This window comes from Pseudomonas sp. UTLPPB19802, assembly GCF_059730225.1.
This window is the reverse complement of the sequence record NZ_AP048545.1, coordinates 3,694,946-3,810,288: the sequence shown is the minus strand read 5'-3', so window position 1 is coordinate 3,810,288 and position 115,343 is coordinate 3,694,946. Positions and strand designations below refer to the sequence as shown.

General features: G+C 64.1%; 95 protein-coding genes and 3 pseudogenes (2 of these 98 running past the window's edge). 38 read left to right on the top strand and 60 right to left on the bottom strand.

What is annotated here, in order from left to right; translation table 11 throughout:
- The 7 genes from glgA to AC6I6U_RS16910 all read left to right on the top strand — a co-directional run.
- Positions 1–415, top strand: partial view of a glycogen synthase GlgA gene (gene glgA / locus AC6I6U_RS16940; protein ID WP_497877196.1) — the final stretch only. The gene continues 1,151 nt to the left of window position 1, outside the view; 415 of the gene's 1,566 nt are visible here — the last part of the coding sequence; its start codon lies beyond the left edge, outside the window; the stop codon is at positions 413–415.
- Between the two features lie 13 nt (positions 416–428).
- Positions 429–2,234: a malto-oligosyltrehalose trehalohydrolase gene (gene treZ / locus AC6I6U_RS16935; protein WP_497877195.1), complete on the top strand. Its 1,806-nt coding sequence runs from the start codon at positions 429–431 to the stop codon at positions 2,232–2,234.
- Positions 2,231–4,312, top strand: coding sequence for a 4-alpha-glucanotransferase (gene malQ, locus AC6I6U_RS16930; protein ID WP_497877194.1), 2,082 nt, complete (start codon positions 2,231–2,233; stop codon positions 4,310–4,312). The genes treZ and malQ overlap by 4 nt, the downstream gene beginning before the upstream one ends.
- Positions 4,309–7,062: a malto-oligosyltrehalose synthase gene (locus AC6I6U_RS16925; RefSeq protein ID WP_497877193.1), complete on the top strand. Its 2,754-nt coding sequence runs from the start codon at positions 4,309–4,311 to the stop codon at positions 7,060–7,062. The genes malQ and AC6I6U_RS16925 overlap by 4 nt, the downstream gene beginning before the upstream one ends.
- Before the next feature lie 22 nt (positions 7,063–7,084).
- Entirely contained in the window at positions 7,085–7,381 is a 297-nt protein-coding gene (locus tag AC6I6U_RS16920; protein WP_497877192.1) for a DUF2934 domain-containing protein, read from the top strand.
- Between the two features lie 26 nt (positions 7,382–7,407).
- A complete protein-coding gene (glgX, locus tag AC6I6U_RS16915) occupies positions 7,408–9,552 on the top strand; it encodes a glycogen debranching protein GlgX (protein WP_497877191.1) in 2,145 nt (714 codons plus the stop codon).
- Between the two features lie 115 nt (positions 9,553–9,667).
- Complete coding sequence (locus AC6I6U_RS16910) at positions 9,668–10,426, top strand: PIG-L deacetylase family protein (protein ID WP_497877190.1); 759 nt, start codon at positions 9,668–9,670, stop codon at positions 10,424–10,426.
- Here AC6I6U_RS16910 and glgB read toward each other — a convergent pair.
- The 3 genes from glgB to AC6I6U_RS16895 all read right to left on the bottom strand — a co-directional run bounded on the left by glgB (position 10,423) and on the right by AC6I6U_RS16895 (position 18,220).
- Positions 10,423–12,651, bottom strand: a complete 2,229-nt coding sequence (gene glgB / locus AC6I6U_RS16905) for a 1,4-alpha-glucan branching protein GlgB (RefSeq protein WP_497877189.1) — start codon at positions 12,649–12,651, stop codon at positions 10,423–10,425. The two genes, AC6I6U_RS16910 and glgB, sit on opposite strands and share 4 nt — an antisense overlap.
- Entirely contained in the window at positions 12,648–15,986 is a 3,339-nt protein-coding gene (gene treS, locus AC6I6U_RS16900) for a maltose alpha-D-glucosyltransferase (RefSeq protein WP_497877188.1), read from the bottom strand. Before treS ends, glgB begins: the two co-directional genes overlap by 4 nt.
- 236 nt (positions 15,987–16,222) lie before the next feature.
- The gene (locus AC6I6U_RS16895) at positions 16,223–18,220 is read right to left on the bottom strand and encodes an alpha-1,4-glucan--maltose-1-phosphate maltosyltransferase (protein WP_497877187.1); all 1,998 of its coding nucleotides are present in this window, start codon (positions 18,218–18,220) and stop codon (positions 16,223–16,225) included.
- 220 nt (positions 18,221–18,440) lie between these two features.
- On the opposite strand from AC6I6U_RS16895, the gene AC6I6U_RS16890 reads away from it, so the two are divergent.
- Complete coding sequence (locus tag AC6I6U_RS16890; protein ID WP_497877186.1) at positions 18,441–18,608, top strand: hypothetical protein; 168 nt, start codon at positions 18,441–18,443, stop codon at positions 18,606–18,608.
- Positions 18,609–18,751: 143 nt separating this feature from the next.
- On the opposite strand, the gene AC6I6U_RS16885 is transcribed toward AC6I6U_RS16890, so the two are convergent.
- On the bottom strand, positions 18,752–19,252 hold the full coding sequence (locus AC6I6U_RS16885; protein WP_497877185.1) for an MgtC/SapB family protein: 501 nt from the start codon (positions 19,250–19,252) through the stop codon (positions 18,752–18,754).
- A 143-nt stretch (positions 19,253–19,395) separates the two neighbouring features.
- On the opposite strand from AC6I6U_RS16885, the gene AC6I6U_RS16880 reads away from it, so the two are divergent.
- The 3 genes from AC6I6U_RS16880 (at position 19,396) to mapR (ending at position 22,847) form a co-directional block, all read left to right on the top strand.
- Positions 19,396–19,635, top strand: coding sequence for a DUF3203 family protein (locus AC6I6U_RS16880; protein ID WP_497877184.1), 240 nt, complete (start codon positions 19,396–19,398; stop codon positions 19,633–19,635).
- A gap of 207 nt (positions 19,636–19,842) precedes the next feature.
- Positions 19,843–21,258 (top strand): cytochrome c oxidase accessory protein CcoG, encoded by a 1,416-nt coding sequence (gene ccoG / locus AC6I6U_RS16875; protein WP_497877183.1) that lies wholly within the window; start codon positions 19,843–19,845, stop codon positions 21,256–21,258.
- A gap of 179 nt (positions 21,259–21,437) precedes the next feature.
- Positions 21,438–22,847, top strand: a complete 1,410-nt coding sequence (gene mapR, locus AC6I6U_RS16870; RefSeq protein WP_497877182.1) for a GntR family transcriptional regulator MpaR — start codon at positions 21,438–21,440, stop codon at positions 22,845–22,847.
- A gap of 24 nt (positions 22,848–22,871) precedes the next feature.
- On the opposite strand, the gene AC6I6U_RS16865 is transcribed toward mapR, so the two are convergent.
- The 6 genes and pseudogenes from AC6I6U_RS16865 to AC6I6U_RS16840 form a co-directional block, all read right to left on the bottom strand.
- The gene (locus AC6I6U_RS16865; RefSeq protein WP_497877181.1) at positions 22,872–23,618 is read right to left on the bottom strand and encodes an SDR family oxidoreductase; all 747 of its coding nucleotides are present in this window, start codon (positions 23,616–23,618) and stop codon (positions 22,872–22,874) included.
- Positions 23,619–23,710: 92 nt separating this feature from the next.
- Positions 23,711–23,833: pseudogene (locus tag AC6I6U_RS16860) on the bottom strand (gamma-glutamylcyclotransferase family protein); the annotation flags it as partial.
- Between the two features lie 25 nt (positions 23,834–23,858).
- Positions 23,859–26,810 carry a bpX6 domain-containing protein gene (locus tag AC6I6U_RS16855; protein WP_497877180.1) on the bottom strand — a complete coding sequence of 984 codons (2,952 nt, stop codon included), beginning with the start codon at positions 26,808–26,810 and terminating at the stop codon, positions 23,859–23,861.
- Positions 26,803–28,617 carry a hypothetical protein gene (locus tag AC6I6U_RS16850; RefSeq protein WP_497877179.1) on the bottom strand — a complete coding sequence of 605 codons (1,815 nt, stop codon included), beginning with the start codon at positions 28,615–28,617 and terminating at the stop codon, positions 26,803–26,805. Before AC6I6U_RS16850 ends, AC6I6U_RS16855 begins: the two co-directional genes overlap by 8 nt.
- 57 nt (positions 28,618–28,674) lie before the next feature.
- Positions 28,675–29,106, bottom strand: a complete 432-nt coding sequence (locus tag AC6I6U_RS16845; protein ID WP_497877178.1) for a bpX5 domain-containing protein — start codon at positions 29,104–29,106, stop codon at positions 28,675–28,677.
- Positions 29,103–30,233, bottom strand: coding sequence for an AAA family ATPase (locus AC6I6U_RS16840; protein WP_497877177.1), 1,131 nt, complete (start codon positions 30,231–30,233; stop codon positions 29,103–29,105). Before AC6I6U_RS16840 ends, AC6I6U_RS16845 begins: the two co-directional genes overlap by 4 nt.
- A 206-nt stretch (positions 30,234–30,439) precedes the next feature.
- Between AC6I6U_RS16840 and AC6I6U_RS16835 the strand changes: the two genes are divergently transcribed.
- On the top strand, positions 30,440–31,405 hold the full coding sequence (locus AC6I6U_RS16835) for an aliphatic sulfonate ABC transporter substrate-binding protein (protein ID WP_497877176.1): 966 nt from the start codon (positions 30,440–30,442) through the stop codon (positions 31,403–31,405).
- Positions 31,406–31,580: 175 nt separating this feature from the next.
- Here AC6I6U_RS16835 and AC6I6U_RS16830 read toward each other — a convergent pair whose 3' ends face one another.
- Positions 31,581–32,717, bottom strand: a complete 1,137-nt coding sequence (locus tag AC6I6U_RS16830; protein WP_497877175.1) for an MFS transporter — start codon at positions 32,715–32,717, stop codon at positions 31,581–31,583.
- A gap of 447 nt (positions 32,718–33,164) precedes the next feature.
- Between AC6I6U_RS16830 and AC6I6U_RS16825 the strand changes: the two genes are divergently transcribed.
- Genes AC6I6U_RS16825 through AC6I6U_RS16815 form a run of 3 tightly spaced genes read left to right on the top strand, consistent with a single transcriptional unit; the run spans position 33,165 to position 35,731 of the window.
- Positions 33,165–34,157 carry an aliphatic sulfonate ABC transporter substrate-binding protein gene (locus tag AC6I6U_RS16825; RefSeq protein WP_497877174.1) on the top strand — a complete coding sequence of 331 codons (993 nt, stop codon included), beginning with the start codon at positions 33,165–33,167 and terminating at the stop codon, positions 34,155–34,157.
- 18 nt (positions 34,158–34,175) lie between these two features.
- Entirely contained in the window at positions 34,176–35,015 is an 840-nt protein-coding gene (locus AC6I6U_RS16820; RefSeq protein WP_497877173.1) for an ABC transporter permease, read from the top strand.
- A gap of 2 nt (positions 35,016–35,017) precedes the next feature.
- Positions 35,018–35,731 (top strand): ABC transporter ATP-binding protein, encoded by a 714-nt coding sequence (locus AC6I6U_RS16815; protein ID WP_497877172.1) that lies wholly within the window; start codon positions 35,018–35,020, stop codon positions 35,729–35,731.
- 11 nt (positions 35,732–35,742) lie between these two features.
- On the opposite strand, the gene AC6I6U_RS16810 is transcribed toward AC6I6U_RS16815, so the two are convergent.
- The 7 genes from AC6I6U_RS16810 to AC6I6U_RS16780 all read right to left on the bottom strand — a co-directional run bounded on the left by AC6I6U_RS16810 (position 35,743) and on the right by AC6I6U_RS16780 (position 45,881).
- The gene (locus AC6I6U_RS16810) at positions 35,743–37,386 is read right to left on the bottom strand and encodes an acetolactate synthase large subunit (protein ID WP_017907133.1); all 1,644 of its coding nucleotides are present in this window, start codon (positions 37,384–37,386) and stop codon (positions 35,743–35,745) included.
- Positions 37,387–37,457: 71 nt separating this feature from the next.
- Positions 37,458–38,192, bottom strand: a complete 735-nt coding sequence (locus AC6I6U_RS16805; RefSeq protein WP_497877171.1) for a transporter substrate-binding domain-containing protein — start codon at positions 38,190–38,192, stop codon at positions 37,458–37,460.
- A 28-nt stretch (positions 38,193–38,220) separates the two neighbouring features.
- Entirely contained in the window at positions 38,221–39,531 is a 1,311-nt protein-coding gene (locus tag AC6I6U_RS16800; RefSeq protein WP_497877170.1) for an MFS transporter, read from the bottom strand.
- Between the two features lie 66 nt (positions 39,532–39,597).
- On the bottom strand, positions 39,598–40,650 hold the full coding sequence (locus AC6I6U_RS16795; protein ID WP_497883047.1) for a lactonase family protein: 1,053 nt from the start codon (positions 40,648–40,650) through the stop codon (positions 39,598–39,600).
- Positions 40,651–40,920: 270 nt separating this feature from the next.
- Entirely contained in the window at positions 40,921–43,599 is a 2,679-nt protein-coding gene (gene acnA, locus AC6I6U_RS16790) for an aconitate hydratase AcnA (protein ID WP_497877169.1), read from the bottom strand.
- 142 nt (positions 43,600–43,741) lie between these two features.
- Positions 43,742–44,626: a LysR substrate-binding domain-containing protein gene (locus tag AC6I6U_RS16785; RefSeq protein ID WP_497877168.1), complete on the bottom strand. Its 885-nt coding sequence runs from the start codon at positions 44,624–44,626 to the stop codon at positions 43,742–43,744.
- Positions 44,627–44,708: 82 nt separating this feature from the next.
- Positions 44,709–45,881, bottom strand: coding sequence for an acetyltransferase domain-containing protein (locus tag AC6I6U_RS16780; RefSeq protein ID WP_497877167.1), 1,173 nt, complete (start codon positions 45,879–45,881; stop codon positions 44,709–44,711).
- Positions 45,882–46,163: 282 nt separating this feature from the next.
- On the opposite strand from AC6I6U_RS16780, the gene mrdA reads away from it, so the two are divergent.
- The 4 genes from mrdA to AC6I6U_RS16760 all read left to right on the top strand — a co-directional run bounded on the left by mrdA (position 46,164) and on the right by AC6I6U_RS16760 (position 51,384).
- Complete coding sequence (mrdA, locus tag AC6I6U_RS16775) at positions 46,164–48,056, top strand: penicillin-binding protein 2 (protein WP_497877166.1); 1,893 nt, start codon at positions 46,164–46,166, stop codon at positions 48,054–48,056.
- A gap of 278 nt (positions 48,057–48,334) precedes the next feature.
- Positions 48,335–49,078 carry an ABC transporter permease gene (locus AC6I6U_RS16770; RefSeq protein WP_497877165.1) on the top strand — a complete coding sequence of 248 codons (744 nt, stop codon included), beginning with the start codon at positions 48,335–48,337 and terminating at the stop codon, positions 49,076–49,078.
- Entirely contained in the window at positions 49,078–49,782 is a 705-nt protein-coding gene (locus AC6I6U_RS16765) for an ATP-binding cassette domain-containing protein (protein ID WP_497877164.1), read from the top strand. The genes AC6I6U_RS16770 and AC6I6U_RS16765 overlap by 1 nt, the downstream gene beginning before the upstream one ends.
- Before the next feature lie 186 nt (positions 49,783–49,968).
- A complete protein-coding gene (locus AC6I6U_RS16760) occupies positions 49,969–51,384 on the top strand; it encodes an alpha/beta hydrolase family protein (protein ID WP_497877163.1) in 1,416 nt (471 codons plus the stop codon).
- Between the two features lie 13 nt (positions 51,385–51,397).
- Here AC6I6U_RS16760 and AC6I6U_RS16755 read toward each other — a convergent pair whose 3' ends face one another.
- Positions 51,398–52,027 (bottom strand): LysE family translocator, encoded by a 630-nt coding sequence (locus tag AC6I6U_RS16755; RefSeq protein ID WP_497877162.1) that lies wholly within the window; start codon positions 52,025–52,027, stop codon positions 51,398–51,400.
- 167 nt (positions 52,028–52,194) lie between these two features.
- Here AC6I6U_RS16755 and AC6I6U_RS16750 point away from each other — a divergent pair, with 167 nt between their 5' ends.
- Entirely contained in the window at positions 52,195–53,820 is a 1,626-nt protein-coding gene (locus AC6I6U_RS16750) for an NADP-dependent glyceraldehyde-3-phosphate dehydrogenase (protein ID WP_497877161.1), read from the top strand.
- Position 53,821: 1 nt separating this feature from the next.
- On the opposite strand, the gene AC6I6U_RS16745 is transcribed toward AC6I6U_RS16750, so the two are convergent.
- Positions 53,822–54,040: a hypothetical protein gene (locus AC6I6U_RS16745; protein ID WP_497877160.1), complete on the bottom strand. Its 219-nt coding sequence runs from the start codon at positions 54,038–54,040 to the stop codon at positions 53,822–53,824.
- Between the two features lie 183 nt (positions 54,041–54,223).
- Here AC6I6U_RS16745 and AC6I6U_RS16740 point away from each other — a divergent pair, with 183 nt between their 5' ends.
- Together AC6I6U_RS16740 and AC6I6U_RS16735 are read left to right on the top strand one after the other, a co-directional pair.
- Positions 54,224–55,792, top strand: coding sequence for a sensor domain-containing diguanylate cyclase (locus AC6I6U_RS16740; RefSeq protein ID WP_497877159.1), 1,569 nt, complete (start codon positions 54,224–54,226; stop codon positions 55,790–55,792).
- Positions 55,793–55,895: 103 nt separating this feature from the next.
- Positions 55,896–57,044, top strand: coding sequence for a MalY/PatB family protein (locus AC6I6U_RS16735; protein ID WP_497877158.1), 1,149 nt, complete (start codon positions 55,896–55,898; stop codon positions 57,042–57,044).
- Between the two features lie 150 nt (positions 57,045–57,194).
- Here the strand turns inward: AC6I6U_RS16735 and AC6I6U_RS16730 are convergent, their stop codons facing one another.
- From AC6I6U_RS16730 to AC6I6U_RS16685, 10 genes are all read right to left on the bottom strand, one after another.
- Positions 57,195–57,848: an iron-containing redox enzyme family protein gene (locus AC6I6U_RS16730; RefSeq protein ID WP_497877157.1), complete on the bottom strand. Its 654-nt coding sequence runs from the start codon at positions 57,846–57,848 to the stop codon at positions 57,195–57,197.
- Between the two features lie 57 nt (positions 57,849–57,905).
- Positions 57,906–58,304, bottom strand: coding sequence for a nuclear transport factor 2 family protein (locus AC6I6U_RS16725; protein WP_497877156.1), 399 nt, complete (start codon positions 58,302–58,304; stop codon positions 57,906–57,908).
- Positions 58,305–58,342: 38 nt separating this feature from the next.
- The gene (locus AC6I6U_RS16720; RefSeq protein ID WP_497877155.1) at positions 58,343–59,119 is read right to left on the bottom strand and encodes an N-acyl amino acid synthase FeeM domain-containing protein; all 777 of its coding nucleotides are present in this window, start codon (positions 59,117–59,119) and stop codon (positions 58,343–58,345) included.
- 228 nt (positions 59,120–59,347) lie between these two features.
- Positions 59,348–59,785 (bottom strand): HIT family protein, encoded by a 438-nt coding sequence (locus AC6I6U_RS16715; protein ID WP_497877154.1) that lies wholly within the window; start codon positions 59,783–59,785, stop codon positions 59,348–59,350.
- Positions 59,786–60,112: 327 nt separating this feature from the next.
- Positions 60,113–60,319: a hypothetical protein gene (locus AC6I6U_RS16710; protein WP_497877153.1), complete on the bottom strand. Its 207-nt coding sequence runs from the start codon at positions 60,317–60,319 to the stop codon at positions 60,113–60,115.
- A 132-nt stretch (positions 60,320–60,451) separates the two neighbouring features.
- A complete protein-coding gene (locus AC6I6U_RS16705; protein ID WP_497877152.1) occupies positions 60,452–61,294 on the bottom strand; it encodes an alpha/beta fold hydrolase in 843 nt (280 codons plus the stop codon).
- 36 nt (positions 61,295–61,330) lie between these two features.
- Positions 61,331–62,974, bottom strand: coding sequence for an ABC transporter ATP-binding protein (locus AC6I6U_RS16700; RefSeq protein WP_497877151.1), 1,644 nt, complete (start codon positions 62,972–62,974; stop codon positions 61,331–61,333).
- The gene (locus AC6I6U_RS16695) at positions 62,971–63,819 is read right to left on the bottom strand and encodes an ABC transporter permease (RefSeq protein ID WP_497877150.1); all 849 of its coding nucleotides are present in this window, start codon (positions 63,817–63,819) and stop codon (positions 62,971–62,973) included. Before AC6I6U_RS16695 ends, AC6I6U_RS16700 begins: the two co-directional genes overlap by 4 nt.
- Positions 63,819–64,808, bottom strand: a complete 990-nt coding sequence (locus AC6I6U_RS16690) for an ABC transporter permease (RefSeq protein ID WP_497877149.1) — start codon at positions 64,806–64,808, stop codon at positions 63,819–63,821. The genes AC6I6U_RS16695 and AC6I6U_RS16690 overlap by 1 nt, the downstream gene beginning before the upstream one ends.
- On the bottom strand, positions 64,805–66,415 hold the full coding sequence (locus tag AC6I6U_RS16685) for an ABC transporter substrate-binding protein (RefSeq protein WP_497877148.1): 1,611 nt from the start codon (positions 66,413–66,415) through the stop codon (positions 64,805–64,807). Before AC6I6U_RS16685 ends, AC6I6U_RS16690 begins: the two co-directional genes overlap by 4 nt.
- 289 nt (positions 66,416–66,704) lie before the next feature.
- On the opposite strand from AC6I6U_RS16685, the gene AC6I6U_RS16680 reads away from it, so the two are divergent.
- Positions 66,705–68,072 carry a tetratricopeptide repeat protein gene (locus AC6I6U_RS16680; protein ID WP_497877147.1) on the top strand — a complete coding sequence of 456 codons (1,368 nt, stop codon included), beginning with the start codon at positions 66,705–66,707 and terminating at the stop codon, positions 68,070–68,072.
- A gap of 145 nt (positions 68,073–68,217) precedes the next feature.
- Here AC6I6U_RS16680 and AC6I6U_RS16675 read toward each other — a convergent pair whose 3' ends face one another.
- Complete coding sequence (locus AC6I6U_RS16675; protein WP_497877146.1) at positions 68,218–69,210, bottom strand: P1 family peptidase; 993 nt, start codon at positions 69,208–69,210, stop codon at positions 68,218–68,220.
- A gap of 567 nt (positions 69,211–69,777) precedes the next feature.
- Here AC6I6U_RS16675 and AC6I6U_RS16670 point away from each other — a divergent pair.
- The 6 genes from AC6I6U_RS16670 to AC6I6U_RS16645 all read left to right on the top strand — a co-directional run bounded on the left by AC6I6U_RS16670 (position 69,778) and on the right by AC6I6U_RS16645 (position 77,773).
- Positions 69,778–72,213 carry a TonB-dependent receptor plug domain-containing protein gene (locus AC6I6U_RS16670; RefSeq protein WP_497877145.1) on the top strand — a complete coding sequence of 812 codons (2,436 nt, stop codon included), beginning with the start codon at positions 69,778–69,780 and terminating at the stop codon, positions 72,211–72,213.
- A 64-nt stretch (positions 72,214–72,277) separates the two neighbouring features.
- Positions 72,278–73,606 (top strand): LLM class flavin-dependent oxidoreductase, encoded by a 1,329-nt coding sequence (locus tag AC6I6U_RS16665; RefSeq protein WP_497877144.1) that lies wholly within the window; start codon positions 72,278–72,280, stop codon positions 73,604–73,606.
- Positions 73,603–74,622, top strand: a complete 1,020-nt coding sequence (locus tag AC6I6U_RS16660; protein ID WP_497877143.1) for an LLM class flavin-dependent oxidoreductase — start codon at positions 73,603–73,605, stop codon at positions 74,620–74,622. Before AC6I6U_RS16665 ends, AC6I6U_RS16660 begins: the two co-directional genes overlap by 4 nt.
- Positions 74,619–75,638, top strand: coding sequence for an LLM class flavin-dependent oxidoreductase (locus AC6I6U_RS16655; protein WP_497877142.1), 1,020 nt, complete (start codon positions 74,619–74,621; stop codon positions 75,636–75,638). The genes AC6I6U_RS16660 and AC6I6U_RS16655 overlap by 4 nt, the downstream gene beginning before the upstream one ends.
- Complete coding sequence (locus AC6I6U_RS16650) at positions 75,628–76,632, top strand: LLM class flavin-dependent oxidoreductase (RefSeq protein WP_497877141.1); 1,005 nt, start codon at positions 75,628–75,630, stop codon at positions 76,630–76,632. Before AC6I6U_RS16655 ends, AC6I6U_RS16650 begins: the two co-directional genes overlap by 11 nt.
- Before the next feature lies 1 nt (position 76,633).
- Positions 76,634–77,773 (top strand): LLM class flavin-dependent oxidoreductase, encoded by a 1,140-nt coding sequence (locus AC6I6U_RS16645; protein WP_497877140.1) that lies wholly within the window; start codon positions 76,634–76,636, stop codon positions 77,771–77,773.
- Between the two features lie 3 nt (positions 77,774–77,776).
- On the opposite strand, the gene AC6I6U_RS16640 is transcribed toward AC6I6U_RS16645, so the two are convergent.
- Together AC6I6U_RS16640 and AC6I6U_RS16635 are read right to left on the bottom strand one after the other, a co-directional pair.
- The gene (locus AC6I6U_RS16640) at positions 77,777–78,856 is read right to left on the bottom strand and encodes a sigma-54 interaction domain-containing protein (RefSeq protein ID WP_497877139.1); all 1,080 of its coding nucleotides are present in this window, start codon (positions 78,854–78,856) and stop codon (positions 77,777–77,779) included.
- Positions 78,853–79,068, bottom strand: a complete 216-nt coding sequence (locus AC6I6U_RS16635; RefSeq protein ID WP_497877138.1) for a TOBE domain-containing protein — start codon at positions 79,066–79,068, stop codon at positions 78,853–78,855. The genes AC6I6U_RS16640 and AC6I6U_RS16635 overlap by 4 nt, the downstream gene beginning before the upstream one ends.
- Before the next feature lie 234 nt (positions 79,069–79,302).
- Between AC6I6U_RS16635 and AC6I6U_RS16630 the strand changes: the two genes are divergently transcribed.
- Both AC6I6U_RS16630 and AC6I6U_RS16625 read left to right on the top strand, forming a co-directional pair.
- On the top strand, positions 79,303–80,124 hold the full coding sequence (locus AC6I6U_RS16630) for an aldo/keto reductase (protein WP_497877137.1): 822 nt from the start codon (positions 79,303–79,305) through the stop codon (positions 80,122–80,124).
- A gap of 320 nt (positions 80,125–80,444) precedes the next feature.
- Positions 80,445–81,554 carry a saccharopine dehydrogenase family protein gene (locus AC6I6U_RS16625; RefSeq protein ID WP_497877136.1) on the top strand — a complete coding sequence of 370 codons (1,110 nt, stop codon included), beginning with the start codon at positions 80,445–80,447 and terminating at the stop codon, positions 81,552–81,554.
- A gap of 7 nt (positions 81,555–81,561) precedes the next feature.
- Here AC6I6U_RS16625 and AC6I6U_RS16620 read toward each other — a convergent pair whose 3' ends face one another.
- On the bottom strand, positions 81,562–82,752 hold the full coding sequence (locus AC6I6U_RS16620; RefSeq protein ID WP_497877135.1) for an MFS transporter: 1,191 nt from the start codon (positions 82,750–82,752) through the stop codon (positions 81,562–81,564).
- 78 nt (positions 82,753–82,830) lie between these two features.
- Here AC6I6U_RS16620 and AC6I6U_RS16615 point away from each other — a divergent pair, with 78 nt between their 5' ends.
- Positions 82,831–83,646 carry an AraC family ligand binding domain-containing protein gene (locus AC6I6U_RS16615; protein ID WP_497877134.1) on the top strand — a complete coding sequence of 272 codons (816 nt, stop codon included), beginning with the start codon at positions 82,831–82,833 and terminating at the stop codon, positions 83,644–83,646.
- Between the two features lie 37 nt (positions 83,647–83,683).
- Here AC6I6U_RS16615 and AC6I6U_RS16610 read toward each other — a convergent pair whose 3' ends face one another.
- The 17 genes from AC6I6U_RS16610 to AC6I6U_RS16530 form a co-directional block, all read right to left on the bottom strand.
- The gene (locus AC6I6U_RS16610) at positions 83,684–84,010 is read right to left on the bottom strand and encodes a hypothetical protein (RefSeq protein WP_497877133.1); all 327 of its coding nucleotides are present in this window, start codon (positions 84,008–84,010) and stop codon (positions 83,684–83,686) included.
- A gap of 116 nt (positions 84,011–84,126) precedes the next feature.
- On the bottom strand, positions 84,127–84,759 hold the full coding sequence (locus AC6I6U_RS16605; protein WP_497877132.1) for an RraA family protein: 633 nt from the start codon (positions 84,757–84,759) through the stop codon (positions 84,127–84,129).
- Positions 84,750–85,529, bottom strand: a complete 780-nt coding sequence (locus AC6I6U_RS16600; protein WP_497877131.1) for an IucA/IucC family C-terminal-domain containing protein — start codon at positions 85,527–85,529, stop codon at positions 84,750–84,752. Before AC6I6U_RS16600 ends, AC6I6U_RS16605 begins: the two co-directional genes overlap by 10 nt.
- A complete protein-coding gene (locus tag AC6I6U_RS16595) occupies positions 85,526–86,317 on the bottom strand; it encodes an ABC transporter ATP-binding protein (RefSeq protein WP_090207825.1) in 792 nt (263 codons plus the stop codon). The genes AC6I6U_RS16600 and AC6I6U_RS16595 overlap by 4 nt, the downstream gene beginning before the upstream one ends.
- A 10-nt stretch (positions 86,318–86,327) precedes the next feature.
- Complete coding sequence (locus AC6I6U_RS16590) at positions 86,328–87,359, bottom strand: FecCD family ABC transporter permease (protein WP_497877130.1); 1,032 nt, start codon at positions 87,357–87,359, stop codon at positions 86,328–86,330.
- Entirely contained in the window at positions 87,352–88,341 is a 990-nt protein-coding gene (locus tag AC6I6U_RS16585; protein WP_497877129.1) for a FecCD family ABC transporter permease, read from the bottom strand. Before AC6I6U_RS16585 ends, AC6I6U_RS16590 begins: the two co-directional genes overlap by 8 nt.
- On the bottom strand, positions 88,338–89,234 hold the full coding sequence (locus AC6I6U_RS16580; RefSeq protein ID WP_497877128.1) for an ABC transporter substrate-binding protein: 897 nt from the start codon (positions 89,232–89,234) through the stop codon (positions 88,338–88,340). Before AC6I6U_RS16580 ends, AC6I6U_RS16585 begins: the two co-directional genes overlap by 4 nt.
- Positions 89,224–91,092, bottom strand: a complete 1,869-nt coding sequence (locus AC6I6U_RS16575; RefSeq protein ID WP_497877127.1) for an IucA/IucC family protein — start codon at positions 91,090–91,092, stop codon at positions 89,224–89,226. Before AC6I6U_RS16575 ends, AC6I6U_RS16580 begins: the two co-directional genes overlap by 11 nt.
- 4 nt (positions 91,093–91,096) lie before the next feature.
- Positions 91,097–91,870, bottom strand: a complete 774-nt coding sequence (locus tag AC6I6U_RS16570) for an HpcH/HpaI aldolase family protein (protein ID WP_497877126.1) — start codon at positions 91,868–91,870, stop codon at positions 91,097–91,099.
- Entirely contained in the window at positions 91,864–93,744 is a 1,881-nt protein-coding gene (locus AC6I6U_RS16565) for an IucA/IucC family protein (protein WP_497877125.1), read from the bottom strand. The genes AC6I6U_RS16570 and AC6I6U_RS16565 overlap by 7 nt, the downstream gene beginning before the upstream one ends.
- A 24-nt stretch (positions 93,745–93,768) precedes the next feature.
- Complete coding sequence (locus AC6I6U_RS16560) at positions 93,769–95,163, bottom strand: DHA2 family efflux MFS transporter permease subunit (RefSeq protein ID WP_497877124.1); 1,395 nt, start codon at positions 95,161–95,163, stop codon at positions 93,769–93,771.
- An 8-nt stretch (positions 95,164–95,171) separates the two neighbouring features.
- Positions 95,172–96,395, bottom strand: coding sequence for a type III PLP-dependent enzyme (locus AC6I6U_RS16555; protein ID WP_497877123.1), 1,224 nt, complete (start codon positions 96,393–96,395; stop codon positions 95,172–95,174).
- The gene (locus AC6I6U_RS16550; protein WP_497877122.1) at positions 96,388–98,172 is read right to left on the bottom strand and encodes an IucA/IucC family protein; all 1,785 of its coding nucleotides are present in this window, start codon (positions 98,170–98,172) and stop codon (positions 96,388–96,390) included. Before AC6I6U_RS16550 ends, AC6I6U_RS16555 begins: the two co-directional genes overlap by 8 nt.
- Positions 98,173–98,423: 251 nt before the next feature.
- Positions 98,424–99,800, bottom strand: coding sequence for a diaminobutyrate--2-oxoglutarate transaminase (locus AC6I6U_RS16545; protein WP_497877121.1), 1,377 nt, complete (start codon positions 99,798–99,800; stop codon positions 98,424–98,426).
- Positions 99,801–100,101: 301 nt separating this feature from the next.
- Positions 100,102–102,507, bottom strand: coding sequence for a TonB-dependent siderophore receptor (locus AC6I6U_RS16540; protein ID WP_497877120.1), 2,406 nt, complete (start codon positions 102,505–102,507; stop codon positions 100,102–100,104).
- Between the two features lie 68 nt (positions 102,508–102,575).
- Complete coding sequence (locus AC6I6U_RS16535) at positions 102,576–103,538, bottom strand: FecR domain-containing protein (protein WP_497877119.1); 963 nt, start codon at positions 103,536–103,538, stop codon at positions 102,576–102,578.
- The gene (locus AC6I6U_RS16530) at positions 103,538–104,047 is read right to left on the bottom strand and encodes a sigma-70 family RNA polymerase sigma factor (protein WP_497877118.1); all 510 of its coding nucleotides are present in this window, start codon (positions 104,045–104,047) and stop codon (positions 103,538–103,540) included. Before AC6I6U_RS16530 ends, AC6I6U_RS16535 begins: the two co-directional genes overlap by 1 nt.
- Positions 104,048–104,923: 876 nt before the next feature.
- Here AC6I6U_RS16530 and AC6I6U_RS16525 point away from each other — a divergent pair.
- Complete coding sequence (locus tag AC6I6U_RS16525) at positions 104,924–105,169, top strand: hypothetical protein (RefSeq protein WP_497877117.1); 246 nt, start codon at positions 104,924–104,926, stop codon at positions 105,167–105,169.
- Here AC6I6U_RS16525 and AC6I6U_RS16520 read toward each other — a convergent pair.
- Both AC6I6U_RS16520 and AC6I6U_RS16515 read right to left on the bottom strand, forming a co-directional pair.
- Positions 105,166–105,372: a hypothetical protein gene (locus AC6I6U_RS16520; protein ID WP_497877116.1), complete on the bottom strand. Its 207-nt coding sequence runs from the start codon at positions 105,370–105,372 to the stop codon at positions 105,166–105,168. The genes AC6I6U_RS16525 and AC6I6U_RS16520 overlap by 4 nt on opposite strands.
- Before the next feature lie 383 nt (positions 105,373–105,755).
- Positions 105,756–106,013, bottom strand: coding sequence for a hypothetical protein (locus AC6I6U_RS16515; protein WP_497877115.1), 258 nt, complete (start codon positions 106,011–106,013; stop codon positions 105,756–105,758).
- Between the two features lie 56 nt (positions 106,014–106,069).
- Between AC6I6U_RS16515 and AC6I6U_RS16510 the strand changes: the two genes are divergently transcribed.
- On the top strand, positions 106,070–106,537 hold the full coding sequence (locus tag AC6I6U_RS16510; RefSeq protein ID WP_497877114.1) for a hypothetical protein: 468 nt from the start codon (positions 106,070–106,072) through the stop codon (positions 106,535–106,537).
- A gap of 2 nt (positions 106,538–106,539) precedes the next feature.
- On the opposite strand, the gene AC6I6U_RS16505 is transcribed toward AC6I6U_RS16510, so the two are convergent.
- The 3 genes and pseudogenes from AC6I6U_RS16505 to AC6I6U_RS16495 all read right to left on the bottom strand — a co-directional run bounded on the left by AC6I6U_RS16505 (position 106,540) and on the right by AC6I6U_RS16495 (position 107,268).
- On the bottom strand, positions 106,540–106,719 hold the full coding sequence (locus AC6I6U_RS16505) for a phage protein Gp27 family protein (protein ID WP_497877113.1): 180 nt from the start codon (positions 106,717–106,719) through the stop codon (positions 106,540–106,542).
- Positions 106,720–106,795: 76 nt separating this feature from the next.
- Positions 106,796–107,059: pseudogene (locus tag AC6I6U_RS16500) on the bottom strand (phage protein Gp27 family protein).
- The gene (locus AC6I6U_RS16495; RefSeq protein WP_497877112.1) at positions 107,059–107,268 is read right to left on the bottom strand and encodes a hypothetical protein; all 210 of its coding nucleotides are present in this window, start codon (positions 107,266–107,268) and stop codon (positions 107,059–107,061) included. Before AC6I6U_RS16495 ends, AC6I6U_RS16500 begins: the two are co-directional and overlap by 1 nt.
- Positions 107,269–107,560: 292 nt before the next feature.
- Here AC6I6U_RS16495 and AC6I6U_RS16490 point away from each other — a divergent pair.
- Positions 107,561–107,992: pseudogene (locus AC6I6U_RS16490) on the top strand (sterol desaturase family protein); the annotation flags it as partial.
- A gap of 12 nt (positions 107,993–108,004) precedes the next feature.
- On the opposite strand, the gene AC6I6U_RS16485 reads toward AC6I6U_RS16490, so the two are convergent.
- A complete protein-coding gene (locus tag AC6I6U_RS16485; protein ID WP_497877111.1) occupies positions 108,005–109,678 on the bottom strand; it encodes a phosphoethanolamine transferase in 1,674 nt (557 codons plus the stop codon).
- A 150-nt stretch (positions 109,679–109,828) separates the two neighbouring features.
- On the opposite strand from AC6I6U_RS16485, the gene AC6I6U_RS16480 reads away from it, so the two are divergent.
- From AC6I6U_RS16480 to AC6I6U_RS16470, 3 genes are all read left to right on the top strand, one after another.
- Positions 109,829–110,494 carry a response regulator gene (locus AC6I6U_RS16480; protein WP_497883046.1) on the top strand — a complete coding sequence of 222 codons (666 nt, stop codon included), beginning with the start codon at positions 109,829–109,831 and terminating at the stop codon, positions 110,492–110,494.
- The gene (locus AC6I6U_RS16475; protein ID WP_497882959.1) at positions 110,491–111,855 is read left to right on the top strand and encodes an ATP-binding protein; all 1,365 of its coding nucleotides are present in this window, start codon (positions 110,491–110,493) and stop codon (positions 111,853–111,855) included. The genes AC6I6U_RS16480 and AC6I6U_RS16475 overlap by 4 nt, the downstream gene beginning before the upstream one ends.
- A gap of 95 nt (positions 111,856–111,950) precedes the next feature.
- On the top strand, positions 111,951–112,280 hold the full coding sequence (locus tag AC6I6U_RS16470; RefSeq protein WP_497882958.1) for a hypothetical protein: 330 nt from the start codon (positions 111,951–111,953) through the stop codon (positions 112,278–112,280).
- 13 nt (positions 112,281–112,293) lie between these two features.
- On the opposite strand, the gene AC6I6U_RS16465 is transcribed toward AC6I6U_RS16470, so the two are convergent.
- The 3 genes from AC6I6U_RS16465 to AC6I6U_RS16455 form a co-directional block, all read right to left on the bottom strand.
- On the bottom strand, positions 112,294–112,977 hold the full coding sequence (locus AC6I6U_RS16465; protein ID WP_497882957.1) for an ATPase: 684 nt from the start codon (positions 112,975–112,977) through the stop codon (positions 112,294–112,296).
- A 382-nt stretch (positions 112,978–113,359) separates the two neighbouring features.
- Positions 113,360–114,259, bottom strand: coding sequence for a hypothetical protein (locus AC6I6U_RS16460; protein ID WP_497882956.1), 900 nt, complete (start codon positions 114,257–114,259; stop codon positions 113,360–113,362).
- Between the two features lie 88 nt (positions 114,260–114,347).
- A protein-coding gene (locus tag AC6I6U_RS16455) for an aminotransferase-like domain-containing protein (protein WP_497883045.1) crosses the window boundary here: on the bottom strand, positions 114,348–115,343 show its 3' portion. It continues 336 nt past the right edge of the window; 996 of the gene's 1,332 nt are visible here — the last part of the coding sequence; its start codon lies off the right edge, out of view; the stop codon is at positions 114,348–114,350.

Sequence of the window (115,343 nt, the reverse complement as noted above, 5' to 3'; positions counted from 1 at the left end):
GGCCCTGCGCTTCCCCGGCCAGGTCGGCGTGCGCATCGGCTTCAACGAAACCGATGCCCGCCGCATGTTCGCCGGCAGCGACTTCCTGCTGATGCCCTCGCGCTACGAGCCCTGCGGCCTGAGCCAGATGTACGCGCAGCGCTTCGGCTCGTTGCCGGTGGCGCGCAACACCGGCGGCCTGGCCGATACCATCGAGGACGGCGTCACCGGTTTCCTCTTCGACGAATCCACCGTGGAAAGCTACGAGGCGGCCTTGACCCGGGCCTTCAAGGTCTTCGCCTACCCGCCGTTGCTCAACGCCATGCGCTGCCGCGCCATGGCCGCACCGTTCAACTGGAGCAAGGCGGTAGAACCCTACGCCGAACTGTATGAAACCTTGGTCGCCCATTCCCGGAGCCGCGCGGGCAAGCACTGAGGAGTTGTCACGGATGTCGTTACGGACACTGGAAGCCTGGTCTCATGGCGCCGTCATGCTGGACGCGGAACACACCCGCTTCGCACTGTGGGCGCCGGATGCCTTCTACGTCAGCGTCGAGCTGGAGGATGGCCGCTCACTGGCCATGCTGCCGCAGAACGATGGCTGGTTCACCCTGGAAACCCGCTGCCCGGCCGGTTCCCACTATCGCTACAACATCGACGGCGAACTGCCGGTCTGCGACCCGGCCTCACGGGCCCAGGCCGGTGGGATAAAGGGCCCCAGCCTGGTGGTCGACCCGCTCGCCTACCACTGGCGCCACAAGGACTGGCAGGGTCGGCCCTGGCACACGGCGATCATCTATGAACTGCACGTCGGTGCCCTCGGCGGCTATCGTGCGGTAGAGCAGCATTTGCCACGCCTGGCCGCCCTCGGCATCACCGCCATCGAGCTGATGCCCCTGGCCGAGTGCCCCGGCGAACGCAACTGGGGTTATGACGGCGTATTGCCCTATGCGCCGCAATCGAGCCATGGCACGCCCGAAGACCTCAAGCACCTGATCGACAGCGCTCACGGCCACGGCCTGGCGGTGATTCTCGACGTGGTCTACAACCACTTCGGCCCGGACGGCAACTACCTTGGGCGTTACGCGCGCGACTTCTTTCGCGAGGACCGCCATACGCCTTGGGGCGCGGCCATCGACTTCCAGCGCAAGGAGGTGCGCAGCTTTTTCATCGACAACGCGCTGATGTGGCTACTGGAATATCGCTTTGACGGCCTGCGCCTGGATGCCGTGCACGCGATCGACGACAACACCTTCCTGCGCGAGCTGGCTCGCCAGGTACGCCAGCAGGTGGACCCGGCACGCCATGTCTGGCTGACCGTGGAAAACGAGTTCAACCAGGCCAGCCTGCTGGAAGAAGCCTACGACGGCCAGTGGAACGACGACGGCCACAACACCCTGCATGTGCTGCTGACCGGCGAAACGGAGGCCTACTACGCCGACTATGCGCGGGAAACCACGCAGAAGCTGGCCCGCTGCCTGAGCCAGGGTTTCGTCTACCAGGGGCATGCCAACCGTCATGGCCGCAGTCGCGGCGAGCCCAGCGCCCACCTGCCACCCACGGCGTTCATCCTGTTCCTGCAGAACCACGACCAGATCGGCAACCGCGCCTTTGGCGAACGCCTCAGCCAATTGTGCCCGGCCCCGGCGCTGCGGGCCGCGACGGTGCTGCTGTTGCTGTCGCCGATGATCCCGTTGCTGTTCATGGGCGATGAAACCGGCGCCGAGGAACCCTTCCTGTTCTTCACCGACCACCACGGCGAGCTGGCCGATGCGGTGCGCGAGGGCAGGCGTGCGGAGTTCGCCGAGTTCGCCGGTTTTACCGACCCGCAGCGACGCGAGCGGATTCCCGACCCGAACGCCGCCAGCACCTTTGAAGCCTCACGGCCGACCCTGGTTCCGGCCACGGATGGCCACCGAGCAGCCATTGCCGAGCTGTACCGCCAATTGCTGGAGATTCGCCACCGGGAACTGCTACCACGCCTGCCAGGCACCCAGGCACTGGGCGCCGACGTGCTGGCGGAGGGTGCGGTCTGCGCCCGCTGGCGGCTGGGCGACGGCACGTTGCTACGCATCGACCTCAACCTGAGTGCCCATGCGGTCGAGCACAGTATCGAAAGCGTTACTCGCTGGCTGTTCGAAAGCACCGCCCAAGCCTCCCGGCAACTGGAAGAAGGCAGCCTCGCGCCCTACAGCGCACTGGTCAGCCTGAGCAACGACGATGACCTGCCGGTCCCCGATGGAGAACGCCCATGAGCGATGCGCAACTCGAAATACTCGCCAGCCGGGCGGGCCTGGCCGTCGACTGGATCGACGCCAATGGCCAGCCGCAGAAAGTCCGCGCCGAGGTGCTGCGCAAGGTGCTGGCCGGCCTGGGCCATCCCGCCCACGACGATGCGGCCATCGAGGCTAGTCTACTGGACCTGCAACTGGCGCAACAGGACAAGCAACTGCCGCCGCTGCTGACTGCGGACGTCGACAAGGGTGTCGACCTCGCCCGCTACTTCACCCCCGACACGCCTTGCGAGGTCCACCTGGAAAACGGTTCGGTGCTCCACCTGCGATTGGACAACGAAGCCGTACTGCCCGGCGTGGTGCCGGTCGGCTATCAGACGGTACACATCGACGGCCAGCACTTCACCCTGGCCGTTGCCCCCCCCAGTTGCCACAGCGTCGACGCCGCGACTGATACCCACCCGGCCAGGGCCTGGGGCCTAGGCATCCAGCTCTACAGTCTGCAACGCCCGGCCGACGGCGGCTTCGGCGATACCCAGGCACTGGAAGAACTTGCCCGCGCCGCTGGCGAACGAGGGGCCGATGCCCTGGCGATCAGTCCGGTGCATGCCATGTTCAGCAGCGACCCCAGTCGCTACAGCCCGTACTCGCCGTCCAGCCGCCTGTTTCTCAACAGCCTCTATGCCGCGCCGGGAGCGATCCTCGGCGAACGCGCCCTGCGCCTGGCCATCGACAGCACCGGGCTGGCCGAGGAACTGCAGGAACTGGAACAACTGTCATTGATCGACTGGCCGCGCGCGGCGCGGGCCAAGTACCGGCTGCTGCGTGCGCTATACGACGGCTTCCGGCTCGGCGACCATCCCCTGGCCGAGGATTTCGCCAGTTTCCGCCGCGCCGGTGGCGAAGCCCTGGAAAACCACTGCCGGTTCGAAGCACTGCAAACCCACTGCGTTGCCCGTGGTGAAAGTGGCGACTGGCGCCAGTGGCCAGAGCAATGGCGCCAACCGAGCAGCCCGGCCTTGGCCCGGTTTGCCGAGGAGCATGCCGAGGATATCGAGTTCCACGCCTTCAGCCAGTGGCTGATCGCCCGCAGCCTGGAGCGCGCGCAGAACGCCGCGCGCGGCAGCGGCATGGCCATCGGCCTGATCGCCGACCTGGCCGTCGGCGCCGACGGCGGCGGCAGCCAGGCCTGGAGCCGCCAGGACGAGCTGCTGGCCGAGCTTACCGTCGGCGCCCCCCCGGACATTCTCAATCGCGCGGGCCAGAGCTGGGGCATTTCCGCGTTCGCTCCCGAAGGGCTCAAGCGCCATGGTTTCCGCGCCTTCATCGAAATGCTGCGGGCCAACTTCGCCTACGCCGGGGGCCTGCGCATCGACCATATCATGGGCCTGCAGCGGCTCTGGGTGATTCCCCTCGGCTCGCCGTCGAGCGAGGGTGCCTACCTCTATTATCCCGTGGACGACCTGCTGCGCCTGCTGACCCTGGAGTCCTCCCGCCACCAGGCCATCGTCCTCGGTGAAGATCTCGGCACGGTCCCCGACGGCCTGCGGGAAAAGCTCGTCGCCCGCTCGATGCTCGGCATGCGCGTGCTGCTGTTCGAACAGGAATACGGTCATCGCTTCCGCCCCATTCTCGACTGGCCGGACAATGCCCTGGCGACCACCACTACTCATGACCTGCCGACTCTCAATGGCTGGTGGCACGCCCGCGACATCGACTGGAACATCCGCCTCGGGCTGATCGATACGGCAACCGCTGACAGCTGGCGCCAGACCCGCCGTCACGAGCGCGACGGACTGCACCGGGCCCTGAGCAACGATCCGCAGAACTTTCGCGACGAAACCCACGAGACCGACCAGGTGGTCGACGCCAGCATTCGCTTTCTCGGGCACACTCGGGCGCCGCTGGTGCTATTGCCACTGGAGGACGCGCTGGGCGTCGAGGAACAACCGAACCTGCCCGGCACCATCGACAGCCATCCCAACTGGCGCCGGCGCCTGCCGGGGCATGCCAGCGAACTGCTCGACGACATTGACGCGGCGCGCCGCCTCGAACTGCTGGCCTGTGCCCGGCTCCAGGCGGCGGAGCGTGACCGATGAGTACGAACCCACGCGCCACGCTGCGCCTGCAATTGCACAAGGGTTTTCCACTGGATGCGGCCATCGAGTGGATTCCCTATTACGCCCGGCTGGGTATCAGCCATCTCTATGCCTCGCCCCTGCTCTGCGCGCGGGCGGGCTCGATGCACGGCTATGACGTGGTCGACCCGACCCGGGTCAACCCGGAACTGGGTGGCGAACCGGCCCTGCGGCGGCTGGTGGCCGCCTTGCGCGAGCATGGCATGGGGCTGATCCTCGACATCGTTTCCAACCACATGGCCGTGGGCGGTGCCGACAACCCCTGGTGGCTCGACCTGCTGGAATGGGGCCGGCGCAGTCCCTACGGAGAGTTCTTCGACATCCAGTGGCATTCGCCCGACCCGCTGCTCGAAGGCCAACTGCTGTTGCCGTTCCTCGGCAGCGACTACGGCGCCGCGCTGCAGGAAGGCAGCGTGGCGTTGCGCTTCGATGCCGAGCGCGGTGGTTTCCATGTCGAGCACTACCAGCACCACTTCCCGATCTGCCCACGGGACTACGGGCAGATCCTCGCCGACCTGCCGGAGCTGGAGGACCTCGCCGCGCGCTTCAAGGCCCTCAATACCCTGCCGGACGCCTACGCACGGGCCGGGCAACTGCGCGCCGAGCTGGCCAGCCGGGTCGACAGCCATCCCGCCCTCGCAGCCAGTCTGCAACGCTACGACGCCCGCGAAGCGGAAGGTTTCGAACGCCTGCACCGGTTGCTCGAGCGCCAGCACTACCGGCTTGCCAGCTGGCGTACCGCCGGCGACGACATCAACTGGCGGCGCTTCTTCGACGTCAATGAGCTGGGCGGCTTGCGTGTCGAACGCCCGGCGGTGTTCGAGGCCACCCACCAGAAGATCTTCCAGTTGATCAGCGAAGGGCTGATCGACGGCCTGCGCATCGACCATGTCGATGGACTCGCCGACCCACGGGGCTACTGCCGCCGGTTGCGACGCCGGGTCGACGCCCTCGCCCCCGGACGACACCTGCCGATCTACGTCGAGAAGATCCTCGGCCAGGACGAGTACCTGCACCGCGACTGGAGGGTCGACGGTACCACTGGCTACGAATTCATGAATCAGTTGTCGCTATTGCAACATGATCCTCGCGGCGCCGAGCCGCTGGCCAACCTCTGGAGCCGCCTCAGCGAACGGCCGGCGGTGTTCGGCGAGGAAGCCCGGCTGGCCCGCCAGCAAATGCTCAACGGCTCGCTGGCCGGCGATTTCGAGAGTGTGGCCCAGGCGCTGCTGCAGGTTGCCAGGGATAATGTCATGAGCCGTGACCTGACCCTGGGCGCGATCCGTCGCGCGCTGCAGGAATTGATCGTGCATTTCCCGGTGTACCGCACCTATATCCATGCCTGCGGCCGCCCGGCGCAAGACGAACCGTTCTTCCTGCAGGCGCTGGCCGGTGCCCGCACCACCCTCGGCGAAGCGGACTGGCCAGTGCTCGACTACCTGCAACAGTGGCTCGGTGGCGAGCCCTGGCGCCAGCGCCCACCGGGCCGCGAACGCAAGCTGCTCAGGCACGCCTGCGTTCGCTTCCAGCAACTGACCTCGCCAACCGCCGCCAAGGCCGTCGAGGACACCGCGTTCTATCGCTCGGCGGTACTGCTGTCGCGTAACGATGTCGGCTTCTCCACCGAGCAGTTCAGCGCACCCGTGGCGGACTTTCATCAGGCCAACCAGCAGCGACTGGAAGCCTTTCCCGACAACCTGCTGACCACCGCCACCCACGACCACAAGCGTGGTGAGGATTCCCGCGCGCGCCTGGCCGTGCTGAGCGAGTGCAGTGCCACCTACGCCGGTTGGGTCGAACGCTGGCGCGAGTTGGCCAGCGCATTGCGCAGCGACGCGCAGGCACCTTCGGCCGGTGACGAGCTGATGCTCTACCAGAGCCTGCTTGGCAGTTGGCCCCTGGAGCTGGCCATCGACGATCAGGCCGCCTTGGGCGAGTACGCCGAACGCCTCGCGCAATGGCAGCGCAAGGCGTTGCGCGAAGGCAAACTTCAGAGCAGTTGGAGCGCGCCGAACGAAGCCTATGAAAACGCCTGCCACGAGTTCCTCGAAGCGCTGCTGCTCAAGCCCGAAGGGCTGGCGCTGCGTCGCGAGATCGCTGCGGCGGTACGCTTCATCGCCCCGGCCGGAGCCGTCAACAGCCTGGCCCAATGCCTGCTGCGCATGACCGTACCCGGCCTGCCTGACCTGTACCAGGGCAATGAGTTCTGGGACTTCAGCCTGGTCGACCCGGACAACCGCCGGCCGGTGGATTACGCCGCCAGGCAGCAAGCGCTGGAAGTACCAGCCACGCCGTCGGAACTGGTCGAAGACTGGCACAGTGGCCGGCTCAAGCAGGCATTGATCGCCCGTACCCTGGCGATTCGCGCCAGCCACGCCGAACTGTTTCGCCGTGGCGACTACCAGCCCCTGGCGGTTCGCGGTGAACAGGCCGACCACGTCCTGGCCTTCAGCCGTGCCACCGCGACCGGACAGGCCATCGTTCTCGTCCCTAGGCTACCCCATGGGTTGCTGGCCGGGAGCGACCAGCCATGGATCACTCCGTCAGCCTGGGGCGACACCCGGATCGAACTGGCGTCGAGTGCCCGACCCGGCAAATTAAATGGACTTTTCTCGGCAGCCGAAGTCACAGCCCATGGGGAGCTTATGGTCGGTGACGCGCTTGCGGACTTCCCGGTCAATCTTTTCATCCAACCCTTTGTTCAAACTTGAGTGTCCGTCCAGGAGCATCGCGATGAGTACCGAAGAAAAACGCATCCGTGAGTTTGCCTATCAGATCTGGGAATCGGAGGGTCGTCCCGAGGGCCAGGAAGAACGCCACTGGGAAATGGCCCGCAAGCTGGCCGAGGCCGAAGCGCTGGCGCCGAGCAAGCCGGCCACCGCCAAGGCCAAGCCCAAGGCTGCGACCAGCGCCGCCAAACCGGCCGCCAAGAGCACCACGATAAAACCTGCGGTCAAGCCGGTGCCGGCCAAGGCCACGGAACCGACCGCCAAGAAGCCTCGTGCACCGCGCAAGCCGGCCGCCAATTGAACCGAACCGCTGGTGAGCACCCGTCCATGACCAAACCCAAGCACCACAAGCCAAGCCCCCAGGTCTCGCGCATCCGCGAGGGCCTGCCCTTTCCCCTCGGCGCGACCTGGGACGGCCTGGGAGTCAACTTCGCGCTGTTTTCCGCCCACGCCACCAAGGTCGAACTGTGCCTGTTCGATGCCACTGGCGAGGTCGAGCTGGAGCGCATCGAGCTGCCCGAGTACACCGACGAGATCTATCATGGCTACCTGCCCGATGCCCATCCCGGACTGATCTACGGCTATCGCGTATACGGACCCTACGACCCGAGCAACGGCCACCGCTTCAACCACAACAAGCTGTTGATCGATCCCTACGCCAAGCAGTTGGTGGGCGAACTCAAGTGGTCCGAGGCGTTGTTCGGCTACACCATCGGTCACCCGGACGGCGACCTCAGCTTCGACGAGCGCGACAGCGCGCCGTTCGTGCCCAAGAGCAAGGTGATCGACCCGGCCCACACCTGGGGTCGCGACCAACAGGTCAACGTACCCTGGGAGCGCACCATCCTCTATGAAACCCATGTTCGCGGCATCAGCATGCGCCATCCGGCCGTGCCCGAGGCGCTGCGGGGTACCTTCGCCGGGTTGATGGTCGAGGACGTGGTGAAACATATCCGCGGCCTCGGGGTTTCCTCGGTGGAGTTGCTGCCGATCCATGCCTTCGTCAATGACCAGCACCTGCTGCAAAAGGGCATGACCAACTACTGGGGCTACAACAGCATCGCCTTTTTCGCCCCCGACCCACGCTACCTGGCCAGCGGCAAGATCGCCGAGTTCAAGGAGACTGTCGCGCACCTGCACGAAGCCGGGCTGGAAGTGATCCTCGACGTGGTCTACAACCACACTGCCGAAGGCAACGAGCAGGGTCCGACCCTGTCCATGCGCGGCATCGACAACGCCTCCTACTACCGGCTGATGCCCGAGGACAAGCGCTTCTACATCAACGATTCGGGCACCGGCAACACCCTCGACCTGAGCCACCCGTGCGTGCTGCAGATGGTCACCGACTCGCTGCGCTACTGGGCCACGGAAATGCACGTGGACGGCTTTCGCTTCGATCTGGCGACCATTCTCGGGCGTTACCACGACGGCTTCGACGAACGCCACAGCTTCCTCGTCGCCTGTCGCCAAGACCCGGTGCTGCGCCAGGTCAAGCTGATCGCCGAACCCTGGGACTGCGGCCCCGGCGGCTACCAGGTCGGGGGCTTCCCACCGGGCTGGGCCGAATGGAACGACCGTTTTCGCGACACCGTACGCGCCTTCTGGAAAGGCGACGACGGCCAGCTCGCCGACTTCGCCGCGCGCATGACCGCCTCCGGCGAAATGTTCAACCAGCGCGGACGGCGGCCCTACACCTCGGTCAACTTCATCACGGCCCACGATGGCTTCACCCTGCACGACCTGGTGTCGTACAACGACAAGCACAACGAGGCCAACGACGAGAATAATCAGGACGGCAGCAACAACAACCTGTCCTGGAACCACGGTGTCGAAGGTCCTACCGACGACCCCGAGATCAATGCCCTGCGCCTGCGGCAGATGCGCAACTTCTTCGCCACCCTGCTGCTGGCCCAAGGCACGCCGATGATCGTTGCCGGCGACGAGTTCGCCCGGACCCAGCACGGCAACAACAACGCCTATTGCCAGGACAGCGAGATCGGCTGGGTCAACTGGGAGCTCGACGACGACGGACGTTCCCTGCTCGCCTTCGTCAAGCGCCTGGTCAAGTTGCGCCTGGCCTACCCGATCCTGCGGCGCGGGCGCTTCCTGGTGGGTACCTACAACGAGGAACTGGGGGTCAAGGATGTCACCTGGTTGAGCCCGGACGGCAACGAAATGACCACCGAACAGTGGCACGACAGCCACGGCCGCTGCCTCGGCATCCTGCTCGATGGGCGTGCGCAGGTGACCGGGCTGCAACGCACCGGGGCCGACGCCACCCTGCTGATCGCGGTCAACTCCCACCACGACGGGGTCAATTTCCGCCTGCCGCCGGTGCCCCAGGGCCAGTACTGGAGCTGCATGCTCGACACCAACGACACACGGATCAAGGGAGAGGAGCGCTTCGACTTCGATCGCGAGTACACCGTGACCGGCCGTTCGCTGGTGTTGTTCGAACTGCACCGGGATTAGTACAGGCGAGAGGCGACAATCGACAATAAAAGTCGCATTTCGGACAACATGAGCGATACTGGTACCCAGCGCCTCAGGATCGAGGCGCGAACTCCCACACAAGGACGTGGACCACATGAGACATCAATCTGCAGCCCGCAACGTGGTTGCACCGCCGATCTGGAGCGGTTCCCGGCAATTGGAACGGGTGCCGTTCCTGAACCCCACCCGACTGGTCGAACCCGGTGGGCGGGTCGTCGTCATCGCCCCGCATCCCGGCGATGAAACCTTTGCCTGTGGCGGCCTGTTGCAGATGCTCTCGGCCCTCGGCCATCCCCTGCAACTGGTCTCCATCACTGATGGCAGTGCGCTCTATCCCGGCTCCCGGATCTGGTCCGAACAACGCCTGAGCGTGGTCTGCCCGCAGGAAACCGCCGAAGCGTTGCGTCGCCTCGGGATCGAGTTGCACTGCCTGAAGTGGATTCGTGGCGGCTTTCGCCATGGAGCCCTGGAGCAACAGGAAGACGCCATCTGCCAGTATCTGCGCCGCTACCTGCGCCATGACGACGTGGTCTTCACCACCTGGCGCGAGGATGGCGACAGCGACCATGAGACGGTCGGCCGCGCCAGCGCCAAGGCCTGTACCGCCACCGGGGCACGGCTGGTGGAGATGCCGGTGTGGACATGGTTCCGGCCGCTGCGTGAGGAACACCTGATCCCCTGGCATCGCGCCCGCAAGATACGCCTGAACACCTGGGGCGTGGCGCGCAAGCAACATGCGATCCACGCCTTTCACAGCCAGTTGCAGGGCGACCCGGAAGCCGGGCTGGCACCCGTGCTCAAGCCCAACCTGATCGAACAGGCTCGGCAGCCGTTCGAGATGGTCTTTATCTAGGCCACCGGCTGCAGCATCAACACGGCCAATGGCGGCAGGTTCAACACCAGGGAAGTGGCCTGCCCATGGCTGGCCTTGTCCTCGGTGAAGGCCCCGCCGCCATTGCCATAGTTGGACCCGGCATAGATCGCCGCATCACTGTTGATCACTTCCTGCCACTGCCCGGCGAACGGTACGCCGATCCGGTAGCCTTCCCGTGGCACCGGGGTGAAATTGGCGATCACCAACAGCGGCCGGCCTTCGCGGCTCCAGCGCAACCAGGCATAGACGCTGTTGCTCGCATCATCGCCGATCAACCACTGGAAGCCCTGCGGCGCATCATCCTGATCATGCAGCGCCGGCTCCTGCCGATACAGCTGGTTCAGGTCGCTGACCAGCTTCTGCACCCCCAGGTGCTCGGAGTACTGCAGCAGGTACCAGTCCAACTGCCGGTCGTGGTTCCACTCGCGCCACTGGCCGAACTCGCAGCCCATGAACAGCAGCTTCTTGCCTGGATGCGCCCACATGAAGCTGAGGTACGCCCGCAGGTTGGCGAACTTCTGCCAGCGATCGCCAGGCATCTTGTCGATCAGCGAGTGCTTGCCGTGTACCACTTCATCATGGGAGATCGGCAGAATGAAGCGCTCGGACCAGGCATAGACCAGGCCGAAACTCAGCTCGTTGTGGTGATGGGCACGGTACACCGGATCCTGCTGGATGTAGTGCAGCGAATCGTGCATCCAGCCCATGTTCCACTTGTAGGAGAAACCCAGGCCACCCTGCTGCGTACCCTGGCTGACCCCGGGCCAGGCCGTCGACTCCTCGGCAATCACCAGGGCGCCTGGCGCTTCGAGCGCCACCACATCATTGAGGTGACGGAGGAAATCGATGGCCTCCAGGTTCTCTCGCCCGCCATGACGGTTGGGCACCCACTCCCCGGCCTTGCGCGAATAATCGCGGTAGAGCATCGATGCCACCGCGTCCACCCGCAGGCCGTCGACATGGAAATGCTTGAGCCAATGCAGGGCCGACGCCAGCATGAAGCCATGCACTTCGGTACGCCCCAGGTTGTAGATCAGCGTGTCCCAATCCTGGTGAAAACCTTCCAGCGGGTTGCCATATTCATACAGCGCCGTGCCGTCGAATTGCGCCAGGCCATGGGTATCGGTCGGAAAATGCGCTGGCACCCAGTCGAGAATCACCCCGATGCCGGCCTGGTGGCAGGCATTGACGAAGCCGGCGAAGTCCTGCGGCGTGCCGTAGCGGGCACTGGGCGCGAACTGCGACAGCGGCTGGTAGCCCCACGAGCCGCCAAACGGGTGTTCCATGATCGGCATCAGCTCGATATGGGTGAATCCCAGTTGCTGCACATAGGGAATCAAGCGTTCAGCCAGCTCGCCCCAGCTGTATTGCCGGGACACTTCGCCGGCCTCGTCGGTTTCACACTGCCAGGAACCGGCATGCAGTTCATAGATCGACAGCGGCGCATTCGGCCGTTGCCGCTCGGCGCGGGCCTGCATCCACTCATGGTCCTGCCAGTCGACCTGCAACGGCGGTGCAACCCGCGAGGCGGTGTCCGGCGGCAGCTGGGTGGCGAGGGCCACCGGGTCGGACTTGAGCGGCAGGATCGAGTGCGGACCGAGAATCTCGTACTTGTAGGACTCCCCCGCCTGCAGGCGCGGAATGAAGATTTCCCAAACGCCACTCGGATGGCGCAGACGCATTGGATGCCGGCGGCCATCCCAACTGTTGAAGTCGCCGACCACCGACACGCGCCGGGCATTCGGCGCCCAGACCGCGAACCGTACGCCGTCGACACCACCAACCTGGGTCAACTGCGCACCCAGGCAACCGCTCAGGTCCCGGTGATTGCCTTCGGCGAACAGGTACAGGTCCATTTCACCGAGCAACGGGCCAAAGCTGTAGGGATCTTCACTGACCTGCTCGCCGCCGGCCCATTGAATCCGCAACAGATAGGGCTGGCGCTGCTCGAGCCGACCGACGTACAGGCCCGGCACCTCGCTCATTTCAAGGCTGCCCAACACTCGCCCATCGTCCTGGGCCAGCACTTCGGCGCTCAGGGCACCGGGCAGGAATGCGCGGATCACCTGCCCGCCCGCACCATCGTCATGGGGCCCGAGAATGGCGAACGGATCCTGATGTTCGGCCCGTACCAGCGCCTCGATATCCTGGGCAGCAGGCAACAGGCCGGCCCTGGCATTACCTTGTTCCTTACTTGAACTCATTGTTGCTCTCCACCGGACAAGGTTTTCACCTCACTCAACAGTCGGTCCAGACCCTGCAGCGGTACCCGCAGCCAGGTCGGACGATTCTGTGCCTCATAGGCGATTTCATAGGCAGCCTTCTCCAGACTGAACAGGGCCAGCGCCGCTTGTGCGCCCGCCGGGTCCTGCCATGCATGGGCAAGACTAGCTGCTGCCTGCTCGTATGCCTGGATAAATGCCTGCCGCGATTCGTTCAGGTAACGCTCGGCGACTCGCACCAGCGCGCTCTGCGCCGCCTCGGATGAATCGACAGCCTGGGAGCTGTCGAGTGCCATTGCCGCGGCATAATCAAACGAGCGCAACACGCCACTGACATCCTTGTAGGGACTGTGCTTGCCACGCCGTTCCTGCAGCGAACGTGCCGGCTCGCCCTCGAAGTCGATCAGGTAGGCGTCGCCCTTCACCACCAACACCTGGCCCAGGTGCAGGTCGCCATGCACACGAATGCGCAAGCCACCCACCACTTGCGCGGCCAGAGTCTGGACATGGGCAAGGATCGCCTTCCTGGCACGTACCAGGCGAGCCACCAAGGCCTGGTCGTCGGTCGACAACGGTCCCTGGTGCTGTTCGAGCAACTCCAGCGCGCGACTGACCTGGCTGCCGACATGCTTGCCCCAGGCCTTGCCGTCCTTGCCGGTACTGACCTCGGCACTGAAGTCCGGGTTGTCGGTGGGCGCGGCCAGCACCTGGTGCATCTCACCCAGGCGCTTGCCCAGCAGACCGGCAAAGTTCACCAGCTCGTCCAGGGCATTGATCGAGACTTCGTGCTCCATCGCACCATCGGCCAACTCGTCGCGAATCGCCCGTTCCAGGTTGTTCTGGGTCCAGACCCAGGCATCACCCTGATTGTTCAGCAGGCCCTGGGCAATCATCAGCAGGCTTTCCTCGCCCGTTGGTTCATGCCTTACCACCGAGCCCAGCAACGGCGAAATGTTCTGGAAGCCCGCGGCACCGAGGAAGGCGCTCATTTCCAGTTCCGGGTGGATGCCAGCACTGACCTTACGGATCAGCTTGAGCATCACCCGCTCGCCGACCACTACCGAACTGTTGGACTGCTCGGCCGACAGGTAGCGCACCTCGGCATCCGCCGGCAACGGCTGGGCCAGCAGCTCGGCGGTGGCCTGGAAGCGCAGCTCACCGCTGTCATCACCCAAGACAGAGCCCGCCTGCATGCCCTGGACCACTCCACGCACGAAGCTCTCCAGGCTGAAGGCATCGGTGATCAGGCCCACCTGCCGCCCACGGCGTACCCTGGCCATCGCCAGTTGCTGCGGCAGCGCGGCGTTGATCTGCTCCTCGCCCAGCAGGCCGAACGGCACCTGGTAGCGGCTGCTCTGGCCCGCCACGGTCACTTCGACCTCGCTGAGCAGCACCGGCTGCGGCGGTTCGCCGAAGCGCAGGCCATACACGATCCGTACCTGCTCGATCGGCGCATGCTTGTCGGCGAACCAGCGGCGCATCGGCAGCCACTCGGGCAATGAGGTCTGCTCCAGACGGGTACGGGCCGGCGCTTCGAGCAATTCCTCCAGGCGCTGCTTCAGCACCAGGGTGGAGAAGTCCGGCATGCACTGGGGCGATTCCACGTGCCAGGCCGGCATCTGCGTCTGCGAGGCCAGCAGGAACCAATAGAAACCGTAAGGGGCCAGGGTCAGCAGGAAGTTCAATTGGCCGATGGGCGGAAAAGCATTGCCGCCGAGCATCTCCACTGGCACCCGGCCGGCGAATTGCGACAGTTCCAGCTCCGCCGCCTGGGCGGTGCGCGAGACGTTGGCGACGCAGAGAATGATCTCGCTCTTGCCGTCGGCGCCGGTGTACTCACGGGTATAGGCCAGAATGCGCCGGTTGGCCGGCGACAGCATCTTCAGGCTGCCACGCCCAAAGGCCTTCTGCTGCTTGCGCACGGCGAGCAGGCGGCGGGTCCAGTTGAGCAGCGAATGCGGGTCGCCGGCCTGGGCCTCGACGTTGACCGAGGCAAAGCCGTACAGCGGGTCCATGATCGGCGGCAACACCAGGCTCGCCGGGTCGGCGCGGGAGAAGCCGCCGTTGCGGTCGATCGACCACTGCATCGGCGTCCGTACGCCATCGCGGTCACCCAGGTAGATGTTGTCGCCCATGCCGATTTCGTCGCCGTAATATAGGGTCGGCGTGCCCGGCATCGACAGCAGCAGGCTGTTGAGCAGCTCGATACGGCGCCGGTCGCGCTCCAGCAACGGCGCCAGGCGGCGACGGATGCCGAGGTTGATCCGCGCCCGGCGATCGGCGGCGTAGTAGTTCCAGAGGTAGTCGCGCTCTCGGTCGGTGACCATTTCCAGGGTCAGCTCATCGTGATTGCGCAGGAAGATCGCCCACTGGCAGTTGGCGGGAATCTCCGGGGTCTGGCGCAGGATGTCGGTGATCGGGAAACGGTCTTCCTGGGCGACGGCCATGTACATGCGCGGCATCAGCGGGAAGTGGAACGCCATGTGGCATTCGTCGCCGTCGTCGCCCTTCTGCTCGCCGAAATACAGTTGGGTGTCTTCCGGCCACTGGTTGGCCTCGGCCAACAGCATGCGGTCGGGGTAATGGGCATCGATTTCGGCACGGATGCGCTTAAGCACATCGTGGGTCTCGGGCAGGTTCTCGTTGTTGGTGCCGTCGCGTTCGATCAGGTACGGAATGGCATCCAGGCGCAGGCCATCGACGCCCATGTCGAGCCAGTAGCGCATCACCGACAGCACCGCCTTCATCACCTGCGGGTTGTCGAAGTTCAGGTCCGGCTGGTGGGAGTAGAAACGGTGCCAGAAGTACTGGCCGGCGACCGGGTCCCAGGTCCAGTTGGACTTCTCGGTGTCGAGAAAGATGATCCGGGTGTCGTTGTACTTGTCATCGGTGTCCGACCATACGTAGAAATCCCGCGCGCTGGAGCCGCGCTTGGCCCGACGCGCCCGCTGGAACCACGGATGCTGGTCGGAGGTGTGGTTGATCACCAGCTCGCAGATCACCCGCAGGCCGCGCTTGTGCGCCTCGGCGATAAAGCGCCGGGCATCGGCCAGGGTGCCGTAGTCCGGGTGCACGCCGCGGTACTCGGCAATATCGTAGCCATCGTCGCGCCGCGGCGAGGGGTAGAACGGCAGCAGCCAGATGGTGTTGACGCCCAGGTCGGCTATGTAGTCGAGCTTGGCGATCAGCCCCGGGAAGTCGCCGATTCCGTCGTTGTTGGAATCGAAAAAGGACTTCACATGGACCTGGTAGATGACCGCGTCCTTGTACCAGAGCGGGTCATTGATGAACGTTGCAGGGCGGGTCTTCTTCGCCATGATTGATTCCTTCACTAACGGTCACTGCCTGGACAAACACGGCAATGAACAACGAACACTCCCCAGGTGGCGAGGGGGCTTGCCCCCGTTCGGCGGCGCAGCCGTCGTAAACCGCTGGACACGTCCCCCTGGCAGGCTGTGCTATCCGGCCTTGGGGCCGCTTTGCGGCCCTGCGGGGGCAAGCCCCCTCGCCACCACAAGTTTCCTCATGACAGCTGCTGCCAGGCGGTCGCGTATCAACCTGGAGTAATGCGCCATATCCCGAAGGGCTGGTGCCAGGGCTCGATACGCATCCATTGGGTCTTGCCGTACCAGGTCCAGGTATGGCCATTCATCAGGTCTTCACCATGGGTCTGGGCGTCGTCGGGCAGCCCGAACTCCCACAACGGCAGCTCGAAATGCGCCTCCTGGGCGTTGTGTGGGTCGAGGCTGACCGCCACCAGGATGAAGCTGCTGCGGTCGGCGGTGCGCTTGCCGAAATACAGGATGTTGTCGTTCCAGGCGTTGTAGACCTGCAGGCCCAGGTGGGTCTGCAAGGCCGGATGCTGGCGACGGATGCGATTGAGCTGGGCGATCTCGGCAATGATGTTGCCCGGTGCGCTGTAGTCCCGCGGACGGATCTGGTATTTCTCCGAGTCCAGGTACTCCTCCTTGCCCGGCAAGGGTGCCGACTCGCAGATCTCGAACCCCGAATACATGCCCCACAGGCCCGAGCCCATGGTCGCCAGGGCTGCGCGGATGAGGAAACCGGCCCGCCCCGACTCGTGCAGGAAGGTCGGGTTGATGTCCGGCGTGTTGACGAAGAAGTTCGGCCGATAGCACTCACGCCAGGGCGACTGGTTCAGTTCGGTGAAATAACTGGCCAGCTCGGCCTTGTTGTTGCGCCAGGTGAAATAGGTATAGCTCTGGGAATACCCAACCTTGCCCAGGCGCGCCATCATCGCCGGTGCGGTGAAGGCTTCGGCGAGGAAGATCACCTCCGGATGACGACCGCGAACATCGGCGATCAGCCATTGCCAGAACGGCAGCGGCTTGGTGTGCGGGTTGTCGACGCGAAAGATCTTCACGCCCTCCTCGACCCAGCCGACCACGATATCGCGCAGCTCGGTCCACAGGCCGGGTACGGCATCGGCGGCATAGAAATCGACGTTGACGATATCCTGGTATTTCTTCGGCGGGTTCTCGGCGTACTTGATCGTGCCGTCCGGCCGCCAGTTGAACCAGCCGGGATGCTGCTGCAGCCAGGGATGGTCCTGGGAACACTGGATGGCGAAGTCGAGGGCGATCTCCAGGCCATGCTCGGCGGCCGCAGCGACCAGCCGACGGAAGTCCTCGCGGCTGCCCAACTGCGGGTGGATCGCCTCGTGCCCGCCGTCCTCGCTGCCGATGGCATAGGGGCTGCCCGGATCGTCAGGACCGGCGGTGAGCGAGTTGTTCGGACCCTTGCGATGGCTGCGGCCGATCGGATGGATCGGCGGGAAATACAGCACGTCGAAGCCCATGTCGCGGATCGCCGGCAGGCGCGCCTGGACGTCATTGAAGGTGCCGTGGCGTGCGGGATCGTCGGTGACCGAGCGCGGGAACAGTTCGTACCAGCTGGCGAACCGGGCGAGTTGCCGTTCCACATCCAGGGCAAAGTCATGGCTCAGGCTCAGGTAGGCCTGATGGTCTGCCTGGCGCATCAACACGGCGGTGGCGGGCTTGAGGAAACCCTCGACCTGCCCGTCGTTCGAACGCTGCGAAAGCTCATGGTGCAGCGCCGCCAGACGCTCGGCCAACTCGCCCTGGCTGCGTTCGCTGGCCTGGCGGATATGCTCGCGGCCCTCCTGCAGCTCGAGATCGATGGGGACCCCGGCGACGAACTTCTTCTCCAGCTCGTAGCAGAAGCTGCCGAACTGATCGATCCAGGCCTCGATGCGATACACGTAGCGGCCCTGGCCGCCCACCCGCAACTTGCCCTGCCAGAGATTGTTGCCCTTGTCGGTCATCACCGAACGCTGCCAGTCGCCGGCCCCGACCGGCTTCCAGGCCAGCAAAACGGCCAGCTTGTCATGGCCATCGGCGAATACCCGGGCGCTCACCGGCACTTCCTCACCTTCAACGGCCTTGACCGCGAACTGCCCTCCGTCGATGGCCGGCTTCACATTCTCGATGGCGATGCGCGGCAGCAACAGCGCCTGGGACAACGGCAGGACCTGGGTACCCTGCTCATCCAATGATTTATCAGCTGTCATCGAGCATCACTCCTTACGTCCTGTGGACGCTCTACCTTGCGTGATCATGATGGGTCACGACCGGCTTCATCCTGAAAAGGCCGCTCAAGTTCGGAGCCAGGCGGCGGCGCAAAAGTTCAGATGGATTTGCCGAACCGTCCGCTCGTCCAGAAATTGCAGTCAATTGCCTTGAGCCAAGGTCAATCGCTACACCAGGTGGCCATGTAAAAAAGGAGTCTTCATGAATATTCCGATTCCAGCGGAAACGCCCGATCCCAATATCGACCAGCCGACACTACCCCCGGCCGAGCCGCAACCGGTTCCGGAGCAGGAGCCACCGGAGAGCACTCCCCCGCCCAAGATCGATCCGCCGACGACCATGCCACCGGTGATCGCGAAACAAGCATAGTCAACCCGGCCCACCTGCACGCCCCTGTAGGAGCCGGGCTTGCCCGCGAAGGCGATCATGTCGGCGCCATAGGACCTGGGTGAATGGCCGACGTTGTCGGTTCGCGGGCAAGCCCGGCTCCTACAGGGGAGCGGATACACCGGTCAGTCGCGATCTTTTTCCAGCAATTGCAGGATCTTCGGCATCACGCTGAACACCGCCAGCGCCAGCAGCGTGCTGAGCACCGCCGTCGCCTCGCGCCCCAGCCCTGCTGCCACGCCGATGGCGGCAGTCATCCATAACCCGGCGGCAGTGGTCAGCCCCTTCACATGCTGCCCTGCCTCGTCGGCATGGCCCTTGAGAATGGTCCCGGCGCCGAGAAAGCCGATGCCGGCAATCACCCCCTGCACCACCCGACTCATGGCATCGGCCTGGGCACCGGAGACTTGCGGCACCAGCACGAACAGCGCCGCCCCCAGGGCGACCAGCATGTGCGTGCGCACGCCCGCCGCCTTGCCCTGCTGCTCGCGCTCAAAACCGAGCACGCCACCCAGCACGGCGGCAATCAGCAGGCGCAGGGTAATCCGGGTTACCTCCTGTACATCGCCGATGTCGGCGAACTCAGCTTGCAGCGTTGCCCATACGGTGTGCCACCAGGCGTCCATGTTCCCGACCTCTCGATGTTCGATAAGCGATGGACAGCGGCGCTCCCACGCCGGTTCGCCCGACGACCGCTAATCGGCTGCGTCGAACGATGACGGGCCGCGGCGTCCTAAAGATGGTCAGCCTGCGAAAAGAGGAGAGCGCCATGCCCGTGCATATCGACCTGTCCAACCAGACCTGCATCCTGGAAGAAAACGACACCCGGATCAGCGGTCCGGCCAAGGATGTGAAGATCACCACCGACGACGCCAGGAGCATGTCCCGCGCCGAACTCGACGGGCGGGAAATCTGGATCACCGAGGCGGAAGCCGACGCCCTGACCGTCGCTGGCGCCTTCGACGGCCGTCACCACGTGAAGGCGACGTCGAGTGATTCGGTGATTTGATTGATCCGTATCAGCCTGCCCGCCCGGCACCTGTGCCAGGCGGCTGCAGGCTCGCTGCGGCAAGCTCCGGACCCGGTATGGCAAGTTGTCGCAGGCGCCGCCCATTGCGCATCTGATCTGCTTTTTATTGAAATACCTGAGTCTGTTATGCAAACAGTTCGCTCGGCATAGTGCCCTGGCCTGATGGAGGCTGACGAGCGACAGATCATGAGCGAAAGAATCCCCGTCCAGTTAGTTGACACCTTCGAGCCTTCGCGCCCCAACAAGATGAAGGCCAAGTCGAGCGACAACCTGATTCACACCCGCAGTTTCACCGGCCTGTTCCGTACCTTGCGCATGAGCGGCGCAGGCTTTCTGTTCCTGCTGTTCTTCGGTACCGTCTGGTTGAATTGGGGCGGCCGCCAGGCGGTGCTCTGGGACCTGGCCAACAGCAAGTTCCATATCTTCGGCGCAACCTTCTGGCCCCAGGACTTCATCCTGCTCTCGGCATTGCTGATCATCTGCGCCTTCGGCCTGTTCGCCATCACCGTGTTCGCCGGGCGGGTCTGGTGCGGCTACACCTGCCCGCAAAGCTCCTGGACCTGGCTGTTCATGTGGTGCGAGAAAGTCACCGAAGGCGAGCGCAACCAGCGGATCAAGCTGCAGGCCGCGCCCTGGGGCCCGAACAAACTGGCCCGGCGTGCCGCCAAGCACACCCTGTGGCTGGCGATCAGCCTGATCACCGGCTTGACCTTCGTCGGCTACTTCACGCCGATCCGGCCGCTGGTCGAGGAGTTGCTGAGCCTGCAACTGGGCGGCGTCAGCCTGTTCTGGGTGCTGTTTTTCACCGGCGCCACCTACCTCAACGCCGGTTGGCTGCGCGAAGCGGTGTGCATGCACATGTGCCCCTATGCGCGGTTCCAGAGCGTGATGTTCGACAAGGACACCCTGACCATCTCCTACGATGCCGCCCGCGGCGAGAACCGTGGCCCGCGCAAACGTGAAGTGGCCCCGGCCAGCGTCGGCCTCGGCGACTGCATCGACTGCCGGATGTGCGTGCAGGTCTGCCCGACCGGCATCGACATCCGCGATGGCCTGCAGATGGAGTGTATTGGCTGCGCAGCCTGCGTCGATGCCTGCGACTCGATCATGGACAAGATGGGCTACGCCCGCGGCCTGGTCCGCTACACCTCCGAACACCAGTTGCAGGGTGGCACGACCCACCTGCTGCGGCCACGCCTGGTCGGCTACAGCGCGGTGCTGCTGATCATGATCGGCACGTTGGCACTGGCACTGGTCCAGCGGCCGATGGTCTCGCTGGATGTCAGCAAGGACCGTGGCCTGTACCGGGAAAACAACCTCGGGCAGATCGAGAACATCTACAGCCTCAAGGTCATCAACAAGACCCAGCAGCGCCAGCAGTACCGCCTGCAACTGGTCGACGGCGAGGGTTTCCAGCTACAGGGGCGCACCGAACTGAGCCTGGCGGCCGGCGAAATCGCCGACTTCCCGGTCTCGGTGGCGATGACCACCGAACGGGCGAAAAGCAGCTCCCAGGAGCTCGCCTTCCGCCTGGTCGACCAGCACGATCCCCGCGTCTACAGCGTGGCGAATAGCCGCTTCGTCGCGCCGATGAACCGTTGATGACATAGAATCCCCAGGGCGCCAGCCCCAGGGCCTACAGGGAGTTTGGCACGGAACACTGCGGGAGCCGGATTTATCCGGCCCCCACAGGTTAGTGTTCCAAGAGTGACAACAGCCAGCTCCAATCAGACAGCCGAAAACCTGCCGTTGCGTGCCCGTATTCAATGAGCCAAGCCACCATGAAACGCTATGAAAAATTCGCCGACGACATTGCCGAGCTGATCCGCTCCGGGGTCCTTGGTCCCGGCCAGCGGGTCCCGTCGGTCCGCTACGCCAGCCAGACCTACGGCGTCAGCCCGTCGACGGTGTTCCAGGCCTATTACCTGCTGGAACGTCGCGGGCTGATCCGCGCCCGGCCGCGCTCGGGGTATTTCGTCAACACCCATGCGCCGAGCCCGTTCTCGGAGCCGGTGATCAGCAGCCAGGTGCACGAGTCCACCGAGGTCGACGTCAGCGAACTGGTGTTCTCGGTACTCGATTCGATCAAGGACCCGACCACCGTGCCTTTCGGCTCGGCCTTCCCCAGCCCGACGCTGTTCCCGCTGCAACGCCTGGCCCGCTCCCTGGCCAGTGCCAGCCGCGAGATGGACCCACGCATGGTGGTCACCGACCTGTCGCCGGGCAACCCGCAACTGCGCCGGCAGATCGCCCTGCGCTACATGGTTGGCGGGTTGATGCTGCCCATGGAGGAATTGCTGGTCACCAGTGGCGCCCTGGAGGCGCTGAACCTGTGCCTGCAAGCGGTGACCGAACCGGGCGACCTGGTCGCCATCGAGGCCCCGGCGTTCTATGCCTGCCTGCAGGTGCTGGAGCGCCTGAAGCTCAAGGCCGTGGAAATCCCCGTGCACCCCCGCGATGGTATCGACCTCGGCGTGCTGGCGCAGAACCTCGAGAAGCATCCGATCAAGGCCGTGTGGTGCATGACCAGCTTCCAGAACCCCATGGGCGCGACCATGCCCGAGGCGAAGAAACAGGCGCTGGTGGAGTTATTGCGTGAACACCAGGTGCCGCTGATCGAGGACGATGTCTACGCCGAGCTGTACTACGGCCAGCAGGCGCCCAAGCCGGCCAAGGCCTTCGATACCGAGGGGCTGGTGATGCACTGCGGCTCGTTCGCCAAGAGCCTGGCACCCGGTTATCGCATCGGTTGGGTCGCCGCAGGACGATTCGCGCAGAAGATCGAACGGCTGAAACTGATGACCTCGCTGTGCGCCTCGATGCCGGCCCAGGCGGCCATCGCCGACTACCTGCAGCACGGCGGCTACGACCGTCATCTGCGGCGCCTGCGTTATGCCCTGGAGGAACAGCAGAGCGCGATGCTCGCGGCGATTGCCCGCTATTTCCCGGCGCAGACCCGGGTCAGCCAGCCGGCTGGGGGTTATTTCCTCTGGCTGGAATTGCCGGAACAGATGGACTCGCTGAAGCTGTTCCAGATGGCGCTGGCCCAGGGCATCAGCATCGCACCGGGGCCGATCTTCTCGCCGGCCCGGCGCTTTCGCAACTGCATCCGCCTCAACTATGGCAGCCCGTGGGATGAGGCGTCGGAGAAGGCCATGGAAACGCTGGGGCGGATCGTGCGTTCCTTCTGAATCCACCCTATGGATTGATTGGGCTCAGCGCCCGCCCGCGAGGTCGAGGAAGGTCCCGGTGGTATACGAGGCCTTGTCCGACAGCAACCAGATGATGCCCTCGGCCACTTCCTCGGCACGCCCGCCACGGCCCATCGGGATCCCCGGTTCCAGCTTGCTGACCCGGTCCGGGTCACCGCTCAACGCGTGGAACTCGGTGAAGATGAACCCTGGTCGCACAGCATTGACCCGGATCCCCTCGCCCGCCAATTCCTTGGACAGGCCCAGGGTAAAGGTATCGAGCGCACCCTTGGAGGCCGCATAGTCGACGTACTCGTTGGCCGAACCCAGCCGTGCCGCTGCCGACGACACGTTGACGATGCTGCCGCCCTGCCCGCCATGGCGTGGCGACATGCGCAACACCGCATGCTTGGCGCAAAGCATCGGTCCCAGTACGTTGGTCTTCAGGGTCTGCAGCATGCGGAATTCGGACATCTCGTCGACCCGCGACTTGTGCCCGACCGTCCCGGCATTGTTCACCAGCGCCGTCACCCGCCCCAGCTCGGTGTCCACTCGCTGGAACAGATGGATCACCTCATCCTCGTCGCTGACATCCGCGCGCACCGTGATCGCTTGCGCGCCCAGTGCCCGCACCTGCTCCTGCACCTGGTGCGCCGCGTCTTCATCACGCAGGTAGTTGATGCAGATGCGGTAACCCTGCTGCGCCGCCAGCAACGCGGTCGCCGCGCCGATGCCACGGCTGCCACCGGTGATGACGATGACTTTTTCCATTACACCCTACCCCGTCGACTGGTCTCTGAGGTTCCAGAATAACCGTGGGACAAGGCGCTTGTGTAGCCATCAAGCGTCGTAGCCCTACCTCCGGCGCTCACATACACCCAGGCTTCGAGCCCGGAGGCCAGGCGTACCGCGGCCCGCTTGTAGTCCGACACCTCGTAGGCATCCGCCATCGCCCGCTCCTCGGCGGGGATCTGCAAGACCATGCCGGCGAATGTCAAGGCGGGTCCCGTCTCAGTGAAGACTCAGGCCATGGCCCCGGCCGGTGTCGACGTTGAGGTGCAACAGGCGACCCTGGTCATCGCTGAAGATCCAGTCCTGGCCCAGTTGGCGCACCCGCAGTCCGCCCTGTTCCGGCCAGTCCAGCCTGGCACACTCCCGTGACCGGGCGCGGTCCAGGAAATGGAACCGGTTGCCCCCGGCGGGCGCCAGGAACTGCGCAACCAGCCACCGTTCGTTAGCATAGAGGTGAGCTTGAAAATCCTCCGGGACCTCGGCGAGGCGAAAACGCTGCAAGGCCTTTCGGCCGCTGACCAACCAGTCCAACTGATCGCCGGCCTGGAGCTCGGACCAATACTCCAGGTATTCGCCAAGATGGTGGACCCGTTGCGAGAGATCCGGACGGATCAGCTTCGGCTCCGGGTCCCGGGAGAGCAGGCGCCGCTCAGGCAGCTTGTAGCGCCACTGCTCGGTGGTGCCATCGGCCAGGCAGAGCAGCCAGTACTCGTCATCCGCCGTGGCTTCGAGCTGCACCAATGGGCCAGGCAGGTCGCTCAGATGCCAGAGCGTGGCGAAGTCCCTGTCGATATCCACTACCCGCACCTGCTCACGGGTCGCAATGGTCCAGGCGATGCCATCGAACTGCCGGGCAAAGAACGCCAGGGCCAATACGCCGAGATCCCTGGCCTGCCCTGTCACCAGGTCCAGCTTGCTGATGCGCCAGACCGTACCGCGTTGCGCCAGGGCCAGGGCAATACGACGGTTGCTGCCGATCACCAGGTGACTGGCCGGCACGGCAAAACGCTGGCGAATCACACCCAGGCGATCGACCACGACCGCTCCCGACTCACCCAGTGCCACCAGGTAATGGTCATCCCGCAACGGTACGGCATCATGAAGCGCACGATTGCCCGGCGCCGGTGCCGACCAACGCAAGGGCGCTGAGACCGAGTGCAGGCCCGCCGGAGCATTGGCAGCCACCTCACCCTTGGGCAGGTCGAGCTTGAGCAACTCGTCGCCACTGAGTTTGACCAGCGCGGAAAGGTCCTTGGCCGTCAGGCCAGGATGTGCCCCGCCGTGGTCGGCCAGCACCGCATGCACCACCGCCGCCGCCAGCGCGCGCACCGTACGTGTCGACGGCGAGATGCCGATCAGCTCGATGGCCAGCACGGCACGCTCGTCAGCCCGTTCGGCATCGTCGCGCAAGGCACGCAGGTAAGGTTCATGGACTGCCAGGGTGTCGGGCAGCAACACCGCCCGCTTGACCAGCGCCGCTGCGGCCAGGCTGCCACCAGCGGCTTCGGCGGCAAGCAGCCATTGCCGGGCCCGCTCGCGCTCGGCAGGCAGCGGCCAGATCACCTCCACCGCCGCCAGCCAGTCACCCTGGCCGACCAGCATTTCGGCCCACTCCAGACGGAGCCGCTCGGCCGCCTCCGGCCAGTCGGCCTGCAGGCTCAGCACGGCCGCGGCAAACGCCTTGTCGCGACGAGCGACCAGTACCGCCCGCTGCCAATCGTCAGCCAGGCACAGCAGCCGGACGATCGTCGCCGGTTGCATATCCCAGGCCAGCGCCAACTCTGCCGCCTGTTTGCAGCGCTGGTGCTTCTCCAGGTAGTCCAGAGCTTCCTGGCGCGCATGCAGCAGCTCGGCGAGGACATACACGGCTTCCTCGATACGTCCCTTGCGATCGAGATCCTCGAAGGTCCGGCGATAGAGCTGGAGCAGATGGGCCTTGAGATCTTCCGCCAGGTTGACGCCCTGCACGCGGCCACCGACCTTACCCACTGCCAGGTTGTCGCGAGCCTTGAGTGCCCCCAGTGCCTGTTCGGTGGCAGTATTGCCGCCCATGGGAATGGCATGCCGCAGCGCCGCCTCGATATCGCCCCGCTCGAACATCTCGAGCATGCGCTGCATGTAGGCGGCATGCTGGCGGTTCAATAATGCATCCAGGTGTGAAGCCATCGCCATCCGGTTCAGCCATTGGCGCCAACGCGACAGCAGATCGGGCTTTGCTGTCCGACGCTCAGGCAGCGACGCGGTGCGATTGGCCGGGGCCGACGCGGCCTGCGTGGCCGGCCCCTGTTGACGGGCATGCGCCTGCTTGACCAGTGTCTGCCGCTCGACTTCGATACGCCCGCGGATGAACCGACGCAACAGCCAGAGAGTCATGGTCACTACCACGGCCGAACCGAGGAACCAGAGCGGATCAAAACCTGCGGACAGCGTTTCCCTGGGCACCGCTGCCGGCTTGACGCCTGGGGCTGACGGCACATCGTAGAGGCTCTGCAAATAGATGAACAGGATCACCACGGCGGCCACTCCCGGCACCAGCCAGGTGCGCCTTGCCGTCATGCCCTGCGCAGACTGGTGCGTCGCCGCAGGGCCATTCGCCGTGCCGGAAGCAGTTTTGCCTGCGCGGGTGCCAGCCGCCTCCAGCGCCTTGAGTACACCCTCGCGCTCGGCACTCGGGGCACCCACCACATCCCCCAGTACCTGGCGGATGTCCTGCGGCTCCCAGGTTTCGAGCACCGGCTCGGGCAAGGCCTGCGTGCAGTCGTAGGTTTCCAGCAAGCCGTAGTCGCCCAGGTCGAACCATTGGCCCGGTTGCAGCGCCTGCCCATCCGACAGGTTCAATGCCTGGGCCCGGGCATCGCGGATCAGCCACAGGTCCGCCAGGGGGAGCCGGTCGATTTCCGCCGGTTCAAGCCAGGCCGAACACAACGCCCTTCCCTGCCGGATCAGCGGCCAGGGGCCGAGGTGGTCGCAAGACATCGACAGCGGCGCCCCGAAGCACAGCACGTCACCGTCGGCAAAGCGATAGGCCCGCGCCCCGAGCTGCCAGTGCCGGATGATCTGCAACTGACTGGTCGTTTCATCGAAGCGCTCGCGCGGAAACCACAAGGCCCCGACCTGCTGCCAGCCGCGCAGACCGGGGCGCCGGATGGATGGGGAAAGCGAATCAGTCATCGGCCAGGTCCTTGCGGGCGGTCTGCAGGTGCATCCTCACGCTCCGGGTCTTCACATCGAAGACCAGCAGCTCGCGGGTTTCGGTAATCAGCGCGAGCAGCCCGGAGGCAGCGCAGAAGCTGGCCTTGAGGATGCGCGAGGTGCTGGAGTAAAGGCTCTCGGTCTTGTCGGGGCTGATCAGCAGCAGGGTCTTGCCACCACCGGTCTTGACCACCAGGGCGAACTGCCCGTGCTGGACATCGTGGAACAGGCCGATGGCCTTGCAGGTCGGCGGCAACTGGATCCGTGCCGCCGGCTGGGGGTGGCTGCCGGGCGTGAACAGGGTCCACTGCTCCTGCTGTTCCTGGCCGTGTTGTACGGCACAGCCACCGAAGCCTCGACGCCAGTGCAGCAGGTTGGCGAACAGCACCTCGGTCGCCGCTTTTCCATCGCCCAGCGGGAAAGGCTCATGACGCCGGTAGTCGAGGGAAAACAGACAGGCGAACAGTTGGCCGGCACGGCGGCTGGCGTAGACCAGGCTCACGTCATCAATCTGCTCCATGCCGAGCACATCCCGGTCCATATAGTGCGTGGCAACAGGCGTTGGGCGGCGCGTCGGCGAGGGAATTTCGGACTCCCAATAGGCCAGGGTCCGCCCCCCCGCCAGCACGACCAGCCGAGTACGGCTGGACGAACGCAGGCGCGCCGCCGGCAACGAGACAGTCGTACCCAGCGGAATCTGCAGCTCGTCCCGAGGTGGACAGGCAACCGGCTCCATGCCGGGCAGATGCCAGAAAGACAGATGCTCGCCAACACTCAACAAGGCACAGGGCTGGCGTGTGCGCAACACCACGCCCAACGGCCGGGCGCCACGCGCCCAGAGCTGGCGCCTGGTTTTCACCGCGTTCTTCTGCCCCGGCTGGGGAATCGAGAGAATCAGCAGGCCCGGCTCATCCAGCAGACGCACGGCAACATGGGTGCCAGCACTGGCAATCAGCGGCGGCGCGCTCAACGAGATGCGTTCCGCAGTGGTCATGTGTGCCTCCAGCGCGCCCTCTTTCTCGAACTGTCCCTTGAGCAACCGCATGGCTGCCGCCTGGTCGGGCTTGGGCAAGACGATCGGGCCGGCCTGCGATGGCCGCATCCGCAGCTCCAGCGCGTCCTCCAGCAGGCCCTGTCCGATCTGCAGCACACGCGCACGGCGCACAGCCGCGACGTCCGGCAGGCGCTGGCCGACCAGCCAGCACTCGCTGGCTTCCTCTGGATGCTCGGCCAAGGCCTCCTGCCAGCCCTGCCAATGGTCATCGGTGACCGTCGCATAGGTGCGGGCCTTGAGCAGCCCGCGCAACTGCGCCGATGAGCGCAGCTCGAACAGTTCCGGCTTCTGTTGCAATACCCCCCAGCGAAACTGCGCCCCGTTTTCCGCTGCCCGTCGAGCCAGCAAAATCATCAGCGCCAGATGCACCAGACGGGCGCCGCCCAGCTGCAACGGCCCGGCATCGAACAACACCACGATCAACCGGGATGCCTGCCGTGCCTGATACTGCGGGGCGAGAAACAGGTGCTCGCCACTGGAGGCGCGGCGCAGGAACTCATCGGCGAACTCGTCGGCCAATAGCCATTCGCTGCTCAACAGCCGCTCATAGGAGCCACGCCGGTGCAGGTTGCCCAGGCCATCGGGCTCCGGGACCCCGCCCAGGTGCGCGCCCCTGAATGGCCCGAGCAACGGGCTGATGCAACTGAGCAAGGCGCCGAGGCTCGGCACCAGTTGCGGGTCGAACCATTCCAGCCATTGCCGCCAGGGTTGCAGGGATTCGGGTAATTCCATCACAGACCTACACAAGCGGACGCTTTCGAGAGCATCGCGCGAAAAAAGGAACCGGCATCAACCCCACAACGCGGCGATGCGTGCCAGCAATTCGGCCGTGAGCGGCAGCGAGCGATCGAGCGGCACGCAGGTGGTCGGTTGGTGCCACACCAGCAGCGGTTGCCGGGCAAACTTCGCCAGCAGCGCCTGGGCCAGCAGGTCCATGGGCACATCCGGCTGCCAAAGGCTCGGCAGCCAGAGTTGCGGAGCCTGCTCGCAGGCACGGGCGTAGTCGACACCCTCCACCCAGGGCAGGCACGACGACTCGCCGCTGACGATCAGCACATCCCGATTGGCGGTGGCCTGCAGCCCTCGCAGCCGTTCGGTGCTCATCGACGCCAGGCGCGCATGCAGGTCCCTGGCCACTGTGCCCCAGGCCACCGCTGCAACAGGCGCAGCGGGTTCGGCCTGGGCCTTCCACCCCCAGCTCAAGCGGATCGGCTGGCTCATGTCGCCGGCGTCAGTTGCTTGACCAGCAGGCCCCTGAGGCCGAGCAGTTCTGGAGGCATGCTGTCCGTCGAGAAGTTCGCGTCGATCTCGCGCAACACCGCTTCGGACTCGCCAGGGTCGAAGCCCTCACCCGAGGCCCCGCGCATCAGGCAGCCCTGCGCCGACTCGATCAGGCGGCTGGCACGAGACATCGGCAGCAGCGTCGCCTCCTCCACCGCCGTGAACAGATTACGGTTGCTCGAAAGACGCAGCACCTCACGCAACACCTCGCGGCCATGCTGCTGGGACTCCTTGGTCGCCAGCGCATAAAGCAGCGGCCACAGGTCCGCCTCGGTGGCTTGCAGACGCCCACCCAGCAACGCGGCGGCGGCAATCAGCCGCTGGGACTTGACGATTCGCCGGTCGGACAACTGGATGCCCGCCGCGCGCAACAGGCGGATCGCGTTGGCCAGGGCCGGCCGCACCCGCTCCATGTCGACCTGCCGCAATGCCTGGCTGAGGGTGTCGAGGTCATTCAGGCCGAGCAATTGCCGAACGGGCAACTGATCGGCCTGCCAGCCGCCGCTGAGCATGGCTTCCAGTTGGTTGTCCGGCACGGAGTCGACGAACAGGTGCAGCAGGAAACGATCGCCGAAAGCCGCCAGGGCCTCGTCATCCGGCAAGCCGTTGGCGGCGCCGACACAGACCCGCAACGGACATTTGATCTGGGTGTGCCCGCGCCGGAACTGGCGCTCGTTGAGCACGCCGAGCAAGGTGTTGAGGATCGCGGTGGAGCCGAGGAACACCTCGTCGAGAAAGACGATATCCGCTTCCGGCAGCATGCCGCTGACATCGGTTTCCACCGTGCCTTCACGCAGTTTCTTCAGGTCGACCGGGCCGAACAGCTCCGACGGCTCGGTGAACCGTCCCAGCAGGTATTCGAAGTAGCGCCCACCCATGGCCTGGGCCACGCGTCGTACCACGGCGCTCTTGGCAGTGCCCGGTGGGCCGACCACCAGCAGGTGTTCCTGGGCCACGGCGGCCAGCACGATCAGTTCGGCCAGTTGCTCACGCCCGACCAGGCCTTCGGTTGCCGCCCTGACGCCCTGGCGAATCTGTTGTGCAGCTAGCTGAATGGCGGACAACATGAACCGAATCCTTCCCTGAGCAAAAGAGCGAATCTTGCCTCAAACAGCCCTGGTAGCAAAGCGCCTGCTTGCCTGGGACAGAGACAGGAGCGTCCGCCTCTATGGTTATGCGAAGAGGTTATTTAACCAAAGCGCCCGCCTCCCATAAGCTCCGCTCACCGGACAACCGGCCCCGCCCTTCTCTCAACTGTCATCGCGAGGTGTCCATGGTCGCTCCGGTTCCTGCTCCTTCCCGTTCCCGCCTGTTGCTCTACGCACTGGCTGTCGCCTCCGCACTGGGGGCGTCCCATGTCGAGGCCAATGAAACCCTGCGCATCGGCTACCAGAAATCCTCGACCCTGATCACCCTGCTGAAAAGCCAGGGCACCCTGGAAAAAGCCCTGGCCAAGGAGCATATCGACGTCAGCTGGCACGAGTTTCCCAGTGGCCTGCCACTGCTCGAATCGCTGAACGTGGGCAACGTCGACATCAGTGCCGATGTCGCCGATACCGTGCCGGTGTTCGCCCAGGCGGCGAAGGCCAAGCTCACCTACTTCGCCCAGGAGGCGGCCTCGCCGGCAGCCCAGGCGATTGTCGTGCGCAAGGATTCGCCGATCACCAACCTGGCCGGTCTCAAGGGCCACACGGTCGCGGTGACCAAGGCCGCCGGCAGCCACTACCTGTTGATTGCCGCGCTGGCCAAGGCCGGGCTGAAGTTCAGCGATATCACCCCGGCCTACCTGACACCCGCCGATGGCCGGGCGGCCTTCGAAAACGGCAAGGTCGATGCCTGGGTGACCTGGGAACCGTTCCTCAGCGGCGTGCAGCGCCAACTGCCGACCCGCACCCTCGCCGACGGCCAGGGCCTGGCCAGCTACAAGCGCTACTACCTGGCAAGCACGCCCTATGCCCAGGCGCATCCGCAGGTGCTGAAGCAGGTGTTTGCCGAGCTGCAGAAGTCCGGTGAGTGGATCAAGGCTCATCCGCAGGACGCCGCCAAGGTCCTCGGCCCACTGTGGGGCGGCCTGGATGCGGCGACGGTCGAAGCTGCCAACCAGCATCGCAGCTATGCAGTGCAGGCAGTGACGGTCGACCAGTTGGGCGAGCAACAGCAGATTGCCGATGCCTTCCTCGCCGCGGGGCTGCTGCCGCAGAAGGTCGACACCCGCGACGTCGGTATATGGAAGCCCTGAATCGCAACCTGGCCCTGCCGCCAGTGTGGCGAGAGGGCTTGCCCCCGCTGGAGCGCAAGGCGCTCCCAAGCCAGCTTGCACAATCATTCAGGCATGCCGGAAACACAGGTCTTGCGGCTGTTTTGCAGCCGAGCTGCGGGCAAGCCCGCTCGCCACAAGGTTCGCTCATCTCGGCTCATTGCCAGGTCTGCTTGCCACGGATGGCGCAGGCCAGCGCACTGAGGGCAATCGCCAGGCCGGCCAGGGAATAGACCCAACTGGCCGACGCCACTGGCAGCAGCACACCGGCCAGCAACGGCCCGACACCGGCACCGATATCCCGCCACACCGCATTCGAAGCCAACGCCTGGACTCGCCCGGCGCCGGGGTTGCGCTGGGCCACCAGGGTCACCACCAACGGCAGTTGCAGGGCCCGCAGGACCAGCACCGAGCCGGCACCGAGAATCAGCCAGTGGCTGCCGAAGGCCGCCAGGGCCAGGCCGCTGAGGATCGAGAACAGCAACAGCATGCGCACCACGCCATAACGGTCGGCCACTCGCCCGCCCAAGGGGCTGAGGAACATTTCCGAGACGTACCGCAGGGCCATCAGCACCCCGGCGATAATCACCGCATTGCCGCCGAGCACGGCGCTGGCCTGCAGCGACAGGCCGAAGATGAACAGTCCGTCGAGGGCCACGCCTTCGACGAAGGACCAGACCGCCACGCTGTCCGGCCACTTGAAGCGTCGGCCGGCCGGCGCCGCCAGCTCGTGACCCTGGCTCGGCAGGCCACGCGCCACCCACAGGCCGATCAGCGAGGTGGCACACAGCAGCAGGAAAATCAGCCGTGGCCCGATCTGCAGGCTCAGCCAGCCACCGAGGGCCAGGGCGATCATCGGGCCGATGGCAATGATGCCTCGTGAGCGCCCTGCCCGGCGTGCCGCACCGGCAGGCTCGAGGGTCGCCAGTACTTGCGTCGACAGGTTCAGTGCAGCAAAGGACAGGCCCCAACCCAGGCGCAACAGCAGCAGCCAGAAGAACCCCGAGATCAGCGAATTGCCCAGGGCACACAGGGCGCTGACGGACGCTGCCAGCATCAGGGTCAAGCGGTCGCCGTGGCGAGCGTAGTAACGCAGCACGTAGCCATAGCCGAAGATTCGCACCAGGCGATTGGCCGCCAACAGCACCCCGGCCTGGGCCAGGGTCACGCCAAAGGCCTGGGTGTTCATCGGCAGCAACAGGTAGAGCAATACGTCGCTGGGCAGGCACAGCGCCAGCACCATCGCCGCACGGCGGGAGGCGGAATCGGTCGAGTGAGCGGCCACGGCTGACATGGAGGACGAGGTCTTCGCGCGAGGAACAGGCCCGCCAGCATGCCGGGTCGAAACAAGCGCTGACAACACTTTTTGAAACATGTTTGTAATGTTGCCGGAGCAACAGCGGTTCAACAGAGTGCACGCGAACAAACACCAGCGCCTCCCCGGTGGAGGCCGGCTTGCTGGGGATGGCTATCGCGCTGCCCCCACATTTTCATTGGATCGTTACCACGCAGAGCGTCATCGCCGGCCCTTCGCGGGCAAGCCCTGCTCCTACAGATTTCGCGTCGTATTCAACACGGATGTACCACACGAAACCTGTAGGAGCAGGGCTTGCCCGCGAAGAGGCCCGAAAGCCTTGCACCCAGCTGGCATAGAGACTGCATTATTCCTTTTAGGCAGATCACCAAGACCATGACTGCCAAATCAGAAATAAGCCTGCAGTCCCTCTCCCTGGAGCATCCGATGAAAGCCCTCGACCCGATCACCAAGGCCGCGCGCCTGCTGGCCGCCGCCACCGCGCTGGCATTGGGCCTGCAACCCCTGGCCCAGGCCGCCGAAACCCCACCGGCCGAAGTCAAGCTGGACTACGCCTACTATTCGCCCGTCAGCCTGGCGCTGCGGCATTTCGGCTGGCTGGAAAAAGCCCTGCCGCAGAGCAAGGTCACCTGGGTCCTGAGCCAGGGCAGCAACCGTTCCCTGGAATACCTCAACAGTGGCGGCGTCGACTTCGGTTCCTCGGCCAGCCTCGCCGCCGTGCTCGCCCGGGCCAACGGCAGCCCGATCAAGTCGATCTATGTCTACAGCCGTGCCGAGTGGACTGCACTGCTGGTGCGCAAGGACTCGCCGTACCAGAGCATCGCCGATCTCAAGGGCAAGAAGATTGCCGCGACCAAAGGCACCGACCCGTACCTGTTCACCTTGCGCGCGCTGCAACAGGCCGGCCTGGGCGGGGACGACGTGGAGCTGGTGCACCTGCAACATCCGGATGGTCGCACCGCGCTGGAGAAAGGCGACGTCGACGCCTGGGCCGGTCTCGACCCGCACATGGCCGCCAGCGAGCTCCAGGCCGGTTCGCGCCTGCTGTACCGCAACCCCGGCTTCAACAGCTACGGGGTGATCAGCGTCACCGAGAAATTTGCCAAGGAGCATCCGCAGACCATCGAAACCGTGCTCGGCGCCTATGAAAAAGCCCGTGAGTGGGCCCTGCAGAACCCCGACGAACTGGCTGGCCTGCTGGCCAGCGAATCCGGCCTGCCGCTGGATGTCGCCAAGCTGCAACTGTCGCGCACCGACCTGAAGAACGCCCGCCTCGGCCCGCAGGACCTGGTGGCCTCGAAGGCCGCTGCGCCGATCCTGGTGTCCGAGGAACTGGTCCGTCGCGGGGTGAATGTCGACCAGGTCATCGATCAGTTGATCGACAGCCGTTTCAGTCCCGTCGCGGTCGCCCACCAGTAACGGCCACCTGGAGCCCCCATGAACGCCAAGAGCAAAGCCCTGCCTGCCGGCCTCGATACACCCGCCCCCGCAGCAGCCAGCGCGTCGGCCTGGCCACGGCGGCTCAAGGGGCTGGTATTGCCGGCACTGATCATCGCCCTGCTGGAAGTGGTGGTTCGCCTCGGCTGGGTGCCGGCCTACCAGATGCCGGCACCCAGCGACATCGTCCTGACCCTGCGCGACCTGGGCGAAGGAGCGCTGTGGAAGCACATCAGCGCCAGCCTGCTGCGGGTCCTCGGCGGTTTTGCCATCGGCACCGGCCTGGCCCTGGCGTTCGCCGCCTGGGTCGGTCTGAGCCGGGAGGCCGAAGCCTACCTGGAACCGACGTTCGCCGGCCTGCGTTCGATCCCGAGCCTGGCCTGGGTGCCCTTGCTGCTGCTGTGGCTGGGTATCGACGAGACCTCGAAAATCGTCCTGATCGCCATCGGCGCCTTTTTCCCGGTGTACCTCAACGGTGTCGCGGCGATCCGCAATATCGACCGCAAGCTGGTCGAGGTCGGGCAGATGCTCGGTTTCAGCCGCTACCGGCTGATACGCCGCATCCTGCTGCCGGCAGCCCTGCCGGGGTTGTTCACCGGCCTGCGCAGCGGCATGAGCCTGGCCTGGATGTTCCTGGTGGCAGCCGAACTGATCGCCGCGACCAAGGGCTTGGGCTACCTGCTCAGCGACGGTCGGGAAACCTCGCGACCGGATATCGTGCTGGCGGCGATTATCGTCCTGGCAGTCCTGGGCAAACTCAGCGACGGTCTGCTGGCCGGCCTGGAAAAACGTTTCCTGGCCTGGCGCGACACCTTCAACGGCCAGGGCCGGGAGTCTTGAACATGAGCGAAACACTGCTGGACCTGTATGTCGAACGCAAGGCATTTGCCCAGACCACGGTGCTCAGGCAGGTCAGCCTGCAACTGCATGCCGGGGAAGCCGTCAGCCTGCTGGGCCCGAGCGGTTGCGGCAAAAGCACACTGCTGCGGATTGTCGCCGGGCTGGAAAAGGACTTCGAAGGCGAGCTGAAACAGACCACTTCGCCGATCGCCTTCGTCTTCCAGGAACCACGCCTGATGCCCTGGCTGACGGTGGAACAGAACATTGGCTTCAGCGAGGACGACCATTACGACCGGGCCTGGGTCACGCAACTGATCGAGGAAGTCGGGCTGGCCGGTTTCGCCCAGGCATTGCCCAAGGAGTTGTCTGGGGGCATGGCACAGCGGGTGGCGATTGCCCGAGGGCTGTATTCGAAACCACGGGTGCTGTTGCTCGATGAGCCGTTCAGCGCAGTGGACGCCTTTACCCGAATGAAGTTGCAGGACTTGCTCCTGCAACTGGCCCGGCGGCATGGCATCGCCCTGCTGCTGGTCACCCACGATGTCGACGAGGCGCTGTACCTCAGCGACCGGGTGCTGGTGATGGATAACCGCCCCAGCCGCATTCGCCAGACCCTCGAGATCGACCTGCCACATCCTCGCGATCGTCGCGATCCGCGGCTGGCCGACCTCAAGGCACTATCGCTGACCGAACTGCACCTGGCTCATGTGATCTAGAGCGCCTGGCCTTAAACCAGCAACGCGCGACGCTTGAGTTCGCTGTTGAGAATGAAGTCATTCTCCGAGTAGTCGACCGGGCAGTCGATCACGTGCACGCCAGGGGTCTTGATGCAGTGTTCGAGCAGCGGCAGCAGGCCTTCGGCGCTTTCCACCCGATGGCCGTTGGCCCCATAGGCTTCGGCGTACTTGACGAAGTCCGGGTTGCCATAGTCCAGGCCGAAGTCGGTGAAGCCCATGTTCGCCTGCTTCCAGCGGATCATCCCGTAGCCGTCGTCACGCAGGATCACCACGGTGATGTGCATGCCCAGGCGTACGGCGGTTTCCAGTTCCTGGCTGTTCATCATGAAGCCGCCGTCACCGCAGACCGAAATCACCGGACGATCCGGATGCACCAGGTGCGCCGCCATCGCCGACGGCAGGCCGGCGCCCATGGTCGCCAGGGCGTTGTCCAGCAACACGGTGTTCGGCTTGTGGGCCTTGTAGTTGCGGGCGAACCAGATCTTGTAGATGCCGTTGTCCAGGGCAACGATGCCTTCGGATGGCAGTACGCGACGGATGTCGGCGACCAGCCGCTGCGGGTAGACCGGGAAGCGATTGTCGTCCGCGCCTTCGGCGATCTGTGCTTCGTTGGCCTCGCGAATCGCCATCAGGCGGCTGAAGTCCCAGTGCGGGTTGTCGCCCAGGGCCTCGCCGATCTGCCAGACGGCGTTGGCGATGTCGCCGATCACTTCGATCTGCGGGAAGTACACCGCGTCGACTTCGGCGGAGCGGAAGTTGATGTGAATGACTTCGGTTCCGCCACGGACCATGAAGAACGGCGGTTTCTCGATCACGTCGTGGCCGATGTTGACGATCAGGTCGGCGGCCTCGACGGCGCGATGGACGAAATCACCGGAGGACAGCGCGGCGTTGCCGAGGAAGCGCGGATGGCGCTCGTCGACCACGCCCTTGCCCATCTGGGTGGTGATGAACGGAATGCCGGTCTGGTCGATCAGTTGCTTGAGAACCTTGGCGGTCATCTTGCGGTTGGCACCGGCACCGATCACCAGGATCGGGCTGCGGGCCTTCTGCAGTTTCTCCACGGCGGCCTCGACGGCCTTGTGCTCGGCCAGCGGACGGCGATGCAGGCTTGGCGGGATCGGCATCGAGTCGGTCTGCTCGGCGGCGATGTCTTCCGGCAATTCCAGGTGCACCGCGCCCGGTTTCTCTTCCTCGGCCAGTCGGAAGGCTTCACGCATACGGGCCGGGATGTTGTCGGCCGAGGCGAACTGGTGGGTGTACTTGGTGATCGGGTCCATCATGCCGCAGACGTCGATGATCTGGAATCGACCCTGCTTGGACTTCTTGATCGGTTTCTGGCCGGTGATCATCATCATCGGCATGCCGCCCAGGTAGGCATAGGCGCTGGCGGTCACCAGGTTGGTCGCGCCAGGGCCGAGGGTCGACAGGCTGACGCCGGTCTTGCCGGTCAGGCGGCCGTAGGTGGCGGCCATGAAGCCGGCGGACTGTTCGTGACGGGTCAGGACCAGTTTGATCGGCGACTTGCGCAGCGATTCCAGCAGGTCGAGGTTCTCCTCGCCAGGAATGCCGAACACATACTCGACACCTTCGTTTTCCAGGCATTGCACAACGACATCGGCGGCCTTGGCCATTTATCTACCTCAATCTCGATAAGCGCTTTCGCGCGTCTTGCAGTTGTTGTCAGGGGGACGGACCCGTTTTTTCACGCAGGCGGTGCCACAGTAACACCGCCCTGGCCACTCTGGACCAACGCGGCGCGCACAAAACCTTCGACTTTGCGACGTTCGACGAAGTCACGGACAAAGGCCGCTGCGGCCTTGCGACGAATTGGCACAGCCATGGCCTGGCGAATGGACGTGAAGGCCCCCTCCAGCACCCGCTGCCGTGGATCGCCGGCGGCAACCTTTTCCAGCGGCTGGCGCACACCGGCCGCCGCGTCGAGGCCTTGGGCCAGGTAAAGGTCCACCGCACCGGCCGAGGTTTCCGCGCGCTCGAGCTGCGCATGCTGCAACGTACGGGACAGGAACAGGTCATAGGCCGCGCCTTTCCCAACGGCCAGGCGCAAGCCCGGTTGATCGAGATCCTCGACCTTCACGTAGGGCGAATCGGCCGCCACCAGGTAGGTGCCTTCGATCAGCACGTAAGGCTCGCTGAAGGCGATCTGTTGCGCGCGCACCGGCTCGATCGCCAGGAAGGCGACGTCCCAGGCGCCCTCCTCCAGGGCCACGAAAACCTTGCCGGCGGCATCGAAGGTGACGATCTCCAGCAGCACACCCAGCTCCTGGGCCAGGGCCTTGGCCAATGCCACCGAAACGCCCTGGGGCGAACCGTCGAGCCCCTTCTGCGCCAGCACCGGATTGCCATAGTTGATGGCCGCACGCAGCACGCCACGGGGGGCCAACTCATCGATTACCGCAGGGTTGATAGCACGACTCATCTTTTACTCCGGGAATGTCTGGCCAATGTTAATGAGCTGCCGCTGCCGAAGCGTCGGGATCCCTGTTGCTCACTCGCATCAGCAGGGTCATCAGGAAACCGGCCACCAGCAGCGCGCTGAGGAACAGCAAGCCATTGGCCGCGCTTTGGCTATTGCCCTTGACCATACCGATCAGCGACGGGCCGACGAAACCGCCAAGGTTGCCGACCGAGTTGATCACGGCAATGGAGACAGCGGCGGTGGTGCGGTCGAGGAACAGCGTGGGCAAGGCCCAGAACGGCGACTTGAAGCTGTACAAGCCGGACAATGCCACACAGATCATCGCCATCGCCACATAGGGGTTGTGCAGCAGGCCTGCACCGACCAGGCCGAGCGCGGCAACGAACAGCGGAATCGCCGAGTGCAGCTTGCGTTCGTTGCGCCTGTCGGAACTTCGCGACCAGAGGATCATCGAGGCGGTGGCGATGATGTAGGGCAGCATGGCCAGCAGGCCGATCTGGGTGTGGCTCAACGAAGCGGAGAAGCCCTTGATGATCTGCGGCATCCAATAGCCGATGCCGAGGCTGCCGCACTGGTAGACGAAATAGATGAACGCCAGGTACAGCACCTTGGGGTTGCCCATGGTCTTGAGCACGCCAAGACTCTTGACGTTCTTACGACTCTGGCGGTCGCGTTCCAGCTCCGCGAGCAGCCACTCGCGTTCCTCGGGCTTGAGCCACTTGGCCTGCTGCGGCTTGTCGGTGAGAAAGAAGAAACAGACAATGCCGAGAAACACCGCGGGGATGCCTTCGAGGAACAGCATCCAGCGCCAGCCGCTCCAGTCCAGCCAACTGATGTTGTCCATGATCCAGGTGCTCATGGGCGCACCGATGATGTAGCTGACCGGAATTGCCGCGGTGAACAGCGCCACGGTGGTGGCCAGCTCCTTGGAGCGGAACCAGTAGGTCAGGTAGACAATGATGCCGGGGAAGAAGCCGGCTTCGGCGATGCCGAGAAGAAAGCGCAACACATAGAGTTGATTGGCCGTCTGGGCGAACGCGGTCAGTGCGGCGATGCAGCCCCAGGTCACCAGGATCCGGGCGATCCACACCCGGGCGCCGAACTTGTTCAGCATGACGTTGCTGGGCACTTCGAAGAGGAAGTAGCCGATGAAGAAAATGCCCGAGATGAAGCCGAAGGCCTCGCTGGACAATGCCAGTTCCTTGTTCATCTGCAAGGCGGCATAACCGATGTTGGCCCGGTCGAGATAAGAGACGATGTAGAGCAGGAAAACGAAAGGAATGATGCGCAACGTGACCTTGCGGACAATGGCGCTTTCATCAGGCTTATTGTTGTTCATGGTGACCTCTCTGGAGGCAGGCGGATGCCTGCCTCCGTCATTGCATTAGTGTAAAGCCAAACGCGCTCAGGCCGAGAAGACCATGCATACCGGGCTACCGGTGCCGACCGAGAAACCGGTCTTGCGCAGGCTGCCGGTGTGCGGGTCCACGGTCAGAGAGACGATGGTGTCGCTGTCTTCGTTGAGCGCGAACAGGAAACGGCCATTGGGGGCCAGGGTGAAGAAGCGCGGGGTCTTGCCAGCCGTTGGCGCGAACTCCACCGGGCTCAACATCCCGCTGCCCTCATCGATGGCGAATACCGCGACGCTGTCGTAGCCACGGTTGGAGGCATAGAGAAAACGCCCGCTGCGGTCGACCTCGATCTCCGAGGCGCGGCTATTGCCGGTGAAGGTCGCCGGGACCGACGGCACGATCTGCAGGGCCGTCAGCCCGCCGCCATGGGCATCGAAGCGGTAGGTGGTGACGGTGGAATCCAACTCGTTGACCACATAGGCGAACGCCGCCTTGGGATGCAGGGCCAAGTGCCGTGGCCCCGCCCCTTCACGGGCGGTGACGAAGGGTTGTTCGGCAGGCAGCAGCTTGCCGTGGTCGAAGCGGAAGCTGAACACCCGGTCCAGGCCCTTGTCCGGGACCAGCACGAACTGGCCGGAATGATCGAACAGGTTGAAATGCGGCTTGGCGAACGGCTGCTCGACCCGGTGCGGGCCCAGCGGGCCTTCCAGCTTGAGCAACTGGTTGAGCGTGCCGAGCGAACCATCTTCGGCGACGTTCATCACCGCCAGGCTGCCGCTGATGTGGTTGGATACCACCAGGAAGCGCTCGCTCGGGTCCAGCGCCAGGTGCACCGGATTCTTGCCCTCGCAGCTCTGGCGGTTGATGAAGGTCAGGTGACCGCTGGCCTTGTCGACACTGAAGGCACTGACATCGCTCAGGTCGCCATGGACCGTGTACAAGCGGTCGCCGGCCTTGTTCAGGGCCAGGAACGATGGGTTGACCAGGTCCTTGACGACCTGGACAAGGGACAGCGAGCCCTCCTCCTGGTCGACCTTGTAGACACTGATGCCCTCACCACGGGCATTGCGCTCGCGGGTGGTCCGTGACCCGACATAGGCGTACATAGGGGTAGTTCTCCGAGTAACGGGTTGATGATTGAGACGCTCGGCGGCCTGGGCGAGGCCGGCAGGCAGCAGTGAGCCAAGCGCCGAAACGCCGGCGAGCGTGGCTATCTGCTGAAGCAGTTGTCGACGGGTTGCCCCGTCCGGGGGAGTGGCTGAAACCTGAATGGCGGGCTCGGGCAGGCCCACGCCGTGTTCATCGCCGTGCATAGTTGCGCTTCCTTATTATTGTTGATCGCAATACCCGGCCCTTGGTGGGGCCGGTTTTCCAACTCAGTGACGGGTGCGCCGTACCACCTTGCGGATCACGAACGGCAGCACCCCGCCGTTGACCAGGTAGCGAACCTCCTGCGCGGAATCGATCCGCACGCCCAGCTCCATGTCCTGCGTGGTGCCATCGGCACGATGAATCAGCAGGCTGACGAGGTTTTCGCCGACATCGAGTTCATCCAGGCCAAGAAAGTCGAAACGCTCATCGCCCTGCAACTGCAGATCGTCAACTGACTGACCAGCCCTGAACTGCAAAGGGATGACGCCCATGCCTATGAGGTTGCTGCGGTGGATACGCTCGATACTCTGCGCCACTACCGCCTTGACCCCCAGCAACGCCTGGGCCTTGGCGGCCCAGTCGCGACTGGAGCCGGCGCCGTAGTTGATCCCGGCGAACACCACCATCGGTGTGTGCCGTGCGGCGTAGCTCTTGGCCGCCTCGTACAGCGGCAGGCATTCGCTGTGGTCGGCATTCCAGGCCCAGGCACCGAGACCGGGTTGCCTGTCGCCGAGCAGGCGGTTCTTCACCGCCTTGTTGGTGAACGCCCCCCGCAACATCACTTCGTGGTTGCTGCGCCGGGTCGAATACTGGTTGAGGTCGCGCGGGTCCTCGCCATGCTCCAGCAGCCACTGCCCGGCCAGGCTGTCGGCGGGGATGGAATAGGCCGGCGAGATATGGTCGGTGGTGACGTTGTCGCCCAGCACCATCAACGTGCGTGCGCCACTGATGGCTAGGCTGGTTTTCGGCTCGGCCGGGATGTCCGCCAGGTATTGAGGGCGCCGCAGATAGGTCGAACCCGGACTCCAGGGAAACTGGACGCTGCCTTCGGCCGACAGCGACTGCCAGTGGTGGGTACCGTCCCAGACCTTCACCAGACGCTGCTGGAAGAACACCGGTTTGACCACTTTCGCCACCTCGGCGGCAATGTCCGCATCTGATGGCATCAGGTCACGCAGGTACACCGGCTGGCCGTCGCGGTCCTCGGCCAGCGCCTGGGATTCAAGGTCGATATCGATACTGCCGGCGATGGCATAGGCCACGCACAGCGCCGGCGATGCCAGGTAGCCGGCCGGCACCTTGGGGTTCACCCGGCCTTCGAAGTTGCGGTTGCCGGAAAGTACCACCACTCCTTTCAAACCCTGGTCGGCGAACTGCTCGACATGTTCTTCAAGCGAACCGGAGTTGCCGATGCAGGTCATGCAACCAAAGCCGGCCAGCTCGAAGCCCAGGGCAGCAAAGTCGGCCAGCAGGTCGGCTTCCTGAAGATAGTCGGCCACCACCCGCGAGCCGGGCGACAACGACGTCTTCACCCAGGGCTTGCGATTGAGGCCCAACTGGCGCGCCTTGCGGGCCAACAGGCCGGCCTGGATCATCTGCGCCGGGTTGGCGGTGTTGGTGCAACTGGTGATCGCACTGATCACCACCGCGCCATGGGTGATGGGCTGGCCGAAGGACGGTTCGTAGAATCGCTGCTCGGCCGGTGCGTTGATCAGCTTGCCGACGCCCAGCACTTCCTCCCGGAACGAGGCGGCGGCATTCGAGAGTTTCTGTCGCTGATGGGGCTGGTGCGGGCCGGCAACGCTGACCTCGATACTGGCCAGGTCGAGCTCGATGAGTTCGTCGAACTGCGGCTCGGCCTGCTCGTCGCGGCGCCACAGCGGCTGGGCGCTCATGTAGCTGATGACCTTGCTGCACAGCCCTGGCGAGCGGCCGCTCAATTCCAGGTAGGACAGAGTCTCGTTGTCGAACGGGAAAAACACCACGGTGGCGCCGTACTCCGGTGCCATGTTCGACACGGTGCCGCGGGCGGCCCAGCTCAACGCGGACAGGCCAGGGCCGGTGAACTCGACGAACTTGCCGACCACCGAGCGCTGGCGCAGGATCTCGGCCACATGCAGCGACAGGTCGGTGGCCGTGACACCGGGGCGCAGGGCATTGGTCACGCGGATGCCGATGACTTTCGGAAAACTGATCGGCACCGGCTCGCCAACCATCGCCGCCTGCCCTTCCAGGCCGCCGACGCCCCAGCCGAGCACGCCGATGGCGTTGATCATCGGTGTATGGCTGTCGGTGGCAACCATGTCGTCCGGGTGCAGCAGGCGCTGGCCGTCCTCGGTGCGGCTTTCCCAGACCACCTGGGCCAGCGCCTCCATGTTCATCTGGTGGATGATGCCGGTACCCGGCGGGATCACGCCGAAATTATCCAGGCTCTTCTGCGCCCACTTGATGAAGCGATAACGCTCGCTGTTGCGGCGAAAGTCGATGTCGAGGTTCTGCTCCACAGCGTCGGCCTCGGCGTAACGTTCGACGATCACCGAATGGTCGATGGTCAGCACCGCCGGAATCAGCGGGTTCATCGCCTGAGGGTCGCCGCCAAGCTCGGCGACCACGTCGCGCATGCCGGCAAAGTCGGCCAGGGCCGGCAGGCAGGTGGTGTCGTGGAACATCAGGCGGTTGGGCTGGAACGGCACTTCGCAATCCGGGCCCTGGCCGATGGCTCGGGCCAGCACCGAAGGCAGCGCCTCGGGCGAGCAGCGCGCGACGTTCTCCAGCAGGATACGGATCGAGTAAGGCAGTTTCGACAGTTGTGCGGGCGACAGCATCCTGTTCAGGTCAACATAGGCGAACAGCTGGTCATCGACCGTCAGATGATTGATCAGGTCGCGGGCAGTCTCGGTCATGCTCATTTCGCTCAGGCTTTTATAGGGGTCGCGGGGTCTGGGGCCGCCGCTGATGAGCCAATGCTAGGAGCAATGCCGGTCGCTGAAAATTGATCAATTGCCACAGCAGCGTTCGCCGATGGAGAACGCTGGAGAATCGACCTCAGGTCAGTCGCAGTTGATCGATCAGGGTTTTCAGGGTCGGTGAGGCCGTGTCGTACTTCCTGAACGCCAGCAGCAGCGACCGCTGTGCCCAAGGCTCGTCGAGGCCCACCGCCTTGAGCTTGTGGCTGCGCAGGTACTGGTTGACCACGCTGCGCGGCAGTACCGCCAGGCCAAGTCCGTTGGAGACCATGCGGCACATGCAGTCGAAGCTGCTGATGCGAATCCTCAGCTTGAGCGCCATGCCCAGTTTCTCCGCCTCGCTGGTCAGCAGCGTGTGCATCGAGCTTTCCAGGTGTGGGCCGACGAACTCATGCTCGAGCACTTCCTCGAAACGGATCGACTTGCGCGTGGCCAGGGCGTGCCCGGCCGGCACCACCAAGGCCAGTTCATCGTGACGATAGGGGCAGGTCTCCAGGCCCTGGGCGGAGGTCTGCACGGCGATGATGCCGAGGTCGGCGCGGCCATCGGCGACCGCACGGATCACTGCCGAACCGACCCGCTCCTCGATGTCGAACTTGATCTGCGGATACAGCGCGACGAACCGCGCGACATCGCCCGGCAGGAACTGCGACAGCGCCGAGGTGATGGCATGAATGCGGATATGGCCCTTGACCCCGGCGGCGTAGTCACCGAGTTCGTGGTCCAGCTGTTCGATGGTCTGCTTCACCTGTCGGGCGTAATACAGCAGCGACTGCCCAGCCGGCGTCAGGTCGACACCGCGGGCATTGCGGATCAGCAGCGGCGAGCCGACCTGGGCTTCCAGCTCGGTGATGCGCTTGCTGATGGCCGATACCGCCAGGTGCTTGATCCGGCCGGCCCGGGTCAGGTTGCGCTCCTCGGCCACGGTGATGAACAGATCCAGGCTGGTAATGTCGTATCGCACCTGTGGAAACCTCGCCGAGTGAGTGTGCGCGGTTTTTTCTCACACCTCACCGGATTGGGAAAGGATTTCCTCGATACGGATCTCAGAAATACTTGAGCCAGGTCATATCCCGTCGCCGCTGCTTGAGCCGGGCGAACCAGCGTGTCGGGAAGAACAGGGCGACGCACAACAGCACACTCAGCAGCCAGATACTGGACAGTTGGCTGAAGGCATAGACCTCGCCCTCGGTCGCACCCCAGATGGCAAATGCCGGCACATACATCGCCTTAAGCACATACAGGTGCAACAGGTAGAAGAACATTGGCGCCCCGCCATACAGCGCCAGGATGCCCACCACCTTGTGCTGCTGCAGGCGCTCGAACAGCGCCAGCAGCAACAGGCCGACGCCGAGGGTCGGCAACAGGAACATCAGCGACGGCGGGTACTTCCTGGCACTCAGGAAACTCATGACCGTGCGCAGGCTATCGCCGGTATGTACCCAAGGCGCGTCGCCGTAGACATTCAGGTAGCGGATCAGCACGAACGCCAGCAACAGGCCGCCGCCGAGCTTCAGCAGGCGTGCGCGCCGCATGGTCGATTCGACACTGCTGGCAAACCACGGCCCGAGGCTCCAGCCGAGCAGGATCACGCCAATCCACGGCAGCACCGGATAGGTGGTGCGGGCGCGGGTGTATTCGGTGAGCTGGATGAAGACCTTCTGGTGCAGCACCGACCACGGGATGAAGAACGGCGAATCGGGCCCCAGCACCACGCCATCGAGCAGGTTATGCCCGCCGACGATCAGCACACCGAGCAGCACCAGCCAGGCGCGGCGCAGGTGTAGCAGGCCGGCCAGCACAATCATGCAGATACCAATGCACCAGATTACCTGCAACCACAGGGTTTTCGGCGGGAACTCGCCGTTCCAGGCGAAGCAGACCAGGGTCAGTTCCAGCAACACCAGGAACACCCCGCGCTTGAGCAGGAAGACCGACGTGTCGCGGGCACTGTGTTTCTGGCTGTAGAGAAACGCCGACAGGCCGGTGAGAAAGATGAACACCGGTGCGCAGAGGGTCGCGAGCAGGCGGGTGAAGAACAGGTCCGGCGCGACGGTCAGGGCATCGATCGGATCGCTGACCTGGCGGTGCATGAAAAAAGTTTCACGAACATGATCGACCACCATGCACAGCATGACAAAGCCACGCAGGGCATCGATGGCACAAAGACGAAGGTTGGCACCGGCCGACGGAGCGAGCGGCCCGGAAGTGGACGTCATGGCGATAGCTTACGGAGAGGAATGAGGCGGCAGAATCTAATTTCGATACGATATAACATCAACAAAAGAAACATCTTGAAACGTTTGTTCCGGGGGTTTCCCGCAACTGGCCCGGATATCGACCGCTTTCCCCTCCTCCTCTGTTGTCGGAAGTCCCTGCAATAAAGCCCCTAAATTCGACACTTCTTGCTATCTTGTGCGCCGATTTAATAGCCAGCTATGCATTTTCTCTATTAGCCGCCACTTTCATATTCACTTTTCTTTGCACGAGACAGGTTCCTCATGTCCGATCCCATTCATCTCAAGGATCACGAGACCGAAAAACGCCTGGTCAACAAGCGCCTGATCGCCTGCGGGCTGCTGGTGCTGGGCCTAGCCTGCGCCCTGGTCGGCCGCCTGTATTTTCTCCAGGTCGTCGAGTTCGACTACAACTCCACCGTGTCGGAAAACAACCGCGTCCATGTCCTGCCGATCCCACCGGAACGCGGGATCATTTTCGACCGCAACGGCGAAGTGCTCGCCGACAACCAGCCCAGCTTCAACATGACCCTCACCCGCGAGCGCGCTGGCGATGTCAGCCAGGTGCTGGAAACAGTGATGAGCGTGCTCAACCTGCCGGAAGAAGACCGCACGGTGTTCGCCAAGGCACTCAAGCAGTCGCGCCATCCGTTCGAACCGGTGACCCTGCTCTACGAATTGACCGAACAGCAGATCGCCCTGCTGGCCGTGAACGAATTCAAGCTGCCGGGGATCGAGGTCGAGCCGCAGTTCGTCCGCCATTATCCTCTGGGCGATCACTTCGCCCACTCGGTGGGGTATGTCGGGCGGATCAACGAGAAGGAAATCAAGCAGCTCGACCCGGTCGAATACCGCGGCACCCAGTCCATCGGCAAGACCGGTATCGAGCGTTTCTACGAAAACGAACTGCACGGCCACGTCGGCTATGAAGAGGTCGAGACCAACGCCCAGGGCCGGGTCATGCGGGTGCTCAGGCACACCGATCCGATTCCCGGCAAGAACATCGTCCTGAGCCTGGACATCAAGTTGCAGGAAGCCGCCGAGAATGCCCTGGGCGACCGCCGTGGCTCGGTGGTGGCGATCGATCCGAAGACCGGCGAAGTGCTGGCGATGGTCAGCAAGCCGAGCTTCGATCCCAACCTGTTCGTCACCGGCATTCGCGCCAAGGACTATTCGGCCCTGCGCGACTCCATCGACCGTCCGCTGTTCAACCGGGCCCTGCGCGGCCTCTATGCGCCGGGCTCGACGATCAAGCCGGAAGTGGCCATCGCCGGCCTCGACAGCGGCGTGATCTCACCGACCACGCGGGTGTTCGATCCGGGCTATTTCCAACTGCCGAACGTCGACCACAAGTACCGTAACTGGAACCACAGCGGTGACGGCTGGGTCGACCTCAACGCCGCAATCATGCGCTCCAACGACACCTACTTCTACGACCTGGCCAACAAGCTGGGCATCGACCGCCTGCACGACTACCTGAACAAGTTCGGCATCGGCCAGAAAGTCTCCCTGGACATGTTCGAGGAATCCGCCGGGCTGATGCCATCACGCGAGTGGAAACGCGCAACCCGCCGCCAGGCCTGGTTCCCGGGGGAAACGGTGATCCTGGGGATCGGCCAGGGCTACATGCAGGTCACCCCGTTGCAACTGGCCCAGGCCACCACGTTGATCGCCAACAAGGGCGTGTGGAATCGCCCGCACCTGGCCAGGACCATCGGCCAGGTGCCGCCGGTGGACCAGAACCCGATTCCGAACCTGGTCCTGCGCGATTCCAGGGAATGGGAACAGGTCAACTACGCCATGCAACTGGTGATGCACGCCCCCCGTGGTATCGCCCGGGCGGCGGCGCAGGGTGCGCAATACCGGATCGCCGGCAAGAGCGGTACCGCACAGGTGGTGGCAATCAAGCAGGGCGAGCGCTACGACCGCCTCAAGACCGCCGAGCGTCACCGCGACAACGCCCTGTTCGTCGGCTTCGCCCCGGCGGAAGACCCGCAGATCGTGATATCGGTGATGATCGAAAACGGCGAGGCCGGCGGCCGCGTCGCCGGCCCGGTAGTCCGCGAAATCCTCGACGCCTGGCTGCTGGACAAGGATGGCAAGCTCAAGCCGCAGTATGCGCATCCACTCAAGGTGCACGAGGATCCGAAGGTCTGATCCTGCGAGTCCGTCCTGCCGCTCCATTTGCCGGTTCTGGCCAGTGGAGCGGTAAATCCACACCGGCAATTGAAGAGTTCCCTTAATCTTGAAGGAAATCTCTCACAGCAAATCGTCCATTCCGTCTTATTCCATATTAAAAACGACAGAATTTGACGAAGTTGTATCCTCCTGACAAAACACCTATAAAGAAAAATCCCACAAAAAGAAAACCTCGAGTGGCAGCACGTTCACCCGGACGCTATAGATAGTGTCACCACCACTCAGGACGCCGCCATATGAAAGCCTGCACCGCTTATCGCGCAGGAAATCTGGCCCTGCTATTCATCAAGGAACAGTTCAAAGAACCCATAGCGCTCTTCTGGATCATCATTTCCCCCTGCGCGGCCTTTTACCTGCTGGCTCTTTCCAAGGGAGAAAGCCTTGCCTTTTCCGATGACTATATCCAGCGCACCGCCTGGTTCTACGCCTACATCGCCTCGAATGTCGCCCTGTTCGGTTTTTCCTTCTACATCATTGGTCGTCGGGAGAGCGGATTCATCCGTTCATTCGTCTACAACCATGAGTCGAGGCTGGTTTTCCTCATTGCCCAGAACCTGGCCTACCTGGCCATCGCCGCCATTTACTGCGCAGCCTTCTATCTGAGCACGCGCCTGCCTTTCGAACGCTATTCAATCCGGGAATTCGCTTTCATCCTGATAAACTTCCAGATCAGTTATTTGTTCTTCTGCTCACTCGGAGTTTTGTTAACGCTATTGCCCATCAATTTCCAGAATGCCAATACCCTGTTATCGGCGCTGTCGCTGGCCATGCTGGTACTTGGCCTGTCACGCGGTGTTTCCGATAACTTCATTCTTGAAGCGCTCAACACCAGCAACCCCTTGTGGCATGCCTCGCAATTGATGGCACTGGGGTTCAACCAGCAATACGGGCGGGTGCTACTGTCTGTTTTCCTGTTTACCGTCAACATGGCAATCAGCGTCAGGCTGTTTCGCATCAATCCTGTATGGAGCCGGTACTGATGACTTCCTTGCAAGCCAATCGCCTCTCCTTCAACTATGGCGACAAAATCATTTTCGAAGAGGCTTCGCTCACCGCACAGGCCGGAATGATTACCGGACTGCTTGGCTCGAACGGATCAGGAAAGACGACGTTTTTCGACATCCTGTGCAAGCTGAGAAAACCTGCCCAGGGCGAAGTGATCAATGCTTTTCCCAAACAGCTCTATCTTTCACAAATCCTGACGACCCCACCTGCCCTGCGCATGTTCGATATTTTCAGGATGACCACCTTACTGTGTTCGCCGACGCCGATCTCCCAGGCACAGGTGTTGAGTAGGCTGTCGTCATGGAGCCCGCAGATCACCGAGCGCTACAAGGAAATCTGGAAGAAGAAATCATCGCTGTGCAGCTACGGTGAAAAACGCTGGTTCTTCACTCTTTCGCTGCTGTCGATCGAGGCCGACTTCATCATCCTCGATGAACCAACGGCCGGGGTGGATCCCGAGTTCCGGCACTACATCTGGCAGTGCCTGCACGGCGCCGCACAGAGCGGCAAGGCGATTCTGGTTTCATCGCATAACGTCGAGGAAATCGCCGAACACTGCGACTGTTTCTACATGATCAGCCAAAAACGCTTCAGGCGCTTCGCCGACGGGCAGTCGTTTCGAAACACCTTCAATTCCCGTTCGCTCGATGAGGCGTTCATCAACGCCGCGGCTTGCTGAACACCAGGCCCTGTCATTGGGTAAACCCGAGCGGATAAAACACCAACCACTGGCTGCGATATTTCATTTGGAAAAGCAGCCTGGACAAGACATCGTTGGCGCCGACTGCCCTTTGAGCCCGAACTCATTGAAACGCAGTACCACTGCTGGGCGACCTCTCGCCCAGGGTCCTACCGTGAGCCACCTATGCCCGCACGACTCCAGCAACTGACCGCCCTCCTGTTGTATGCCCTGCTCAACGGCCCAATGACCGCCTACGCCGCGAATGACGACACGGACGCCATCAAGATGCCCCCAGCCTCCATGAACGAGCGGGTACTCAATGTTCCCGGCGATAGCGAGCGACCTGTGGTCCTGCAGTTGACCGTGCTGACACCCAAGGGACCTGGTCCGTTTCCACTGGCGGTGATGAACCACGGCTCCGATGGCGACAAAAAGCCAAGGGATAACCCGCGCTACCACCTCAGTTTCTCCGCCTACTATTTTCTTTCCCGTGGTTATGCCGTGGCCATGCCGATGATGCGCGGTTTTGCCGGCTCGGGAGGACAACTCGAGCACCACGGTTGCGACTTCATATCGACCGGTCTCAACAATGCCAGGGATATTCGCGCCGTCATCGAGTACATGACGGCCCAGCCCTACATCGATGCTCGACACATCGTTGTCGCGGGCCAGAGTTTTGGTGGTTTCAACACCCTGGCGCTCGGCACGCTCGGTATCCCCAACGTCAAGGGCCTGATCAACTTTGCAGGCGGTCTCAAGGAATCCGACTGCCCGACGTCGGAACGCAGCATGGCCGCGGCGGCCGCCTACGACGGCGAACATACGCGTATTCCGTCCATCTGGTTTTATGGCAGCAATGACAAGGTGTTCGCCGAGCCGACCTGGCGCACCGAGTATGCCCGGTACACTGCAGCGGGGGGCGCGGCCCAATTGGTGGCATACGGCGATTTCATGCAGGACTCGCACAACCTGCTGGGTTTTCCCGAGGGTCTGGCAATCTGGGCGGCGAAAGTGGATGCCTTTCTGGCTCGAGTGGGGCTGCCTGACCAAGTGCAGCACCCCGAGTACCTGCCGGTGCCGTCTCCAATGCCCACCCACTATGCCGCGATCGACGATGTCGGCGCCGTACCTTATCTCAACGATCGCAGTCGAAAATCCTATCAGCAGTTCCTGACGCGACTACCTCCCCGCGTGTTTCTCATCGCGGGAGATGGCACTACGCTCGCAACGAACGGCGGTTTTGATCCGTTGGGCAGGGGGCTCGCAGAATGCCGGAATGTCGGCCGCAATTGCCGGCCTTACGCCGTGGACAATGACGTGGTCTGGGTCAAGCCGGTCCAGGCGCCCCCTCCCACGCACTTTGCGGCACTGGAGGATGCGACGGCGGTTCCCTATCTCAGCGTCGCCGCCCAAGACGGCTATCGAAAGTTCCTGGCGCTCAAGAAACCGCGCGCCTTTGCCATTGCCCCCGATGGCGCATGGTCAGCTTCGGCTGGGGGTAACGAACCCCTGCAGACGGCCTTGGACCAATGTGCAAAGGCCCATCGCGACTGCCGCCCCTACGCCGTCAATGATGACGTCGTCTGGTCCGAACAGTGAGCGCTGCGTGGGGTTAGGCGGTGGTACCACGCCGATAGAACGCCAGCACCCCACCCAGGGTCATCAGCAGCCCGCCGGTGACCCGGTTGAAAGCACGCAGGTGCCCGCCCTGCAGGCGACTCAACAACCGCGCGCCACACAGCGCGTAGAACAGCATGATGCTGACATTGAGCAAGGTCAGTACCGCCGCGAGTGCCGCATACTGCGGTAGCTGCGGCTGGGTGCTGTCAATGAACTGCGGCAGGAAGGCCGACATGAACAGCAACGCCTTGGGGTTGGTCAGCGCCACCACGAAACAGCGCACGAACAGGCCGGCGCTGCGACTGGAACCCTGCTGCACCGGCAGTTCGGCCAGGGTTCCGCTCGAACGCAGCATTTTCCAGCCGAGCCATACCAGGTAGGCCGCTCCCACCCACTTCACCGCCTGGAACAGCGTTTCGCTGGCCTGCAGCAGAATGCCCAGGCCACAGGCCACCGCCGTGACCAGCACCGCATCGGCCAGCACCGCGCCACCCATGCCCCAGGCCGCCGCCCGGACGCCGTGGTTGGAACCGTTGTGCAGGGCCAGCAGCACGGTGGGGCCCGGCATGGCGATGATCGCCGCCGCACTGATCAGGAACAGAAGCAACGTTGCCAGCGTCATAGATGAAGGTCGCCTTGAAGATGAAAATTGAGCGCCATTCTGCGGCTTGGCCCCCTGCCCTTCAACCAGCCTGTCGTTTGTGCTGGACGGGGCTAAGATGTTTCGTGATAAAACAGAGGGACAACTGAAGCGTTTCAGCGACCTTCCAACAGACAGGGAATTGCCCCATGACCGATCAGAAGCTGCTCGACTCACTGTTTCCCGCCGCCGCGGACATTCCGGAAAAATACCGCCTCGATGGCCAACTGGAACAACGCGATTACCTGGTCAACGGCGCCCTGCGCACCTGGAATGGCCCCCTGGCGCAAGTACGCAGCCCGGTCTACCTGGCCGGTGCCAATGGCGACGAACAGGTGATCCTCGGCAGCACGCCGTTGCTGGACGCCGAAACCGCCCTCACCGCCCTCGACGCGGCAGTGCGCGCCTACGACCGCGGCCAGGGCCAATGGCCAACCATGCGGGTGGCCGAGCGTATCCAGCATGTCGAAGCCTTCCTTCGGCGCATGCGCGAACAGCGCGAAGCGGTGGTCAAGCTGCTGATGTGGGAAATCGGCAAGAACCTCAAGGACTCGGAAAAGGAGTTCGACCGCACCTGCGACTACATCGTCGACACCATCAATGCCCTCAAGGAACTCGACCGCCGCTCCAGCCGCTTCGAACTGGAGCAGGACACCCTCGGCCAGATCCGCCGGGCACCGATGGGCGTGGCACTGTGCATGGGCCCCTACAACTACCCGCTGAACGAGACCTTCACCACGCTGATCCCGGCGCTGATCATGGGCAACACCGTGGTGTTCAAGCCGGCCAAGCTCGGCGTGCTGCTGATCCGGCCGCTGCTGGAAGCGTTCCGCGACAGCTTCCCGGCCGGGGTGATCAACGTGATCTACGGCAGCGGGCGGGAAACCGTCAGCGCGCTGATGGCCAGCGGCAAGATCGATATCTTCGCCTTCATCGGCACCAACAAGGCCGCCAGCGACCTGAAGAAACTGCACCCGCGCCCTCACCGTCTGCGCGCGGCCCTGGGCCTGGATGCGAAGAACCCTGGGATCGTGCTGCCCCAGGTCGACCTCGACAACGCAGTCAACGAGTCGGTGACCGGTGCGCTGTCGTTCAACGGCCAGCGCTGCACCGCCCTGAAGATCCTGTTCGTCCATGAGGACGTGGTCGACAGCTTCATCGAGAAATTCAACCGCAAGGTCCAGAGCCTGTTGCCCGGCATGCCCTGGGACAACGGCGTGGCGCTGACGCCACTGCCGGAAGCGAGCAAGGTCGACTACCTGGGTGGCCTGGTGGCCGATGCCGTCGCCAAGGGCGCGCGGGTGGTCAACCCCGGCGGCGGGCAGACTCGCGCGTCGTTCTTCTACCCGGCGGTGCTGTACCCGGTGAACGCGCAGATGCGTGTGTACCAGGAAGAACAGTTCGGCCCGGTGGTGCCGATCGTGCCCTATCGCGACCTGGAAACGGTGATCGACTACGTTCTGGAGTCGGACTTTGGCCAACAGCTGAGTATTTTCGGCACAAACTCGGCCGAGGTCGGGCGGCTGGTGGACACCTTCGCCAACCAGGTCGGCCGGATCAACATCAATGCCCAGTGCCAGCGCGGCCCGGACACCTATCCGTTCAACGGGCGCAAGAACTCCGCCGAGGGTACCCTCTCGGTCCACGACGCCTTGCGGGTGTTCTCGATTCGTACGCTGGTGGCGACCAAGTTCCAGGAGAGCAACAAGACGCTGGTCAGCGACATCATCCGCAACCGCGAATCGAGTTTCCTGACCACCGACTACATTTTCTGACTCAAAAAACCAGATACACCGCCAGCAGCACCAGCGACACCACCAGGATGGCTTCCCCGAACAGTTCGAGGGAGCCCTCCCGCTCCGGGCCATAGCTCCAGCCGACACTCGACTGGCGCGAGGCCCAGCCCTGCCTCCGCCGCTTGTCGAAATGCCCCAGCGCCCAGATGGCGGCCCCGATGGCGCCGAACTCGAGGGCGATGATCAGGAAAAATGTCATACCTTTGTCCCTTGCAGCTCGGATAATCAAGGTATTAGGGCACTGCCGGGGAAAAACGTTCGTCGCACCACAGCCTTTTTTTACCTGGCGACCTGCTGTCTTCCCATCCTCCCGCCCGCACTGTTCTATCATTACCTACTGGCTCCTGTGGCCGCCGCTCTCGCCTATTTTCATAAGAAACTCATGCCACGTATCGACCTTCGCCGACTGATCCTGCTGCTCTCGCTTGCCGTGGTCACGCTGACCGCCGGCAACCTGTTCTTCGCCAGCTACCAGACCCAGCGCAACTTCCTCATGGCGCAGACCCTGGAGGCCAACCGGATCTACGCGGTAAAGCTGGCCAGCTCCACCGACGACTTTCTCAAGTCGACCCAGCAGCAACTGGCCTTCAGCGCCAACCTGCTCCCGGCGATCTGGGACCAGCCGGATCCATTGTGGCAAGAGGTGCATCGCCTGCGTCGGCAGACCAACAGTTTCAACTCGGTGATCGTCGTGCGGGCCGATGGCAGGATCATCGCCGCATCGCCCATGTCGATGAACCTGCTGGGAACCACCGCCACCAGCGACGGCTTTCGCCAGGCCATTACGGCGCGCCAACCCAATATTTCCAGCCCCTACATCGGTGCCAGCAAACACCTGATGATCCAGATCACCCACCCGATCTTCGATGACCAGGGCACCTACCTGGGCTACCTGGGAGCCGGGATCTACCTCAACGAACCGAACATCCTGCATTCGCTGTTGGGCGAGCATTACTATCGCGACGGCTCCTACCTCTATGTGGTCGACACCAAGGGGCAACTGATCTACCACCAGGACCCGCAGCGGATCGGCGAGGTGATCAAGGGCAATCCGGCGATCGATGCGGTGATCGCCGGCACGACCGGCAGCCAGCGCCTGAACAACTCCAAGGGCGTCGACATGCTGACCGGATTTGCGCCGGTGCCCCGTATCGGCTGGGGCGTGATCAGTCAGCGACCCACCGATATCACCCTTGAGGGCCTGAAACGGCTGATGCTGGAGGTGGCAGGCTACGCCGTACCGCTGTCGCTGCTGTCGCTACTGGCGATCTGGTGGCTGTCCTCGCTGATCACCCGCCCGCTCTGGCAACTGGCCAACTCGACCGAACACTGGGGCTCCTCGAGCGCCGCGCAGTCGGTCAGCAAGATCAGGGCCTGGTACTACGAAGCGGCACAATTGAAGCACGCGATGCAGAAGGCGTTGATGTCCCTGCACCAGCAACTGGGCCGGCTCAACCTGGAAAATGTCACCGACTCGCTGACCGGCCTGACCAACCGACGCGGCCTGCAACTGATCCTCGAGGACTGGGAGAACCACCACCAGCCATTCTCGCTGCTGGCCCTGGACATCGACCACTTCAAGCAGGTCAACGACAGCTACGGGCACAACGCCGGCGACCTGGTGCTGCAGCACCTGGCCCAGCAGATGCGCCGCCACTCGCGGGAAAGCGATGTGCTCTGCCGCCAGGGCGGCGAAGAATTCCTCATGCTGTTGCCCGGCACTCCTCTGGGCCAGGCACTGCAGGTTGCCGAGCGACTGCGGGCGGCCATGGCCTACACCGAAAGCCCGAATGGCATTCCGGTCACCGTGTCGCTGGGTGTCACCGACTGGCCGCGAGACGGCCAGACCGTCGCCCAGGCCCTCAAGGAAGCCGACCTGGCGCTGTACCGGGCCAAGGGCAAGGGGCGCAATCGCGTCGAACCAGTGCCGCCAACCGCCACGACCGAGTAGACTGCGCGCTACCGACAGACATCGGGCCAGCGCCTGCGGGCCCGCCTTTCCGGATTTGAACACCCGACGACTTCGGGGATTTACTGCGAGATTTTCCGCCAGCATGACTTTCAACTTCGACACCCTGCTCGACCGCCGCAACACCGGCAGCACCAAGTGGAGCCGCTACCCCGCCGATGTCCTGCCCATGTGGGTGGCGGACATGGACCTGCCGGTGGCCAGCGAGATCACCCAGGCCCTGCACCAGCGCCTCGAACACCCGCAACTGGGCTACAGCGTGGCCCAGGATGCGCTGCGCGAGGCGATCGTCGTCGATCTTTGGAACAAGTACGCCTGGCGGATCGAGCCCCAGGATCTGGTGTTCCTGCCGGGCGTCGAACCAGGCTTCAACATGGCCCTGCGCGCCTTCGTCCAGCCGGGCCGCAACGTCGTGGTGCAGACCCCGAACTACCGCCCGCTGCGCCTGGCACCGGGGAACTGGGACCTGCCGAAAGTCGAGCTGCCGTTCGAACGTGATGCGCGGGGCGACTACGTCACCCCACTGGCCGCCCTGCGCGATGCGCTGCAGGAAGGTGGTGCACTGCTGCTGAGCAACCCGCACAACCCGCTGGGCAAGGTCTTCCCCCGTGAAGAATTGCAGCAAGTCGCCGAGGCCTGCCTGGAGCGCGGTGCGCTGATCATCTCCGACGAGATCCATGCCGACCTCTGCTATGACGGCCGCCGCCATGTGCCGACCGCGTCCCTGAGCCCGGAGATCGCCAAGCGCACCATCACCCTGATGTCGGCGAGCAAGGCCTACAACATCGCCGGCCTGAAGACCGCCTACGCAATCATCCAGGACCCGCTGGTACGCGAGCGCTTCAACGCTGCCCGTGGAGGCATGGTCGACAGCGTCAACGCCCTCGGCCTGGAAGCCACGCTGACCGCCTACCGCGAGTGCGGGCCTTGGCTGAAGGGGCTGGTGGAATACCTGCAGGCTAACCGCGACTACCTGCAGCACGCGGTACAGACCCGCCTGCCGGGCGTGGTCATGCAACCGGCCCAGGGCACCTACCTGGCCTGGCTCGACTGCACGGCGCTGGGCTTGGAAGATCCGTACCAGTTCTTCCTCGACAAGGCCAGGGTCGGGCTGAGCGCGGGCGTCGAATTCGCCGATGATGCCCGGCAGTTCGTCCGCCTGAACTTCGGCTGCCCGCGGTCATTGCTGGAGGAAGGGATCAGCCGGATGGAAAACAGCCTGCGCCAGCGCTGAAAGCCCGAGCTCGCACAAGAGCAGTGGGAGCCGGCTTGCTGGCGATAGCGGAGTGTCAGTCAGCAAAGATTCAGGCTGACCGATCACAATCGCCAGCAAGCCGGCTAGAGTGCCAGACCCACTACCCTGTCCCGCTTGACGAATGCAGGATCAGAACTCGTCGGCAACCGACTCGAGAATCTTGCCCATCAGGTACACGGTGGTCCGTGCCACCTGCTTCACCGCTTCCTTCTCCTCATCGGTGACCACCCAGCGATCGATCGCCGCGTTGACCTCTTCCGAGTGCTTGGCATCGATGATCGCGTGGGCGACGAAGAAGGTCATCTGCTTGTCGGTCAGCTTCAGGCTGTTCTTGCAGATGTCCATCATCGGCTCGAGGTGTTCGTAGGAATCTTCGGCCCAGAAGCTGTAGCCCAGGCGCGGGATGATGCCGCGGCAGACCGAGACATAGTCCAGGTAGCCATAGAACGCCTCGGTGGCCGGCAGCATCGGCTTTTCGAATTCGGCCGGGTCGACGCCAATGGCGATCAGGTCGTTGTAGGCCATGTTTTCGTGGCCCAATTCCTCCAGCGCATGCTTCATGGCGAAACGCAGCAGGCCGACCTTCTTGTGGTCCTGGTTCCAGCAGGCCACCGCCTGGTTGATCGCGTTGTTCTTGGTGTAGTGGTACACCTGCACGATCGACTTGATGTACAGCTCTCGCTGCAGATCGGGGCGTTTCATCATCTGAAAGAAACGCCCGGCCTTGATCTTGTCCCATTCGGCGTCGCAAACAGCCTTCAACTCGGTACGAAACTCAGTCATTTCACTCTTTCCCTGGTGGTTTTATGAATCGCTTATGACATTGCTTGTTTATCTGGATTACAGGCGCAACACGGACTTGATGATGTACATGAACTTCGAGAAGAACCCGACTCCCTCGATGGTGTCCCAATGTTCCATCAGCACACCGTTCTCTACCCGATAGATATCGATTACCTTGTAATTCACGGTAAAGAACCGATGCTTGGCCCAATGGGTGGCATAGAGAAAGACATAGTCGCCTTCGGCACACACTTGCTTGATATGGGTACCGGATTGCGGAAAGGTCTTGAAGAACTGTTCGAAGTACTTCTTGAAGCCTTCACGACGTGGCGGAATGAACACGTTATTGTGTTGCACATAGTCTTCGGCAATCAATGTATCGGCCACCGCCAGTTCACGCTTGGCGAACATGCGTTCATAGAACTCGATAACCACGGCCTTGTTCTTGGCTTCCATCTGACATCAACCTCGTTATTGTCGTTTTATTATCTTTTTCAGACCGCCAGGACCTGGCGGGTGGCACGGGCGGCCAGGGTATGGCGCATCAGCGCGTCGATATCCTTGAGGTCAGCCGGGCACTGCTCCAGGCCGAAGTAGGTGGTCACCGAAGGCATCAGCTCACCCTTGTACAAGGCGTAGTAGTGGTCGCCACGCGCCGGGATCTGGAACAGGATGCCGTCCTGGTCGAACACCGAGCTGTCGAATTTCGGCGCCAGGCGCGGCTTCACGTAGGTGATGAAAGTCTTGTAGCCACCCAGCAGTGCCACCAGCGAGGCGCCGGTCATGGCCAGGGCGGTGACCACGTTCTTCACCGGCGCATGCTTGTCGACGATCAGTCGCGACAGCTCGACGCACTCGCGCTCATAACCGGGGCCGGAGAACTGCAGCAGGCGCTGGTGATCGATGTACTCGCCGGATTCATGGGGAAACGGTGTAATACGCTGGGTGCCAATAATCTCGCCGTCGTAGTAACAGGCGAAGACATAAGAGCGGGAGTCGTACTCATCAAGACAGATGGTTTCATCGACCGAGTCGCCGAACAGCGTTCGGTAATACACCTTGCGCTGCCCGTACAAGCGATAACGGGCTCGCGACAACTCGAAAAACTGTTCAGGCGTTACAACTTGCCGGACCTTGACCTTGTCGGACTGACAGTGTTCCTGCAGAACAGAATCATAGAAAGCATGAATCGCCGCACCAGCCGAATCATCTTGCACCAACTGCATGGTGGCGAACGGTAATACTGCTTTGTTACTTCCGTATGACGACATGAGACGCTCCTTTATTATTATGTTTCGTATTATTTCTCTCAACCAGACGCACGACACAGAACCCATGATTCAACTCACGAGTTCACCTCTTACATTTCAATATCTTTCAAAAGCCCCCAGGCAGGAGCCGGCTTGCTGGCGATGAACGCCAACAGGCAATAACCGATAGACAGGCAACTGCGCCGAAACAGCCGACTCCCCAGCCGGCTGCCAGACGCTACATCGTGTTCAGAGTTGTTCGAGAGCCGAACGAATCAGCTCGGCACGCTCACCCAGCACTTGCGGGTTGGCCATGGGAATGTTCCCGTGGGCGAGGTCGAAACCATCGCCGACGAAGCGTGCAATGACGTGCAGGTGGGCATGGCCGACAGTCTGTCCGGCTACGACGCCATCGCACAGCAACAGGTTGATGCCCTCGCAAACCTGGCCATCAAGCTGCAGCCCACTGTTGCGCAAGGCACTCGCCACGCGCTGGGCGACCACCATCACGTGGCCTGCGGTTTGCGGAGGAATTTCGCCCAGGCCGCTGGCATGGGCCTTGGGTATCACCAGCACATGACCGGGCGTGATCGGCTGGATGGACAGAAAGGCCAGGCACTGTTCGTCTTCATGGACGATGCTCGCAGGTGCCTGCTTGGCGACGATTGCACAGAAAATGCAGTTCACGGATTAGCTCCTTCTAATTGTTATGGGCAGGCCCGATGAATGCTCTTGCTCCGGGCTTGCTACAGGCTGAATTCCCTTACAGTCCTATACCGCTGATCGCACAGCTTGAGGCGAAAATACGCTGAGGCCTGAAGGGCTGTACACGCGAGTTTTGAAATTTTTTGTATCCGGCGTCCCCGAAAAGCCGCTAACGCGCTGATTTGTTTTCAGAAAATCATTCAAGAACTATTTATGAAGCCGTCGGGCAGCCAAAAAAAAAACCGGAGTCTTCGCAGACTCCGGATTCTTCAACGGCACGGTGGCATCAACTCACCGCCGGCTGCGGCCTCACGCGAGCTTTTTCAGGCGGGGAGTGGCCTTCGGAAAATAGGGTCGCCTCAACAACCCGCTCGTTGCCGACTGATTGATCCGACTCGGCGTCTCCTGCGCGGGCGCCTCGCCCCCGAACTCGGCGACATAGGGCGTCTGCCCACAGCGCACCAGGTTGTTGATCGGGAACTCATCGCCATTGTCTTCCATGTAAGCCCTTTTCATTCGGCCACTCCTTTCCAAGGTTGATCACCGCCGGCTGGCCGCCGGCGCCTCAAAAACCTTCAGCGTAGCCGAGCGACAGCGATCCGCAGGCTCTGGCGCAAGGTTCCGACGAATGACCGGCCGGTCACACAATCATGCCGGCTCAAGCCTGTGCAGCAGGCGCCGGAACGCCTCCAGGACCTGCCGGGGCTTCTCCAGCATCAACTGGTGCCCGCAGGCTTGCAGCACCTCGAAGCCGGCATCGGGCAACTGCCGGGCCAGGGCCTCGCCGCCACTGGCCGGGGTCAGCCCGTCACTGTCGCCGGACAGCACTTCGATCGGCAACCGCAGGCTCGCCAGATGCCCGGCATCCGGCCATTGCACGCCTTCGAGCAGGCCCTTGAACACATACAGCCGATTGTTCTCGGTGACCTTCTCTTCATAGGCCACCAGTTGCGGGTCGGCCGTAGGGTGCCAGGCGCGCTGGCGAAAGCCCTTGGCCAACACCGGACGGATCAGCTCCAGCACCCAGGCTGGCAACGCCATCAGCCCGCCACGGCTCAACGGCCGGTGCAACTGCGAGCCCAGCAACAGCGCGCCGCTGATCGCTTGCGACTGCAGCAAGGTACTCATCGACAAGCCGGTGCCGAAGGAATGGGCGACGATCAAGTTGCGCTGGCCGCCAAAACGCCGCAACAGTTCCTGATAGTCGGCCACCAGCTCGGCCCAGGCATAGGCTGCCGGACGGCGCGGCTTGTCGCTGGCGCCATGACCGAGCAGGTCCCAGGCGACCAGGCTGTAGCCCTCCTCGCCCAACGCCTGCCACAGGTGACGCCACTGGTCCTTGTTGCCGCCGGCGCCGTGACAGAGAAACACCACGGTGTCGGCCTGCGCCTGGCCGGCCTGGCGGGCAACACTCAAGCGGCGTCCCGGACGGATTTCGAGCAACTCGCCGCGCACCTGCGGCAGATCAACGGAGGAAAAAGCTTCAGCCATGCGCTGTGGCTCCTGTCGGATGGATAGAAAATTCGTTCACCAAGCGCCCTCGCGAGTCACCGCCGTGCGGGACGGCTCGGCAACCACCGGTGAGGCACCCAGCAGCGTGCGGGTATAGGCATGTTGCGGTTCGGCGAACAGCCGCGCGGTTTCGCCCTGCTCGACGATCCGTCCGCCCTGCATCACCGCGATGCGATCGCACAGTCGCGCCGCCACCCGCAGGTCATGGGTGATGAAGACGATGCTCAGGCGCAGGCGGCGTTGCAGGTCTTCCAGCAGTTCGAGGATCTGCACCTGGATCAGTGCGTCCAGTGCCGAGACGCATTCGTCGGCGATCAGGATCTTCGGCCGCACCGCCAGGGCCCGGGCAATGCCGATGCGCTGGCGCTGGCCGCCGGAAAACTCGTGGGCGTAGCGTTCGAAGGCGGTCGGTGGCAGACCGACCAGTTCCAGCACCTCGCGGGCGCGCTGCTCTGCTTCGCGGGCCGGAACACCCTGGGCCAGCGGCCCGGTCATGACGATCTGGCCCACGCTCTGGCGCGGGTTGAGCGAGGCGAACGGGTCCTGGAAGATCATTTGGATCTCGCCGCGTAGCGGCCGCAGTCGCCGCTGAGACAGCTCGGCGACTTCCCGCCCCTGCCATTGCAGTTGCCCGCTGTCCGGTTGCAGCAGGCGCACCAGGCAGCGGCCGAGGGTCGATTTTCCAGAGCCGGACTCGCCGACGATCCCCAGGGTCTCGCCTTCGCCCAGATGCAGGTCGACTCCTGCCAGCGCCCGGCTGGCACGCTTGCGCCACCAGCCACCGGAGCGGGTATAGGACTTCTCCAGTTGGCACGCAGCCAGCACCGTCGACACCTGTGTCAACGGTGGGCGCGGCGTCAGCGGGCTGGCCGAGACGGCCGCCAACAGGCGCCGGGTGTAATCCGCAGTCGGCGACTGCAGGACCTCGCGGGCGCTGCCCTGCTCCACCAGATGCCCCTTTTCCAGCACCAGCACCCGATCGGCGATCGCCTGCACCACGGCAAAATCGTGGGTGATGAACAGCACCGCCATGCCCTTGTCGCGCTGGATCCGCCGCAACAGTTCAAGGATCTGCGCCTGGGTGGTGACATCCAGCGCCGAGGTCGGCTCGTCGGCGATCAGCAGGGCCGGATCAAAGGCCAGTGCCATGGCGATCACCACCCGCTGGCGCTGGCCACCGGATAACTCGAAGGGATAGGCATGGCGCAGGCGCTCCGGGTCCGGCAGGCCGACGTAACCGAGCAGTTCGAGTACCCGTTGGCGACGGCTCGCCGCATCCTTCACACCGTGGGCCGCGAGGGTTTCATCGATCTGCAGGCCAACGCTCAGCAGCGGGTTGAGCGCGCTCATCGGCTCCTGGAAAACCATGCTGATATCACGCCCGCGCAGCTGGCGCATGGCGGGCTCGTCGAGATCGGCCAGGTCCTCACCGCACCAACGGATCCGACCACTTTCCACTGTCAGCGCCTGCGGCAACATCCGCAGCAGGGCCTTGGCCAGCATCGACTTGCCCGAACCGGATTCGCCAACGACGCAAAGGAGTTCGCCGCGTTCGAGCTGCAGCGACAGGTCGTACAGCGCATGGCTGCGATCGGCACCAGGCGGCAATGCGATGCGCAGGTGTTCGATGCTGAGCAAGGCGTTGTGGCTGTCTGTCATGAGCTGACTCCTGGTTGCCGCAGCGGCTCGCAGGCCACCCGCAGGCCCTCGCCGACGCGGTTCACCGCCAGTACGCTGAGCAGGATCGCCAGGCCCGGCCACAGGCTCATCCACCAGGCGTCGCGCAGCAGCCCACGGGAGGCATTGATCATGTAGCCCCAGCTCATCGACTCGGGGTCACTGAGGCCGAGAAAAGCCAGGGCCGCTTCGGTCAGAATCGCGGCGGCCATGACGAAGGTCAGGGTCACCAACAGCGGCGCCAGGGCATTGGGCAGGATCTGGCGAAAGATGATCGCCGTCGACGACTGCCCGAGTACCCGCGCGGCCTGGACGAATTCGCGCTGGCGCAGGCTGAGGAACTCACTACGCACCAACCGCGCCACCCCGGGCCAGGCCACCAGGGCGATGGCCAGCACGGTCGTCGCCAGGGAAGGTTCGAGCACCGCCACCACAATCACCGCCAGAACCAGCTGCGGGATGATCTGGAAAAACTCGGCGAGGCGCATCAGCACGCCGTCGAGCCAGCCGCCGAAGTAACCGGCCAGCGCCCCCACCAGGGTCCCCACCAGCAAGGTCGCCAGGCTCGCCAGTCCGGCCACCGCCAGGGACACCCGGGCGCCGTACAACAGGCCGCTGCCGAGGTCGCGCCCGAGCATGTCGCTGCCCAGCCAATGCGCCGGGTCGTGAAAGGGCGCCAGCAGCGGCTGACTGTTCATCTCCCAGGGCAGGCTGTCGGTCAGCCAGGGCGCGGCCAGCGCCAGCAGGCCCAGACCGAGCAGGAATGACAACCCGGCCAGCGCCGAGGGCTGGGCGAGAAACCGACGCAGGAAAGAATGCCGTTGCATCAGTGTTGCCCTCCGGCGCCAATTCGCGGATCGAGCCAGCGGCAAGCCAGGTCGGTCAGCAGGTTGAAACTCACCACCATGATCGAAATCACCAGGAAACCGCCCATCAACACACCGTAGTCGCGCTGGTCCAATGCTTCGTACATCAAACGACCGACGCCCGGCCAGGAATAGACCACCTCGATCAGCAGGATGCCGCCAGCCATCTGGCCCAGTTGCAGGCCGGCGAAAGTCACCACCGGCAACAGCGCATTGCGCAGCACATGGGCCCAGAGAATCCGCCGTGGCGAAAGGCCCTTGGCCTGCGCGGTACGCACGTATTCCTGGCCGAGTACCTCCAGTGTCGCGGCGCGGGTCAGATGGATGTAAAGCGCAAGGAACAGAAAGCTCAGTGACAGGCACGGCAGCACCAGGTGCTGCAACCGGTCACCCCACCAGGCCAGGCCTTGGTGGCTCGCGGCGACGGTCTCCATGCCGAAGGCCGGCAACCAGTCGAGGCTGACCGAAAACAGCAGGATCAACAGCATCGCCAGCCAGAACGACGGGGTCGCATAGAGCAGCAACGCCCCCTGGGAGATCAGTTGGTCGAGCCACGGCCGCCGCTCCCGGCTGCGCGCCGCCAGCACGCCAAGGGCGATGCCCAGCAACGATGACAGCAGGAACGCCGAGCCCATCAGTGCCAGGGTCGCCGGCAGCCGTTCGGCGATCAGCGACCAGACCGGCGCCTGGTTGCGGTAGGAGTAACCCAGGTCCAGCCGCGCAACATGACCGAGGTAGATCAGCAACTGCTGGGCCACCGGTTTGTCCAGCCCCATGTCCTGGCGCAGTTGCGCGATGTACCCGGGGTCGTCGACCCCGGCTTCGCCGGCCAGCATCAGCGCCGGATCACCGGGGGCCAGGCGGATCAGCAGGAAGCTCAGCACCAAAACCCCCAGCACCATCGCCAGCGCCCGCAGCAGCCGCGAGCCGAGGAAGCTCAAGCCGCTCATGGTGCCGGCGCGTCGAGGTAGACGCTTTCGTCATCCTCGTTGAGGCTGGTGGCGGTCTGCAGCAGGTTCTTGACCTGGCCGTGATAGAGCGTCGGGTAGCGCATCTCGAAGATCGGCACGATCGGCAGGTCGGTGTTGAGGCGGTTCTCCAGCTCGCTGTAGACCTGGCGGCGCTGCTCGCCCTCCGGGGTGTTGGCGACCTTGCTCCACAGCGCATCCGCCTCCGGGCTGTTGTAGCCGCTGACGTTGGCGAACGGCGAGGTCTTGAGGATGTAGTCGGAGCGGTACAGATAGGCGGTGGTCAGGTACGGGTCGCCGACCTGGAAGATGAAGTTGTAGGTCAGGTCGAAATCCCAGTCGCTGACCCGCTGGAACCAGGTAGCGGCATCCGAAGTGACCACCTGGACCTTGAAGCCCAGCGGCTGCAGGGCCTGCTTGGTGTACTCGGCGGCACGCTCCCAGGCACCGCCCTTCTCGCCGTTGAGCAGGCGGATGCGCACCGCGCCGACATCGACGCCGGACTCGGCGATCAGCGCCTTGGCCTTCTTCAGGTCATAGCCGTACTGCGGCAGCTGTGGATCGTGGTAGGGCGAGCTGGAGACGAAGGGGCCCTGGGCGACCTTGCCGGTGCCGAAGAAGATGTTGTCGACGATGAACTGCCGGTTCAGCGCATAGAGGATCGCCTGGCGCACCTTGGGGTTGTTCAGCGGCGGCTTGCGGGTATTGATCTGCAGGAAGGCCAGGCCGGAATACAGCTCCCAGCCCTGCTCGGAGGACTGCACGCCGGGCAGGTTGCCCAGGCGCTTGAGATCGGAATAGTCGGCATCGCCGCTGCGCAGCACCTGCACGTCGCCGCGCTCGAAGGCCGCGGCCCGCGAGGAGGCGTCGGGGATCACGTGGAAGACGATGCCATCCAGGTGCGGCAGGCCCTTTTTCCAGTAGTCGGGGTTCTTGCCCAGCTTGATGTAGGCGCCGCGTTTCCACTCCCGGAACACGAACGGGCCGGTGCCGACCGGCTTGAGGTTATAGGGGTTGTTGCGAAAATCGGTGCCCTCGTAGAGGTGCTTGGGCACCACCGGACGCAGGCCGCTGCCGAGGGATGAGAGCAAGGGGGCGAAGGGTTTCTTCAGGTGAAAGGTCACTTGCAGCGGGCCGCTGGCGTCGATCGAGTCGACAAACTCGGTGAAGACGCCGCCGAGGCGCTTGTCCACTTCCGGGTAGAAAGTCTGGAAGCTGAACACCACGTCGTCCGCGGTGAAAGGCTGGCCGTCGTGCCAGCGCACGCCGTCCTGCAGGTCGAAGGTGTAGGTCAGGCCATCGGCGGAGACCGTCCAGCTCTTGGCCAACACCGGCTTGGGTTGCAGGTGGGTGTCGTAGGTCAGTAGGCCCTGGAGGATCTTGCCGCTGACGTACTGGGTCGAGACATGGGACACCACGCCGTGCATCAGCGACGGCGGCTCCGGCTGGGCCACCAGGTTCAGCACGCCGCCATCATGGGGTTGCGCCTGTACGCTGCCGGCCAGGATCAGCGCACTGGCGGCCAGGCCGAGCAAGGCTCGGCGCAGGGGCCGGGTGCGAGACGAAGGGGTCGGGGAGAAATCAGGCATGGCGGGCTCCGCAGTAAAGATTCGGCAGGCGCGGCACAGGGTGTGCGACCGGCCCTTTGCCGGGATTTAGCAAGGCCTGTGCCAGCACTTTTGCGCCTGTGTTTGCGTGGGCTGGGGTTGCGGGGGCTGATGAAAAAACCACAACCCGCGCCTATCACTGTGCAAAAAGCAGCAGATCTGAAGCGGGACATCCGGCTCAAGGGCCATGTGTGGCGAGCGGACGTCCCGCCTTCGCCCCTGGCACAACCCTTGCGACAGCCACCGACTTCGAACCACCGAGCCTTCCCCCATGTCACTGGATTACCTGGGCAACCCCATCGATAGCAACCTCCCCTCCACCCGACTCGGCATCGACGATTTCATCGGTGGTTTCCTCGGTTATCACCCCCGTGCCGAAAACATCCTCGCCGCCGCCGATGCCGATCCGGACTCACGACTGGCCAACGCCCTGGCCGGCATCCTGCTGATGTTCAGCGAGTCCCCCGAAGGTCCGCACCTGGCCGAGCGTTATCGCCAGCGGGCCGATGCCGTGGCGTCCGGCCACCTGCGGGCCAACCTGTACTTGGCCACCCTCAACGCCTGGATCGCCGAGGACCTGGGCCGCGTGCTGGGCCTCACCGAACAACTGCTCGAACACTTCCCCCGCGACCTGTTCGCCGCCAAGCTCAACCAGTACGTGGAGTTCAACCGCGGCAACTGGCCGGCGCTATTGCGCATCGCCCTCAAGGCCCGTGACGCCGCACCGGAGATTGCCCACAGCCACGGCCTGCTGGCCTTCGCCTACGAGCAGTGCCACCTTCTGGACGAAGCCGAAGCCGCCGCCCGCCAGGCCCTGGCGCTACAAGCCGACGAAGCCTGGGCCCAGCATGCCCTGGCCCACGTCCTGCTGACCCGCGGGCGGATCAAGGAAGGCATCGACTTCCTGGAAGGCGTGAAGCATCACTGGCAGGGCCTCAACTCGTTCATGTACACCCACAACTGGTGGCACCTGGCGCTGTTCTACCTGGCCCGTGGACAGGAGCAGCGGGTACTGGAAATCTACGACCGGCATGTCTGGGGCATCCTCCCGGAATACTCCCAGGACCAGGTCGGCGCGGTGTCGCTGCTGGCCCGCCTGGAACTGGCAGGCATCGGTGTCGGCCCGCGCTGGCAGGCACTGGCGTCGTACCTGCAGGTGCGGGTTGGCGACACGGTGCAGCCGTTTCTCAGCGTGCAATACCTGTACGGCCTGGCCCGCGCCGGGCTGGCCGAGGCGGACCGGTTGCTCGATGCCTTGCGCGAGCGCAGCCTGACGGCACCGGCCTTCAGCCGCAACACCTGGGCCGAGGTCACCCTGCCCCTGGCCGAAGGGTTGCTGGCCCATGCCCGTGGCGACTGGGACACGGCGGTGCAACGCCTGGGCAGCGTGTTGCCACGGCTCAACGACATTGGCGGCAGCCATGCCCAGCGTGACCTGTTCGCCCAGGTCGAGTTGGATGCACGGCTGCGTGCGGGGGATTGGCTGGTGGCGCAGCAGACCCTGGAACTGCGCCGGGGCTACGATGCGCTGGATGTGCCGACCAATCGGCATCTGGTGCGGGTTTATGAGGCGCTGGGGTTGCCGTCCGAGGCGGCGCGGGCCGGAACACGGATCAACCACCCATCGCCTGAACGATAAAGCCCCCTGTGGGAACGGCCGGCCGACGCTCGGTTGCTGGCGATCCGCCGAAGGCGGCCAATCGCCAACTTTTGTGGCACCTGCATAACCGCTATCGCCAGCAAGCCGGCTCCCACAAGGTCAGGTGCAAGACGATGCATCGCGGTCACCGCCGCGCTTCGAACACGCCCCGCGCAATCGCCCGGGCCACGCAATCGGCCGCCGCCGAACCGATGTAGCCGATCTGCACCTGCCGGCGCGGCCCTTCGACCAGCGGCAACTCACCGGACGCCAGGGCGAACACCGTGTCACCGTCGAACGGCAGGTGCGCCGGCCGGACCGCCCGGGCGATGCCATCCTGGGCCATGATCGCCACGCGCTTGCACTCGGCGGTGGTCAGCCGGGCGTTGCAGGCCACTGCCACGAGCGTGGTATTGGCCCCGGCCTGCAGGCGGCCCATGCTGTCCAGCCGTGACAACTCCGGCATCGGGTCGCTGGCGTCCATCACTCCAGCGGGCCGCACACCACCGAACTCACCGGCAATCTCCCAGGGCCAGGACCAGAACGTCTGCCCGTCCGGCATGTACACCGAACCGATGGGGTTGGCCACCACCAGTGCCGCCACCACCAGGCCATCCTCCAGGACCAGTGACGACGAGCCGAGCCCGCCCTTGAGCACTCCGGCCATGGCTCCGCGACCGGCACCCACCGAGCCCAGGGCAAAGTCCTCGGCGGCATTGTCCAGCGCTTCGAAGCCCAGCCGGCGATACGGTGGCTCCAGCCCCCAGTGCTTGTCGCCGCCATTGGCCAGGTCATGCAGCACCGCCGCCGGCACGATCGGAATCGCCGGTGCTCCAGCCTTCAAGTGCAGGCCGACTTCCTGCTGCGACAGCGCAGCCGCCACCGCATCCGCCGCGCCCAGGCCGAACACCGAACCGCCAGCGAACACCAGCGCGTGCAACTGCCCGACCATGTTCTCCGGCTCCAGCGCCGCCGACTCGCGACCGCCCGGACCACCGCCGCGAATGTCGATGCTGGCCGTCCAGGCGCCGTCGGTGCGGATCACCGTCACGCCGGTATCGACCCGCAGGTCGGTGGCGTGGCCGACGCGAACGCCAGGTACATCGGTCAACAGGTTACGGGGTCCCGGTAACGGCATAATCATTTCCTGAAATAAGGGATCAGCATTTCGCTCTGTGGGAGCCGGCTTGCTGGCGATCCGCCGAAGGCGGCCATCCACCTTTTTTGTGGCGCTCATGAAATGGCTATCGCCAGCGAGCCGGTTCCCACAGGTTTGTATCGAGAGCATTCAGCAAGTGATGTGCCAGCCGCCCGTTCCCCGTATTGATTCAGGCTTGGCGACAACGACCTGTTGCTAACCCAACAGCCACCGCCGCGACTGCTGACAAAACAACACTCCCCTCCCCGCCGGCCTCCGCCCACGACGCGCTGTAGAAAAATCAACAGCCTGGGCCGCCGCAGTTGGAAAAACACCAGGTATTTCCTGTGACACAAGCCAAACCCTTGATTTTCAAGAGCTAAAACACATGGCACAGGCCTTGCTCTATCGCCAGCAGCAGAGCTTGAGACCGCGGCCATCGCGCCGCTCCGGCAACAAGCCGTCACTGACCACGCTTGCGACGACCCGCCACGACACCGTCGCCTTACCCGACTCAGGTTGCCCCGCCAGGGGCCACACCGGGGAACCATTGGAGCGATTCACATCATGAGTTCGATACACGCCGTCGGCCGCCAGGCCCGTACCACCTTCACCCACAGCCTGCTGTTCCTCGTCGTTTGCGAGGCCCTGAGCTACAGCAGCCTGACCCTCGCCGCCGACACCGCCGGCAGCGACAACCCGCTGGACACCGTGGTAGTCATCGGCAACCGCGGCCAGACCCGCACCCTGGCCGAAAGCCCGGCCCCGGTGGATGTCATTTCCTCCAAGCAACTGCTCGCCACCGGCCAGGGCGACCTGACCCGCGCCCTGAGCAAGGTACTGCCGTCGCTGAACCTGCCGGCCTCTTCCGGCTACGGCTCGGCCTCGGTGGTGCGCCCGATCAGCCTGCGCGGCCTTAACGGCGACCAGGTGCTGGTGCTGGTCAACGGCAAGCGTCGCCACAACAGCGCGCTGCTCAACAACGGCACCTTCCTCAACTCCGGCTCGCAACCGGTAGACCTGGACATGATCCCCACCGCCCTGGTCGATCACGTCGAAGTGCTGCGTGACGGTGCCTCGGCGCAATACGGCTCCGACGCCATCGGCGGCGTGGTCAACATCGTGCTCAAGCAGACCGACCACGGCGGCAGCCTGTCCACCAGCTACGGCCAGAACTTCGAGAACGGCGACGGTGAGACCGCCCGCCAGACCGGCAACCTCGGCCTGTCGCTGCCCAACGACGGGTTCATCAACCTGGCCCTGGACGTGAAGAAGCAGAACATCTCCGACCGCTCGGACGATGCGCCGTACACCGACAGCGCCGGCAACACCAGCCAGCGCCACACCTACTACGGCACCGGCCTGCCCGAAGCACGCAACTTCAGCTTCGGCTACAACGCCGAGCTGCCGGTGGACGACGCCCTGACCCTCTACTCGTTTTCCACCTACACCCGGCGCAACTCGGAAAAACCCCTGGCCTTCCACCAACCGGCCAGCTTCGATGGCATCGCCACGCCGTTCCCCGAAGGCGTCGAGGACACCCTGCGCTTCATCGAGAACGACTTCCAGGTCGCCTTCGGCGGCAAGGGCAAGCTCGCCGGCTGGGACTACGACCTGTCCAGCACCTACGGCCAGGACCACGCCCAGGCGACCCTGCGCCATACCTACAACCTCAGCTACGGGCCGGACTCACCGACGTCGGTGGACACAGGGGTCAAGACCTTCAGCCAGTGGACCAACAACCTCGACCTGACCCGCGCCTTCGACCTTGGCCTGGCCAAGCCGACGCAGATTTCCTGGGGCCTGGAACAACGCTACGAGAACTACAAGATCGGCAAGGGCGACTACGAGTCCTATGCCCTGGGCGACTTCAGCACCGGCGCCAGCGGCAACCCGATCGCGCCGGGGACGATTTCCGGTGCCGGCACCACACCGGCGGATGCCGCCGAGAAGGGCCGCACCAGCGTCGCCACCTACGCCGAAATCGGCCAGGACCTGACCGACAAGTGGCACGTCGACCTGGCCGGCCGCTACGAGCACTACAACGACGGCTCCGGCACCACCACCAACGGCAAGCTCGCCACCCGCTACCAGCTGACGCCGATCCTCGCCGTACGCGGCAGTTTCAGCACCGGCTTCCGCGCGCCGTCGCTGGCCCAGCAGATCTACAGCTCGACCTCCCAGAGCAGCGTCAACGGCAACCTGATCGACTACCGCAACGTGGCGGTCGACTCGGCCGTGGCCAAGGCCCTCGGCGCCGAAACCCTCAAGCCGGAGAAGTCGACCAACTTCGGCCTCGGCCTGACCCTGCAACCGATCGACAACGCCAGCGTCACCCTCGATGCCTACCAGATCAGGATCAAGGACCGCATCGCCCAGACCGGCTACCTCGGCGGTACCCCGCAGATCAACGCGATCCTCGCCGCAGCCGGGCTCAATACCAACCAGGCGGTCACCTACTTCACCAACGCCCTCGACACCACCACCCGCGGCATCGACCTGGTCGGCGACTACCGCCAGGACCTCGGTGCCTACGGCAGCCTGCGCTACACCCTGGGCTTCAACTGGAACACCACCGAGATCGACGCGATCCACGCCTCGGACGTGGCGCAACAGGCCCTCGGTCCGGACGGTGGCTACGATCGCCAGCGCCAGGGCAACCTCAAGCACGGCACCCCGGAATCCAAGCTGCTGCTGGGCGGCACCTGGACCGTCGACAAGTTCGACATCGGCCTGAACCTGACCCGCTACGGTGAATACACCCAGTACGGCACTGCGGCGATCTACGACCGGACCTTCTCGCCGACCTGGATCACCGACCTCAATGTCGACTACCACCTGACCAAGGACATCACCCTCACCGCCGGGGCCAACAACCTGTTCAACATCTATCCGGAGCGCACCAAACTGGCGAGCAGCTCGGGCGGCTTCCCCTACGGCAACTTCTCGCCCTACGGCACCACCGGCGGCTACTGGTACACCGGCGTGACCTACAACTTCTGACCCACCTGGCGGCACCGGCGATCACCTCCATCGCCGGCGCCGCCCGCCCAACGGGAGCCCGTTCATGACCCGCCGAACCGACCAACTCAAGCTCGGAGCCTTTCTCGCCAACAGCGGCCATCATGTCGCCGCCTGGCGTCACCCCCTGGCCCAGGCCGATGCCAGCCTGGATTTCGCCCACTTCAAGGCGATTGCCGAAACGGCCGAACGCGGCAAATTCGACGCGCTGTTCATCGCCGACGTGGTGGCGCTGTGGGGCCATCATCACGATGCCCTGAGCCGTACCGCCCGCGCCGAACACTTCGAACCGCTGACGCTGATGTCCGCCCTGGCGGCCGTCACCAGCCATATCGGCCTGATCGCCACCGCCACCACCAGCTACAACGAGCCGTACCATATCGCCCGCAAGTTCGCCTCCCTCGACCACCTGTCCGGCGGTCGCGCGGCGTGGAACCTGGTGACCTCGGTGGTCTCCGACGAGGCCTGGAACTTCGGCCGCGAACAGCACATCGACCACGGCGACCGCTACCAGCGCGCCGAGGAATTCCACGACGTGGTCAAGGGGCTGTGGGACAGCTGGGATGACGACGCCTTCATCCGCGACAAGGCCAGCGGCCAGTACTTCGACCCGGACAAGCTGCACACCCTCAACCACCGCGGCGAACACTTTTCCGTTCGAGGCCCGCTGAACGTCGCACGGCCACCCCAGGGCCATCCGGTGCTGGTCCAGGCCGGCGCCTCGGAAGCCGGCAAGACCCTCGCCGCACGGGTCGCCGAGGTGATCTTCGCCTCCGCCACCGACCTGGCCGATGCCCAGGCTTTCTACCAGGACATCAAGGCTCGTGCTGCAGATCTGGGCCGCGATCCGGACCACATCAAGATCCTCCCCGGCATCACGCCCTTCATCGGCGACACCCGCGAGCAGGCCCAAGCCTTGTTCGACGAATTCCAGGCCTTGATCGATCCGGTGCTGGGCCTGCGCCTGCTGGCCGACACCCTCGGCGAAGATATCGACCTGAGCGGCCATGACCTCGACGGCCCGCTGCCGGAAACGCCGGTCGGCCAGCGTGGCAGCCGCCGCGACAAGGTGCTGGAGCTGGCCCGCAAGGAAAACCTCAGCATCCGCCAGCTGTACCTGCGCCTGGCCGGCGGCAATCCGGTGATCGGCACTGCCGCCGACATCGCCGACCATTTCGAGGCCTGGTTCGAGGCTCGCGCCTGCGACGGCTTCAACGTGTTCTTCCCGTACTTCCCCGGTTCCATCGAGGTGTTCGTCGACCAGGTGATTCCGCTGTTGCAGGAGCGCGGGCTGTTCCGCCGTGAATACCAGGGTCGCACCCTGCGGGAAAACCTCGGCCTGCCACGGCCGGCCAATCGGTTCAGCCAACCATGAGTGGCGGGTTCTCCCTGGGTTTTCTCAGCCGTGTCTACCGTCCGGCCTTCGACCCGCAGGTCTACCGCGACACCCTGGAGCTGTTCCGCGTCGCCGAGGAACTGGGCTTCGACAGCGGCTGGGTGGCTCAGCACCACTTCGCCAGCGAACAGGGCCGGCTGCCTTCGCCGCTGGTGCTGCTGGCGGCCATTGCCCAGCGTACCCGACGTATCGCCCTGGGTACCGGGATCATCGTCCTGCCCCAGGAAGAGCCGCTGCGCCTGGCCGAAGATGCAGCGGTGCTCGACCTGCTCAGCAGCGGTCGCCTGGAACTGGGTCTGGGCGCCGGCTTCGACCCGCAGACCTACGACGCCTTCGGCCTCGACCATGGAGAACGCCATCGCGACTACGAAACCCGCCTGCAACGACTGCGCGCGGCTCTCGGCAACGCACCGCTGACTACCGACGGACCACGCCTGCTGCCCCGTGCCGAAGGACTCGGCCGGCGCTTATGGGAGGCGACCTCGCGGGTCGAGCTGGTTGCCGCCCGCGGCAACGGCCTGATCATGGCTCCCAATCCGCACCTGCCACCCGAGGCCGGCGCGGAACTGGTGGAGCGTTATCGCCAGGCCTGGACCGGCGACAACGGCACCCCGGCGCGGGTCGTGCGGGTGCAGGCAGTGTTCCCCGGCGCGGATGCGGCAGCACCCGGCTCGACACTGCACAACGACATCCTCGCCTACGTGCGCCGCCAACAGAGCATCGGCGTCTACCGGGCCGGGATCGACGCCGACTTCAACCAGGTACTCGCCCGCCTGGGAGTACTTCACGGCGCGCCTGGACAGATTGCCGAGGCCCTGGCCCAAGGCCCGCGCCTGGGTGCCAACGATCATCTGGTGCTCCAGGTCCAGACCGCCAATACGTCCTTGCGCGAGGCCATCCGCAATCTCGAGATCATCCGCGAACAGATCGCCCCGGCGTTGGGCTGGCAGCCCAACCCGCAGCGGCCTTCGCCTTTGGAGACACCGCGCCCATGAGCAACAGACCCTTCAAGCTGGGTTTCCTCAGCCATGCCTTTGGCGACGATCCGCAGCAGGTCTACCGTGACCTGATCGAACAGTTCGAAGTCGCCGAGGCCCTGGGCTTCGACGGTGGCTGGATCGCCCAGCACCACCTGAGCAACGGTTTCGGCCGCCTGCCCTCGCCGTTGATCCTGCTGTCGGCGATCGCCGAACGCACCAAGAAAATCGAGCTGGGAACCGGCGTCATCGTCCTGCCCTTCGAAGACCCGGTGCGCCTGGCGGAAGATGCCAGCGTGCTTGACAGCCTCAGCGGCGGCCGGGTGCAACTGGGGCTGGGTAGCGGCGGCGCCAACCTCGACAACTTCGCCGCCTTTCGCCGTGAGGCCGACGAACGCCAGCAGGACTTCGCCCGGCACCAGCAGCGCCTGCAGCATCTGCTCAAGGGCGGCCCGGTGGACGCCGCCAGCGACCTGACCCTGCAACCGCCAGCGGCTGGCCTGGCCCAGCGCCTCTGGCATTCACACGGCAGCATCGAGGGCGCGACCTACACCGCCCGACAGGGCAACGGCCTGCTGCTGGGCACCGCCACCCATGACCCGCTGACCGTGCAAAAGCCCCTGGCGGACGCCTACCTGCAAGCCTGGGAAGATGCCGACCAGCCACCTCGGATCGGCGTGGTCCGAGCGATCTTCCCGGCAGCCGACCGCGCCAGTGCCCAGGCCGAGCTGGCGGTGGACATCGAACGACATATCCCGCGGCTCAAGCGCGAGGGCTTGATCGACGAAGCCGTCGACCTGCAGGAACACCTGCGCCTGATGAACGTGCATCATGGTCATCCTGATGAAGTGATTGGAAGCCTGCGCCAGGACCCGTCTCTGCTACCTTACGCTGACTACATGATCGCCGTGGTCCAGGCCGAAAGCTCGACCCAGACGCAGATCCTCCGTCGCCTGGAAATCCTCGCCGGCGAAATCGCCCCGGCCCTGGGCTGGAAACCCGGTACCTACAAGAGAGCCACCCATGGCACTTGAATTCAGTTGGCAGCTTCCCCTCTGCGGCCCCGGCCAGACACCGGGCTGGGCCCAGCGCCCCGGCCAGTGGATGCAACTGGCCCAGGCCGCGGAATACGCCGGGCTCGACGGCCTGTGGATTCCCGGTGGCGCCCATTGCGCCGACAGCCTCGGGGTAGCCGCGGCACTCTGCGCCCATACCCGACGCCTGCAACTGACTGTCAGCGTGCCGCCGGAAGTCATGTTGCCGGCGGCCCTTGCCGCCACTGTGCAGAGCCTGCAATCGATCAGCGCGCACCGCGTGCGCCTGCACCTGCCCGACCGCGAACAGGGCAGCCTGCGCAGCGCCTTCGGTGAATGGCTCAACCGCGACCAGCGCAGTGAGCGCATCGGCGAATACCTGGAAATCCTTGGCCCGCTGCTGCAACCCGACGGTGCCGAATTCAACTATGACGGCCGCTACTTCCAGCTGGAAAATGCCGGTCTCGGCCGCCGTCCGCTGCCTGCTCCGCCGATCATCCTCGACGACTCCCAGGACGCCGCCCTGATCGCCCGCCACGCCCATGCCTGCCTGCTGCGCTCCGGCGCACCGGACTGGCTGCAGCAGGCCATCGAGCGCCTGCGTGACAGCCAGGGTCGACTGGCCTTCGCCAGCAGCTTCGGGCTGATCGTGCGCGACAGCGAGGACGAAGCCTGGGACGCCGCCGAAGCCATCCTGGAGCAGGCCCCGCTGCAACTCCCGCAAACGCCCTCGCAGGTGCTGCCGCTCAAGCGCCACCGGCACCCGGCACGACGTTTCGAAATCCATCCAAACCTGTGGCACCCCCACAGCGACCAGCCGCTGTACATCGTCGGCAGCCCGCACCAGGTCGCCACCCGCCTGCAACAGTTGCATGGGCTGGGCCTGGGCCAGGTGATCATCCAGGGCGAGCCTGCGGTGCGCGAGATACTGCGCTTCGGCGAACAGATATTGCCGTTGCTGACAGCCCAAGGCTTGCGCAAGGAGCGCTGCTAGCATGACCCACGGACACCGCTCTGCCCTGGAAATCGACTGGTTCCTGCCCACCAATGGCGACGGCCGCCACCTGACCAGCAGCGGCCTGCCCCGAACCGGGTTGCTGCAAGCCGGCGAACGCGCACCGACCCTGGAGTACCTGAGGCAGATCGTCCGTGCCGCCGAACTGGCCGGTTTCGACTCGATCATGGTACCGACCGCCAGCGGCTTCGAAGACCCCTGGCTGATCACCGCGGTGCTGGCCCAGGAAGTGCGCCGGCTGAAGTTCCTGCTGACCTTGCGCCCCGGCCTCGAACTGCCGGCCTACACCGCGCACCGTGCAGCAACCCTGCAACTGCTCAGCGAGAACCGCCTGGCCCTGCATGTGGTCAGTGGTTCCAGTCGTTTCGAACAGCGCTCCCTGGGTGACTACCTCGAACACGACGAGCGCTACGCCCGCACTGCGGAATTTCTCCAGGTGTTCCAGGCGGTCTGGGCCGGCAAGGGCCTGCCGTACCACGGTCGCTACTACCGCAGCGCCAGTGCCACGCCGATCAGCCCGCACGCCTCGGCACCGGCGATCTACTTTGGCGGTGCTTCGGCGGCGGCCGAACAGGTCGGCGCGACCCACGCCCAGACGTACCTGATGTGGTGTGAACCACCGGCGATGATCGCCGAACGAATCCAGCGCATGCGCGAACTGGCGGCGCTGCAGGGCCGCAGCCTGCGCTTCGGCCTGCGCCTGCACATCTTCGCCGCGGCCACCGACGACCAGGCCTGGGCCCATGTCGAGAAGCTGCTGGAGGAGATTCCCAAGGAGGCCATCGACCGCGCACAAATGCAGATGGCCGCGTACGAATCGGTCGGCCAGAGTCGCCAGACGCAATTGGTCCAGGGCCGTGGCCGGCGGGCACGGGAGCTGGAGGTTTCGGCGAACCTGTGGGCCGGTGTCGGCCTGGTTCGTGGTGGTGCCGGTACCGCGCTGGTGGGCAGCTACGAGCAGGTGGCGCAGCGGATCGAGGAATATCACCAGTTGGGCGTCGACAGTTTCATCCTGTCGGGCTTCCCGCATCTGGAAGAGGCGATTCACCTGGGCAGTGAACTGCTGCCGCAACTACGGCGCATCGGTGCGGCGCAGCGACAGACTGAGCAAATTGGTTGAGGTTCAGGACTTGCTGCGCCCCTTGAGCATTCCATGATTGACCAGCAAGGTACGCATCGCGTTGCGGGTAATCCCCAGCAGCTCGGCGCTACGCAGCTGGTTGAACCCGGAAAAGGCAAACGCCTCGCGCACGATCAGATCCTCGATATCGTGCAGCAGACTCTCCCCCGGCACCTCGAACAGCCGCAACAACTGCTCGCGGATCACCTCCTGGGGCACCCGCGATACCGTACTGGCAGTGGCACTGCGTGCGGCACTTAAACCCGCGGAAAACTTCAGGTGTTCCGGGCGGATCGGCTTGTCACCCGCCACCAGCAAGGCCAGATGCACGACATTCTCCAGCTCGCGGATATTGCCCGGCCAGGGATAGTCGAGCAGCGCCTGGGTCGCCGCCTCGGACAGCATCGGTTCGACGATTTTCAGCCGCTGGCTGTAGAGCTTTCGGAAGTGTTCCACCAACGGCAGGATGTCCAGCGGCCGCTCGCGCAACGGCAGCACGCGGACCTGCGCGACATTAATCCGATAGAACAGGTCGAGACGGAAATTGCCCGCCTCCACCGCCTGCTCCAGGTCGATGTTGGTCGCCGTCACCAGGCGGATGTTGATCTTGATCGGCTTGCGCGAGCCGACCCGGACGATCTCCTGCTCCTGCAGCGCCCGCAGCAGCTTGACCTGCAACGGCAGCGGCAGGTCACCGATTTCGTCGAGAAACAGCGTGCCGCCATCGGCCTCCTCGAACCAGCCGGCACGCCGTCCGACCGCCCCGGAAAAGGCCCCGGCCTCGTGCCCGAAGAATTCGCTCTCGGCCAGGGTTTCGCTGATCGCCCCGCAGTTCACCGGGACGAAGGCCCCCGTGCGGCCGCTGGCCGTATGGATGTAGCGGGCTACCAGCTCCTTGCCGGTGCCCGTCTCGCCATTGATCAGCACCGGCGCTTCGCTCGGTCCAACCCTTTGCAGGTAATCGAGCAGTTGCCGCGAACGCGGGTCAGCGAACACCAGGGCCTTGGCGCGAATCGACAACGGGTCCTTTTCGCCCTGCGGCAGGGTCAGGATCGGGCTGGGCCGCCCGGCACTGGTACTCATAGCTTGGCGATAGACACTTCGGTGGATTTGACGAAGGCGATCACCTCGCTGCCGACCGCCAGTTCGAGGTCACGGACCGAGCGCGTGGTGATCACCGAAGTGACAATGCCCGAGGCGGTTTGCACGTCGATTTCGGACAGCACCTGACCGAGGTTGATTTCCTTGATGACGCCACGGAACTGGTTGCGGACGTTGATAGCCTTGATGGTCATGGGGCAGCTTCCTGTCTGGGAGAGTGGCACGGACTTCGTGCGGTACAGCGATAAGGTGCACCTTTCTCGAATCTTTCAAAAGGAATTAATAATAATCATTTTATTCTTTTTTGGAATATACAAAGGGATTCTCCCGGACATTCGCCGGCCATGACTAGAATCAGACCTGCACGGTGGAACCTCGCGGGCCAGCCGTTGCCACACGGATAACCCCGATGTCCCAAGGAGGCTTCAATGCAAACCCTCGATCTGGCCGGCGTCGCCGTCCCCGTCATTGGCCAGGGCACCTGGCGCATGGGCGAGGACCACCAGCAGCGCACCCATGAAGTACGAGCCCTGCAAACCGGTATCGACCTGGGCATGACCCTGATCGACACCGCCGAGATGTACGGCGAAGGGGGCGCCGAGGAAGTGGTCGGCCAGGCCATTGCAGGGCAACGCGACAAGGTATTCCTGGTCAGCAAGGTCTACCCGCACAACGCCAGCCGCAAGGGCATTCCCCTGGCGTGTGAGCGCAGCCTGAAGCGCCTGGGCACTGACTACATCGATCTGTACCTGCTGCACTGGCGGGGCCAATACCCACTGGAGGAAACCGTCGAGGCCTTCGAGCGCTTGCGCGAGCAGGGCTGGATCGGCCGCTGGGGCGTGTCCAATTTCGATGTCGACGACCTGCAGGAACTGGCCTCGCCGTTCTGCGCCACCAACCAGGTGTTGTACAACCTGGAAGAACGCGGCATCGAGTTCGACCTGCTGCCCTGGTGGCAACAGCACAACCTGCCGCTGATGGCCTACTGCCCGGTCGGCCAGGGCGGCGCCCTGCTCGACAGCCCGACGCTCCAGCAGATCGCCGCCCGCCACGAGGCCACCCCGGCGCAAGTGGCCCTGGCCTGGGTGATACGCCATGAGGGTGTGCTGGCGATTCCCAAGGCGGTCAACCTGGAGCACGTGCGGCTCAACGCCGCCGCCGCGCAACTGCAGTTGGACGAGCACGACCTGGACGCCATCGACCGGGTGTTCATGCCACCCAAGCGCAAGCATCGGTTGGCGATGGTGTGACCCTGGCGTTTCCCGCCATATGCGAATGTGATGACGATGCCAGCCGGCCTTGGAGTGACCACCTGCCAAGGGCTGTAGAGGGGAACAGCGGTCAATTGGCGCGTGCGCCCGGTTCGGCAGGCTTGATCCTCTTTCGTGGGAGCCGGCTTGCTGGCGATGGCGGCGCGTCAGTTGGCAAAGATGTTGACTGACCGGACGCTATCGCCAGCGAGCGGAGCGCCGCCCGGCCGTCTCCCACGGGGACCGTGTCGCCCGTCTTTTCCTTGACCATACCGTGACCACGTATACTGCCGCCCTTTCCCCTCATTCAAGGATGAATCGTGCGTATCATCGTCATCGGCGGCCTGGGCAACTTCGGCGCGCGTATCTGTCGGCGCCTGGCACTGGAACCCGGGCTGGAACCGATTGCCGCCAGTCGCAGTGCCAGCGCGGGTCTGCATCGGTTCGACAACGGGCAAACCGTCGCCACCCTGCGCCTTGATATCGAAGCCGGCGATTTCGAGGAACGCCTCGCCGAGGCCAGGCCGGGCCTGGTCATTCACTGCGCCGGCCCCTTCCAGGGCCAGGACTATCGCGTCGCCCTGGCGGCCTGCGCCGCCGGCGCGCACTACATCGACCTGGCCGACGGCCGGGACTTCGTCGACCGCTTCGCCGCCAACGTCGATGCCCAGGCACGGGCCGGCGGCGTGCTGGCGGTTTCCGGCGCCAGCAGCGTGCCAGGGCTTTCCTCCGCAGTCGTCGATCACTTGGCCAGGTCCTTCTCGCGCCTGGACGGCATCAGCACCGCCATCGCCCCTGGCCAGCAGGCGCCGCGGGGTGTAGCAACGATCCAGGCGGTGTTCGGCTACGCCGGCCTGGCCTTTGACCGCTGGAACGGTGGTGCCTGGGTGAAGCAGTACGGCTGGCAGGACATCCGTACCTTCCACTTCGCCGGAATGGGACGCCGCTGGGGCGCGGCCTGCGATATCCCGGACCTGGCGCTATTCCCGGCCCGTTATCCCGGCGTGCGCGATGTCGAATTCCATGCCGCGCTGGAACTGCGCCTGGAGCACGCCGGCCTGTGGCTGGCCGCAGCCTTGCGGCGCCTGGGCCTGCCATTGCCGATCTCACGGTTTGCCGCGCAACTGGACACGCTGTCGAGAAAGGTCATGGACCGCTTCGGCAGCGACAAGGGCGCCATGCGGGTCCACGTCCACGGCCTGCGCCAGGACGGCACGCCCGGCAGCCTGACCTGGCAACTGACCGCTCCCGGCGGCCACGGCCCGGAGATCCCCTGCATGGCCACCATCCTGTTGGCCTGCAAGCTGGCCAAGGGAGAAATCAGCCAGATCGGTGCACTGCCATGCATGGGGCTGTTGCAACTGGAAGAGTTCGAACCGGAGTTCCAGCGCTGGGGGTTCACTTCGACGGTTCTCGACGGCGAACCCTGACACTCCGTCAATGCCTGTGCGGCTTGAGCAACGGCGTCAGCACCAGCATCGCCAGCGACGCTACCACCAGCAGGCCGTAGGAGGCTTCGAAGGCTCCGGTATGGTCACGCAGGAAGCCGAAGGCGAATGGCCCCAGTGCGGCCACCAGGTAGCCGACGAACAGCATGAAGGCGGTCCACTGGCCGGCCTGTTCATGGGTGCGGGTGTTGTCCAGCGGCAAGGTCATCGCCAGGGCAAAACAGGTGCCCTGCCCCAGGGCTATGGCGACGATCGGCAGCGCGCCGAACAGGCCCGGGGCGAGCCACAGCGCCACGGCGCCAGCAGCCGACAGGGCGGCCGACCAGCCCAGCCAGGCCCGGCGATCCGGCGTGGAGCGGGTCATCACGCCAGAGAAGAAACTGCTGATCGCGATGATCGCAGCGAACAGCCCCAGGTTGAGCCCGGAACCCAGGCTGTTGATCGCCAGTTCCCGGCTGCTCTCGCCCACCCAGGCAAAACAGGCGTAGCAGACGAACTGGCCCAGGCCGAAGTACACCGCGATCAACCAGGCCCGGCCGCTGCGGAAGGCCGGCTGGCTGACAGCGCTGCTGGCGCTTGGCACGGCTTGCGGCCGGGACGGAAACACCGCGGCCAGGCGCTGCCAACTGATCATCGCGAACACGCAGAGCACCGCCCAGATCCCCGCCGCCAGACGCCAACCACCGTCGGCCAGTGCCACGTACTCGCTGCCCACCGCCGCCAGGGTGGCGCCAATGCCAAGGCCGGCGGCATAGATGCCCATGAGCATGGCCGCATTACTGGCGAAGTGGCTCTTGATCCAGCCACCGATCAACGGCCCCGAGATGGCGACCCCGATGCCGACGAAGAACGTCGAAAGCAGCAGGCTGGCCGACGACCCGGCAAATGCCCGCAGCACCATTGCCACTCCGAGCAGGGCCAGGGAAAACAGCACCACCCGGTCGTTGCCGAAACGGCGGCCGATGCGTGGGATGAAGATGGCGAACAGGCCCATGCACACATCCGGTATCGCCGTCAGCAGCGCCGCCTGGGCGTGGCGCAAGCCGAACTCGGCCTGGATAGCGCCGATCAAAGGCCCGACCGAAACGATACCCGGACGCAAGGACAGCGCCAGGATGAACAGGCCAAGGCCTGCCATGAATTCGATTGCCCGCGTTCTCTGTGCCACTGCAACTGACATGTGTTGCCTCCAGGTATCTATCGCTGAACTGATTTCTGTGGCAAATACTAAGTTCGCCACCGACCTGGACGGTTTTTCATGAATGCCAAGATTCGTCGCCAAAGTGACAGCCTGATTGCCGAAGGGCACAGCAACGACCACAACGACTATCAGGACCTGCCCCGGGTGATCACCGCGTTCTCCCGTGACCAGGTGGCCGGCAGCTACAACGAGCCCCACAGCCATCCGCGAGGGCAGTTCCTCTATGCGAGCAAGGGCCTGATGCGAGTCGCCAGCGAAAACGGCATCTGGTATATCCCGCCCCAGCGCGGGCTATGGATTCCGGCGGGTGTGGTGCACGACCAGGTGATGCTCAGCGATACGCGGATGCGCACCATCTACGTAGAGCGCCACCAGGCCGAGCGGTTCGGTGAGCGGGTCAAGGTGATCGAGGTCGATACACTGTTGCGCGAGCTGATCCTGGCCCTGGCCGACCAGCCGATGCTGTATCCGGACGACCTGGCCAATCGCAGCATCGTCACGCTGATCCTGCACAAGCTCGAACATTCACGTACGGTGCCGCTGGAGATTCCCTGGCCGCAGGATCGCCGCCTGGCCGCGATCTGCCAGCAAATCCTCGAGGAGCCGGGCGAGGCGCAGACCATCGAGCAATGGTCCGAGGTAGTGGGTGCAAGCACCCGGACACTGATAAGGCTGTTCATCAAGCAAACCGGGATCACCTACCGGCAGTGGGTGCAGCAGGTCCGCATAGCACGGGCAATGACACTGCTCGAAGCCGGCGAGCCGATCAATCGCATTGCCGACAGCCTGGGCTTCGCCAGCCCAAGCGCTTTTTCGGCGATGTTCAAGCGCTTGCTGGGGGAGTCGCCCAGGGATTACCTGGAACGAGGCTGAGTACTTGCAGGAGCGGCTGCCGGCTGGTAGGCCGTGACTAGATGGGCTTGATCGAGATCACCTCGAAATAGCGAAACTTCTTCTTTTTCGCCGCGGCCTTGGCTTCCTGCTCGGCGGTAAAGCTACTCAGGGTGTTGGCGTCGTACACCAACTCCTCGATCTCGCCTTCGAACACCTTGGTCGCGTGCAGGATCACCCGCAACTTGGGCGACAGTGCCTTGGCAACGGGCTTGCGCTTGGCTGGTGCAGGTGGGGCGACGATAATCCTGGGTTCAGGTACTTGCGGGGCGATCGGTTCGGCACTCGGGCGCGGCGAGCCGAATAGCGCGAGGCGCATCTCCTCTTCGCTGAGGTCATTGCTCATTTTGCGGGTGTCTCGATTACAGGTAGGCAACTTGATATGTAGTAAGCTAACGAACTGTACCAGAGTTGTCTGTCGTCTGCTGTGATCGTTGTCGCCGTTTGCCCCCTTTTTCAGCATCAGTTGCCCTTGGCAATCAGCCTGGCCAGGAACTCCGCCCGGCGCAGGCGATCGGCATGTTCCTTGGCCAGTAACTGCGGCAGCAGTTCCTGCGCCTGCTGTGGGGTCAGGATAAACACGCCGTCATCGTCACCAATGGCGATGTCACCCGGATGTACCTGGACCTCGCCCAGCCTTACCGGAAGGTTGAGTTCACCGCCCTGCCCCAGGCTGCGGGTGGTCAGGGCGCTGATGCCCTGGCTGAAGATCGGCAGGCGATGTTCCCGCAACGCCGCGACATCGGTCACCGCGCCGGACACCACCACGCCGGCCAGGCCCTTGATCATCGCCGCCAGGGTGCGCAGCTCACCCCAGCAGGCACACTCGGCATCGCCGTCGCATTCGATCACCAGCACGTCGCCCGGCTCGCTGCACAGCAGGGCATCGCGCAGGATGCTGCCATCGGGCGTGCGCAGTTTCGCCGTGACCACGTTGCCAACCATGTGGATACCCTCGAACAACGGTCGCAGGCCACGCAGGTAGCCGCTGTCGAGGACATGCCCAATGGTCGAGCTGGAAATGTTCCGGTATTGCTGCAGCAGCGCGGCGTCGACCAACTGCCGACGCGGTGCGATTCTTGGGTTCAACGACATTTCTTCGGCCTCAGCAAGGGACAGGTGGAGCAGTACTCGACCGGGTTGCTCGCCTCGTAGTAGAAGCAGCAGGTGCGCCGAAAGCGAATGCTCTTGCCTTCGTTTTCAAGGATCGTCGGTGGTCGGCGAAAATGCCGTAGCGGGTTGTAGTCCAGGCCGAACAGCGCTGGCTCGGCTTCATTCAGCAACCAGTGGAAATCGGCTTCATGGCGCTGGCGGACCAACGGGTCCTCGATCTTGGCCATGCGTTTCTCGTACAGCGAATAGACCCTTACCGCGGTGTTCTCCCAGAGAATCCGCCGGGAAATGCCGCTGACCCGGTAGAACACCTGCCACAGCGGCTGGAGCGTTCCGGCAAACAGGCTGGAAACGATGAGCTCACGCCAGGCTTCACGCTGCCCCGACTGATAACCGAAAGGCTGCAGCTCATCCAGCGGCATCGACGAGGTCCACAAGCCGTCGTCATGTCCGTATTCGACCCGGCAATTGTCCAGCGACAGCCGCAAGCCCTTGTCGTACACCGACATCGCGTACAGGCAGGCCCCGGTACTGAGGAAGGAGAAGCGCTTGGCCAGCAGCGAGGCCGTGATCGCCAGCGTCGGCGAGCCGATCACCGGGCCCAGCGCCTGCAGCAGACGCTCGCAGGTCGCTTCATCGAGCAGGGCTTGCGCCGGTACTGAGCGCAGGTCGAACTGCCGCGCCGGCTTGAGGCGCAACGCCCCGGACAGCAGCGCCCACTCCTGTTCGCTGAACGGATTCGCTGGGGTCATTGCGGCAGTTCCCGACCGAACGGGATACACAGTGGCGTGCCGAAGAACGGGTCACTGATGATCCGGCAGTTGAGATTGAACACCTGCTTGACCAGCTCCTCGCTAAGGATGTCGGCCGGCCTCCCCTGGGCGAACGCCGTGCGCTGGTGCACCGCGACCATGTGGTCGGCGTAGCGGCAGGCCAGGTTGAGGTCGTGCAGGACCATGACAATGGTCTTGCCCTCCTGGCGATTGAGATCGCGCAGCAGGTCGAGGACTTCGATCTGGTGAGCCAGGTCGAGAAACGTGGTCGGCTCGTCGAGCAGCACCAGTTCGGTGTCCTGGGCCAGGGTCATGGCGATCCATGCGCGCTGGCGCTGGCCACCGGACAGCGCGTCCACCGGACGTTCGGCCAGTTCGAGCATGCCGGTCTGCTGCAACGCACGCTCGACCATTGCTTCGTCCTGCAGCGACCATTGCTGCATCCAGTTCTGGTACGGGTAGCGCCCCAGTGCCACCAGTTGCCGCACGCTGATACCCTCGGGAGCGCTGGGGATCTGCGGCAGGATCGCCAGTTCACGGGCCACTGCCGCGGTCGACTTGCGATGGATGTCGGTGCCATTGAGGATGACCGTGCCCTGCTGCGGCTTGAGCAGCCGCGCAAAGGATTTGAGCAGGGTGCTCTTGCCACAGCCGTTGCTGCCGATCAGTACCGACACCTGGCCCTGGGGCAGTTGCAGGTCGAGCCCGTCGATGATGGGCTGACGCTGGTAACCCAGGGTCAGGCCTTGGGCTGTAATGGATGCCATCTGCAATTCCTCAGTGCCGCTGGTTGATCAGGAGATAGAGAAAGAACGGTGTGCCGAGCACCGCGACGAAGATACCCGCCGGCAGGTCGAGGGGCAGGAACAGCGTGCGCCCGACCAGGTCGGCCAGCATCACCAGGTTGGCGCCGACCAGTGCCGACATCAACGCCTGCCCGGCAAACCCCGGTGCTATCAGGCGCTTGGCGATGTGCGGGGCGATCAGCCCGACGAAGGCAATCGCCCCGCCCCAGGCCACTGCCGCACCGGCCAGGGCCACGCTGACCAGCAGCAGGCCAGCCCGCAGCCATTGCACCCGGGCGCCGATGCCCTGGGCCAGGTCGTCGTCCAGTTGCTGCACCCGCACTTGCCGGGCCAGCCAGAACAGCAGCGGCAAGATCGCCAGCAGCCAGCAGGCCAGTGCCCGCGGCTCCGGCCAACTGGCGCCGTAGACGCTACCCGTCAGCCAGACGTAGGCCGACAGGGTGGTGGTCAACGGGCTGAACACCAGCAGGAAGGTGGTCACCGCCGCCAGCAACGCCGAAACGCCAACACCGATCAGCACCAGGCGCAGCGGCGAGGTGCCCTGCTTCCAGGCCAGCAGGTAGATGGCCAACGCGGCCAGGCCGGCACCGGCCATCGCCGCCAGAGGCAGGAACTGCGAGCCCAGGGCCAGCGAGAAGAACGACAGGTAGCCAACCGCTGCCGCACTGGCACCGCTGGTGATACCCAGCAGGTCCGGCGAGGCCAGCGGATTGCGGATGATGCTCTGCAGGATCAGCCCGGAAACCGCCAGCGCCGAGCCCACCAGGGCTGCCAGTACCAGTCGCGGCAGACGCAGTTGCTCGACGATGAAGGCCAGGCCGGGATCGTCGGCACCCGCCAGCACCCGCAACACGGTCAGCGGCGACAGGTTGATCTTGCCCAGCGCCAGTGCGCCGAGCATCACCAGCAGGGTCAGCAGCAGCGCCACTCCCAGGCGGGCCAGGCTGCCGAGATCGAGCTGCCGGGAAAAACTGCCCCGGCGCAGGGTCACTGGTCTAGCCATGGCGTGCCCCCCGTCGAGCCAGGGCAATGAAGAACGGTGCCCCGAACAGCGCAGTCATCACCCCTACCGGTACTTCCTGCGGCAGGATCACCACCCGCGACAGGGTATCGGCCAGCAACAGCAGCGTTGCGCCCAGCACCGCGCAGCCCGGAAGCAGCCAGCGATGGTCGACCGACAGGCTCTTGCGCACCATGTGCGGCACCAGCAGACCGATAAAGCCGATACTGCCGGCCAGCGCCACCGCGCTGCCCGCCAGGCCGACGATCAACACGCTCATCAGCAGGCGGATCAGCCCGGTGCGTTGGCCGAGCCCGGTGGCAATCGCTTCACCGGCACCAAGAACATTGACCTGCCCGGCCAGCAGCCAGGCAGCAAACAGGCCGAACGCCACGCCGACCAGCAACGGCGCGGCCATCGCCAGCTCACGTTCGGAGAGCGAACCGGCGAGCCAGAACAGCACCGTGTCCAGGCCCTCCTCGTCGACCACCAGCAACGCCTGGCTGAAAGCGGAGAACAGTGCAGTCACTGCCGCCCCGGCGAGCACGATACGCAACGGGCTGAGACTGCTCTCGCCGCGATTGCCGATCAGCCACACCAGCGCCCCGGCCAGGGCCGCCCCGAGAAACGCACACCACAGCCATTGCTGCATGGACGACAGGGCCAGCAACGACGAGCCGAGGATGATCGCAAAGGTTGCCCCGGCATTTACCCCGAACAGCCCCGGCGAAGCCAGCGGATTGCGCGTCAGCGCCTGCATCAGCGCCCCGGCGACCGCAAGGCTGGCACCCACCGCGATCGCCATCAGCGTGCGGGCCAGACGGGTGCTGACGATCAGTTGTTCGCCAGCCGTCAGGCTGCCGGCGTGCAGCCAGCCATTCAACAGATGCGCCGGTTGAATCCAGGTGGCGCCCGCCGCCAGGCTCAACAGGCAGGACAACAGCATCACAACGACCGCCAGGGTCAGTTTCGAACCACGACTCATGAGGACGCCACCACCCGCGCGATGTCATCAAGCATCTGGTTGGCACCCAGGATACCGCCGGAAAAACTCCAGGCGATGCTGTCGACCCGCCACACCTGGCCATCCCGGGCCGCACGCATGTGCTGCCAGAAGGGGTAATGCACCAGGCGCTCATAGTTGCGCTGCACGGTCTGGCTGTCGGAGCGCTGGAACACGAAAAACAGGTCGGCATCGACCACGGGCAAGCTCTCTTTACTGGTAAGTTTCATGTAGGTGCCATGTGCACCGCGGGCCACCGGGTTCCAGTCGAACCCCAGCTCGCTGAGCACGGAGCCGGCAAAGCTGCCCGGCAGGTAGCTGCGCACGTGGTCCTCGCGCACATCCAGCACCGAGACGGTCAGCGGCCAGCGCCCGGCGAACTTCGCCTGCAACTGTTCACGCAACTGTGCGACCCGTTGCTGCCACTGCCCCAGCAGCTCGCTGGCCTGTTGCTGGCGATTGAGCGCGGCGCCCATCAGCGCCAGGGTGCGCTTGAATTCGAAGACTTCTTCAAGCATCAACACCCTGCCCATTCGCTCCAACAGCGGCGCAATACGCTGGTGGCGAAAGCGCGAGGCGACGATCACGTCCGGCCTGAGCAGGACGATGTCTTCCAGGCTCGGCTGGGTTTCCAGGCCGACATGGGCGACACCGGCCAGGGCCGGACGCAGGTAGCGGAACGTCGGTTTCTCGGTGGGCGAGTCGACCACGCCCACCGGGGTCAACCCGAGGGCCACGGCACAATCGCTGGCGCCCTGGAACAGGGTGACCAGCCGCGTGCCGTCGGCCCGTACCAGCGTCGGCAGAGCCAGCAGGCCGAGGGACAGGCGCAACACCGTGCGCCTGGAAGGTGGCAGGGACAGGTCAGGCTTCACGGCGCAACCTGTGGAACGGGTTGACCACTTCACCCTTGCCGAATGGCATGCTGCCGGGGCCACCCGCACGGGCGATCATCGGCGTCAGCAGCAGTTTCTGCGGCCAGCGCGGAGCCTCGAACAACTGGCGGCGAATCATTGCCCGCGCCTCGGCGTCGAACTCGATGCTCTCCAGCAGGCCTTCGAGCACATCGCGCAACACCGTCCAGAGCGCCGTCACCGGCACCGCATAGACCTGCGCCAGGGTGTCGATGATCGCCCGCACGTTGACCTGGATGCCGAGGGTCTGCAGCCAGAACAGCAGGTCCTCGGGACGCTCGTGGTAGAGGGTGTTGGCGTGGCCCTTCTTGATCCGGTAGACCGGGTCGGCCATGCCATTGCGCTCCAGCCACGGGACGAAGATGCGCAGCGAGTCATGGTCGCGCAGCAGCAGGCCCTGGGCCTGGCCGGCCTTCCACACCAGCACCGCGTTCTGCCCGTGGACCTCGCCGAGCATACCGATGCGCAACATGCGCAGGTTGATATCGAAGAAGCTGTGGCTCAACTCGCGGAACAGGGTCAACACCGAAGCCTGGTTGCGTGGCAGTTGGCGATAGTCCATCCACTCGTCGAAGAAATGCCGGTCGCTGTCCGGCAGCGGCGTCCCCAGCGCGGCCATCGGCAGCAGGCGGCACTCGGGGTCGTCGAGCAGGGCCGCCGGATAGCTGCGGACCATCGCCGACAGGTGCCGTGGCGCCTCGTCGAACAGCGTCGCCTCGGGCGGCATGAAGGCCCACCATTTGCCCTCGTCGCACAGGTGCAGCGAGCGCGCCAGGGTATCGTCGCGAGTCAGTGCCTGGCGCAGCAGGTTCTCGCTGAGCCCGCCGTTGATCATCTTCACCGCCGGCAGGTAGCGCGAAGCCCCGAGGGAGTAGATCGCCATCGGCAACTTGAGGTAGTCGGCGCTCGGGAAGCACGGGGTCATGGAACGCAGCGACGAGGTGGCGAACACCGGCGCGCCCCGGAACGCCAGGCGACGGCAGTCGCCGCGCTCGAATGCCGAACCCAGCTGGGCCTCGAGCACATGTTCGAACTGCCAGGGATGGACCGGCAGGGCCACGTGGCTGTGCTCGAGGCCCAGGCCGCGCAGTTCCTGCGCCAGCTCGGCCTGCAGGTGCTCCGGCAACAGGTAGCGCGCCGGGAACGACTGTTCGACGTCCCCTACCCCGTCGCCGCATTGCAGCAGGGCCTTGTCCACGGCGACCCAGTGCAGGTTCACCGGCTGGGCGAACTCGGCCTGGTAGCGCCGGTATTCGCCCTCGTCCAGCCCCTGCTTGGCCTTCGCCAGCGGGTGGTAGGGACGATCACGCAGCGATGCCCACTGTTCCATGGTGCGGAAAAAGGTTGCGCCGTCCTGCGCCATCAGGTTCCGGTGGTCGATACGGTGGTCCAGCGACAGCGCGGTCTGCCAGACACTGATGCGCAGCACCTCGAGAAACAGCGCCAGGCCCTTTTCATTGTCCTCCAGGCGCGGCGCCAGGCCGGCGAATACCCGCTGCATGAAGTCCTCGGGCGACAGCCGGGTCCAGTTCTCACCCTGGCGCGCCAGCACCGGGCTGCCCGGCACGATCTCCCACTGCTGGGTAATACCCGGACGCAGGGCGATGCTGATGAAGCGTTGTTCCGCCGCATCGCAGCACCAGTCCCAGATGCGCTGCTGCGGGCTCGCTTCGGCCAGCAGTGGTGCTTGTGGCTGGGCCTGTTGCCAGTGGGCGGTGTCCACCAGGTTCAGCGGTTCGCTACCAAAGAAGTCTTCCGCCAACAGGCAGTCGACCAGATCCTGCATCACCAGATCGGCGGCGCGTGAAGTAAAGTTCATCGAGTCATTTTCCTTCTGCAGAAAGAGTCGCCAGGCGCGCCTGCAGCGCCCGGAAGGCAATTCCACGCTCGTCGCCGAGAACGAAGGCGCGCACGCCTCGCTCCTGCCAACGGGCGGCATCGCCGGGTTGTCGGGGAATGGTGCAATACGGCACGCCAGCGGCCTGTGCGGCCTGCCAGCTGTCGAGCAGCGCCTGCTGGACGACGGGCTGGTCGATCTGCCAGGGCATGCCCAGCGATTGCGACAGGTCGGCGGCGCCTTCGAGGATCATGTCCAGGCCCGGCACCGCAGCGATCTCGGCAGCACGACGCACGCCCTCGGCGCTCTCGATCATTGCCACCAGCATGATCTGTGCATTGGCCTCGCCGACGTACTGCGCCAGGCTGTGCTTGCCGAAGGCACCGGGACGCCCGGCATTGAGGCTGCGCCGGCCCAATGGGTGGTACTTGCAGGCAGCGATGGCCTCGGCCAGCTGTTCCGGGCTTTCGATCATCGGCAGCACGATGCCCTGGGCGCCGCCATCGAGCAGGCGCAGCAGGGTCTTGGGGTTGAGGTCGGCGACCCGTACCAGGGGCGTCAGGCCGTAGGACTCGGCGGTGCGAATCATGTGCTCGACGGTTTCCGGATTGATCAGTACATGCTCCATGTCGATGATCACGAAGTCGAAACCGGCCTCGGCGATCAGCTCGATGGCCGCCGCCGCCGGGATCGAGCTGATCAGGCCGTAGACCGTCTGGCCCGCCTGCAATTTCTGCTTGAGCTGGTTGGTCCTCAGCATGCTTGCGGCCTGTGGGCATGCAGAGGGTTGGGCACCGAGCGGAAGCGCCGCTCGCCGTCGCCCAGCAGGCGGCGCTTGGTCAGTTCCTCGACCTCGTAGCTCGGCGCGAACACGTCGAACAGGGCAAAGCGCTCGCGATGCTGGGGATGCTCGGCCTGATAGGCGAGGATCACCTCGGCGGTCATCTGCCAGAACAGCGCCTCGTCCAGCTGGTACTGCTGGCGCAGGAAGATCGCCATCTCGGTCAGGCAGATGAAGAAGAAACAGTCGCAGGAGAAGTCGCGCACCGCCTCGACGTCATCGGTGATGATGAACGAGTTGCGATTGAGCCTGGCATGGCTGGCCGGCAGCGGCACCAGGGTCGGGCACAGTTCGGGGCGGGCCAGGTGCGCCGGCGAATAGCGTACGCCGTCGTGGAAGTCCTTGAGGGCAATGCGCTGCGGCCAGCCCTGCCGGGTGATCAATACGATGTTCTGGCCGTGGGACTCCATGCCGATGCCCTCGGCATAAAGCATATGGATGATCGGCGGCACGCTGACCTGCAGCAGTTGCCGGGTCCATGCCTGCAAGCCGTACTGGCGAATCCAGGCATCGATGAACGGCACCTGCGCACCCTCGCCATAGCGGTTTTCCACGTGGCTCAAGCCATTGAACGGCACCGCCTGCTCGTCGGCCTTGAGGTACTGGTGCAGGCTTTCGCGCCAGATCGCGCCCAGGGTGCCGTAGGTCTGCCCGGCCCGGGATTCGGCCAGGTCGTCATAGTCGAAGCTGACCCCGGCCACTTCACCAAGGATGACGAAATCCAGCGCCTTGGCCGTACTGTCGCTGGCAATCAGCTGCTGCAGCCAGTCGGTGATGATCGGTCCGTTCATCACCGTGTGCCGGGCCAGGATGCGAGTGCTGGAGGTATTGGTCATGCTCATCGCCAGCTTGACGTACGGACGCTCCTTGACGCTGGCGTTGGCCAGGGTGCGGATCGACTGCTGGGCCTTGTAGACATCGTCCGAGGCACCCAGGTAGATCAGTTCGCCATTGAGCAATTCGGGGTAGAACGTCGGGACGATGGTGTTCTCCCACTGCCACGGGTGCACCGGCATCAGTTGGTAGTCGTCGATGCTGCGGCCCTGCTCGGCCAGGCTCCGGGCCACTTCGTCCCAACGCGCGGCTCCCAGTTCCTGGCGAATGAACGCCGGAAAATCGATGGACTGCGAGTGGTTGACCGCCGCCCGCTGGTTGGCCAGCGCGATCCAGACCACGGCGATCGGCGTGGCGAATTCCGGTCCGTAGCGCAGGTTGTCCGCCAGGGAGAAACCGATGCGCGACTTGTAGCAGGGGTGATAGCTGTGGGCGTCCATGAAGTGCTGCTCCAGGGCATCCACGTCCAGCTCGTGGGCCGGCACCGCGGCGGCGTAGCCCTGGCTGCGGGCCTGCAGGTCCTTGAGCTGGGTCTGCTCTAGCTCATGGATGAAACGCCCCAGGTGCGGGCTGTCACGGAACTCGCCAAGCCATTCCGCCAGGGCCTGGTGCAGGTCCGGCGTGCTGCGTTGCCCGCTGGCGTCGACCCGCTCCAGGCTCGCATGTTCGAGGCGAATCACCTCGAAGCTGTCGCTGAGCAGGCCGTTGCAGTGGTACTCCACCTGTGCCTGCCGGGCATCGCGGCCACGTACGGTAAAGCGATGCCGGCCAGCGTCGAGCGGTTGCGCCTCATAGGGCAGTACCGCTTCATACAACAGGGTCTGCAGCAGTTGCCCCACCACCCGCCGCTGCACGGCTTCCCGGCAACGTGGGTCGACCGTGGCCAGCCAGGCACCGCTGGCCGGGTTGCCGATGGACGTTTTCACCAGTTCAGCAGTCGCCAATTCGAAAGTCGTCATATCCGTACCTTGAGTCGAAAGAAATTATCGCTGTTCGAGTGCGCCGGGCTGGGCCTCGGCCGTCTCGTCGTGCAGCGGAAAGCGCCAGGCACAGGGCAGCGCCAGCAGGATCAGGATGCCGGTGGCAATGAACACCTCGCTGATGGCCGCCGGGCTCGTCGCCTCGCCCGTCGGCCCCACGCGCCACTCCAGCCAGAGCGAGGCAATGACGATGGCCAGGGACGCCACCAGGCGCCGGGAAATGTTGTTCATCGCCGCCCCCTGGGTGACCATCGGCTCGGGCAACGCATTGAGCCCGGCGGTGGTCACCGGCATGTAGGACAGGCCCAGGCCGGCCCCGCGCACCATCATCAGGCCGAACACCACGGCGATCGCGGCATCCGCCTTGAGCAGCCCCAGGGCCAGGGTCGACAGACCGGTCAGCAGCAAGCCGCAGGCCACCACCGTGCGCGGACCGTGGCGGTCGAGAATGCGCCCGCCCATCTGCCCGAACAGGCTGGCGAACGCCGCCGTGCACAGCAGCGCCAAGCCGGTCCAGATCGCGCTGTAACCCAAGACCACCTGCACCAGCAGCGGCAGCAGCACCAGGCACTCGAACATGCCCACCGACTGCACCACGGCGATCACCACGCTCAGGCGATAACCCCGCAGGGCAAAGATGCGCAGGTTCAGTAGTGGCGCCTTGCGGCTCAGTTCCACCCGGACGAATGCCGCCAGGCAGCCAAGACCGGCGAGCAGCATGCCGAGGTCGAGCGGATCGAGCAGCGTGGTCGCATGGCGCAAGCCGCTGATGGAGACCATCAGCAGGCCGATACCGGCCGCGATCAGCAGATAGCCAGCCAGGTCGAACGGCTGGCGCGCGGCAGGTTCCGAATCGGGCAACACCACGACGCCCAGCAGCAGTGCCAGCAGGCCGATCGGCACGTTCATCAGGAACAGCGAGCGCCAGCTGAACCACTCCAGCAGCAGGCTGCCGCACAGTGGCCCGAGGGCCGGCGCCAACATCACCGCGGCACTCCACAGGCCGGTGACCCGGCCACGCTCAGGCTTGGCGTAGACCGAAAAGATGATGGCCAGCGACAACGGGATCATCAGCCCGCTGGCAATGCCCTGCACCACCCGCGCGGTAATCACCAGGCTGATGGAGTCGGCCACGGCGCCGAGCAGTGAGGCGCCGATGAACAGCGCCACGCCCCACAGGTACAGGCGCTTGCGCCCCAGGCGCTGGCTGAGGAAGCTGGTCAGCGGCATGGTCATGCCCATGCTGGTCATGAACCCGGCAACGATCCAGGTGGCCAACAGCGGGCCGATCCCGAACACGCTCATGAACGCCGGCAGCGCCGGGTTCAGCGAACTGTTGCTGAGGCTGACCGTCAGCGTCCCCAGCAGCACGTTGAACACCACCCAGCGTCGTGACATCGCCCACCTCACGCCCACGGGCCATCGCCCTGCGACAGTTCGCCGTCGCGCACGAAGAGCTGCGGCGGCCTGGGGTGACAGAGGAAGTCGACGTGGGAGATGTTGTAGCCATAGGCACCGGCCAGCGGCAGTACCAGCAGGTCACCGACCTCGACACCCTTGAGGGGCCGGGCGCGGCTGAGCACATCCTTGGGCGTGCACAACTGGCCGACCACGCTGTACAGGCGCTCCCGGGCATCCGGCGCCGGCGTGCCACGTGGCAGGTGCAGCACCGGGTGATCGTGACTCTGCGCCGCCGGCAGGCGGAACTGGTGGGTCCCGCCGCGACAGACCAGGAAGTGCACGCCGTGGCTGCTCTTGCTGTCCAGCACCTCGATCACGTAGTAGCCGCAGAACGCGCTGATGAAGCGTCCAGGCTCGAAGCGCAGCACCGGGGCGCCGGGCTGCCCGGCCAGCCGGCGTTCCAGGTAGCGGCAGAAGCGTTGCCAGTCGAACTGCTGCCCACCCAGGTAGTCGACGCCGATGCCACCGCCGACGTTGAAATGGGTCAGTTGCTCCGGATGCGCCGACAGTGCTCTCCACTGCTCCCAGCGTTGCAGGTAGAAATCCAGCAGTTGCTCATGGCGCTCCACCGACAACTGGTGGGACATGGCATGCACATGGAAGCCCTTGAGGCTCAGGTGACTGGCGCTGTCGACCAGCTGCACCGCACGGGCCAGGTCCGCCTCATCGATCCCGAACGGGGTGGCGGTACCGGCCATGGCCAGCTTGCTCGACAGAGTGGCCGGCAACTGCGGGTTGATCCGGATGAACACCGGCTGAACCCGCCCAGCCTGGCTGGCCAGGCGCTGCAGACGATCGATCTCGTTGAGGCTCTCCAGATGGATCGCTTCGACCTGATGCTCCAGCGCCGCGCGCAGGTCGGAGTCGAGCTTGCCAGGTCCGGAGAACACATAGGGCTTGCGCTGCAAGCAAGCCATCACCCGCTCGATCTCCCCCCCCGAGGAAATCTCGAAACCGCTGACCAGTGGCGCCAGGACCTCGAGCAACGGCGCCTCACTGTTGGCCTTGATCGCGTAGTACAGCTCGACGCCGGCCGGCAGTGCCGCCATCACCTCGCGTACGTGCTCGCCCAGGGCGTCGAGGTCGTGGATGAACGCGGCCAGCGGATCGCTGCTCATGGCCTGGGCCTCGCGGATCGCCCCCAGGATAGTCTCGGGCAACTCAGCCATAGCGCACCTCCTCGCCCCATGGCGAATGCAGGTTGACGTAGCCGGCCTGGCGGTCGGCCTTGGCCGCCAGCCGGACCTTGAGGTTGGTCTTGCAGGCGATCGGCTGGCCGGCGATCAGCGCATCGAGCTCCGGCGCCGGGCCGACCAGCTCTTCGCGGATGCTGCGCAACTGGCGCTCGACCTGCTGCCACATCCGTGGCGCCAGGTGCGCACGCTCCCAGCTCAGGGCCAGCACGGCCTCGGACAGGTTGTTGATCAGCAGGCAGTAGCTGATACGGCTCCAGCCCTGGGCACGGGAATAGAGCAGCGATTGGCGAACCCGCGGGTGCAGGCCGACTTCAAGATGGCTCGCGCCCAACTCCTCCGTCAGCTTGACGCCCTCGAAGTCCCGCAGCAGCAATTGTTGCGGCTGGCCGGCGTCATGGATCAACACGGTGTTCTGCAGGTGGGGTTCCATTACCACGCCGTGGTTGAAGAACAACGCCATGACCGGCCGCAACAACAGCGCCTGGTAGCGTTCGAACCAGTCCAGCAGGTGGCTGTCTTCCAGCGGCTGGCCATGGAAGCCCTGGAGGAAGTCGTGCACCAGCGGACGCGAGTGGATATCACGGGCGAACAGCGTGCCGGCCATGACGCTGCGCTCGGCGCCGGCGCGGCGGCAGAAGTTTTCCCGCAGGATCGCCCCGGTCTGCTCGCGGAACCAGTGTGCATCGGCCTCATCGGCCTGGCAGGGAGCCCAGCTCATGGAGCCGGGTTCGGCCACCGTCGACAACCCGCCCAGGGTCTGCGGTTCGTTCTGCTGCAGGCGCTGGAATAGCTGGTCGATGATCAGTGTGCTTTCCAGTTCGTACCAGGCATTCTTGCGCACGCAATTGGTAATGCGCACATTCAGCGAACCCTTGATGAAGTAGTCGTGCCCCTCGATGTACCAGGTGCGCATCGACGCCGTTGGGCTGGCCAGCGGACCGCTGGTGCCGTGGTCGAAGATTTCGCCCTGTTCCAGCAGGCGTTGGACCCGACGATCCTGCATGAACAACTGCCCCTGCACCGGGTGCATGCACAGCATGGCATGACCCGGCCGGGCCCGGCGCTGGTCGGCGAAACCGGCCAGCACCTGCTCCTCGTCGAGGCCGTTGGCAGTGACCCGCAGGCCTGTCAACGGCACCTCGAACAGGTGCAGCGCGGTGCGTGCCTGGAATTCCGGCGCATAGGTTTCCTGGGCCAGGTGAGCCGGCCACAGGCGCGCCTTGGGTGCCGGATGGTTGGGGTGGCCAAACCACAGTCCCTGCTCGCTGGCGAGGTAGCTGCTCAAGGGCGCCGGCTGCTGGCCGTCAAGGTTGTGCGCGACGATGGCCGCGGTCAGGTGCTGGCTCTGCAGGACCTGGTCGAGCAACTCGTCGTTGCTCGCATTGGTCATGTGTTCACAGGCCGCCAGCAGTTGCTCGACGAATTCGGGAAACGCCAGGCAATGCCAGGCGCCCTGCCCCTTCCGGGCATAGACGTCGGACAGATAACGGTGGCTGCCGAGGCGATCGCGGCGGTCCACCAGGACGAAGAACTGCTGCTGGTTGGGCAGGCTGATGGTCAGCGGAATGCCTTTCCAGGCCAAGCCCTCCAGGTAACAGCCGGGAGCAATACCCTGCATCTGCTGCGGCCACTCATAGCGCAGGCAGTTCTCGGGCAGCGCGAACTCCTTGATCAGGCAATTGAGCAAGGCACGAGTACTGGCCAGCTCACTCACCATTTTCGAAATAACAGCACGATCGGGGTTATTCATGGTTGCTCCACATTAGCCGCAGTCTCACCGGTTACATGATGTCGCAATGACAACAGGTGGCATTCATTGCCAGAAAACAGCCAGTCTCTTTCCATAAACAGACGACTCGACATAAACATACCGACAAACCCTGCAAAATTTAAACTTGTTCCAGATTGCCAAAATCGGGCAACAACCAGCCGTATCGCCTGATATCGCCACGATCAGTTTTCAGAGTTTGTCGATATTCGATAACAGTGTTGCGAACAACTTCAGTCGCGAACTTGCAACAGCGCCGCCGCGAGGGATTTTTCAAAGCGCTGGATCACCAACCCGCATTGTTCATCATCGATGATCAATGGCGGCAACAGGCGGATCACGTTGCCGTTACGCCCACCGCGCTCAAGCAGCAGCCCCTGCCGGAAGCAGTGTTGCTGGATCGCCACCGCCAGCTGTGGATCGCCGGGGAAGCTGCCGAGACGATCGGCCGGCTGGCGCTCATCGATCATCTCGATGCCCAGCATCAGCCCGCGCCCGCGGACCTGGCCAATGGCCGGATAGCGTGATTGCAACAGCTGCAACTGCTCCTTGAGCCACTGGCCACGCGTTTCGGCCTGGGCGGCAAGATTCTCCTCCTGCAGCACGCGCAGGGTCGCCAACCCCGTGGCCATGGCCATCTGGTTGCCACGGAAGGTCCCGGCGTGGTTGCCCGGCGACCAGGCATCGAACTCGCGCTTGAGCCCCAGCACGGCCAGGGGCAGGCCGCCGCCAACGGCCTTGGACATGACGATGATGTCCGGCTCGATCCCGGCATGCTCGAAGGCGAACATCCGCCCGGTACGGGCAAAGCCGGCCTGCACCTCGTCGAGAATCAGCAGGATGCCATGCTTGCGAGTGACCTCGCGGATCTGCCGCAACCAGCTCGCCGGCGCGCTGTTGACCCCGCCCTCGCCCTGCACCGCCTCGACAATCACCGCCGCTGGCAGCGACACGCCGCTTTCGACGTCTTCGATGAACTGGTTGAAGTAGTAGCCCAATGCCTCGGCCCCGGCTTCACCACCGATACCCAGCGGACAGCGGTATTCGTGCGGAAACGGGAGGAACTGCACACCCGGCATCAACGTGGCGATGGCGTTCTTCGGCCCGGTGTTGCCGGTCAATGCCAGCGCACCATGAGTCATGCCGTGGTAGGCGCCACTGAAGCTGATGACCGTATTGCGTCCGGTGAAGGTCTTGGCCAGTTTGAGCGCCGCTTCCACCGCGTCCGCCCCGGACGGCCCGCAGAACTGCAGGCAATAGTCACGCCCCCGCCCTGGCAACAGCCCCAGCAGGGCCTCGCTGAAGGCATCCTTGACCGGTGTGGTCAGGTCGAGGGTGTGCATCGGCAGTCCCGAGGACAGGAAGCTGTCCAGGGCACCCATGATCGCCGCATGGTTGTGCCCCAGTGCCAGGGTCCCGGCCCCCGCCAGGCAGTCGAGATAGGTATTGCCCTCGACATCCGTCACCCAGACACCATGGGCCTTGGCAATCGCCAATGGCAGTTTGCGCGGATAGCTGCGCACATTGGATTCGAACTTGCCCTGACGAGCCAGATAATCGGCATTGGTTTGCTGCACAGGATTGGAATGCAATACGCCATCATTCAACATCTGCCCGCCCTCCCTAAGTTATGAATGCAAACTATTACCACTGACTGACAAGCGCAACGCTTAGTTCCTGAATAATTAAAATTTCACAAAACTCTCGAGCATTAACTATAAATATTCAGACACACGAATACCCAAGCCATGAAAACTTGAAATATTAAAAAGATGCCATGCATCTTTAATATAAAAAACTTGTGTCGTTATATGTTCAAAGCAATATCCAGCTTGCAATCTTTCAAGTAATCCGTTCCAAATCTCAGAGCGGAAACCCTCAGGCGCCAATCCCTGGCGCAAACCCCACGAGTCAGAAACCGACGGTGGCCGATAGCAGATAGGTCCGCGGCGTCGACAGGGTCAAGCCAGGCTCGCTGTCATCCGAGGCACCGGCCGAACTCCAGTAGCGCTTGTCCATGACGTTTTCGACGCTGGCACGCAGGGTGATGGCCTTGTCGTCAAGCTTGAAGGCGTAGCGGGCACCGACGTCGAACCGTTCCCAGCTGTCGATTTCCTTGCTGTTGGCCTGGTCCAGGTACTGCGAGCTGGAGTAGATGCCGCGGCCGGTCAGGGTTAGCCCCTCGATGCCGGGAATGTCCCACTCGGCGCCCATGTTGACGTTGTACTCAGGCGTGGCCGGCGCGCGGTTGCCATCGAAGGTGCCGTTGGTGGTATTGGTCAGCTTGCTGTCGATATACATCACGCCACCGAGCAGGCGAAAGCCCTTGATCGGCTCGCCGAACGCGCTCAGTTCGACACCGCGGTTCTGGCGCTTGCCGTTCGGGCCGAAAATCTTCGACCTGCTGTTGGTCTCATAAGCCGGCTGCCGGATCTGGAATGCTGCGGCGGTCAGGGCGAAGGAACCGAAGTCATACTTGGCACCCACCTCGACCTGGCGGCTGATGAAAGGCGGGAAGATTTCGTCCTCGTTGACCGAATCTGATGGAGCGATCTTGCCCTGGCTCAAGCCTTCCATGTAGTTGGCATACAGCGACAGCTCGTCGGTAGCCTTGAACAGGATGCCCCCTGATGGCGATACCTTTTCCTCATCGTAGGCGGTGTCGTCCTTGATGCCCTTGGTCCAGCTCTCGACTTGGACTCGCTGCCAGCGCGCGCCCAGGGTCAGCAACAGACGGTCATCGAAAAAACCCAGCGTATCGGACAACGCTACGCCGCTGAAGCGGTTCTCGGTATAGACCTTGTCGTCGTAGCGAGTGGGGGTCAGGGGATCCCGCGTCTGCACCGGGTTGTAGAGATTGCTGGTGCCCGTCGCATAACGCGCCCCGCCGTTGGTGAAGTCCATGTAGAAATCGCTGGCGGCCAAGTTCAGTTCATGGCTGACGGAGCCGGTGTGGAACCAGCTGCGCACGCCCATCGTGGCGGTACGGACGTTCTCGTCCCGGGTGAAATCCCGCGGCGAGACCGTGAAATCTCCGGCATTGTTGGTGATCGGCACGGCATGGCGCAGAAAGTCGTGATTGCTCTTGCGCAGGCCAACACCGCCATAGACCATCACCGAATCGCTGAGGTCGTATTCGCCGTTCAACGTGCCGAAGGTGTCCTTGGTGTGCGCCCAGCTCCAGGCCTGCGCATAGTTCTTGTGCACGTCGTTGGGATTGGGCACCTTGGCGTTGGCACCGATCTGCACCCGCTCCTGCGGCGCGTCGGTGTCGCGCTCGGTGTGGCCGATGTCAGTCGACAGGCGCAGGCGCTCACCGCGAAAATCCAGGCCGAGCACCGCCATCTGGCGATCGACATCCTGATGATCCCAGGTGGTATCACCGGACTGTTTCACTCCGTTGAAGCGGATACCGTACTGGTTCTCGTCGCCGAACCGCCGGCCGATGTCCACGGCTCCACCGGTCTGGCTGTCGGAGGCGTAGCTGCCGGTGAACTCGGTGATCGGCTTGTCGGTGGCGCGCTTGGGTACCACGTTGATGCCACCGCCGACGCTGCCGCGCGGCGAGATACCGTTGATCAACTGAGTCGGCCCCTTGAGGATGTCCACCCGATCGGCCATTTCCATGTCGATGGTGTAGGTCGGCAGCACGCCGTACAGGCCGTTATAGGACACGTCGCTGTTGAACAGGCTGAAACCGCGGATGGTGAACTGCTCGTAGCGCCCGCCGGCCGGGTTGGTGGCGCGCACCGAAGGGTCGCTGGCGATCAGGTCGCCAAGGGTGCGGGCCTGCTGGTTCTTGACCGCCTCGCTGGTGTAGGTGGTCATGCTGAACGGCGTTTCCATGAAGTCCCGCGAGCCCAGCAGGCCCTGCGAACCACGACGGGCGACCTGGCCACCGGCATAGGCCTGGCCGCCCGCGCCGCCATCGGCACCGAGAATCGAAGTGGTCGGCAACTGCATGCTGCCGCTGCCCTGCGGCGCCGGCACCAGGGTGTAGGCCTGGTTGCCCACTGGCACCAGTTGCAGGCCGGAGCCCTGCAGCAGCCGGGTGAAGCCCTCCTCCACGTCGTACTCGCCCGACAGGCCATTGCTGTTGTGCCCGCTGACCAGCGCCGGATCGACCGACAGGTTGACCCCCGCCAGCCCGGCGAAACGGGTAAGCGCCGCGCCGAGACTGCCGGCCGGCACTTCATAGCTACGGCGTACAGCGTTCTCCGCCCAGGCGGGTACAGTCAGCAACGGTGTGGAACTGAGGCTCAGCACAAGGCCGAAACGCAACAACGGACGCAAACGCAAAGGGGGCACTGCAGACATGGGAGAAAGCTCTCGTATTTTGTTCACTTACCTGGAATGACCGGCGAGGTGAAAAAAAGGGACAGCCTTCAGGCAATATTTTTTCCCGCGATTTTTTTGCGCGGCACCAGGGTGACCCAATAGCGGGTGCGCATGTGCACCTCCAGCGGCAGGCTGGCGGTCAGCAATTCAAGGATGCGATCGGTGTTATCGAGGCGGAAGCTGCCGGTCAGGCGCAGCGTTTCCAGCGCCGGGTCCCAGCGCAGCAAGCCGTTGCGATAGCGGCCCAGCTCGCGCAGGAAGTCACCCAATGGCTGGTTCTGTGCCATGAGCACCCCATCGCGCCAGCCGGGCAATTGCCCGTCGAATGCGCCGACCGCTCCTGCTCCGGAGGCACGCAGGCTGACTTCCTGGCCCTCGCCCAGCGACAAGGCCGGCCCCTGCAACGGCTGCAACTGCACCGAACCGCTGACAACCGACACCCGGCAGTCCTCGGCATTGAGGCGCACGCAGACTTCGCTGCGGCTGACGATGATGCGCCCGTAAGGGGCCTGGATGGTCAAGGCACTGCTGCCCGGAACCTTGAGGGCCATTTCGCCGCGCACCAGGGTCAGCAGCCGTGCCGTCATGTCGACATTCACCGCGCTGGCGGTGTTGAGTTGCAGGGTGCTGCCGTCGGGCAAAGGAATGCGCCTGCGCTCGCCGGTGGAGGTCTGCTGGTCGGCGCGCCAGACATCCAGTGGCAACTGCCGACTGATCAGCCAGGCAGCCGGCACCAGCGCGGCCACGCCGAGGGCGCGCTTGAGGACAGCCCGCCGGCCCGCGTCCGGACGATCCAGGGTAGCCATGGCCAATGCGGTGGGCAAGCCGGAAAAACGCTGGCGCAGCTGTTGCGCCCTCTGCCAGGCGGACTCATGGGCACTGCTGCTTTCACGCCAGTGCTGCAACTTGCGCCGATCGTCGTCGTTGGCCGCGCCCGACTCCATCAATGCCAGCCATTGCCCTGCCGCACGGGCCACGGCCCGGGCCTCGGGCGTAACGCCGGGACGCATCAGAGTTCCACCAGCAGGCAGTGTTCGTAGGCCTGGGCCATGTAGCGCTTGACCGTGCGCTCCGAGACCTGCAGGCGCTCGGCGATCTCGCGATAGCCCAGCCCTTCGAGCTGGCTCCAGAGAAAGGCCCGCCGCACCGGCGCCTGCATCCCGTCGAGCAGTTCATCCAGGGCCTGCAGGGTTTCAAGCAGCACCCAGCGCTGCTCCGGCGACGGCACGCTTTCCTCGGGCAGTTGCGCCAGGGCATCCAGATAGGCCTGCTCCAGGCTGCGGCGGGTGTAGAAGTTGCTCAGCAAGCGCTTGCCGACGGTCAGCAGGAACGCCCGTGGTTCACGCAGGTCGACCAGCGGCTGCGAGCTGGACAACACCCGCAGGAAGGTGTCCTGGCTCAGGTCCGCGGCATCCCAGGCATTGCCCATGCGCCGCCGCAGCCAACTTTCCAGCCAGTTGCTGTGATCGCGATACAGCGTGTGTAGGGTTTGCTCCGTGGGCGTCGTAGCTTCAAGCATGGGAGAGAACCTGAGCGAGGAGTATCAAATGAGACTGATTCTAATTAGTGTTATATCCATAAACCAAGTCTTTTTGTACAACCGCTTACAAACAGGTGTAAGCGCGCGACGGATTTGGCACCGCGTTGCAGCGGATTTGGCACCGCCGCTGATCGTGGGACCGAGGCATAGCAGAGCTACTTACCTCCCCCAACGCCTGACGGCGCCCCAACTGCTCAACGTTGAGTGACCAGCTCAAGCGCGACTCAGGGTCAAGCGGGATCACCGCTTCTTGTCACGACTCAGAAAGCCACACCGGCGGGCACGTCCTTGACACAGATATCTTTAATGGTCAGCCCACACTCACATGGGGTCATGGCAGCCACTGGCTCGCCTGGGATTTGATACACGATGCGCAGACCCATCACTTACCCCCGAAAGTTTGAACGCTGTTGTAGGGGAAATCCGTCATGACGAAATTTGCGCCGGTGCCAAACCAGCAGCGCTGACGCTTGTTACCCGCAGTGCGCTAACCGTGGGGGCCGCCGAGGCACCACTTGACACGTTGATTGAGTTGACGCCCCCACGGTGTAGCAGAAGCTGTGGTTCGGGCTTGCCAGTGGGGTGGCAAAGTTGATTGTGAAGTCCCCCACACCGTTATATGCAATGCTCGAAACGTTGAAGCTGTCCCGCACTGCGACCGTTCCAGTGCCATTCCAAGAAACCCAGGCCGAGCAGGTGGCCTTACCGCACCGCGCATGTCGGACAGCAGATCGCGCTTGGTTGCCCCGGCCACGACGAAAGCCCAGTCGTGCTCGACGGCATACGCATCTGTCCATGCGCAAGAAGCGAGGTTAGTCTTGCCCCTGAAGTATTCGATCTGCTCATTGAACGGCAATGAGCCGTGAGACACTGCCATTTTCACCAATTCCGGAGTTCAAGATGGGGTTCTATTTCGATTTCAAAGCTTGCAAATGCCCTAACGTCGATGGAGAGCTAGAGAGCATTCCAGCAGGACGCTACGTCGTAACCGAACAAGCTGATGTGGTAAGTGTTAAAACAGCCACAAAAACCTTTGAGCTGTACAAGGACGATTTCCTATCGCTTAAAAAACAAAACATAGTGACCCAGCCGCTGGGCTAAAGCCCTCTGAGTACATCGTATCGCCCGGCCAGACTCGCCGCCGCCAAGCCATCAGCCATGGCGCTGGCGAGCTGCTCGGCGTTCATCACCGGGTAGGCCTCGATCAGCCGGTCGCGGAACTCTTCAAGGCTTGATACCGATTCCAACAGCTCCTTCATTGCCTCCACCATGTCATCCATGGGCGCGGCGGCAGCCGCTTCCATCGTTTCGACCTGGCTATCCACCACATCCGGCACAACAGCCGGAACCGGCGCGGCTGGTCGCTCGCGGTTGCCCCTATGTCTTCGATAAGCTCGTTGAATGCGTTTTCGGTGCCGTCGTGCGTGCTGATCACGTGCACCTCACCGCCCCAGATCAAGAGCGCAAGTGCTGCCTTCAGCAGCTCGGCAAGGTCTTGATGGAAAGCGGCCTCATCGATCACCACCACGCCCTGCCGACCACGCAAGTTACTCGGGCGACTGGTCAGCGCGACAATGCGGTGCCCACTGGGGAATGAGATGGTAAAGGTCTTGATGTGCTTGTCTGGATCTTCATCAGGCCAAATGCCTTCTTCGATCTCGCCTGCCCCGTAGTTGAAGACGCGCGACTACATTGCGCAGGCCTGGATGTATTCGACCGTCATGTCCTGGTTGTAGCCCAAGTAGTAGACCGTCTGGCCTCCGGCCTTTTTCTCTGCGGCAGCCACAAGCACGTTGTCGCCAGCCTCTGCCCAGGTCAGGCCGATACGGCGCGACTTCTCGGCGACCTTGAGAGGCACGCGAATGTTGACCCAATCCTTTTGATACTCCAGAAGGACAGACGGAGCAGCGACCCCGGCAGCACTCAACATTGACAGACTGCTCATGCACGCCTCCAGAATGCTAGTCTATTGCCATCATCAATGTGTTGCAGAGGTGCTAAATGATTGACTGGTTTGCAGGTGCAGTGGAAAGCGCAAAGGCGATGAAGGAAATCGGTCAGTCGTTGCTCACAATTCGCGACGAAGGAATTATCCGCGAGCGTGTCTATGAGCTGAACAACAGCCTGATGGACCTTCAGCAAAAGCTGCTTGAGGCACAGCTCAACCAGATGGAGCTGGTCAAGAGGATTCAAGCACTTGAGGCCGAAAAAGGGCAAGAGAATCAGTCTAAGAACGTCATCGCGCAGTACACTATCAAGGCCTTCCAGACCGGGGCTTCTGCATACATTCTGAAAACCGAAGTCGACGCGGAGCCTTCCCGGTTCTTCTGCACCGTTTGCTTGGAAACTGCATCTACAGCAGTCACCCTTCAGGGAGGCCGAATAAAAACCTGCCCTAAATGCAAGAGTGCGATTGCCACGGCCCCCATGCCTAAAGTGAACGTGCCGACCCGTATAAGAGGCTGGTAGGCTCATGAGACAACCCCCAAAATTTCCCGGCGAATCTCTTCCTCCGTCTTGGCGCTGAGGCCACCTTTCTTAGCGATTTTCTCGACCTGATTCGCCGCATCCTCGACCTTGGCCCGGACCTCGGCTTTCCATTTCGCCTGGACGACAGACGCTCGGCCCAGCTCGGCAACAGCCTTGGCCACCTTGGGCAGGTCGATCTTGTTTTTTCATAGCCGCTGGCCATGAGCAGCTTGAACAGGTGCTCCTGCACCAGGCGCATCAAGGCCTCGTTGACCGCGCCTTCATCATCCGGGCGGCCTGGACTACGGCCTTGGCCTGCTCGCTGGACATTCGCAGTGCAGCAAGCTTGTCCTCGAACTCGCTCTCGTACCGATGCAACGCGCTCTTGCCGATTCAATAGCCACGCGACTCCAGCTCGGCGGAAAGCAGCTCGTAGCCACTGAAGTTCGATTCGACCAACGACTGACCAAGCCAGGCTTTCACCTCGGCCGGCAGCGCGGCGACCTTGCTACGCGGCGGCATTACCAGTACTTCTCAGGACGCGCAATGCCAGGGTGGCAACCCACGGTGTATTCGGCGATGTCGACGCCGAGGGCCGTGAGCCCCACAACCCAAGGCCCGGCTGGGGACTTCACGATGGTTGCGAGCGAGCGGTCGGCCAGGTAGTCCAGTTCACGACGCAGCTCCAGCGCAGTGGCGTCGGGATAGATACCCTGCACCGTCGAGAGCACTACGGCTTCATGTGGGTCGACCGGGCGGCTGGTGCTGAGGGTGAGCAGGATGTACCAGCGCAGCGATTCGCGGCGTAATTTGGATGGGTCGATGTTCGTTGGTTAGCTCCCCGGAGCGGCACGTTTTCAAGCTTGAGGGCTAGCCCGTCGAGCTTGGACTCGATGATGGTTTGATTCCGCACCCAGTCTTCGCGGCGCAGGTAATGCAGGGGCATTTCCCCGCGCAACTCCTTAAGGCCAAGCTCGACTTGGCGCAGCCGGTCAGAGTCCTTCGCAAGCTCTTCGAAACCGGCACCACAAGCAGGCCTTCGCCCGTTTGTTCTACGCCCGCCATACCGGCGACCATCACAGTTTCTTCGGCCCCGGCTACATGACCTGCGACACCGCCAAGGATTGGCGGGTGGTACTGTTTCCCGCCTGGCTGATCGTACTCCACAGCCTGGCGTTCGCCCTGCCGTTGTGGCTGCTCGTCCTGCCGTTCAACAGCAACGTCGCCGGGTTGTTCGCCAGCGGTACCCTGCTCGGCTACCTGGCCTACGAGGCGTTCCATGCCTGCGAGCACCTGCCTGGCAGTCATCCGCTGGCGCGCCTGCCGTGGATCCGCCAGATGCGCCGGCTGCATGAGCTACACCATCGACGCGAACTGATGCAGGGGCGCAACTTCAATATCGTCCTGCCGCTGATGGACTACCTGTTCGGCACCCTGCACTGGGAGCCGATCGAGGATTGACAGACCTCAGCCGCAGGGTGTCTCGGGCAGCTTCGGCAGCAGCCGGCTGAGTTGCTGCGGTGGCTGGTGAACCAGGCCCGCGGGCGACTCGCAGACACGCTGGATGAAGTTGTCGCCGAACAGCAGCTTGCCGTGGACGAAGTACTCGTTGCCGCGCTGGTTGGGGTTGTCGATGCGCGTGCCCAGGCGCGCGGCCAGCCAGCGCCCCGCTTCGTAATGGCTGATCCAGCGCTCCGGGGTCAACTCCTCCAGCGCCGCAGGGGGTGCCTCGCGGGAAACGACGATCATCGGCACATCGCTGACCTGCGGCACCAGGTCGTTATGCCCCCACTGGCCATCCTCACCCAGGCGCTGGCCATGATCGCCGGTGATGATCAGGTAGCGCTCGCCCTCGAGCTTGTCGAAATCCTCGACGACCTGCGCCAGCAACGAATCCAGGTAGTACACCGAGTTGTCGTAGGCATTGGCCTGGCCGCCACTGCCGCTGTCCGGCCAGGGCATCGCCCGGCGCTCGTGCCGGTAGTTGTTGGCATAGGGCAGGTGCGCGGTGCGCAGGTTCAGCACGACGAAATTGCGCGGGCCCCACTGCTGCTGGTCGAGTACCTCCAGCAGCGCCCGGTCCTGGCGCTGGAGGAAGCGCAGCGGATGGTCCTCGCGGGTGATCGATACATCCATGTAGCGGCTGCCCAGGTTCGCCAGCAGCTTGGACTCCTGGGACGACAGCCAGTAGGTACGGAAACCGGCCACCTGGGCCAGGCGGAACAGGCTGGTTTCGTTGGTGCGCAGCAGGCGGTCCTGGCCCGGTTCGCGGATCGGGTTGAGCAGATACGGCAGGCTGACATCAGTGGCGACGCCGGCGGCAATGCCCGGACGTACCAGGGCGCTCGGGTGTTGCTCCAGGTATCGGCCGAGTTTCGGTGTGGTATCGCGCCCATACCCGAACACCCCGAGGCGGTCGCTGCGCAATGAATCGGCCACCACCAGCCAGACGTGCCTGGCACTGCTGGGGATCGAAGTCAGTTGGTAGGGTTTGAATGGCGTCGCCGGCAATACAGTCTCGGGCCGAAAGGCCAGGCGCACCGACCAGGCCGAAAACGTATTGAGGCTGTTGTGCAAGGCACTGCGGCTGGCACTCGGGACAAAGGCGTCAAGGTTGCGGTAGGTGGCCCGATAGGGTTTGGACAACAGCACCACGGCAATCAACAGCAACGCCCAGCGGCTGGCCGGCAGGTCGACCCGCCCCGGCAACCTCAGGTGCAGGTAGATCAGCGCAGCATAGGGCAACGCGACACACAGCAAAACCGGCCAGTGCGCTGCCAGGCCATGCCAGGCGCCGGCCCGTACCTCGCCGAGGTCGCCGCTCATGGCCTTCAGGTCGATGGCACTCAAGGGCTCGCCGAAAAAACTGATGTTGCCCAGTTGCAGCAACTGCATTGCGGCAAACAGCAGGAGGATCGCCAATACCACGTAGCGCAGGTTGCACAACCAGAGGGCCGCGCTGAACAGCCAGAGGGTGACGACATAGGCCAGTTCCAGTTCGGCCCGGTTGTTCGCGGTGAAGCGTTGTTGCAGGAAATCGTCGAGCAGCAACAGCAGGCAACTGAGGGAAGTCAGCCCCAGCAGGTTGAGCCAGGCGCGTGGGCGCCCCACGGGGCGGTAGGACAACAGGGAGATCGACATGGGCAGGTCCGCAAATGAATCGGGCGGCGCCCAAGATCGGCGGCGAAGCTTAATGCAGTCTTAGTGAGCAACGGGTTGTTACAGTTGATCCGTATCCAAATGCTTCGCGCCAGCGATGATGGCGCCTTAGATTGGCACGAGGGCCAGGCGGTGCGGGTATTACTGGTAGAAGACGATGAGGCGCTGGCTCGCGGTATCCAGACGGCTTTGCGCGGCGAAGGCTACACCCTCGACTGGCTGGCCGATGGGCGCCAGGCCGCCCATGCCCTGCGCTGCGAGCGTTTCGACCTGGTCCTGCTGGACCTCGGCCTGCCGCAACTGGACGGCCTGAGCCTGCTGCGCGAAACCCGTGCCCTGCCCGACGGCGATGTGCCGGTACTGGTGCTGACCGCCCGTGATGCCAAGGCCGACCGGGTACTGGGCCTGGATGCCGGCGCCGACGACTACCTGGTCAAGCCCTTCGACCTGGATGAACTCAAGGCCCGCATCCGCGCCCTGCTACGCCGCAGCCAGGGGCGCGCGCAGCCGTTGCTGGAGCATGCCGGCATCAGCCTGAACCCGGCGACGCAGCAGGTGCATTACCACGGCAATCCGGTGCTGATGACGCCCATGGAATACCAGTTGCTGCACCAATTGCTCAGCCGCCCAGGCGCCGTCGCCACCCGCGAGCGCCTGGGCGCCGCGCTGTATGGCTGGCAGGACAGCGGCCCGGGCAACACCCTGGAAGTACTGATTCACAACCTGCGCAAAAAGCTCGACAGCGGGCTGATCCGCACGGTACGCGGTGTCGGCTACCTGCTGGAAGCACAACCGTGATCTCCATTCGCAGCCGCATCCTCGCCCCGACCCTGCTGCTGGTGATTGCCGGCAGCCTGACCCTGGCCTGGCTGGCCCTACGCGACAGCCATCGGGAGATCGAGGAAATCTACGACGCCCAGCTGGTACAGTCCGCCCGCCTGCTGCAGGGCATCCTCGAACAGCAGCCAGCGCAGGCCAGCGACTGGGGGCGCCTGCAAGCGGCTTTTGGCCGGGCGATGTCGCAGGTGGGCAACGAAGGCCACATGCACCCCTACGAAACCCTGCTGACCTTCCAGATCTGGGATAACGACGGCAAGCTGCTGTTCCGCTCGCTGGATGCCCCCGCCCTGTCTGCCCCACCACCCTCCGGCGCTCACGACTTCACCGACGGTGATCGGCAATGGTGCGGTTTCCTGCTCAGGGACGACAAACAGGGCCTGCAGATCTGGGTCGGTGAACGCGACGACCTGCGCCAGGACCTGATCCAGCGCATCGTCCAGCACACCCTCTGGCCGACGCTGATCGGCCTGCCGGTGCTGGTCTTGGTGATCTGGGCGCTGCTGGGCTGGGGGCTCCGGCCGTTGCAGCGCCTGCACCGCCACCTGCGCAACCGGGCCGTGGACAGCCTCGAACCGTTGCAGGCCGGTCCCTTGCCTCCGGAGCTGCAGCCGATGCGCGCCACCCTCGACCATCTGCTGGAACAGCTGGGCGCGCTGCTGGAACGCGAGCGGCGCTTCATTGCCGACGCGGCCCACGAACTGCGCACTCCGCTGGCAGTGCTGGCTATTCATGCGCAGAACGCCCAGGCCGCGCAGACTGCCGAAGAGCGCGACGAGGCCCTGGTTTTCCTGCGCCAGGGGGTCAGCCGGGCGACACGGATCGTCAGCCAACTGCTGACCATGGCACGCCTGCAACCGCAGGCCCTGCCACACCAGGAACTGAACCTGGCCGCCCTGGTGCGCGAGGAACTGGCCGAACTGACGCCATTGGCCTGGGAGCGCCAGGTCGAACTGGTGCTGGACTGCGAGGACGACATACGCCTGCTCGCCGATCCCACCACCCTCTCCATCCTGTTGCAGAACCTGGTAGGCAATGCACTGAACTTCGCCCCGGCGGCAAGCGAGATACAGATCGTGCTTGAACGTGCGGGCCCCTGCACGATGCTGCGAATCATGGATGAAGGGCCGGGGGTGAGCGACGAACTGCTCGGCAGGCTGTGCGATCGTTTCTACAGCGCCGGTAACCCGCAGGGTGCGGGCCTGGGCCTGTCGATCGTCGAGGTGATTGCCCGTAGGCTGGGTGGCCGCCTGGCATTCGCCAACCGTCCCCAGGGCGGGCTGCGCGTGGAACTGCAGCTGCCCACACCAGCGCCCGCTTGACACTGCGCCCCCCGGCAGCAGGCACTTTGATGGCCCCCGGACCGCTCAGCAACAGCCAGAATCACTTTATTTTCAGGCAGTTAGGTTGAGTGTAGATGCGAACAGTATGGACCACGCTGATTTCGTTTTCCCTGGCGGGCATCGCGCTCTGCGCCGAAGGCAAGGAGCTGAAATCGAACGACCGCTATATGTGCAGTTGGGGTGCCGGCACGGCGGCCAGGGCGCAGGAGCTGAAACTGTCGGGGGTGTCGCTGTACGCCGCGCGACAGAAAATCCAGGCCTACAAGTTCAGCAAGGGCTGGATGCGCATGATGGCCCTGGGTATCACCGAACAGACCTACGACAGCCAGTCACGGCTCAAACCCGAGGCCATTCGCCGCGGGTTCTACGAGGATTGCGTCAAGTACAAACTGGCACGTCGCTGAGTGGGAGCGCGACTCACTTGGTCGCGACCCGCTCCACATCGCCCGAAGTCACCAGCGCCTTGAGCGAGGCATCGAACTGTTTCAGTGCATCGACCTGCAGGTCGCGCTGCTGGTTGATCTGCGCGGCGATCTCCGGCGCGGCCTTGCCCTTGACCCACACCGACGACAGTTGCTTGCCGGTGGAGCCCTCGGCCTGGCCGATGTACTGCAGGTTCGAGTCATAGAACTTGGCGATGAAGCGCGCCTCGAACTGGTTGTTGCGCTTGGTCACCAGGCGACTGTAGGTGTCGAGCATCACCACCACGTCGGGACGGGCCTTCACCACCGCGTCGAGGTTGTCGTAGACGGTCACCGACGTGAATTGTTTCTGCAACGACGCTTTCAGCCAGTCGATCGCCAGCTTCGGATCGGAACTGCTGACGAATGCGCTGCTGATGCGCGAATCGAGGGCGTCGTTCTTCGCCCCGTTCAGCGCAACGCTGTGGTAGCGCTCCAGGTATTCGATGGTGTTGACGGTGTTTTCGCTGTAGAGCACGCCGACCGAACGGGCCTGCTTCAGGCTGAAGCCGCTGTCGGTCACCGGCAGGAAGTGGCAGGACTGCTCGCCGTTGGCGCTCTCGGCGGCCTGGGCGGGAAAGGTGGCAGCGATACCTGTAGCAAGGACGGCGACAAAAGCCAGCAGGGTTGAAATTTTCATCGCTTGGGTTCCTTCAGAAGCAGGTTCGGTATGACGCTATCTTCCTCTTTCGCCCAAAAAACAGAACTTGCGTTTTTTGATGGTCACTATCAACCGAACGAATGATGGAAGGCAGCGAGCTGCAAGGACTGGCATGTGCGCCGACCTTGAACCTCCTTCCCTGGCAGTAGGCCGTGCAACTGCCTGCGCAACTGCGACACAACTACTACAGATACAAGTCATAGCCTAGCAGAGCGCCAAATCGGCGTAGGCTTTTTCTGACCTCTCGGACAGCCTGCATTCAATAATCGGAAACCAGCGGGCTAGCGCTATAACTCACTGAACTAACCAACCCAAAAACCAGCACTTTTACGTCTGAGCATGGGTCTTTCGAGTGCGTTTATCAGCAGGCGGGGACCGCCTTGTCGACGGCACTGGATTGCGCCCGCCGCAGCAGCCCCTCAAGCCAGGGAACGTCCGCAGGACTCACCAGCCCATAACGCTCCGGTGCGAAGAACGTCCAGTGATGAGCCATGCGGGTCAGACTGTCGAGCTCGCCACGACTCAACCAGTACCGGGTTTCGACCAGCTCCAGCGACGCTCCGGAAAAACGCAGCCCGAGGGGGATGTTGGTTCGAGGAGCGAAGGCAATCGCCAGTTTCTGGCTCAACGGCCATTGGCTGGCCGCCGCTGGCAGCACCTGCGTACCGTAGCCGCGAAACATCCCGGCAACGCGCTCGCACAGTACCAGCCAGTGGCCCTCGGCGGTCCGCGCCAACAGCCACTGCACCACCCCACTGTCGGCCAACTGCTGAAGTTGCCCATCGACCCATCGTGCGACTTGCGGATTATCCGGATCGAAATCGCTCGACCACAGGCTGAACGCTGACACCAGGGTGTGCCGCTCCAGCTCGACCTCGGCCACCTCGCACAGGCACCGCCAATAGCGCAGCCGTGGATCGTGATGCGCCCGGTGGCGGTTCCAGGCCACCCATCCCATGAAACCCAACAGGGTGCTCGCCAGCATCGCCGTCGAGATAGCCTCCATATGCTGCTGCGGATCGAATCCGGGCGCGAACAACGCCTGGTAGGTCAACAACACGAGGATGATGCACAGCATCGGCGCCCACAGACCGATCACCACCGGCAGGATCATCCACTCCAGCCAGCCACTGTGGTGTCCATTGCCCTTGTACAGCGCCCAGGCCTTTTCCTCCGGGGACATCGCGACCCGCTCGCGTTCGTCGATGCGCGGGTCCGGTGTGTGGAATCGTTCGTACAGATCGTAGTCATTGTCGGACATGGCGCCTGGCAATCCTGGTCTTGGCGGGTTTCGAGCGGGCCGTCATGGTGGACGTTTAAGTTAACACGACCGGGTGAGCCGCAAAGGATCAGCAGGCCCCCTCAATCACCCACTTCACCTTCGCCAGCGCTTCGCGCAATACCGTCATGTCCACCGACCCCAGCGCCAGGCGAATCGCGTGGGGCACATGAGCCGAAACGGCAAAGGGCTCGGCGGTCGAGACCGACACGTCCAGATCCAGCAACGCCTTGGTGATCCGATCCGCCCGCGCCTCCTCGGCCAGCGGCAGCCAGAGAAAGTAGGAAGCGGGATGGGTGATGCACGGCAAGCCCGCCAACACTTCGGCCGCCAGGGCCTGGCGGGTCCGGGCATCGCGACGCTTCTCGGCTTCCAGGCGAGCGACCGTGCCGTCCTCGATCCAGGCGCAGGCCAGGGCCGTCATCACCCCCGGGGTGTTCCAGGTAGTGGCCCTGATCGCTCGCTGCAACAGCGCGACCTTGGGCAACGGCGCGGCAACAAAACCGACCCGTAGTCCGGTGGCCACATTCTTCGACAGCCCCGAGACATAGATCGTCCGCTCGGGTGCCAGCTCGATCAGCGGTGGCGGCGGGTCTTCGGCCAGGAAGGCATAGGCACCGTCCTCGATCAGCAGCAGGTCGTGTCGGAGGGCAATTGCCACCAGTTTCTCGCGTTGTTCGAGACCCAGCACCCAGCCCAATGGGTTGTGCAACGTCGGGATCGTGTAGACCGCGCGTACACGACGGGTCCGGCACAACTGGTCCAACGCCTGCAGATCAGGCCCATGGTCGAGCAAGGGGAGCGGCAGGATTTCCAGGTGCAGGGCCTCGGCGGTCACCTTGAACCCCGAATAGGTCAACGCGTCGGCGACAATCACGTCGCCGGGTTGCAGCAGCGCCATCATCGTCACCGCCAGGCCGTGTTGGGCGCCGCCGACGATGAGTACCTGCTCGGGCGTGACCTTGACGCCGCGAACCCGCAGGTGGCGGGCCACGATACTGCGCTCATGCAGGCGTCCGGCATGGGGCTGGTAGCGCAACAGGGACTCCAGGTCGCCCGACAGCGC

Excerpts from the sequence above, each read along its gene's own strand:
- AC6I6U_RS16520 (WP_497877116.1), bottom strand. The coding sequence starts at position 105,372 with ATGGAAGCGGCTGCCGCCGCGCCCATGGATGACATGGTGGAGGCAATG.
- acnA (WP_497877169.1), bottom strand. The coding sequence starts at position 43,599 with ATGACCGAGACTGCCCGCGACCTGATCAATCATCTGACGGTCGATGAC.
- AC6I6U_RS16615 (WP_497877134.1), top strand. The coding sequence starts at position 82,831 with ATGAATGCCAAGATTCGTCGCCAAAGTGACAGCCTGATTGCCGAAGGG.
- AC6I6U_RS16710 (WP_497877153.1), bottom strand. The coding sequence starts at position 60,319 with ATGAAAAGGGCTTACATGGAAGACAATGGCGATGAGTTCCCGATCAAC.
- AC6I6U_RS16820 (WP_497877173.1), top strand. The coding sequence starts at position 34,176 with ATGAACGCCAAGAGCAAAGCCCTGCCTGCCGGCCTCGATACACCCGCC.
- AC6I6U_RS16745 (WP_497877160.1), bottom strand. The coding sequence starts at position 54,040 with ATGACATTTTTCCTGATCATCGCCCTCGAGTTCGGCGCCATCGGGGCC.
- AC6I6U_RS16825 (WP_497877174.1), top strand. The coding sequence starts at position 33,165 with ATGAAAGCCCTCGACCCGATCACCAAGGCCGCGCGCCTGCTGGCCGCC.
- mapR (WP_497877182.1), top strand. The coding sequence starts at position 21,438 with ATGAAACGCTATGAAAAATTCGCCGACGACATTGCCGAGCTGATCCGC.
- AC6I6U_RS16575 (WP_497877127.1), bottom strand. The coding sequence starts at position 91,092 with ATGAACTTTACTTCACGCGCCGCCGATCTGGTGATGCAGGATCTGGTC.
- AC6I6U_RS16585 (WP_497877129.1), bottom strand. The coding sequence starts at position 88,341 with ATGAGTCGTGGTTCGAAACTGACCCTGGCGGTCGTTGTGATGCTGTTG.
- AC6I6U_RS16460 (WP_497882956.1), bottom strand. The coding sequence starts at position 114,259 with ATGTCCGACAATGACTACGATCTGTACGAACGATTCCACACACCGGAC.
- ccoG (WP_497877183.1), top strand. The coding sequence starts at position 19,843 with ATGAGCGAAAGAATCCCCGTCCAGTTAGTTGACACCTTCGAGCCTTCG.
- AC6I6U_RS16665 (WP_497877144.1), top strand. The coding sequence starts at position 72,278 with ATGACCCGCCGAACCGACCAACTCAAGCTCGGAGCCTTTCTCGCCAAC.
- AC6I6U_RS16545 (WP_497877121.1), bottom strand. The coding sequence starts at position 99,800 with ATGTTGAATGATGGCGTATTGCATTCCAATCCTGTGCAGCAAACCAAT.
- AC6I6U_RS16635 (WP_497877138.1), bottom strand. The coding sequence starts at position 79,068 with ATGACCATCAAGGCTATCAACGTCCGCAACCAGTTCCGTGGCGTCATC.
- AC6I6U_RS16620 (WP_497877135.1), bottom strand. The coding sequence starts at position 82,752 with ATGTCAGTTGCAGTGGCACAGAGAACGCGGGCAATCGAATTCATGGCA.
- treS (WP_497877188.1), bottom strand. The coding sequence starts at position 15,986 with ATGGCGAAGAAGACCCGCCCTGCAACGTTCATCAATGACCCGCTCTGG.
- AC6I6U_RS16680 (WP_497877147.1), top strand. The coding sequence starts at position 66,705 with ATGTCACTGGATTACCTGGGCAACCCCATCGATAGCAACCTCCCCTCC.
- AC6I6U_RS16895 (WP_497877187.1), bottom strand. The coding sequence starts at position 18,220 with ATGACAGCTGATAAATCATTGGATGAGCAGGGTACCCAGGTCCTGCCG.
- AC6I6U_RS16735 (WP_497877158.1), top strand. The coding sequence starts at position 55,896 with ATGACTTTCAACTTCGACACCCTGCTCGACCGCCGCAACACCGGCAGC.
- AC6I6U_RS16730 (WP_497877157.1), bottom strand. The coding sequence starts at position 57,848 with ATGACTGAGTTTCGTACCGAGTTGAAGGCTGTTTGCGACGCCGAATGG.
- AC6I6U_RS16855 (WP_497877180.1), bottom strand. The coding sequence starts at position 26,810 with ATGACTGATTCGCTTTCCCCATCCATCCGGCGCCCCGGTCTGCGCGGC.
- AC6I6U_RS16840 (WP_497877177.1), bottom strand. The coding sequence starts at position 30,233 with ATGTTGTCCGCCATTCAGCTAGCTGCACAACAGATTCGCCAGGGCGTC.
- AC6I6U_RS16590 (WP_497877130.1), bottom strand. The coding sequence starts at position 87,359 with ATGGCTAGACCAGTGACCCTGCGCCGGGGCAGTTTTTCCCGGCAGCTC.
- AC6I6U_RS16720 (WP_497877155.1), bottom strand. The coding sequence starts at position 59,119 with ATGTCGTCATACGGAAGTAACAAAGCAGTATTACCGTTCGCCACCATG.
- AC6I6U_RS16725 (WP_497877156.1), bottom strand. The coding sequence starts at position 58,304 with ATGGAAGCCAAGAACAAGGCCGTGGTTATCGAGTTCTATGAACGCATG.
- AC6I6U_RS16675 (WP_497877146.1), bottom strand. The coding sequence starts at position 69,210 with ATGCCGTTACCGGGACCCCGTAACCTGTTGACCGATGTACCTGGCGTT.
- AC6I6U_RS16835 (WP_497877176.1), top strand. The coding sequence starts at position 30,440 with ATGGTCGCTCCGGTTCCTGCTCCTTCCCGTTCCCGCCTGTTGCTCTAC.
- AC6I6U_RS16925 (WP_497877193.1), top strand. The coding sequence starts at position 4,309 with ATGAGTACGAACCCACGCGCCACGCTGCGCCTGCAATTGCACAAGGGT.
- AC6I6U_RS16600 (WP_497877131.1), bottom strand. The coding sequence starts at position 85,529 with ATGACCCCAGCGAATCCGTTCAGCGAACAGGAGTGGGCGCTGCTGTCC.
- AC6I6U_RS16630 (WP_497877137.1), top strand. The coding sequence starts at position 79,303 with ATGCAAACCCTCGATCTGGCCGGCGTCGCCGTCCCCGTCATTGGCCAG.
- AC6I6U_RS16830 (WP_497877175.1), bottom strand. The coding sequence starts at position 32,717 with ATGTCAGCCGTGGCCGCTCACTCGACCGATTCCGCCTCCCGCCGTGCG.
- AC6I6U_RS16685 (WP_497877148.1), bottom strand. The coding sequence starts at position 66,415 with ATGCCTGATTTCTCCCCGACCCCTTCGTCTCGCACCCGGCCCCTGCGC.
- AC6I6U_RS16850 (WP_497877179.1), bottom strand. The coding sequence starts at position 28,617 with ATGGAATTACCCGAATCCCTGCAACCCTGGCGGCAATGGCTGGAATGG.
- AC6I6U_RS16655 (WP_497877142.1), top strand. The coding sequence starts at position 74,619 with ATGAGCAACAGACCCTTCAAGCTGGGTTTCCTCAGCCATGCCTTTGGC.
- AC6I6U_RS16510 (WP_497877114.1), top strand. The coding sequence starts at position 106,070 with ATGATTGACTGGTTTGCAGGTGCAGTGGAAAGCGCAAAGGCGATGAAG.
- AC6I6U_RS16770 (WP_497877165.1), top strand. The coding sequence starts at position 48,335 with ATGAAAGCCTGCACCGCTTATCGCGCAGGAAATCTGGCCCTGCTATTC.
- AC6I6U_RS16695 (WP_497877150.1), bottom strand. The coding sequence starts at position 63,819 with ATGCAACGGCATTCTTTCCTGCGTCGGTTTCTCGCCCAGCCCTCGGCG.
- AC6I6U_RS16800 (WP_497877170.1), bottom strand. The coding sequence starts at position 39,531 with ATGAACAACAATAAGCCTGATGAAAGCGCCATTGTCCGCAAGGTCACG.
- AC6I6U_RS16765 (WP_497877164.1), top strand. The coding sequence starts at position 49,078 with ATGACTTCCTTGCAAGCCAATCGCCTCTCCTTCAACTATGGCGACAAA.
- AC6I6U_RS16640 (WP_497877139.1), bottom strand. The coding sequence starts at position 78,856 with ATGAGTACCAGTGCCGGGCGGCCCAGCCCGATCCTGACCCTGCCGCAG.
- treZ (WP_497877195.1), top strand. The coding sequence starts at position 429 with ATGTCGTTACGGACACTGGAAGCCTGGTCTCATGGCGCCGTCATGCTG.
- AC6I6U_RS16560 (WP_497877124.1), bottom strand. The coding sequence starts at position 95,163 with ATGTCACGACGCTGGGTGGTGTTCAACGTGCTGCTGGGGACGCTGACG.
- AC6I6U_RS16700 (WP_497877151.1), bottom strand. The coding sequence starts at position 62,974 with ATGACAGACAGCCACAACGCCTTGCTCAGCATCGAACACCTGCGCATC.
- AC6I6U_RS16805 (WP_497877171.1), bottom strand. The coding sequence starts at position 38,192 with ATGAGTCGTGCTATCAACCCTGCGGTAATCGATGAGTTGGCCCCCCGT.
- AC6I6U_RS16670 (WP_497877145.1), top strand. The coding sequence starts at position 69,778 with ATGAGTTCGATACACGCCGTCGGCCGCCAGGCCCGTACCACCTTCACC.
- AC6I6U_RS16760 (WP_497877163.1), top strand. The coding sequence starts at position 49,969 with ATGCCCGCACGACTCCAGCAACTGACCGCCCTCCTGTTGTATGCCCTG.
- AC6I6U_RS16880 (WP_497877184.1), top strand. The coding sequence starts at position 19,396 with ATGCCCGTGCATATCGACCTGTCCAACCAGACCTGCATCCTGGAAGAA.
- AC6I6U_RS16865 (WP_497877181.1), bottom strand. The coding sequence starts at position 23,618 with ATGGAAAAAGTCATCGTCATCACCGGTGGCAGCCGTGGCATCGGCGCG.
- AC6I6U_RS16525 (WP_497877117.1), top strand. The coding sequence starts at position 104,924 with ATGAGCCGTGAGACACTGCCATTTTCACCAATTCCGGAGTTCAAGATG.
- AC6I6U_RS16515 (WP_497877115.1), bottom strand. The coding sequence starts at position 106,013 with ATGAGCAGTCTGTCAATGTTGAGTGCTGCCGGGGTCGCTGCTCCGTCT.
- glgX (WP_497877191.1), top strand. The coding sequence starts at position 7,408 with ATGACCAAACCCAAGCACCACAAGCCAAGCCCCCAGGTCTCGCGCATC.
- AC6I6U_RS16780 (WP_497877167.1), bottom strand. The coding sequence starts at position 45,881 with ATGACGTCCACTTCCGGGCCGCTCGCTCCGTCGGCCGGTGCCAACCTT.
- AC6I6U_RS16645 (WP_497877140.1), top strand. The coding sequence starts at position 76,634 with ATGACCCACGGACACCGCTCTGCCCTGGAAATCGACTGGTTCCTGCCC.
- AC6I6U_RS16565 (WP_497877125.1), bottom strand. The coding sequence starts at position 93,744 with ATGACGACTTTCGAATTGGCGACTGCTGAACTGGTGAAAACGTCCATC.
- AC6I6U_RS16660 (WP_497877143.1), top strand. The coding sequence starts at position 73,603 with ATGAGTGGCGGGTTCTCCCTGGGTTTTCTCAGCCGTGTCTACCGTCCG.
- AC6I6U_RS16755 (WP_497877162.1), bottom strand. The coding sequence starts at position 52,027 with ATGACGCTGGCAACGTTGCTTCTGTTCCTGATCAGTGCGGCGGCGATC.
- AC6I6U_RS16470 (WP_497882958.1), top strand. The coding sequence starts at position 111,951 with ATGCGAACAGTATGGACCACGCTGATTTCGTTTTCCCTGGCGGGCATC.
- AC6I6U_RS16605 (WP_497877132.1), bottom strand. The coding sequence starts at position 84,759 with ATGTCGTTGAACCCAAGAATCGCACCGCGTCGGCAGTTGGTCGACGCC.
- AC6I6U_RS16465 (WP_497882957.1), bottom strand. The coding sequence starts at position 112,977 with ATGAAAATTTCAACCCTGCTGGCTTTTGTCGCCGTCCTTGCTACAGGT.
- AC6I6U_RS16570 (WP_497877126.1), bottom strand. The coding sequence starts at position 91,870 with ATGCTGAGGACCAACCAGCTCAAGCAGAAATTGCAGGCGGGCCAGACG.
- AC6I6U_RS16795 (WP_497883047.1), bottom strand. The coding sequence starts at position 40,650 with ATGTACGCCTATGTCGGGTCACGGACCACCCGCGAGCGCAATGCCCGT.
- glgB (WP_497877189.1), bottom strand. The coding sequence starts at position 12,651 with ATGAGTTCAAGTAAGGAACAAGGTAATGCCAGGGCCGGCCTGTTGCCT.
- AC6I6U_RS16705 (WP_497877152.1), bottom strand. The coding sequence starts at position 61,294 with ATGGCTGAAGCTTTTTCCTCCGTTGATCTGCCGCAGGTGCGCGGCGAG.
- AC6I6U_RS16845 (WP_497877178.1), bottom strand. The coding sequence starts at position 29,106 with ATGAGCCAGCCGATCCGCTTGAGCTGGGGGTGGAAGGCCCAGGCCGAA.
- AC6I6U_RS16885 (WP_497877185.1), bottom strand. The coding sequence starts at position 19,252 with ATGGACGCCTGGTGGCACACCGTATGGGCAACGCTGCAAGCTGAGTTC.
- AC6I6U_RS16555 (WP_497877123.1), bottom strand. The coding sequence starts at position 96,395 with ATGGCTGAGTTGCCCGAGACTATCCTGGGGGCGATCCGCGAGGCCCAG.
- AC6I6U_RS16535 (WP_497877119.1), bottom strand. The coding sequence starts at position 103,538 with ATGCGTCCCGGCGTTACGCCCGAGGCCCGGGCCGTGGCCCGTGCGGCA.
- malQ (WP_497877194.1), top strand. The coding sequence starts at position 2,231 with ATGAGCGATGCGCAACTCGAAATACTCGCCAGCCGGGCGGGCCTGGCC.
- AC6I6U_RS16910 (WP_497877190.1), top strand. The coding sequence starts at position 9,668 with ATGAGACATCAATCTGCAGCCCGCAACGTGGTTGCACCGCCGATCTGG.
- AC6I6U_RS16485 (WP_497877111.1), bottom strand. The coding sequence starts at position 109,678 with ATGTCGATCTCCCTGTTGTCCTACCGCCCCGTGGGGCGCCCACGCGCC.
- AC6I6U_RS16550 (WP_497877122.1), bottom strand. The coding sequence starts at position 98,172 with ATGAATAACCCCGATCGTGCTGTTATTTCGAAAATGGTGAGTGAGCTG.
- AC6I6U_RS16740 (WP_497877159.1), top strand. The coding sequence starts at position 54,224 with ATGCCACGTATCGACCTTCGCCGACTGATCCTGCTGCTCTCGCTTGCC.
- AC6I6U_RS16530 (WP_497877118.1), bottom strand. The coding sequence starts at position 104,047 with ATGCTTGAAGCTACGACGCCCACGGAGCAAACCCTACACACGCTGTAT.
- AC6I6U_RS16650 (WP_497877141.1), top strand. The coding sequence starts at position 75,628 with ATGGCACTTGAATTCAGTTGGCAGCTTCCCCTCTGCGGCCCCGGCCAG.
- AC6I6U_RS16690 (WP_497877149.1), bottom strand. The coding sequence starts at position 64,808 with ATGAGCGGCTTGAGCTTCCTCGGCTCGCGGCTGCTGCGGGCGCTGGCG.
- AC6I6U_RS16920 (WP_497877192.1), top strand. The coding sequence starts at position 7,085 with ATGAGTACCGAAGAAAAACGCATCCGTGAGTTTGCCTATCAGATCTGG.
- AC6I6U_RS16810 (WP_017907133.1), bottom strand. The coding sequence starts at position 37,386 with ATGGCCAAGGCCGCCGATGTCGTTGTGCAATGCCTGGAAAACGAAGGT.
- mrdA (WP_497877166.1), top strand. The coding sequence starts at position 46,164 with ATGTCCGATCCCATTCATCTCAAGGATCACGAGACCGAAAAACGCCTG.
- AC6I6U_RS16610 (WP_497877133.1), bottom strand. The coding sequence starts at position 84,010 with ATGAGCAATGACCTCAGCGAAGAGGAGATGCGCCTCGCGCTATTCGGC.
- AC6I6U_RS16595 (WP_090207825.1), bottom strand. The coding sequence starts at position 86,317 with ATGGCATCCATTACAGCCCAAGGCCTGACCCTGGGTTACCAGCGTCAG.
- AC6I6U_RS16815 (WP_497877172.1), top strand. The coding sequence starts at position 35,018 with ATGAGCGAAACACTGCTGGACCTGTATGTCGAACGCAAGGCATTTGCC.
- AC6I6U_RS16750 (WP_497877161.1), top strand. The coding sequence starts at position 52,195 with ATGACCGATCAGAAGCTGCTCGACTCACTGTTTCCCGCCGCCGCGGAC.
- AC6I6U_RS16540 (WP_497877120.1), bottom strand. The coding sequence starts at position 102,507 with ATGTCTGCAGTGCCCCCTTTGCGTTTGCGTCCGTTGTTGCGTTTCGGC.
- AC6I6U_RS16890 (WP_497877186.1), top strand. The coding sequence starts at position 18,441 with ATGAATATTCCGATTCCAGCGGAAACGCCCGATCCCAATATCGACCAG.